The sequence below is a fragment of the Acidipropionibacterium jensenii DSM 20535 genome (assembly GCF_000425285.1).
GTDB classification, from domain to species: Bacteria; Actinomycetota; Actinomycetes; order Propionibacteriales; family Propionibacteriaceae; genus Acidipropionibacterium; species Acidipropionibacterium jensenii.
Window position 1 is genome coordinate 1 of sequence record NZ_AUDD01000007.1, and the last position, 112192, is coordinate 112192.

General features: G+C 67.7%; 117 protein-coding genes, 1 tRNA gene, 3 pseudogenes and 1 riboswitch. Of the genes and pseudogenes, 42 read left to right on the top strand and 79 right to left on the bottom strand.

From position 1 onward, the window contains the following. The 49 genes and pseudogenes from H590_RS19105 to H590_RS0105995 form a co-directional block, all read right to left on the bottom strand. Nucleotides 1-207: pseudogene (locus H590_RS19105) on the bottom strand (IS1380 family transposase); the annotation flags it as partial. Nucleotides 208-309: 102 nt separating this feature from the next. Beyond that, nucleotides 310-3423 carry a phage tail tape measure protein gene (locus tag H590_RS17220; protein ID WP_028702813.1) on the bottom strand — a complete coding sequence of 1038 codons (3114 nt, stop codon included), beginning with the start codon at nucleotides 3421-3423 and terminating at the stop codon, nucleotides 310-312. Further along, nucleotides 3420-3674, bottom strand: coding sequence for a hypothetical protein (locus H590_RS18285; RefSeq protein WP_126412777.1), 255 nt, complete (start codon nucleotides 3672-3674; stop codon nucleotides 3420-3422). The genes H590_RS17220 and H590_RS18285 overlap by 4 nt, the downstream gene beginning before the upstream one ends. A 152-nt stretch (nucleotides 3675-3826) precedes the next feature. Further along, a complete protein-coding gene (locus H590_RS0105760; RefSeq protein ID WP_126412778.1) occupies nucleotides 3827-4123 on the bottom strand; it encodes a hypothetical protein in 297 nt (98 codons plus the stop codon). A 99-nt stretch (nucleotides 4124-4222) separates the two neighbouring features. Further along, on the bottom strand, nucleotides 4223-4798 hold the full coding sequence (locus H590_RS0105765) for a phage tail tube protein (protein WP_126412779.1): 576 nt from the start codon (nucleotides 4796-4798) through the stop codon (nucleotides 4223-4225). 56 nt (nucleotides 4799-4854) lie between these two features. Beyond that, nucleotides 4855-5226 (bottom strand): hypothetical protein, encoded by a 372-nt coding sequence (locus H590_RS0105770; protein WP_028702816.1) that lies wholly within the window; start codon nucleotides 5224-5226, stop codon nucleotides 4855-4857. 144 nt (nucleotides 5227-5370) lie between these two features. Then, on the bottom strand, nucleotides 5371-5565 hold the full coding sequence (locus H590_RS0105780; RefSeq protein ID WP_028702817.1) for a hypothetical protein: 195 nt from the start codon (nucleotides 5563-5565) through the stop codon (nucleotides 5371-5373). Next, nucleotides 5566-5862 (bottom strand): hypothetical protein, encoded by a 297-nt coding sequence (locus H590_RS0105785; protein WP_028702818.1) that lies wholly within the window; start codon nucleotides 5860-5862, stop codon nucleotides 5566-5568. A gap of 927 nt (nucleotides 5863-6789) precedes the next feature. Next, entirely contained in the window at nucleotides 6790-7731 is a 942-nt protein-coding gene (locus H590_RS18890) for a phage major capsid protein (RefSeq protein ID WP_028702821.1), read from the bottom strand. 11 nt (nucleotides 7732-7742) lie between these two features. Then, the gene (locus H590_RS17855) at nucleotides 7743-8099 is read right to left on the bottom strand and encodes a DUF2190 family protein (RefSeq protein WP_084149301.1); all 357 of its coding nucleotides are present in this window, start codon (nucleotides 8097-8099) and stop codon (nucleotides 7743-7745) included. Beyond that, entirely contained in the window at nucleotides 8099-9472 is a 1374-nt protein-coding gene (locus H590_RS15140; RefSeq protein ID WP_161626002.1) for a head maturation protease, ClpP-related, read from the bottom strand. The genes H590_RS17855 and H590_RS15140 overlap by 1 nt, the downstream gene beginning before the upstream one ends. Beyond that, nucleotides 9417-10736: a phage portal protein family protein gene (locus tag H590_RS15145; protein WP_071161710.1), complete on the bottom strand. Its 1320-nt coding sequence runs from the start codon at nucleotides 10734-10736 to the stop codon at nucleotides 9417-9419. The genes H590_RS15140 and H590_RS15145 overlap by 56 nt, the downstream gene beginning before the upstream one ends. 11 nt (nucleotides 10737-10747) lie before the next feature. Continuing rightward, a complete protein-coding gene (locus H590_RS15150) occupies nucleotides 10748-12487 on the bottom strand; it encodes a terminase large subunit domain-containing protein (RefSeq protein WP_051238223.1) in 1740 nt (579 codons plus the stop codon). A gap of 1 nt (nucleotide 12488) precedes the next feature. Continuing rightward, on the bottom strand, nucleotides 12489-12797 hold the full coding sequence (locus H590_RS0105820; RefSeq protein WP_028702822.1) for a hypothetical protein: 309 nt from the start codon (nucleotides 12795-12797) through the stop codon (nucleotides 12489-12491). A 196-nt stretch (nucleotides 12798-12993) separates the two neighbouring features. Then, the gene (locus tag H590_RS17860; protein WP_036981286.1) at nucleotides 12994-13701 is read right to left on the bottom strand and encodes an HNH endonuclease; all 708 of its coding nucleotides are present in this window, start codon (nucleotides 13699-13701) and stop codon (nucleotides 12994-12996) included. Between the two features lie 18 nt (nucleotides 13702-13719). Next, complete coding sequence (locus H590_RS0105830; RefSeq protein ID WP_028702823.1) at nucleotides 13720-14127, bottom strand: hypothetical protein; 408 nt, start codon at nucleotides 14125-14127, stop codon at nucleotides 13720-13722. Between the two features lie 192 nt (nucleotides 14128-14319). Next, a tRNA-Trp gene (locus tag H590_RS18290) sits at nucleotides 14320-14392 on the bottom strand. A gap of 142 nt (nucleotides 14393-14534) precedes the next feature. Further along, nucleotides 14535-15356 (bottom strand): hypothetical protein, encoded by an 822-nt coding sequence (locus H590_RS0105835; RefSeq protein WP_028702824.1) that lies wholly within the window; start codon nucleotides 15354-15356, stop codon nucleotides 14535-14537. Then, nucleotides 15353-15598, bottom strand: a complete 246-nt coding sequence (locus H590_RS0105840) for a hypothetical protein (RefSeq protein ID WP_028702825.1) — start codon at nucleotides 15596-15598, stop codon at nucleotides 15353-15355. Before H590_RS0105840 ends, H590_RS0105835 begins: the two co-directional genes overlap by 4 nt. A gap of 57 nt (nucleotides 15599-15655) precedes the next feature. Beyond that, nucleotides 15656-15805 (bottom strand): hypothetical protein, encoded by a 150-nt coding sequence (locus H590_RS18295; RefSeq protein ID WP_154655311.1) that lies wholly within the window; start codon nucleotides 15803-15805, stop codon nucleotides 15656-15658. 199 nt (nucleotides 15806-16004) lie between these two features. Then, entirely contained in the window at nucleotides 16005-16412 is a 408-nt protein-coding gene (locus H590_RS18300; protein WP_126412781.1) for a hypothetical protein, read from the bottom strand. Then, nucleotides 16409-16588, bottom strand: coding sequence for a hypothetical protein (locus tag H590_RS15160; RefSeq protein ID WP_036981288.1), 180 nt, complete (start codon nucleotides 16586-16588; stop codon nucleotides 16409-16411). Before H590_RS15160 ends, H590_RS18300 begins: the two co-directional genes overlap by 4 nt. Next, the gene (locus H590_RS0105860; protein ID WP_028702826.1) at nucleotides 16585-16902 is read right to left on the bottom strand and encodes a hypothetical protein; all 318 of its coding nucleotides are present in this window, start codon (nucleotides 16900-16902) and stop codon (nucleotides 16585-16587) included. Before H590_RS0105860 ends, H590_RS15160 begins: the two co-directional genes overlap by 4 nt. Nucleotides 16903-17036: 134 nt before the next feature. Further along, the gene (locus tag H590_RS0105865) at nucleotides 17037-17291 is read right to left on the bottom strand and encodes a hypothetical protein (RefSeq protein ID WP_028702827.1); all 255 of its coding nucleotides are present in this window, start codon (nucleotides 17289-17291) and stop codon (nucleotides 17037-17039) included. Between the two features lie 2 nt (nucleotides 17292-17293). Continuing rightward, a complete protein-coding gene (locus tag H590_RS0105870) occupies nucleotides 17294-17488 on the bottom strand; it encodes a hypothetical protein (protein WP_028702828.1) in 195 nt (64 codons plus the stop codon). A 38-nt stretch (nucleotides 17489-17526) separates the two neighbouring features. After that, complete coding sequence (locus tag H590_RS0105875) at nucleotides 17527-18456, bottom strand: DNA methyltransferase (RefSeq protein WP_028702829.1); 930 nt, start codon at nucleotides 18454-18456, stop codon at nucleotides 17527-17529. Nucleotides 18457-18653: 197 nt separating this feature from the next. Further along, the gene (locus H590_RS0105880) at nucleotides 18654-19103 is read right to left on the bottom strand and encodes a hypothetical protein (protein WP_028702830.1); all 450 of its coding nucleotides are present in this window, start codon (nucleotides 19101-19103) and stop codon (nucleotides 18654-18656) included. Then, nucleotides 19082-19900 carry a hypothetical protein gene (locus tag H590_RS17230; protein ID WP_028702831.1) on the bottom strand — a complete coding sequence of 273 codons (819 nt, stop codon included), beginning with the start codon at nucleotides 19898-19900 and terminating at the stop codon, nucleotides 19082-19084. Before H590_RS17230 ends, H590_RS0105880 begins: the two co-directional genes overlap by 22 nt. Further along, entirely contained in the window at nucleotides 19884-20147 is a 264-nt protein-coding gene (locus H590_RS0105890; protein WP_126412782.1) for a hypothetical protein, read from the bottom strand. Before H590_RS0105890 ends, H590_RS17230 begins: the two co-directional genes overlap by 17 nt. Before the next feature lie 160 nt (nucleotides 20148-20307). After that, complete coding sequence (locus H590_RS0105895) at nucleotides 20308-20574, bottom strand: DUF3310 domain-containing protein (RefSeq protein ID WP_051238252.1); 267 nt, start codon at nucleotides 20572-20574, stop codon at nucleotides 20308-20310. Then, complete coding sequence (locus H590_RS0105900; protein WP_028702834.1) at nucleotides 20574-21533, bottom strand: DNA-methyltransferase; 960 nt, start codon at nucleotides 21531-21533, stop codon at nucleotides 20574-20576. The genes H590_RS0105895 and H590_RS0105900 overlap by 1 nt, the downstream gene beginning before the upstream one ends. After that, nucleotides 21530-22834 (bottom strand): helicase-related protein, encoded by a 1305-nt coding sequence (locus H590_RS0105905; protein ID WP_028702835.1) that lies wholly within the window; start codon nucleotides 22832-22834, stop codon nucleotides 21530-21532. Before H590_RS0105905 ends, H590_RS0105900 begins: the two co-directional genes overlap by 4 nt. Before the next feature lie 65 nt (nucleotides 22835-22899). After that, nucleotides 22900-23172: a RusA family crossover junction endodeoxyribonuclease gene (locus H590_RS18635; RefSeq protein ID WP_161626003.1), complete on the bottom strand. Its 273-nt coding sequence runs from the start codon at nucleotides 23170-23172 to the stop codon at nucleotides 22900-22902. Nucleotides 23173-23285: 113 nt separating this feature from the next. Continuing rightward, nucleotides 23286-24359 carry a DNA cytosine methyltransferase gene (locus H590_RS17865; RefSeq protein ID WP_028702836.1) on the bottom strand — a complete coding sequence of 358 codons (1074 nt, stop codon included), beginning with the start codon at nucleotides 24357-24359 and terminating at the stop codon, nucleotides 23286-23288. Nucleotides 24360-24537: 178 nt separating this feature from the next. Next, nucleotides 24538-24747 (bottom strand): hypothetical protein, encoded by a 210-nt coding sequence (locus H590_RS17245; protein WP_051238226.1) that lies wholly within the window; start codon nucleotides 24745-24747, stop codon nucleotides 24538-24540. A 591-nt stretch (nucleotides 24748-25338) separates the two neighbouring features. Then, nucleotides 25339-25641, bottom strand: a complete 303-nt coding sequence (locus H590_RS0105925) for a hypothetical protein (protein ID WP_126412783.1) — start codon at nucleotides 25639-25641, stop codon at nucleotides 25339-25341. A 111-nt stretch (nucleotides 25642-25752) separates the two neighbouring features. Next, complete coding sequence (locus tag H590_RS0105930) at nucleotides 25753-25968, bottom strand: hypothetical protein (protein ID WP_028702838.1); 216 nt, start codon at nucleotides 25966-25968, stop codon at nucleotides 25753-25755. Beyond that, nucleotides 25961-26308, bottom strand: a complete 348-nt coding sequence (locus tag H590_RS17250; RefSeq protein WP_028702839.1) for a hypothetical protein — start codon at nucleotides 26306-26308, stop codon at nucleotides 25961-25963. Before H590_RS17250 ends, H590_RS0105930 begins: the two co-directional genes overlap by 8 nt. Next, nucleotides 26305-26835: a hypothetical protein gene (locus H590_RS0105940; protein ID WP_028702840.1), complete on the bottom strand. Its 531-nt coding sequence runs from the start codon at nucleotides 26833-26835 to the stop codon at nucleotides 26305-26307. The genes H590_RS17250 and H590_RS0105940 overlap by 4 nt, the downstream gene beginning before the upstream one ends. A gap of 11 nt (nucleotides 26836-26846) precedes the next feature. Further along, nucleotides 26847-27035 carry a hypothetical protein gene (locus H590_RS0105945; protein WP_126412784.1) on the bottom strand — a complete coding sequence of 63 codons (189 nt, stop codon included), beginning with the start codon at nucleotides 27033-27035 and terminating at the stop codon, nucleotides 26847-26849. Nucleotides 27036-27117: 82 nt separating this feature from the next. After that, complete coding sequence (locus H590_RS0105950) at nucleotides 27118-27324, bottom strand: hypothetical protein (protein WP_028702842.1); 207 nt, start codon at nucleotides 27322-27324, stop codon at nucleotides 27118-27120. Between the two features lie 20 nt (nucleotides 27325-27344). Further along, nucleotides 27345-27803: a single-stranded DNA-binding protein gene (locus H590_RS15180; protein ID WP_084149304.1), complete on the bottom strand. Its 459-nt coding sequence runs from the start codon at nucleotides 27801-27803 to the stop codon at nucleotides 27345-27347. Continuing rightward, nucleotides 27800-28435 (bottom strand): hypothetical protein, encoded by a 636-nt coding sequence (locus H590_RS17255; protein ID WP_051238227.1) that lies wholly within the window; start codon nucleotides 28433-28435, stop codon nucleotides 27800-27802. The genes H590_RS15180 and H590_RS17255 overlap by 4 nt, the downstream gene beginning before the upstream one ends. A gap of 11 nt (nucleotides 28436-28446) precedes the next feature. Beyond that, the gene (locus tag H590_RS15190) at nucleotides 28447-29133 is read right to left on the bottom strand and encodes a lambda exonuclease family protein (protein ID WP_051238228.1); all 687 of its coding nucleotides are present in this window, start codon (nucleotides 29131-29133) and stop codon (nucleotides 28447-28449) included. Beyond that, the gene (locus H590_RS0105970) at nucleotides 29130-29375 is read right to left on the bottom strand and encodes a hypothetical protein (RefSeq protein WP_028702843.1); all 246 of its coding nucleotides are present in this window, start codon (nucleotides 29373-29375) and stop codon (nucleotides 29130-29132) included. The genes H590_RS15190 and H590_RS0105970 overlap by 4 nt, the downstream gene beginning before the upstream one ends. Before the next feature lie 69 nt (nucleotides 29376-29444). Next, a complete protein-coding gene (locus H590_RS17260; protein ID WP_028702844.1) occupies nucleotides 29445-30299 on the bottom strand; it encodes a hypothetical protein in 855 nt (284 codons plus the stop codon). A 26-nt stretch (nucleotides 30300-30325) separates the two neighbouring features. Then, entirely contained in the window at nucleotides 30326-31036 is a 711-nt protein-coding gene (locus tag H590_RS0105980) for a hypothetical protein (RefSeq protein WP_028702845.1), read from the bottom strand. Further along, nucleotides 31033-31377 (bottom strand): hypothetical protein, encoded by a 345-nt coding sequence (locus tag H590_RS0105985; protein ID WP_126412786.1) that lies wholly within the window; start codon nucleotides 31375-31377, stop codon nucleotides 31033-31035. The genes H590_RS0105980 and H590_RS0105985 overlap by 4 nt, the downstream gene beginning before the upstream one ends. 88 nt (nucleotides 31378-31465) lie before the next feature. Beyond that, entirely contained in the window at nucleotides 31466-31708 is a 243-nt protein-coding gene (locus H590_RS0105995; RefSeq protein WP_028702847.1) for a helix-turn-helix domain-containing protein, read from the bottom strand. Nucleotides 31709-31785: 77 nt separating this feature from the next. On the opposite strand from H590_RS0105995, the gene H590_RS15200 reads away from it, so the two are divergent. The 3 genes from H590_RS15200 to H590_RS15210 all read left to right on the top strand — a co-directional run bounded on the left by H590_RS15200 (nucleotide 31786) and on the right by H590_RS15210 (nucleotide 33187). Next, nucleotides 31786-32145, top strand: coding sequence for a helix-turn-helix domain-containing protein (locus H590_RS15200; protein WP_036981297.1), 360 nt, complete (start codon nucleotides 31786-31788; stop codon nucleotides 32143-32145). Then, complete coding sequence (locus tag H590_RS15205) at nucleotides 32132-32533, top strand: ImmA/IrrE family metallo-endopeptidase (protein WP_071161711.1); 402 nt, start codon at nucleotides 32132-32134, stop codon at nucleotides 32531-32533. Before H590_RS15200 ends, H590_RS15205 begins: the two co-directional genes overlap by 14 nt. Before the next feature lie 66 nt (nucleotides 32534-32599). Continuing rightward, nucleotides 32600-33187, top strand: a complete 588-nt coding sequence (locus H590_RS15210) for a YPYG domain-containing protein (RefSeq protein WP_036981299.1) — start codon at nucleotides 32600-32602, stop codon at nucleotides 33185-33187. Nucleotides 33188-33245: 58 nt separating this feature from the next. Here the strand turns inward: H590_RS15210 and H590_RS0106010 are convergent, their stop codons facing one another. From H590_RS0106010 to amrB, 4 genes are all read right to left on the bottom strand, one after another. Continuing rightward, entirely contained in the window at nucleotides 33246-34508 is a 1263-nt protein-coding gene (locus H590_RS0106010) for a tyrosine-type recombinase/integrase (RefSeq protein WP_084149305.1), read from the bottom strand. 114 nt (nucleotides 34509-34622) lie between these two features. Then, a complete protein-coding gene (locus tag H590_RS0106015; RefSeq protein WP_028702849.1) occupies nucleotides 34623-35006 on the bottom strand; it encodes a hypothetical protein in 384 nt (127 codons plus the stop codon). Further along, nucleotides 35003-35605 (bottom strand): AmmeMemoRadiSam system protein A, encoded by a 603-nt coding sequence (amrA, locus tag H590_RS0106020; RefSeq protein WP_028702850.1) that lies wholly within the window; start codon nucleotides 35603-35605, stop codon nucleotides 35003-35005. The genes H590_RS0106015 and amrA overlap by 4 nt, the downstream gene beginning before the upstream one ends. Next, nucleotides 35602-36444: an AmmeMemoRadiSam system protein B gene (gene amrB / locus H590_RS0106025; protein WP_051238230.1), complete on the bottom strand. Its 843-nt coding sequence runs from the start codon at nucleotides 36442-36444 to the stop codon at nucleotides 35602-35604. Before amrB ends, amrA begins: the two co-directional genes overlap by 4 nt. Before the next feature lie 334 nt (nucleotides 36445-36778). Between amrB and H590_RS0106030 the strand changes: the two genes are divergently transcribed. Both H590_RS0106030 and H590_RS0106035 read left to right on the top strand, forming a co-directional pair. Next, complete coding sequence (locus H590_RS0106030) at nucleotides 36779-37264, top strand: NUDIX hydrolase (protein ID WP_028702852.1); 486 nt, start codon at nucleotides 36779-36781, stop codon at nucleotides 37262-37264. A gap of 22 nt (nucleotides 37265-37286) precedes the next feature. Beyond that, nucleotides 37287-38486: a THUMP-like domain-containing protein gene (locus tag H590_RS0106035; RefSeq protein WP_028702853.1), complete on the top strand. Its 1200-nt coding sequence runs from the start codon at nucleotides 37287-37289 to the stop codon at nucleotides 38484-38486. A gap of 115 nt (nucleotides 38487-38601) precedes the next feature. Here the strand turns inward: H590_RS0106035 and H590_RS0106040 are convergent, their stop codons facing one another. Continuing rightward, nucleotides 38602-39252 (bottom strand): SIMPL domain-containing protein, encoded by a 651-nt coding sequence (locus H590_RS0106040; protein ID WP_028702854.1) that lies wholly within the window; start codon nucleotides 39250-39252, stop codon nucleotides 38602-38604. A gap of 264 nt (nucleotides 39253-39516) precedes the next feature. On the opposite strand from H590_RS0106040, the gene groES reads away from it, so the two are divergent. From groES to H590_RS0106065, 5 genes are all read left to right on the top strand, one after another. Further along, complete coding sequence (gene groES, locus H590_RS0106045; protein ID WP_028702855.1) at nucleotides 39517-39813, top strand: co-chaperone GroES; 297 nt, start codon at nucleotides 39517-39519, stop codon at nucleotides 39811-39813. A 12-nt stretch (nucleotides 39814-39825) separates the two neighbouring features. Then, entirely contained in the window at nucleotides 39826-41421 is a 1596-nt protein-coding gene (gene groL, locus H590_RS0106050; protein ID WP_028702856.1) for a chaperonin GroEL, read from the top strand. Nucleotides 41422-41560: 139 nt separating this feature from the next. After that, a complete protein-coding gene (gene mptB, locus H590_RS15215) occupies nucleotides 41561-43084 on the top strand; it encodes a polyprenol phosphomannose-dependent alpha 1,6 mannosyltransferase MptB (RefSeq protein WP_071161712.1) in 1524 nt (507 codons plus the stop codon). A 63-nt stretch (nucleotides 43085-43147) separates the two neighbouring features. Continuing rightward, nucleotides 43148-44680 (top strand): IMP dehydrogenase, encoded by a 1533-nt coding sequence (gene guaB, locus H590_RS0106060; RefSeq protein ID WP_028702857.1) that lies wholly within the window; start codon nucleotides 43148-43150, stop codon nucleotides 44678-44680. A gap of 73 nt (nucleotides 44681-44753) precedes the next feature. Continuing rightward, complete coding sequence (locus H590_RS0106065; protein WP_028702858.1) at nucleotides 44754-45860, top strand: GuaB3 family IMP dehydrogenase-related protein; 1107 nt, start codon at nucleotides 44754-44756, stop codon at nucleotides 45858-45860. A 130-nt stretch (nucleotides 45861-45990) separates the two neighbouring features. Here the strand turns inward: H590_RS0106065 and H590_RS0106070 are convergent, their stop codons facing one another. Continuing rightward, nucleotides 45991-47007: a zinc-dependent alcohol dehydrogenase family protein gene (locus tag H590_RS0106070; protein ID WP_028702859.1), complete on the bottom strand. Its 1017-nt coding sequence runs from the start codon at nucleotides 47005-47007 to the stop codon at nucleotides 45991-45993. A gap of 293 nt (nucleotides 47008-47300) precedes the next feature. Here H590_RS0106070 and add point away from each other — a divergent pair, with 293 nt between their 5' ends. Next, nucleotides 47301-48335: an adenosine deaminase gene (add, locus tag H590_RS0106075; protein WP_028702860.1), complete on the top strand. Its 1035-nt coding sequence runs from the start codon at nucleotides 47301-47303 to the stop codon at nucleotides 48333-48335. 181 nt (nucleotides 48336-48516) lie between these two features. Beyond that, a complete protein-coding gene (locus H590_RS0106080) occupies nucleotides 48517-48831 on the top strand; it encodes a chorismate mutase (RefSeq protein WP_028702861.1) in 315 nt (104 codons plus the stop codon). A gap of 101 nt (nucleotides 48832-48932) precedes the next feature. Here H590_RS0106080 and cysE read toward each other — a convergent pair whose 3' ends face one another. Next, nucleotides 48933-49499 (bottom strand): serine O-acetyltransferase, encoded by a 567-nt coding sequence (cysE, locus tag H590_RS0106085; protein WP_036981302.1) that lies wholly within the window; start codon nucleotides 49497-49499, stop codon nucleotides 48933-48935. Between the two features lie 146 nt (nucleotides 49500-49645). Here cysE and guaA point away from each other — a divergent pair, with 146 nt between their 5' ends. Then, complete coding sequence (guaA, locus tag H590_RS0106090; protein ID WP_028702863.1) at nucleotides 49646-51199, top strand: glutamine-hydrolyzing GMP synthase; 1554 nt, start codon at nucleotides 49646-49648, stop codon at nucleotides 51197-51199. A 129-nt stretch (nucleotides 51200-51328) separates the two neighbouring features. Here the strand turns inward: guaA and H590_RS0106095 are convergent, their stop codons facing one another. The 3 genes from H590_RS0106095 to H590_RS0106105 are packed head-to-tail and all read right to left on the bottom strand — an operon-like array spanning nucleotide 51329 to nucleotide 53084. Further along, on the bottom strand, nucleotides 51329-51637 hold the full coding sequence (locus tag H590_RS0106095) for a PspC domain-containing protein (protein ID WP_028702864.1): 309 nt from the start codon (nucleotides 51635-51637) through the stop codon (nucleotides 51329-51331). Further along, complete coding sequence (locus H590_RS0106100) at nucleotides 51634-51864, bottom strand: hypothetical protein (RefSeq protein WP_028702865.1); 231 nt, start codon at nucleotides 51862-51864, stop codon at nucleotides 51634-51636. Before H590_RS0106100 ends, H590_RS0106095 begins: the two co-directional genes overlap by 4 nt. Continuing rightward, the gene (locus tag H590_RS0106105; RefSeq protein WP_028702866.1) at nucleotides 51861-53084 is read right to left on the bottom strand and encodes a PspC domain-containing protein; all 1224 of its coding nucleotides are present in this window, start codon (nucleotides 53082-53084) and stop codon (nucleotides 51861-51863) included. The genes H590_RS0106100 and H590_RS0106105 overlap by 4 nt, the downstream gene beginning before the upstream one ends. Before the next feature lie 115 nt (nucleotides 53085-53199). Between H590_RS0106105 and H590_RS15220 the strand changes: the two genes are divergently transcribed. Both H590_RS15220 and H590_RS0106115 read left to right on the top strand, forming a co-directional pair. Continuing rightward, nucleotides 53200-54687, top strand: coding sequence for a PspC domain-containing protein (locus H590_RS15220; RefSeq protein ID WP_051238231.1), 1488 nt, complete (start codon nucleotides 53200-53202; stop codon nucleotides 54685-54687). A 29-nt stretch (nucleotides 54688-54716) separates the two neighbouring features. Continuing rightward, nucleotides 54717-55400: a LuxR C-terminal-related transcriptional regulator gene (locus tag H590_RS0106115; RefSeq protein WP_051238232.1), complete on the top strand. Its 684-nt coding sequence runs from the start codon at nucleotides 54717-54719 to the stop codon at nucleotides 55398-55400. Nucleotides 55401-55478: 78 nt separating this feature from the next. Here H590_RS0106115 and H590_RS0106120 read toward each other — a convergent pair whose 3' ends face one another. The 5 genes from H590_RS0106120 to H590_RS0106140 form a co-directional block, all read right to left on the bottom strand. Then, a complete protein-coding gene (locus H590_RS0106120) occupies nucleotides 55479-55739 on the bottom strand; it encodes a GlsB/YeaQ/YmgE family stress response membrane protein (protein ID WP_028702868.1) in 261 nt (86 codons plus the stop codon). Nucleotides 55740-55823: 84 nt separating this feature from the next. Next, a complete protein-coding gene (locus H590_RS0106125; RefSeq protein WP_028702869.1) occupies nucleotides 55824-57083 on the bottom strand; it encodes a phospholipase D-like domain-containing protein in 1260 nt (419 codons plus the stop codon). 38 nt (nucleotides 57084-57121) lie between these two features. Beyond that, nucleotides 57122-57778, bottom strand: coding sequence for a methionine ABC transporter permease (locus tag H590_RS0106130; protein WP_414973625.1), 657 nt, complete (start codon nucleotides 57776-57778; stop codon nucleotides 57122-57124). Next, nucleotides 57778-58842 (bottom strand): methionine ABC transporter ATP-binding protein, encoded by a 1065-nt coding sequence (locus H590_RS0106135; protein WP_028702871.1) that lies wholly within the window; start codon nucleotides 58840-58842, stop codon nucleotides 57778-57780. Before H590_RS0106135 ends, H590_RS0106130 begins: the two co-directional genes overlap by 1 nt. Nucleotides 58843-58910: 68 nt before the next feature. Further along, nucleotides 58911-59894 carry a MetQ/NlpA family ABC transporter substrate-binding protein gene (locus H590_RS0106140; protein WP_028702872.1) on the bottom strand — a complete coding sequence of 328 codons (984 nt, stop codon included), beginning with the start codon at nucleotides 59892-59894 and terminating at the stop codon, nucleotides 58911-58913. Between the two features lie 529 nt (nucleotides 59895-60423). On the opposite strand from H590_RS0106140, the gene pcrA reads away from it, so the two are divergent. Beyond that, nucleotides 60424-62976: a DNA helicase PcrA gene (gene pcrA, locus H590_RS0106145; protein ID WP_028702873.1), complete on the top strand. Its 2553-nt coding sequence runs from the start codon at nucleotides 60424-60426 to the stop codon at nucleotides 62974-62976. Nucleotides 62977-63139: 163 nt separating this feature from the next. Here pcrA and H590_RS17265 read toward each other — a convergent pair whose 3' ends face one another. Beyond that, nucleotides 63140-64246, bottom strand: a complete 1107-nt coding sequence (locus H590_RS17265) for a M23 family metallopeptidase (protein WP_051238233.1) — start codon at nucleotides 64244-64246, stop codon at nucleotides 63140-63142. 292 nt (nucleotides 64247-64538) lie between these two features. On the opposite strand from H590_RS17265, the gene sucC reads away from it, so the two are divergent. Beyond that, complete coding sequence (gene sucC / locus H590_RS0106155) at nucleotides 64539-65714, top strand: ADP-forming succinate--CoA ligase subunit beta (protein WP_028702874.1); 1176 nt, start codon at nucleotides 64539-64541, stop codon at nucleotides 65712-65714. Nucleotides 65715-65717: 3 nt separating this feature from the next. Further along, nucleotides 65718-66611: a succinate--CoA ligase subunit alpha gene (gene sucD, locus H590_RS0106160; protein ID WP_028702875.1), complete on the top strand. Its 894-nt coding sequence runs from the start codon at nucleotides 65718-65720 to the stop codon at nucleotides 66609-66611. A gap of 136 nt (nucleotides 66612-66747) precedes the next feature. Here the strand turns inward: sucD and H590_RS0106165 are convergent, their stop codons facing one another. Next, nucleotides 66748-68460 carry a hypothetical protein gene (locus H590_RS0106165; protein ID WP_028702876.1) on the bottom strand — a complete coding sequence of 571 codons (1713 nt, stop codon included), beginning with the start codon at nucleotides 68458-68460 and terminating at the stop codon, nucleotides 66748-66750. Nucleotides 68461-68764: 304 nt separating this feature from the next. Here H590_RS0106165 and H590_RS15230 point away from each other — a divergent pair, with 304 nt between their 5' ends. The 8 genes and pseudogenes from H590_RS15230 (at nucleotide 68765) to H590_RS0106205 (ending at nucleotide 77761) form a co-directional block, all read left to right on the top strand. After that, entirely contained in the window at nucleotides 68765-70123 is a 1359-nt protein-coding gene (locus H590_RS15230) for a cell division protein PerM (RefSeq protein ID WP_126412787.1), read from the top strand. A 60-nt stretch (nucleotides 70124-70183) separates the two neighbouring features. Beyond that, nucleotides 70184-70323, top strand: a riboswitch (FMN riboswitch). A gap of 192 nt (nucleotides 70324-70515) precedes the next feature. Then, nucleotides 70516-71637 (top strand): bifunctional diaminohydroxyphosphoribosylaminopyrimidine deaminase/5-amino-6-(5-phosphoribosylamino)uracil reductase RibD, encoded by a 1122-nt coding sequence (gene ribD, locus H590_RS15235; RefSeq protein WP_051238235.1) that lies wholly within the window; start codon nucleotides 70516-70518, stop codon nucleotides 71635-71637. Nucleotides 71638-71693: 56 nt separating this feature from the next. Further along, nucleotides 71694-72269 (top strand): annotated as a pseudogene (locus H590_RS15240) (riboflavin synthase); the annotation flags it as partial. 146 nt (nucleotides 72270-72415) lie between these two features. After that, nucleotides 72416-73645, top strand: a pseudogene (ribB, locus tag H590_RS15245) (3,4-dihydroxy-2-butanone-4-phosphate synthase); the annotation flags it as partial. 161 nt (nucleotides 73646-73806) lie between these two features. Then, the gene (ribH, locus tag H590_RS0106190; RefSeq protein ID WP_028702877.1) at nucleotides 73807-74298 is read left to right on the top strand and encodes a 6,7-dimethyl-8-ribityllumazine synthase; all 492 of its coding nucleotides are present in this window, start codon (nucleotides 73807-73809) and stop codon (nucleotides 74296-74298) included. Between the two features lie 163 nt (nucleotides 74299-74461). Further along, complete coding sequence (purN, locus tag H590_RS15250) at nucleotides 74462-75061, top strand: phosphoribosylglycinamide formyltransferase (protein ID WP_036981375.1); 600 nt, start codon at nucleotides 74462-74464, stop codon at nucleotides 75059-75061. Between the two features lie 48 nt (nucleotides 75062-75109). Then, nucleotides 75110-76660: a bifunctional phosphoribosylaminoimidazolecarboxamide formyltransferase/IMP cyclohydrolase gene (gene purH / locus H590_RS0106200; RefSeq protein WP_028702878.1), complete on the top strand. Its 1551-nt coding sequence runs from the start codon at nucleotides 75110-75112 to the stop codon at nucleotides 76658-76660. Nucleotides 76661-76768: 108 nt separating this feature from the next. Further along, on the top strand, nucleotides 76769-77761 hold the full coding sequence (locus H590_RS0106205; protein WP_051238236.1) for a hypothetical protein: 993 nt from the start codon (nucleotides 76769-76771) through the stop codon (nucleotides 77759-77761). Nucleotides 77762-77783: 22 nt separating this feature from the next. Here the strand turns inward: H590_RS0106205 and H590_RS15255 are convergent, their stop codons facing one another. Continuing rightward, complete coding sequence (locus tag H590_RS15255) at nucleotides 77784-79175, bottom strand: MFS transporter (protein WP_161626004.1); 1392 nt, start codon at nucleotides 79173-79175, stop codon at nucleotides 77784-77786. 225 nt (nucleotides 79176-79400) lie between these two features. Between H590_RS15255 and H590_RS0106215 the strand changes: the two genes are divergently transcribed. Both H590_RS0106215 and H590_RS0106220 read left to right on the top strand, forming a co-directional pair. Then, nucleotides 79401-80273: a bifunctional methylenetetrahydrofolate dehydrogenase/methenyltetrahydrofolate cyclohydrolase gene (locus H590_RS0106215; protein WP_028702880.1), complete on the top strand. Its 873-nt coding sequence runs from the start codon at nucleotides 79401-79403 to the stop codon at nucleotides 80271-80273. After that, nucleotides 80270-80569, top strand: a complete 300-nt coding sequence (locus H590_RS0106220; RefSeq protein WP_232020923.1) for a DUF3017 domain-containing protein — start codon at nucleotides 80270-80272, stop codon at nucleotides 80567-80569. Before H590_RS0106215 ends, H590_RS0106220 begins: the two co-directional genes overlap by 4 nt. Nucleotides 80570-80716: 147 nt before the next feature. Here the strand turns inward: H590_RS0106220 and H590_RS0106225 are convergent, their stop codons facing one another. Both H590_RS0106225 and purU read right to left on the bottom strand, forming a co-directional pair. Next, nucleotides 80717-81700, bottom strand: coding sequence for a malate dehydrogenase (locus H590_RS0106225; RefSeq protein WP_028702882.1), 984 nt, complete (start codon nucleotides 81698-81700; stop codon nucleotides 80717-80719). Between the two features lie 254 nt (nucleotides 81701-81954). Next, on the bottom strand, nucleotides 81955-82830 hold the full coding sequence (gene purU / locus H590_RS0106230; protein WP_051238255.1) for a formyltetrahydrofolate deformylase: 876 nt from the start codon (nucleotides 82828-82830) through the stop codon (nucleotides 81955-81957). 229 nt (nucleotides 82831-83059) lie between these two features. Between purU and H590_RS0106235 the strand changes: the two genes are divergently transcribed. The 10 genes from H590_RS0106235 (at nucleotide 83060) to metG (ending at nucleotide 97473) form a co-directional block, all read left to right on the top strand. Next, entirely contained in the window at nucleotides 83060-85303 is a 2244-nt protein-coding gene (locus H590_RS0106235) for an NADP-dependent isocitrate dehydrogenase (RefSeq protein WP_028702884.1), read from the top strand. Between the two features lie 336 nt (nucleotides 85304-85639). Continuing rightward, on the top strand, nucleotides 85640-87169 hold the full coding sequence (locus H590_RS15260; protein WP_084149314.1) for a hemolysin family protein: 1530 nt from the start codon (nucleotides 85640-85642) through the stop codon (nucleotides 87167-87169). Nucleotides 87170-87174: 5 nt separating this feature from the next. Further along, nucleotides 87175-88410 (top strand): phosphotransferase, encoded by a 1236-nt coding sequence (locus H590_RS0106245; protein ID WP_028702885.1) that lies wholly within the window; start codon nucleotides 87175-87177, stop codon nucleotides 88408-88410. 263 nt (nucleotides 88411-88673) lie between these two features. Further along, nucleotides 88674-89786, top strand: a complete 1113-nt coding sequence (locus H590_RS0106250) for a BMP family lipoprotein (RefSeq protein ID WP_161626005.1) — start codon at nucleotides 88674-88676, stop codon at nucleotides 89784-89786. Nucleotides 89787-89915: 129 nt separating this feature from the next. After that, nucleotides 89916-91538 (top strand): ABC transporter ATP-binding protein, encoded by a 1623-nt coding sequence (locus H590_RS15265; RefSeq protein ID WP_051238238.1) that lies wholly within the window; start codon nucleotides 89916-89918, stop codon nucleotides 91536-91538. Beyond that, a complete protein-coding gene (locus H590_RS0106260) occupies nucleotides 91525-92856 on the top strand; it encodes an ABC transporter permease (RefSeq protein WP_036981308.1) in 1332 nt (443 codons plus the stop codon). The genes H590_RS15265 and H590_RS0106260 overlap by 14 nt, the downstream gene beginning before the upstream one ends. Beyond that, the gene (locus H590_RS0106265) at nucleotides 92853-94223 is read left to right on the top strand and encodes an ABC transporter permease (RefSeq protein ID WP_028702888.1); all 1371 of its coding nucleotides are present in this window, start codon (nucleotides 92853-92855) and stop codon (nucleotides 94221-94223) included. The genes H590_RS0106260 and H590_RS0106265 overlap by 4 nt, the downstream gene beginning before the upstream one ends. 38 nt (nucleotides 94224-94261) lie before the next feature. After that, on the top strand, nucleotides 94262-94702 hold the full coding sequence (locus H590_RS15270) for a cytidine deaminase (RefSeq protein WP_036981385.1): 441 nt from the start codon (nucleotides 94262-94264) through the stop codon (nucleotides 94700-94702). Continuing rightward, nucleotides 94699-95646, top strand: a complete 948-nt coding sequence (locus H590_RS0106275; protein WP_028702889.1) for an RNase H family protein — start codon at nucleotides 94699-94701, stop codon at nucleotides 95644-95646. The genes H590_RS15270 and H590_RS0106275 overlap by 4 nt, the downstream gene beginning before the upstream one ends. 36 nt (nucleotides 95647-95682) lie before the next feature. Then, nucleotides 95683-97473, top strand: coding sequence for a methionine--tRNA ligase (metG, locus tag H590_RS0106280; protein WP_028702890.1), 1791 nt, complete (start codon nucleotides 95683-95685; stop codon nucleotides 97471-97473). A gap of 19 nt (nucleotides 97474-97492) precedes the next feature. On the opposite strand, the gene H590_RS15275 is transcribed toward metG, so the two are convergent. From H590_RS15275 to H590_RS0106310, 6 genes are all read right to left on the bottom strand, one after another. Beyond that, nucleotides 97493-98098 carry a uridine kinase gene (locus tag H590_RS15275; RefSeq protein ID WP_414973664.1) on the bottom strand — a complete coding sequence of 202 codons (606 nt, stop codon included), beginning with the start codon at nucleotides 98096-98098 and terminating at the stop codon, nucleotides 97493-97495. 170 nt (nucleotides 98099-98268) lie between these two features. After that, on the bottom strand, nucleotides 98269-100152 hold the full coding sequence (locus tag H590_RS17270) for a DUF2207 domain-containing protein (RefSeq protein WP_084149315.1): 1884 nt from the start codon (nucleotides 100150-100152) through the stop codon (nucleotides 98269-98271). A gap of 67 nt (nucleotides 100153-100219) precedes the next feature. Beyond that, the gene (locus H590_RS0106295; RefSeq protein WP_028702892.1) at nucleotides 100220-101893 is read right to left on the bottom strand and encodes a phospho-sugar mutase; all 1674 of its coding nucleotides are present in this window, start codon (nucleotides 101891-101893) and stop codon (nucleotides 100220-100222) included. A gap of 44 nt (nucleotides 101894-101937) precedes the next feature. After that, entirely contained in the window at nucleotides 101938-102753 is an 816-nt protein-coding gene (locus H590_RS0106300) for a purine-nucleoside phosphorylase (RefSeq protein WP_028702893.1), read from the bottom strand. Between the two features lie 150 nt (nucleotides 102754-102903). Beyond that, the gene (locus tag H590_RS0106305; RefSeq protein WP_028702894.1) at nucleotides 102904-103644 is read right to left on the bottom strand and encodes a hypothetical protein; all 741 of its coding nucleotides are present in this window, start codon (nucleotides 103642-103644) and stop codon (nucleotides 102904-102906) included. A gap of 72 nt (nucleotides 103645-103716) precedes the next feature. Then, nucleotides 103717-105492 carry an acetyl/propionyl/methylcrotonyl-CoA carboxylase subunit alpha gene (locus tag H590_RS0106310; protein WP_028702895.1) on the bottom strand — a complete coding sequence of 592 codons (1776 nt, stop codon included), beginning with the start codon at nucleotides 105490-105492 and terminating at the stop codon, nucleotides 103717-103719. Nucleotides 105493-105655: 163 nt separating this feature from the next. On the opposite strand from H590_RS0106310, the gene H590_RS15285 reads away from it, so the two are divergent. Together H590_RS15285 and H590_RS0106320 are read left to right on the top strand one after the other, a co-directional pair. Then, nucleotides 105656-106147 (top strand): NUDIX hydrolase, encoded by a 492-nt coding sequence (locus tag H590_RS15285; protein WP_036981313.1) that lies wholly within the window; start codon nucleotides 105656-105658, stop codon nucleotides 106145-106147. 145 nt (nucleotides 106148-106292) lie between these two features. Next, nucleotides 106293-107096, top strand: a complete 804-nt coding sequence (locus tag H590_RS0106320) for a hydroxymethylpyrimidine/phosphomethylpyrimidine kinase (RefSeq protein ID WP_028702896.1) — start codon at nucleotides 106293-106295, stop codon at nucleotides 107094-107096. Nucleotides 107097-107130: 34 nt separating this feature from the next. Here H590_RS0106320 and H590_RS0106325 read toward each other — a convergent pair whose 3' ends face one another. After that, nucleotides 107131-107835: an SDR family oxidoreductase gene (locus tag H590_RS0106325; RefSeq protein WP_028702897.1), complete on the bottom strand. Its 705-nt coding sequence runs from the start codon at nucleotides 107833-107835 to the stop codon at nucleotides 107131-107133. A 54-nt stretch (nucleotides 107836-107889) separates the two neighbouring features. On the opposite strand from H590_RS0106325, the gene H590_RS0106330 reads away from it, so the two are divergent. Then, nucleotides 107890-109104, top strand: coding sequence for an arginine deiminase (locus H590_RS0106330; RefSeq protein WP_172599485.1), 1215 nt, complete (start codon nucleotides 107890-107892; stop codon nucleotides 109102-109104). Nucleotides 109105-109126: 22 nt separating this feature from the next. Further along, nucleotides 109127-109657, top strand: a complete 531-nt coding sequence (locus H590_RS18310; RefSeq protein ID WP_126412788.1) for a hypothetical protein — start codon at nucleotides 109127-109129, stop codon at nucleotides 109655-109657. Nucleotides 109658-109711: 54 nt separating this feature from the next. Here H590_RS18310 and H590_RS0106340 read toward each other — a convergent pair whose 3' ends face one another. Genes H590_RS0106340 through H590_RS0106350 form a run of 3 tightly spaced genes read right to left on the bottom strand, consistent with a single transcriptional unit; the run spans nucleotide 109712 to nucleotide 112145 of the window. Continuing rightward, a complete protein-coding gene (locus tag H590_RS0106340) occupies nucleotides 109712-110326 on the bottom strand; it encodes a Maf family protein (protein ID WP_051238241.1) in 615 nt (204 codons plus the stop codon). Further along, complete coding sequence (locus H590_RS0106345) at nucleotides 110326-110556, bottom strand: acyl-CoA carboxylase subunit epsilon (RefSeq protein ID WP_232021329.1); 231 nt, start codon at nucleotides 110554-110556, stop codon at nucleotides 110326-110328. Before H590_RS0106345 ends, H590_RS0106340 begins: the two co-directional genes overlap by 1 nt. A 14-nt stretch (nucleotides 110557-110570) precedes the next feature. Then, entirely contained in the window at nucleotides 110571-112145 is a 1575-nt protein-coding gene (locus tag H590_RS0106350) for an acyl-CoA carboxylase subunit beta (RefSeq protein ID WP_028702901.1), read from the bottom strand. Nucleotides 112146-112192 lie beyond the last annotated feature (47 nt).

The window sequence follows — 112192 nt, forward strand, 5'->3', positions numbered from 1 at the left end:
AGCCAGGGACAGGGCCAGATCGCACAGGATCTTGCCCGGGTCATGGACGGTCAACGGTGTGGCCCACCGGGCCAGGGCCCTGCTCAGTTCCCGGTCCAACCCGGAGGCGCGGATCGTCTCGACCAGCAGCACCCCACCGGCCTGACCCGCTGCGGCCACGGGCGCGGCATCGACATGAACACGCGGATACGACCCGGTAGCCTTCACCTTGGGAGTGCTCCTCGACCTTGACGGATTCGGACTCTATACAAGCCCTATCCTGCCAAGTCAGGAGCACTTTCGCCTACCCGGCGACCACACCTCCGGCACTCACCGATGAAACGCCGAGGCTAGGCCGGTCGTCACGCTCGTCCACCCTCGGGAGAAAACGCCTCGCACGGACGTCCACAGGGACCCTGCGATCCGTCCCGCTGTCGCACGGGCAGAGCCCCAGAACCGGGACATGCGGGTGCCGAAGCGGGCCAGGCCCTGCACTACCGACGTCCAGCCGCGTGAGAAAGCCCCGCCGACCTTCGTCCACCCGGCGGACGCCCAGCCGCGCATCCGGCCTCCGAGCCCAGTGAAGAACCCGCCGATCCGCGACGTCACCGACCCGAACAGGCCCTGCATCCCGACGATGAATCCCTGGATCGACCAGGACCCGATCGACGCGAACACCGTCGACGGGGAATGAATACCAAGCTTGTTCTTCACCCATCCGACAACTGAGTCGAACCAGTGGTCAACCTTGTCGCGGATCTGGGTGATCTTCTCAGATCCGCCCTTCACGAACCCGTCGATTGCCATGTGACCGAGACCGGCGAATGCATCAGTGATCATCTTGCCGATGCCACCAACAATGCCGGTGAGATCACCGCCGATCTTCTTGAAATCTTTCCCGAAGTCTCCCCAACCCTGGCCTGACAGTCCCTTGAACAGGTCAACGAACAGTTTTATCCCGTCGACCACAAGACCTATTGTCTTGCCGATAATGTTCAGGGCGTCGCCGAGCAGACGGAACGTGTCCTTGAGTGACTGGAACGCCCTGTCCTTGGCGATCTTAGCGAGCTTATCCCAGAACGGTTCCGTCTTCTTCAGATTCGGGCCGATTACGTTCTTCCACACGTCACCGATCGACGAGAAAAGGTCCTTGATGGACTGCCACGCGTCCTTCATTCCCGGCCCGGCCTGGTCAAGCATGTCCTTCCAGCCCGACGAGATCGCGGCCTTCGCCTGCGACCCGAACTCCTTCATGGCGTCGCGGGCCTTCAAGGCGACTGTGACGATTCCCTGCCCGGCCTTTGGGAGCTTCGACCACTTGTCGAAGACCTGATCCCAGCCCTTCGTGTCGCCAGTCTTCAAAGACAGGGCCTGCTTGGCGACGTTGAAGGTGTCACCTGCGGTCCGTGCTGCGGCGCCGGCGCGAGCCCCCAGCCCTGCGGCGCCCTGGGTGGCGGCGTTGTCCCGATCCGGGGCCTTGAACGACTGCCGGAACTGGATCAGCGCCTGCGTGGCATCCTGCATCGACTTCGGGAGACGGTTGAACCGGTCCAGGACAGAGTCCCAGCCCTTCGTGTCGCCAGTCTCCAGCGTCGCCGATTTCCCGGCTATATCGAAGGCTTCCTTGACAAGAGAGACCTTCCCCCTGACATCGTCAAGGAGGGTCTTCAGCGGCGATATCTTCCACACAGCTGAGGTGAATTCGCCGATCTTCCCGACGACCCCGGGAAGCACATCACCGATCTTCGTGAAGAATTGGACAACGTCGCGCAGTGGCCCCTGAGAGGAGCCACCGATCTGGGCGAATGAGTTCGTCCACACCGCCTTGAACTTGGCGATGTCACCCTTCAAATTGTCGGTATTCGTCCGCGCGGTGGCCATAGCGGCCCCGGCCTTGCCGACGCCCTTCGTCCACCCGGAGACGCCCTTCGCGCCATCCTTGTAAAGAATCGATGCGGCACGGACCGCGTCAGCTCCGAAAATCGTAGCCAGCGCCGAATCACGCTGCTTCTGCGTCAGCTTCCCCAGCCCGGACTGCAACTGCCCGGCAATGGACGAAAGCCCGACGAACTTCCCCTGAGCGTTATAGGCGTTCAGGCCGATGGACTTCATCGCATTCGACGCCTGCTTCGTCGGATTCGACAGCCTTTGCAGCATCGACTTCAACGACGTGCCAGCATCAGACCCCATGAGGCCCTTGTTGGCGAACTCGGCGAGAGTCCCCACCGTCTCATCCAGGGACATGCCCATCTGGGAGGCGACCATGCCGCCCTGAGACAGCGCCTGCGACAGGTCGGAGACAGACCCCTGAGCCAGATTCGCGCCCTGCGACAGGACATCGGCGATGTGCCCGACATCCTGGCCCTTCAGCCCGAACTGCGCCATCGCAGACGAGGCTGTCTCGGCGGCCTCACCCACATCCATCTCGCCAGCGGCCGCCAGAGACAGAGCCCCAGACAGTCCGCCACCGACGACATCCTTGGCGGACACTCCGGCCTTGATCAGGGCCTCGACCGCTCCGGTCGCCTCAGTGCCGCTCATGCCGAATGTCTTGCCCATCGACAGGGCCTGAGTCTTCAACTGGCCCATCTGGGAGGCCGTGACACCGCCGGTCGCCTTGACCTTCGACAGGGCCGATTCCAGATCCATCCCGGCCTTCGCCGTGGCGGCCACGGCCGCACCGGCGGCCATGACCCCACCGGCCGCACCGGAGGCGACTGGCAGCACCATCCCCAGCGAAGACATGAGCGTGGAGCCCATGCCCTTCGCCTTCGTGCCTAGACCGGAGAAAGCCGTCGACAGCCTGCCGGTGGACTTCTCGGCCGCGGTGAAACCGCGCCCGAACCTGGCGCCAGCCTCCACCCCGGCCTTCTGCGCGTCAGGGGGAAGCTGACGGAACGGGTTCGGGATCTTCGCCCCGATCTTCGAGAAAGCCGTCCGAATCTTCCCAGCAGACCGCTCCGACTCAGTCGCAGCCTTCCCGGTGGCGACAGTCTGCTCAGCCAGGGCAACCTTCACCTTGTCGGCTGCCGTGGCCTGCTTCGCCTCAGCGGCAGTCACCGACAGGGACGCCTTGGCGGCTGCACCCTTCGCCGTCGCGAGACGGTCCTCGGCCGTGAGAACTTGCGAGGAATCCTTCGCATACTTCTCCCGCGTCTCGTTGAGCTTCGCCTCGGCGATCTGCACCTTCCGGGCAGCCGCCTCCTGCTTCTCAGACGCGGCCGTTGCAGCCTTCGCCGCAATGTCAAACGCACGCTTCGCCTGCTCCGCGTCAGCCTTCGCCCGCTCCGCACCCAAATTCAGGCCGCCGGACAGCGACTTCCCCATCGCCTTCCCGGCGACATCGACAGCCTTCTGCTGCGTTGACAGCCACTTCGCGACAGACGCGCCCGGATGATCCAGGCCGACAGACAACGACAAATACCCTTGCGCGAGCTCGGTCATTCAGTCTCACCTTCAATGTCGTCTTCACGGAGATGGAATCCGCCCAAACCGCCAGACCTGAAAGCGGCCACCAGGTCGTCTGTTTGCTGCACTGTCATCCGCTCGGACTTGATGATCTGGCGGGAATCCTCAACCCAAGGCCGTGGAATGGGTTCTGGCTGTTTCCCCTTGCCGCCGCCCAGTGACCACAGCAGCGCGTTCAGCTGATCGACACGGGTTGCCGCCAAACATTGATCGACAGTCCACGCCATACGCGGATCGAGCGCTCCAGCAATAGGGGAGCCGGCCGGGGCGCACCGCACCAGCACAAACACGTCACGCCACGGAAACAGTTTCCCGGCGTCACGCAGCCGAATCCCTGCACGGATACACTCAACCTCGACCTCGGCCCTGTGGTCGGCGATTACTCCCCAGAGCCAGACGATTCCCCCGGCTCCAACTCCTGCGCCTTCGAGAATGCGGTGAAGAACTCTTCGAGGAACGTCCTGAACTCGGACTGCCGCCAGTCGGAAACATCGAACCCGAACGTGGTCGGGAAATCGAGGAACGCCCCGAAGTCCACATCATTGTCCCCGGCTTCCTGGAACCGGCGGATCACATCCAGAGTGGCAAAGGTCGGATCCTCAATGTCCTCACGGGGCACATCGATAGTCCTCTTCCCAGTGTCAATCTTCACAACATCAGCATTCTTCGCGGGCATAGCCGTCGCCTTTCAAAAGTGTGAGCCGCCAAGGAATGAAGAAGACCTGCCGGGCGGCGCGGCGGCTAAACTTTCCGCCCGGCAGGAGAATGAGGGAGATCAGGCCGCGTCGGCGAGCAGCCAGTTGAAGAACTTGCCGTTCTTGTCCTTGAACAGCTCGATCGTGGTCTTGAACTGAACAATGCCAGTCTTCTTGAACGAGATGTCGTCCACGCCAGTCACCTGGCCATCCCCAATGTCGAGGACGAACGGCCCATTGCCGTCCTTCCCGAGGAACGCGAACTGTCGGTGCGCCAGAATCTCGCCGGTGTAGGAGATCGACTGAAGCTTCCCGGACAGGGCATCCACGACAACGTTCGCATCTCCGAACAGCAGCTTCGCAACGTTCCCGCCGACCTGGCCGAACGTCACCTCGATGGAGCACTCATTGGACTTCTGAATCACCGCGATGGTGTCCAGATTCCAGTCGAGGATCTTGTCAGTGGAACTGTCGAGCTTCACCGAGATGCCATCATCGGTGACATACCCCAGATCAAGATATGCGGGGTCGAGGGCGCCGGCGATCTTCGCGGGGCGAGTAGAGCCGATGGGCGCGAAGAACGAATAGCCTCCGGTCGTTGCACCACCACCAACACGAACCTCAGCGGTGCTCTTCCCAATAACAGGTGCAGCCATTTCATGGCCTTTCGAATAGGGTTAGCCGCCGCTATCCGGATATTAAATTGTTGATGTCAAATGTTTTGCATCAGGATTGTTGCCGACCCCGCGTATCGAGGGATGCGGTTCTCGTCGGGAAACCATCGAGGCCGGGTGCATGTCACGTCACAGATCCACTGCCCGTCCTGCTGGGTGCCGGACAGCTTGGAGAACACATCACGGACGTGGAGAGCCAGCTCGTCGGCGTCGGCAGCAGAGATAGTGGACGACGCCTCCCATGTGACCTGCACCTGATCGAGCACCCAGTCGCGAATCCCCGGGCCACCAGCATCCACAATGCGCAGGAACCGGCCTTCAGGGCGCGTATCTGGGATCTCCGTATCGACCGGGCATCCGACCATTCCGGGGAGGACATGGATCAGCAGGGTCGAGATGTCACAGCTCACTGGCCGACCTCGGAGACGGGCTCACGGGAGCAGAATCGGCAGGAATGTCAGGGGTGACATCCTCGACAGTCGTCTGACCGTCGCGGTGCACCTCCACAGTCACGCCGGTGCTGTCGATGCGGATGACGACAGAGTCAAAATCTGTCACTCCTCCACCTCGCCGTCATCCGTCGAATCCTCCACGCCAGAATCCTCCACGCCAGAATCCTGTCCGAAGGTTTCCTCGGGCCTAGAGACCTGCACCGCATGACCGGAAGAAATCATCCCGTTCCCTGCGGAACGGCCCACCTCGACCGTCTTCCCAGTCTCGATGACCTTGATCCAAATCGTGTCCATCATTCACCTCCTGCCAGCCTGCAAACAAGCCATGAAATCCGCCGGATACTTCATCACCAGGCGGATCGCGGCCGGGGTCGCAGGACGCACGGTGTACCGCGACCGGTGCTCCGACTTCTCATGCAACACTTTGAAATGCGGCCCCGATTCGTTCAGTGTGTGTGTTGCCGCCCAAGACTCGCACTTGTCGCGCACTGCGATGGCCATCTCCAACACCATGGCGTCAACCGCGCGCTGCCTGCGAATCTCATCCCATGCGGCACGGTTGAACCTCAGTTTCCCTTTGCGCGTGCTAGCCACGGACCTGCTCCACCGTGAAAACGAAACCGGGACTGTACCCGTACGGGCCTTGATTCCAGTCGGACACATCCTGTGTGACCTGCCAGTCCTCACCATCCATGACAAGAATGTCTCTATTGGAGGCGGACTTGTAGGCGTAGACGGTGCGCCTGGTCACGATACGGTTTGCCCCAGTCGTGGGGTACTCCGTCGACAATGTCGGCGACCATCCCATGATCGGAAAGTCCACCGGGTCAGCCCACACATCAGCGGCACCCGAATGTGCAGATCCTTTGCCTTTCGACCACCTGCGAATCTGCACAGATGTCATGGTGTTCTCCTCGGAGGGCGTGCAAAGAGCCGGCTGTAATCAGACGCCGGCGGGAAATCCCAGCGCGGCAAACCAGACACCTGCTGTGCGTCCCCGCACAGAGACCTCAGATCTGCGATGTCCTCATCCGTCAGCCCAGACGCAGAATCGCGGAAAGTCTCCGAGAAAGGCCCCGCCGAATGCTGCGTGACACGGCCGCCCTTCGACGACACCAGCCATACCGCAGCCATCCGGAGAATCGAGACGACAAGATCCCGGCCGCCAGCGTTCCCAGCCCACGTCGGGCTGAAAATGCACGGGGCGACACGGCGGGCCTTCGCCTCAACATCGGAAATTGCCTGGGCCACCATGTCGGGTGTCGCCTGCACCCATCCGGCCAGATCGTCGGCGTCCAGGAAAGTCCCCACCGTGCCACCCCCTCACTCAGCCGACCGTCTGCTCGCCGTCGGTATTCTTCGGACGCCCCGGCTTCCGCTTGACCTCAGAGACAAGGCCGACAGAGACCAGATGCTCTACGACCGCACTGTCCACGTCATCCGGCAGCTGCGTTCCACGGGGGAACATGCGATCCACATCTCCCACGCGCACCACAGCTGCCGGGCCGTTCACAATCCAGGTCACGACAGGCCGGTCCCGGTGATACGGACCCCGGCGGCCGAACGCAGCACGACAGGGACCGTCACGCGGCGTGCCCTCAACTCGTAGGCGTCACGGCCCTGGAGCCGCTCAGAAGCGAGCTGGACGTTGTTGACAACAGAGGTGAACTCCGGAGTCTCGATCGCCTCATCAGCCATCCCGCCGAGCTGCTCACGGTCCAGCAGGAGCGGGTCAGTGAATGGAACGTGCGGCGAGGTCATCCAGGTCAGCCCCATGACGGTCGGCCACACGCCGTCCAGCAGGGGATTGTCCTGCTCGCGGGGGAGGAACCCTGCCAGCAGCAGCTCGGCCATCGCAGTCTCATACTGAGCCTCGGTGAGCACCACGGTGTCTGGGGTCAGCCCCAGCTTCAGCCCGCGCATCTTAGCGGCGGCACCCTTGATCGAGGTGACAATTCCGCGCACATTGTCAGCCTCGCTAGGGTTGCCGGTCCACTTCTTCGACGACGCAAAAGTAGCCGTGACCTTCGACGAAATGGTTGACATGGCGATCTCGTCGGTCTGGCGCACGACACCATTCGACAGGAACGCGAATGCCTCATTGACGGGGTTGAGGAGAAGCCGGGAGATCTCCTCGTCGGTCACATGAGTGCCGAACCCCCGCTTAGTGGTGTGGGAGATCGCCAGCTGACCAGAATCCATCTGAGTCAGCGGGTACTGCGCGCCGGGAGCAACCTCCTCAGGCTCGTTCTCAGGGTAGATATCGAGGTCATGGGCGGGATAGACGATCGCCCCGCCGACAGCCTGATACCGGCCGGTCAGCAGATAGTCGGCGATGAAATGCTCATCGACCAGCGACTTGAATCGCTGCGCCAGAATGGTCGGATTCTTCAAAAGATAATGGATCTCAACAGCGGTGAGACTGGAATCGAGACCGGCAGGAGTGCCAGCATACTTGTACATTCAGGTCCTCCTCAGCGGGCCATCTGAATTTCGACCTGGGCGCCTGATTTGACTGACTCCAGGGCAATACCAATCGGATTGTTGCTTCCCTTCGCGGAAACCTTCCCAGCAACTGCGGAGAAAACCTTCACGCCAGCTGTGATATCGCCTTCAGCGACGGGACGCTGCACGCCACCCAGGGACACCGAAACAGCCTGGCCGGTCTTCGCGTCAGACAGTGCAACTCCCAGGACTGCGGCAGAATCAGCAGCAGCCGGGGCCACGGTCTTCGACCCGGACACATCGACCAACTGGCCGCCGACCACATCAGCCGATGCGCTGCGGGTGAGAACGGAATGGGTGTCGATCTTCGGAAGATAGTTGGACATCAGTGAGTCTCCTTCGCGTGTGGATCTCCCCACGCTTTCGCGTAGATTCTGTCGGCCTCGTCTCCGGACTCGTCGACACCGCCGACGTAGCCGATCGGGCTCAGCGGGATGGTGCCTTCATCGAGCCCGTCGAGGACCTGCACGGCGCCCTCCTCATCGACCTCCATCTGCGCCAGCCAGTGGTCGCGACGGGCCGGGGGAATCTTCCCCTTCGAGATGGCCTCGTCGACGATCTGCTCACGCCGTGCGGCATCCAGGTCGGCGAGAGCCTTCGCACCCCGCTCGGCGGACGCCTTCAGCTCATCCAGCTTCACCTGGTCGATCAGCGCGACCCCCTCGGGCACCTCGCGCCGCTTGCTCAGCTTTTCGAGGGTGTCGAGGATTCCTGCCTCGTCGGCATCGGAAAGCCCGAGCCGTGCCCTCACATCTTCAATGAAAGCCATGTCGGCCTCCCTTTCAGAATTGTTGGTTTCCGGCACGGCCGGACTGTCAGCCACCGCAACCTGGGCGCGAGGCTCAGGAAACACAGGAGCGGGTGCGCCACGACGCCCCGCATAATTGAAGAACCGCAAGTCGAAATCCTGCGGGGAATCATCGGCGGGCTTCCGCGACTCATCGACGGAATCAGCCAGCCCGGCGGCCACCGCCTCATCTGCCGTGTACCACGTCTCCGCGCGCATCACATCACGCCACCGGGCAGCATCACCGCCGGCCTTCTCGGCATACACGCCGGCGACCTGATCCGAAAGCTTCGACAGAATGTCTGCCGTCTTCTCCATATCGGCCGCATTACCCCAACAGCCACCCGAAGCATCATGAATCATCAGCTGAGAATTACGGCCCATCGTCAGGGTGTCACCACCCATCGCGATGTACGATGCGGCAGAAGCAGCCAGCCCGTCGACGGTCACATCCACCTGCGCAGACTGCCGGCGAAGCGCATTCATCATCGCGATCCCGGCGAAAGCATCCCCGCCCGGAGAATTCACGTGCACAGTCAACTGGTCCACGTCGAGCCCGTCGACCGTCTTCACGAACTCGGAAGAATCGACGCCGTCGCCCCACATGTCCTGGCCGATCGCACCATAAACGTGCACCTCGGCAGACCGGCTGTCGTCGGACATCTTGCACGTGTACGACCCGGCAGGCTTCCGCACCACACCACGTCCACGAACCGCCGACCCATCGGCTGCTGCGGGCATCTTCGGCGCCACATCGACGAACGCCTTAGCCACCTCATCCACTGAATCCAGCGAACCAGACACCGGTCCCGCAATCGGCTCACCATCGGCCGTGTGAATGGTCATGTTCTTGATCTCAATTCTCGGTGGCATTGCCATCGTCGCCCCCCTCAGGCTTGTCACTGCCGCCATCCAGACCCTCCTGCACCCCCAGCGACCGGGCAGTCGCCGGATCAGCTGGAGGCAGGCCATAACGTTCCCTCACATATATCTCCAGAACGTCATCGGGCCGAATCACGCCAGTCTGGACAAGAGACTGCATCGCCTCAGCCGTCGCCGGCTGCTGCGACCCGATCTCCTCAAACACCAGCCTCGGCGCCGGAACATCGGTGCCGAAATTGATATCGACCAGATCCTCAATCACATGCCGGTTAGTCACATCGGCCACCCACTCGGCGACCGTCTGCAACGACATCGTGAAGAAATCCGCGAACGTGGAACCCAACGCCCACGAACCGGTCTGAGTCCCCAGATTCAGGAAGTGCGCCAGAACGCTCCGTGCAATCTGTTCGTCATAGTATGAGATCGGCTTGTTCGCGTCGGGGAGCGTGCCATTCGGTGCGAGCAGTGAAAGCTTCGCCCCATTCGGGATTGACGCACCGGCATTCTCACCACCCCGAAGATTCGAAACGAGATCCTCACCAGCCTTCGCCTGCTGGTCGAGCCACTCATCCTCTCTGGCCGAACCGGCCATCCCCTCAGGTGTCGGCGGGCACTCGTAAACCGGTATCCCCAAACCGTTCCGCTCCAACGTCGTGGACTGGATTTGCAACGCACGCTGTTTCAGAATCCACGGGCCGTAGGCCGGGCGGAGGATCGACTGCCCAAGCCAGTTCCCGCCCTCGCGGTCGTTGATATAAGCGACCAGGTTCGCAACCGGAATCGGCTCCGACTCATACTGGCCGATTGAAACCAGGCCGCCATCGGCGTCAACATTCACCTCAGATATTGTCCGTGGTGGCCGCCATCCGAGCTTGTGCAGTGTGAACAGGCCGTCATCGGTCTGACGGTAAACCTGCTCAAAGAACGCGTGCCCGAAAGGAAGAGCAGTCAACGCCATCCGCAAATGATCAGGCCATGAGAATCGATCACCCATCCTCAACGGCGGCGTCCGATCGCCCTTCACGGGAAGACCCACAGCATCGGCCACAAAACGGGCCACGACAGGGTCGCATCCCGTCCCGTCAATAGACCAGGCGGTGCGGCGGATCGGCAGCGTCACAGCTCGCAGAATCGACGCGATCTGGGCGTCCTCACGACGCATCCGGTCGAAAACGCCGACCGACTTCGGCCAGCACAAATCCGGATTGTCCTCATCGTCGGGCGCAAACCACCATAGACCGGTATCTGTCCACCACTTCGGCAGCTGATAGCCAATCTCGGATGTCGACGGCATTCAGCGCCTCCTCAAAAATGCATGCCCATCACGGAAATGCGGGAACTAGAGACCGGGTCACGGCCCGATATTGTGCGCGCGAACGGCACTTTCGGCGGCACTGCGACAGGCTGCTGGGCGAGCCACACGGCCTCAACCCACGCCATCAACGGCGCCGCATCGCCCGGAGACTTCTTCCGATCCACCACACCCTGATCGCCGCGATAGGCGATCGACGCGGTCGCAGCAGCAACATCCAGCTGCGCCTGCGGGGTGTGCATGACCTTCCCGTCACGAACCATGTCGTGCACGATCCCGAAGCACCTCATGGTGTCCAGGTCGACGTGCGGGATTGTGAAATCTGGATCATCAGAAAGCTGCGACACCAGATCTGAGATCTGCGCGCCACGGGCCTGACCGGTCCACGCCGAAACCTCCGACGCATGCTCGACCAGCCACGGCTTCACCCAGCCGACACCCTGCTCCGCATGCCACACCTCACCCTGAATCACGCCATCAGGGCGGCGTCCGGCACGACACAGCCACGTGTGCGACCGGTCCAAAGACATGTCAACCGACACCACCCACGGCGCCGAAATCCGATCCGCCTGGGCAACCGTCACAGCCCCGCCGGCATCCTCGACAAGCTGCACCACGCCGCGATCCCACGCCCCAGACGGGAACGGGCCATGCAGCCCGCCATCAGGCCACTGGCACAGACACTCAGTGCGGAAAGTCCACTCCGTGTCGGCGCGCTGCCCCTCAGTCTTCGCATCTCCGGCGATCGTCGCCTCCGAGATGCAATAGCCCATCGACGGGTTCGCCTGCGCCCAGCCGTCACGGTCCATCACGTCACAGCCAGGGGCGGCCGACCATTCGAAAATCCCCAGAGTGTCAGGGTCCTCGTCGAAATCCTCAGGCGCTAGATCGTCGCCATCCTCGTCGGCGAGGTCTGGCATCTCTGAGATCTCGTCAATCGTCGGAGTCTGCCGGGCCTCTTCGGCCGCGTTGATGCCGTCGGGATCACCCAGAGCCTCATGCGCCATCGCACGGAGCGTCTTCAGCACTACCGACGACATGTCACCGGCATTGCTGAACGTGGCGATCAGCGCGGCAGGGCGGGCATTCGTCGTCTTCGTGATCGCAGCCCACGCATCCCAGCTCTGATGCTCACGAAGCTCGTCAAGGAGGATCAAATCTCCGGAAAGTCCGCGACCCGCCTTGCGGTTTGCCGCCTTGACCTTGTACCGTTCGCCGGACTTCAGCCGGATTGTCTTCTGGCCGTTGACACGAATCGGCTTATCGGCGAGCTTCGCCAGATCTGGCGTGTCATCGATGATGTCCTGGACGCCGTCCCACACCTCCGAGGCGGTGTCCAAATCCTGCGCCGTACCCAGCACCAGATCGACGCCAAGCACGAACAGAAAGAACAGCGCCAACACCTGCGAGACAACACTCTTGCCGTTTTGCCGGGCAACCTCGACAACAACCTTGCGGAACCTGAACAGCGCGTCCAACGGGTCACGACGATCCAACGTCGACACCGTCAAATCGCCGGCCAGCTCCAACATGTGCACCAGCAGCCACCGCTGCCACGGGAACAAGTCGACCCCACACACATCCCGGGCGAACTCCACCGCAGCGAACCCGAGAGACGTCTCCTCAGTCAGTTCGCGAAGCGGCGGCGTGAAAATCCTCGGCTCAGTCCGCCCATGACGGACCTTCCGCCGAGAATGGCTACCAGCCTTCAGCTTTGAAGCGCTGGTGACCATCTCACACCACCTTCAGCCCCTTGAACTTGTCCAACTTCGACGCAGGCTTCCTCGGCTCCGCCGGCTTCTTCGCATCCGTTTTCTTCTCCACCGTCAACCCCAACGCCTCACAAAACTTCAAAAACGTCGGGAACACCGTGTTGTCGAACTTCCCGCCCTCCGACACCAACACCTGCTGATCGTCAATCAACAACGCCAACGACCGAGCAGCCGCAACAGTAGCCGAATTCCTCTTCAACAAACCAGGAGACCCCCGCAAAGAATCCTCCAAAGCCTCCGAAACACTCTTCATCGGGAACTTGTCAGACATCACCACTCCATGCATAAATATTAGGTCCAGCAGACCGCGCGCGCGACCCCCCTCACCAAAAACCAGGGGAGGGCGGCCGGTGCCGGCCGTGGAAGTGTCCCTTTGTTTCGCGCTGGCTTTTCTGGGTGGGGGTGGGTGCATAAGTATGCGTCGCCTCGCATAGTCATGCATGCGGGGTGAATATGCGAGTCGCCATTCAGTATGTGATTATCGGCGCGATTGGTTTTGGTTTATTGATTTCGAGAATGGTATTCCATCCTGGAAATTCGGGCGCATTGTCGTTGTGGTCGAATGCGAGGAAGTATCCGGTGATGCCTTGGAGGCTTTGCTTCTCGTCGCCTCGGTGCCGTTGGATGACGCGCTGTCGGCATACGGCTTCGGGTGTGGTGACGAGGAAGGTGTGTGTCGCGCGTGCGGTGCGTCGTGCCCTGACGCGGGCTGTGGTGGTGGCGCCGGAGCGGATGATGACGGCTCGGGCGTGCGGGTTGGCGGCGATGCCACGCATGGCTTTGGTGAACTGCGCCCGTGATGTCCATTGCGGGTCGTCCCAGTCGAGGATGTCGAGCTGGTCCTGCTGACGTGCGATGGTGGTCTTCCCTGCTCCTGGTGGGCCGCAGAGGATGACGACGAGGCGTGACCGTTCGTCTGGTGGCTGCCATCGGTCGCCTGCGCGCTTGTTGCATCGCAGGTGTGATGGCGCCCAGTTGGCTCGGTCCCAGGTGAGCTCGGGGAACTTGGATCTGGGTTTGATGTGCTGGACGGAGCATGACCAGTCGCCGCCGCGCAGTGAGTAGTCCAGGGGCTCTCCGCATATGCAGCAGGGCAGGTGTTCGCGTCGGCCTTTGGCGCGGATCCAGCGGAGTGCATCTTGGGCGGCGCGTCCGGACCATGGCCTGACCTGCACCGTGACCTCCTTGCGATCTTAGAGGTCGTCTGTGATCTCGTCGGCTGGGTCGAATCGGTGTGGATTCCCAGCCTCGTCGTAGTAGATCCGCGATTGCAGTTGGAGGTGCTCGGGAACCGACGCCCAGGTCCGCGCTTCGATCCCGATCAGACTCACCGCGACCTCGGAGTAGGGGCCGTTGTCGGTGATCTGGACGGGTCGGTCAGCAAGCGGATGACGTAGGCGCGTACCGTCAATGTAGACGCCGGCCATCTTGCTATTGCTCTGCCCGACGATCTCGATGAGTTCCGGGATCTTCATGGTCGCCTCCGTGGTGTGCATCCCGCGCGGGACGTGATTGCCGCTATCGATGTCGCTGACCGTGGTCGCGGCGTTGCGGATCTGCGCTGTCCGTGCGGGAAGTGTGTGCCGGATTGTGGTCACCATTCCGGCGGATGGTCGCGGATGCCCTGTCCGCACAGTGTGGGGGCGGAAAGGAACACCCTGGACGCTGGCCACGTGTGGGTTCCCGGATTGTGGACCGAAGCCGGGATCTTCGCAGGCCCATTCCCTCGGCACTTCTGCGAGGTGGGTTCCCGTCACCATTTGAGCTTCCGGTGGAGAGGCTTGGTGAGCGCGCTGATGGTGAGAGGATCGAACTCCCCGAGCGCGGTTTTGGAGACCGTGCACCACACCAGTGGCCCACCAATCGCACCGCCCCGGCCCCGCAAAGCTGCAGGACTCCGGGACGGTACTTCCTGCCCACCATCGGCGGGAGGCATGAGAAAAGGCCGCCAGATCCGGGGATCAGCGGCCAGCTATTTGGAGACACTTCTGCCTCACGACGTAGGTTATCACATTTCAGCTGTCATGCAATCAGTGATCTCCTCGTCCTTTCGGGCCAGCGATTCGAGGATGCCGGGGAACGTGAGGGCGATGATGTCCCAGGGCCGCCACAGCTGGGTTGGGCGTCCTCGGGCTGATTTGATCTGGGTGACCGGTGTGATCTTGTGGGTGTCACGCCAGAGCCGGAGTTTCCTCTCGGTGATGCCGGGGATCGCCTCGCATGCCTCCTGTGTGGTGAGGGGTGCCGCGTGCATCCAATCGGCAGTCATGCGCGCCGGGCCCGGGTACTCGTGCCGGAAGGGCTGCCATCGGGTCGCTGTGCAGACGAGCATGTCACCGTCCTCGACAAGGGTGGAGTCGCATTCTGGGCAGGGGATTCGGTGGGGTGGCCGGAGTCCGATGGCGTGCGCGGCGCTGGAGTAGAGGTCGTTGATTTGCTGTTGCGCGGCTTTGAATTGCACCTCAGGCATGGTGTTGACGACGGTGAGCCATGCTGGTGCGAGCCATGCGCATTCGGCCTCCCATGATGATTCGGTGGGCTGCGGATGCTGCTGCTGGCCGTCTGGTCCGAGTGCATCCCAGACGAGGCGGGAGACGTCCTGCAAGCGTGCGAGTCCTCCCCAGTGCGAGTCCTCCCGTCCGTCGAGGAGGAATGTCACGGTCTCATCACAGGGCGCTTTGGACCCGAAGACGGGCGGGTGGTGGATCGCCGGACCGTCGGACGGGTTGCGTGTCCCGTCGAGGGCGTGGAGCTCATCGACGATCGCCGGGAGCTGTCTGATTCGGTCGGTGTTTCTCCAGTCTGGGATCCATTCGAGCTGGTCTGTCACGGGTGCCTCCTGGTGGTGATGGCCATGTCTGCGATTCGTGCGTCGATGGGTGGCGCGGATTGTGGGCAGGGTGGCCGTGATGATGTGGGCAGTGTGAAGCGGATGTGACGTCGGGATTGCAGGGTGATGCCGGTCTTCGCGATCTGGGCTCCGATGTCGGCGAGGCTGGTGAGGATTTCCTTGACTGACAGCAAGGTCGCTTCGGACATCCGCTCCAGCATGAGGCCGGTCTGGTCACTCATCATGTTCCTTTGGGTCGATGATGTCGAGGAGCAGTTTCGCTGTGGTCGATGCCATGGTCAGTTTCCTTTGACCATGGCGATGATGAGCTCCATGGCTTGGTCTTCTGTGAAGCCGGCGTTGACGGCAGCCTCCCACATTTCGCGGAGTTGCCTCATCCCCATGATGATGTCGTCCAGGTTTCCGATGTTGGGGGTTTCGTTGCTCATTGCTGCTCCTTGTGCATGTGGTGGGGTGTGATGTGGGTGGCGTCGATCAGTTCGGGGCCGGTCTCGGAGATCAGTGCGAGAGGCCACGGTCCATAACCGTGCCCGTAACAGGGTGGTGGGTCGTCTCGATACCTCCATCGCAGCGCTTCTGCGAGCCTCCTGAGCTGAACCTGGATTGATGGGTTCACGCGGTGGCTGCTCATGAGCATGGCCCCTTGCCCCAATCAATCTGGTGGGCTCGCTGGCGTTTCAGATCCCCGGGCGGATAGGTTCCGACGAGACTGTCAGCAGCCAGTTGATCATTGAGCTGGTCGAGGATTTGACGGGCGGTATCGACAACGTCATCACTTGACTGTTCTGGAACCGGCAAGCTCCAGATGTGCCCCCACAGTTCCGACGTCTCAACATGGCTTCGGCGGCCGATCCCGAGGAAGCCCTTCGAATCGCAGACTGAGGTCTGTACCGTGCTGTGCCGTTCGAGTGCGACCCATAAGCCAAGCGACCTCCGGATGGCGCCGGAGAAATCGCGAATGTACTCGACACGCCACCGCCATCCGTCTGGTACTGCTGGCATCCCGGTGCTCGGGTCGATCTTGTGGTTGCTCATCGGGTTCTCCTGGTGCGGATGTAGGCGGCGAGGGTCCAGGTGAGGTATGCGGTGGATACGGCGAGGGGGATCCATCGGAGGACGGTGGCGTCGGTGATGGTGGGTCCGCAGATGCAGTCGGGTCCGTCGGTGTGGTCGATGTCATCGGCGACTGGAAAGACCTCCAGCGTGGTCACTTTTGCTCCTCGGGGATCTCGGGGGCAGCTGGCGGGTTGGTGGTTTTGATCTGCTGCTCACACTGTGCGGCGAGTTTCTTCCAGTCGGCCGAGTCGCCTTTAGATTTGCGGAGGATGGCGAGCCGTTCGAGTTCGGCGGTTTCGCATTCGCGTCGGACAGCCCATTGGGCGATGGGCATCGCGATCAGGTACAAGGCGATAGCGAGGAGGATCGCGGGCGTGTTGTGGGCGATCTGCCAGATGAGTGCGATGTACAGGGCGATGCACACGGCGTTGATGACAGCGACGACAGTGCGCCAATTGGTGAATGGCATGGGTCGGTCCTTTCGGTGGGGTTGTGATGCGGCGACGACTCTGTGGGCGTCGGCCATGGCCTCGCGGTAGTAGGCGGCTTGCACTTCAGGGTCGGTTGATGCGGCGCGCCTGATTCGGTCCTCGCGATCAGAGGTCATGCTTCGCCCTGCCCGTCGAAGAAGTCCCGGATGAAGTCGGGGTCGTCGTAGGTGTCGAGGATTTTGCGGATCTCGTCTTGGGCGGTGCGGATCCCGTTGACGAATCCGTGAAGGTAGATGGGGGGGAATTCGCCGTTCGCCGGGTCGTTCTTGCGGTCTATTTCGGAGAGGTCGTTGTGGAGGTTGGCGAGGATGCATTGGACCTCGACCTGCTCGGCCTTGCGGAGTCCTTCGTTGGTGAGGATGTGCATGGTCAGTCCTCCTCGGGGTAAGTGACGACGGGGCAGTCGTAGTGGTAGTGGCGGCCTTGCTCGCGTGCGTTGTTGACGGCTTGCTCTCGGTCGGGCCAGTCGGAGATGACCGATCCGTCCGGCCACTTCTGGACCCTGTAGACGATCCACCGGTCTGTGGTGGGGATGGGGAAGACGACGATGCGTGTGATCTTCATGGTGGTGTCCTTTCGGGAAAGCGGTTTATGAGGCGTTTTCAGGACGCGATGGGGTCATGCTGTGCGGCGTCTAGTCGGGCCGTGGCCACATGCCGGTCGCCCTTCACTCCGACGATGAGGTTCTGGTGCACGCGGGTGAGTGTGCGATTCGCCTTGAAGGGTCGCTCGCACATCATTTGCTTGGATCCGAGGGGGTCGAGGATCACGGCGTCGGTGACGATCCGGCAGCCTGCAGCGGTGAGAGCGTCCGAGGTGAGGGCTGGCAGTCCTCGGTAGGCGCCGTCGCGGTCCTTGATGTCTGAGACGACGACGGCCACGAAGCGGTCCTGCCGGAGGCGCTCCACCGTGGTCGAGAGGATCGTGCGGTAGGCGGTCTGGAAGTCCTCCCACCCCATGGTGGACAGGTCGGCGGGGTCGTCGGAGTAGCGCTCCAGGTCGCCGTAGGGCGGGCATGTCATGATCAGGTCGGCCTCCACCGCGTCGTCGAGGAGAGCATCGATGTCGGCGGAGTCGCCGCAGATCCACTGGGGTGGCATGTCGGGTGAGCCGAGGTCGGCCTGCCTGCGGTTGGCCTTCACTTGGTCTGCTGACAGGTCGACGCCGGTGTAGCGGCGTCCCATGCACGAGGAGACGACGCCGCGCACTGATCCGCCGGCGAAGGGGTCGAGGATCTGATCCCCTTCACGGGACCACCAGGCGATGATCAGCTCTGCGAGGGCTGGGTCGAAGATCGAGGTTCCGGCGTCGGATGAGCGGGATTTGACGCGCATGGTCGCCGAGTAGTCGTGGACGAGCTCGGGGCTGCGGCCGGTCTCGGAGTGGAGGCCGATGGCGTCCCACTGGCGTCTGCGGTCCTGCCAGCGTCCTTGTCTGCGGTCGAGGACGGAGAAGGGCGGCTCGAGGAATCGTCCTGCGAGGCCGGGGGTTGGCGGTGCGCTGTAGGTGAAGAGCTGATCGGGTGTGGGCATGGGGTGTCCTTTCGGGAAAGCGGTTGCTAAGGCTCTGGGAGGTGGTGGGGTGGGAAGATGTGCCGGGTCGGGCTGTGAGGCCGTCTCGTGGCAACCTCGCAGGGATGGTGGGCACAGGAAGAGCCGCGACGGTGTGGTCACGGCTCGGATGTCATGCATCTACTCGAAAATTGTTCGAGTAGTTGGCAGTAGATGTTTCAGCTGGGGATGTCCTTCCCGGGGAGCTGCCCTCTGGATCGTGCGCGGAGCTCGCGGATGAAGTCTGCGGACACCTGGTGGCGGCTGTCCTCGATCTGGGGGAGGCCGGATCGGTGCCCGTCGGCGATGGCGCGATTGGTGGCGCGCCTCCACGCGAGGTAGTCGTCCACGTCGGCGGGGGCACCGGTGAGAGTCGCCACGTCGAAGTCGTCGAGGCGGCGGGCCCTTATCCGGCGCACCTCAGCGAGGATGTGTCCTGGCTGGATCCACAGCTGCTCGCCGGGGTCGAGGGGCTTGGCGCCGATGACGGCGACTGCGTCGAGGGAGTCCTGGAAGTTGGCGTCGGCGAGGGCTTCGGCCCATGCCTGTCGTGAGTCGTCGTTGAGTTTCATCGCCGGGCAGTAGGCGATGACTTTTCGGAGGACGGCTACTGCGTGTTCTCGGTCCATTGGTGTCTCCTGTCTGCCTCGTCGGCGGCGCGGGCCTCGGCCATCCAGCGGTCCCAGTCGGGGCCGCCGGATCTGCTGGCGGGTGTTGAGTTGAGTTCTTGGTTGACGAATGAGGGCAGCGCTGTGGGGTGGGCGCCCTTCCGCTGCCATGCGGCGAGTCCTGGTCGGATCTGGTCGGCGGTGAGTCCGTCTTCGAGGAGCATCCGGAGTTGCTTCGAGGTCTGGCCGACGACGTTGCCGGGCGGGCGGACCTTGCAGTGCTCGATCCACTCGGCGACGAGGGTTCCGGCGTTGTCCGCCGGTGGCTCGATGACCTCGCCGGTGAGGGTCTCCTGGACCGGTGCGGGCGCCCCGTCGCCCCGTACCGTAGGTACGGAATGGGGTTCGGGTTCGGGGCTACACATTTGCTTGACGTTTGCTACACGTTTGCTAGACGGTTTGCTAGACGATTTGGCTCTATTGGCGGCTTTGCTCCGCCCTCCCTTGGCCCCACTGCGGGCGCGCTTTTCAGAAATCTCCGCCCGCACTTTGGCAGCATCGCGTGCTGAGGGCTGATAGGCGCCCCAGTCGTGGAACCTGAAACCGGTGCCGGTGACCTCCCACAGCCCGGCCTCCACGAGCCTGTCGGCGTCTCTCCTCCGGGCCCCGAAGGCGAGGACCATCCGCTCGGGCAGCTCACCGTCTGTGAGGTAGTCGGCGCACCACGACATGGCCGTGACCCACAGGCCGCGAGCCGACATGGGAAGGGCTGCGAACTTAGGGTGGGCGTGGAGCTTGTCGTCAACCTTCGCCCACATCCGATCTCACCTCCTTCTCGTCTTCCTTGTTGAGCCAGTCCTCGCAGGTGGGGCAGAGTTCCATGGCTTCGTTCAGCGGGTCGTCGGTCACCCCGGTGACGATGAACACTCCGCAGCAGGAGCACAGGGTGCATCCGCGTGGCATCGGCGGGTACAACTCCGGCTTGCAGAAGTAGCAGCGATGCACGTCGCCGACCGACTTGTCATCACTCCACGTGCGGATACTCGGGACGGCGATGTTCGTCATCTCCATTCCTCCTTCTGGTATCTCTGTCGCCATGTGCGCCTGGACCATTGGTTCCAGATGCGTTTCATCTGACGGACCGTATTCGGCTTGAATGGGACGATCCGACGGGCTTTGAAAACGTCTTCCTCGAAGCCGTTCATACTGCGTTCCAGCTTCCCTTTCACGATTCCTCCTTGAGTCGTTCGATCTCGAAGTCGAGGTACTGCCGTGCCTTTTCCAGGTCCTCGATTGGGTGGCCTTTCAGTCGGGCGCGCCACGCGTATTTGACGACGTTTCCGAGGCAGAAGTCCATCGTCCTGGTGATGTCTATGCACTCGATGGGCCGGCCACATCCCGGGCACGGCGGACCGGCCGTGTAGTGCGATGGGTGATGGACTGGGTCGGATGGGAAGAAAGCATTCAGCGCGTCCTTGAGCGGGTCTGTCATCACTCGCTCGACTCATCGAAAAGTGTCGGCAATGCCATCTCAGCCTCCACGTCATCGATGACGTGGCAGGCGGCCTGCCAGTATGACGGCTTCAGCTCGCACGAGACAGCACGACGGCCATGCCTGACGGCGACGTACGGCTCGGAGCCGATTCCGCCGAATGGTGACAGGACCAGCTCCCCGGGATTGGAGTAGAGGAGCACGCAGCGGCGGATGAATTCGAGCTGCAATGGTGCGATGTGACGTTCGTCGGCGGACTCGCGGCCCATCCTGGCATTCAACGTCTCGGACTCGCGGATGGTGGTCCACACCGGGCCGAATCGTCCCTCGTCGTCGCCGTGGTCGAACCAGATCGGGCCGGCCCATTCGATCCAATCGTCATTGGTGACCTCACCCTCGGCTGCCAGATGCGGGATGGGGATGTCGTTGTGGCCTGGCTTCCGGAAGAGCAGCAGATAGTCTGCGAGCGCCGGCCTGCATGATGCCGAGTCTCGGTTCTTTGTCTGGAATGCCAGCGAGAACGCTTTCGTCCGGATCGACTGGGCCTGCGGGTCCTTCCAAATGGTTGCCTCGCCGTGGAAGATCCACCCCTCCTGCTGGAACAGTCGGATCACATCACCACGGAAGTCTGACATTCCGACGAACCCGTGAGTGGCTTTCGTGGTCGTCAACTGCTGCACATGAATGCACGCGATCCGTCCCGGCTTCGTGACGCGCAGCTGGTGGTCGACGATGAACCGGTAGTGGTCGAGGAATTGCCCGCGTGTCGCCGAGTTGCCGAGGTCCCGCACCGACGGAGAATAGGTGTACAGGCTGTCGAACGGCGGGGAGCAGACTGACAGATCAACGGAGTTGTCGTCCAATTCTGCGAGGCGCTCGCACGAGTCGCCGAGCATCAGGTGGGCATGCTTGGTGATGTGGTCGTCGGTCACGTATTTGGCGGTGTTTCCTGCGGTCATGCTGCGATCCTTTCGATGTTGCTGGCCCGCATTTCGGCGACCAGCGCGGAGGTGATTGATGATGCCTGCCGTTCTTTCCGGCGGACATTTGCGACGATCTGCTGCTCGATTGACGACACAATAATGTGGGCGTTCACGACGCGTTTCTGGCCGAACCGGTAGCAGCGTCGGATCGCCTGGTAGTACTGCTCGTAGGAGTCCGACATCCCGACGAAGATCATTCGTGCGCAGTGCTGATAGTTCAGTCCTTGGGATGCGATGGACGGTTTGGTGACCATTGTCTTGATCTTTCCGTCTGCGAAGTCGAGGAGCCGGGCTGCTTTTTCGTCGGGGTCCATTGAGCCTTTGACATTTACGGCTCCGGGGATCAGCCGGCACAGCCGGTCCGCCTCGTCGTTCAGCCCGGCCCAGATCAGCCACGGCTCGTCCGGCTCGGCGGCGACGATGCGGGCGGCCTCTGAACATCTCGCGTCCAGGGTCTGTTTGCGGACGCGGGATCGGCCTTGCACGCCGCCGAGGTCGACGGCGAAGAGCGCGCCATCCTCGACCACCTCGGCGTCGACGGTGTGGCCGAGGATGTTCAGGCCGGGGAGGATGAAACCGTCGTCGTTGCCGCCCATGTCTGACGGTCGTGTGATCGCCACAGCCCATGTGGCCATCCATCGGATCATCGGCCGGCGGGCGTGGCCTTTGAGGCGCCATCCGTCCTGATCGTGGACAAAATATGCCGCGAGCATCATGGTGCGGGTCATCTGGCCGAGGAATTCGGCCTGGTTGGTGAGCTCCTCCGGGTCGTTGGGTGCCGGGGTGGCGGTGCATGCGAGCCGGTTCGGCACGTCGTGGAAGGTGGAGATCATTGCGTCGCGAGTGGAGCCGGTAGAGTTCTTGAGGATGGATGCCTCGTCGAGCACCACTGAGTCGAGTGTCGCCGCGTCGAACCGGGCGATCATCTCGTAGGAGGTAACCCACACTCCATCACCAGATATTTCGGACTGGTCGCGGATGTAGTGGGCGTGAACGCCGATCTTCGCGGCCTCTCGGACTGTCTGGCGGCACACGGCCAGCGGTGCGACGATCAGTCCGACGCCGCCGATCTGTCGTGACCATTCGACCTGCATGAGGGTCTTTCCGAGGCCTGTGTCGGCCCAGATTGCGGCGCGACGTACGTGGATGGCCCAGGCGACGATTCGCCGTTGCCAGTCGAACAGCATCGGATGGAGGTCATCAGGGTCTATTGTGCGACCGTCCTGCTCTGCGATGATGGCTTTACTGGCCAGAAATTCCGCATAGGTCTCGGTCATGTCTTTCCTTTCGGACATGAAAAAAGCACCCTGGGCGGGTGCTTGGTGGGTTGCGGGGGTGCTGGTCAGAATGGGACGAGCTGGGTGCTGATGATGATGTCGAGGGCGTGCCAGCCTTTGACCAGGTCGTCGTCTTTGCGGGATGGGAGGTAGCAGATCTGGCCGACGTGCGTGGAGTCATCATCAGCCCAGATTCCGGCGTCGGTCATCCCGTCGATAGCAGCTTTCAATGTCGGAGCACAGCCGTCTGAGTCGAGGCCTCGTCCGGCACGGAATCGTGCACGGCAGGCGACGAGGACCGGCCCGTCAATCGGGGTGAGCTGCTGGCGGGCGAGCACGGCAGATCGGCGTCTGACAGCGGCGACACGTCTCGCCTTCTCCCGCCAGTGCAGCCGGTCATTCGACGTGACCCACTCATTCGCGGGGACCTCGATCCTGATCCTCTGATCTGTCATGCTGTGGCCTTCTCTGTGATTGATGGCAGCATGTCGGCTAGTGCGGCTTTCGCCTGCTGCGGGACGACGCCGTTTCCTGCGAGCTCGATTGACTCAGTGCGGGTGATTCCGGGCACGTCGCAGATCCAGCCGGCAGGTAGGCCTTGCATCCATTCGGTGAAGCGGGCCGACAGTCGGGGGGTGCCGTTGCGCCCAGGTTCGATGGGGTCCGGTGCTGGGATTCCGAACGCCTTCTCCTGGCGAGCGACGGTGTCGGCGTAACGTCCCCACTGACTGGTGATCATCGAGCAGTTCTCTGTTGTCGATGCGCCTCGCGATGCACGTGGCGTGTGGAGGATCGCGGTTTGCAGGTCTGCCCCGCCGTCCCCGTGGGCGCCCGGTCCCGTGGACGATGGGTCCCTCACAGTGGGCATCAGGTCGAGGATCTGAGCGTCGAGGTAGCCGCGTGCGAGTCGGTGTTCATGAGAGGCCGACAGGGGGGGCCATCCCCGTGCGTCAGCGATGCGGTCGGGGTGCCAAGCAAGGACGAAGACGCGCTCGCGACGATGGCAGGCGCCGACATCGGACGCTCGAATGCTGCGCCATTCCGCATCGAACCCGAGGCCGGCCAGGTCTCCGAGAACACGGCCAAGTGCTCGGAGAACAGGCTTGCCGTCTGCGTCTCCCACAGGTCCCGGCTCGGATTCCAGGTCGCCAGCCGATGCGGCGCGGGCTGAGCGTGCGCCTGGGACGTTCTCCCAGACGACGATGGACGGCTTGATGACATGGATTGCTTCTCTCATTGATTCCCACAGATTGGATCTGGTGCCCTCGGTCATTCCGGCGCGACGTCCGGCGAGGGACACGTCCTGGCAGGGGGTGCCGCCGCAGATGATGTCGACGGTGGGCACGGTGTGCCACGACACGGCGGTGATGTCGCCGAGATTCGGGATGTCAGGCCAGCGATGAGCGGCGAGCTTGCAGGCTCCGGTGCTGATGTCAGAGGTCCACGCGACCTGCGCGTTCAGAACAGCGCAGACTGCCTGATCGAGACCGCCATAGCCGGTGCAGATCGAGCCGACGGTGAGCATGCGTTCCTCCCCTCGATGTTGTTCTGGATCACAGTTGCGATGGCGTTGGAGAACTGGATCTGGCTGGTGGTGTTGTGCACGTCGAGTTGTGCGAGTGCGACCGCGGCCTCATGCCATCCGCCGAAGATTCTGCGGAGATCGAACGCGGTCTCGATGACGAAGCGGGACGGCTGCTGTCTCATGCGGCTCGTCTCCCTTCGGCCCATCGGCGCTCGCGTCCGAAGGTGGCGGCCATGGCGGCGCGTCGGTGTCGTCGTGCGGCCTGCTCGATGGTGGAGGCGCTGCGTCCGATTCGGAGGGCGATCTGTGCGGGGGGTTCGCCGGCGTCGAGGAGCCACTGCACCTCGTCGAGGTCGATGGTGTCGGTGCAGATCGAGCCGATCCTCATGCTGTCTCCAGTGCGTCGATGGCGAGCTGCTGGTTGAGGGTGCGTCCGGCCGTCTGTGCGCGTGTTGATGCGCGGCGGCATTCCATGCACCGCCAGCATCGGCGATCCCCGTGGTTGGTCTTTTGGAGGCGGACGGTGCTGCGGGTCCACGGGTGGCCGTGGGCGCAGACGGTGCGTGTCTCGTCGAAGGGCGGGTCCGGTCGCGGCGGTGCAGGTCGTGGCGCCACGTGGGCACCTCTGATGACGCGGATCGACGAGCCGAGGTGCAGCCCGTAGGCCTGTCCTGCCTGGACGATCCCTGACGGGCGGCATCCTCTCCGGGTCAGCTCGTCCACGTCGGCGCGGCATTGGGTGAGGACGGGGCAGATGGAGCAGACGTCGAGCTGGGAGTCAGGTCTCAGGTCGTCCCAGTCGCCCTCGTCCCAGTGGCCTCTGCATGCGGCGCGGGACATCCATTCAGGCTCAGACATTGTGGTGGTCCTTTCGTGAGGCTGCCCCGGCATCCGTGGTGGGATGCCGGGGCAAGCAGAAGGGCGGCCCGTGTGGGTCGCCCTGAGATTCGATTGTGGGATGGCGTCAGGTGAGTGACTGCTACGGTTCTCGTCTCACGACCGCTGCGGCCGCGTCTATCGCGGTTTCCCAGTATGCTTCCATAGCGAACTCGTCGGTCCGGTTTCTTTCAGCTTCAATCTCGCCGGCAATGAATGTGCGGGCGGCTTGGGCGAGATGCTCGAACATGTGATTGTCGAACTCGTCCTCGCAGTCCTGCGCATGTCTGCCACTGTCGATCATGTCGGTTTCCCATCCGCAGCCACATACGAGCGTTGGGCCTTCCCATGACCGACTTGGCCATGCATTCCTGAGGGCCTCGGCAAGCGGGTCTCGATCACTCATCGGAGGTTCTCCAGCGGGATCTCGATGACCTTGCTGCACTTCAGGCAGACCCACACAGCTCGGCCTTCCTGACAGCTGGAGGCCCGCAGTAGCGTCTCGTGACGGCAGGGCTTACTCATCGTCGGCCTTCTTGGCGATACGCGCCTGTGCAATCTTGGCAAGCACCTCAGCCAGGTGGACATTATGGCGCTCCATGGAGTCCCAGGCATTCCCCTCGTCAGGCCCCATGTCAGCCCCGCATGCGCACATGTCACGGCCATCCTCGGCCCACGAGGCACCGTGCTCACCCATTGCGGCGTACAGCTCCTCTGCCAGCGGGTCACTCATCGTCGGCCTCCGGCTCCCACAGGACGGTGGCGGGCAGCACCACGTCATCCGGGTCCTCAGCGCGCGTCATATACCAGGACTCGTAGTCTTTGGTGAGGTGGACGCCATCAGCATCACGCACAAGCGACTCTTCCGGCAGCGCCTCCAGCTCCTCCTCGGTCTCGATGTTGCGGTCACGGTGGAATCCGGCGGCGAGGATAATATCTGCTATCGCCGCCCAATTCATTGAGAGTCCGATGGACACGGAATGGGCGTTCTCTTCGGGCCCACCGTCGAGCATCTGGATATGGTCTCCGGCTCGCTTCACGAGAAGCTGCGCCAGGTCGTCACGCGCGCTCATGATTCCTCCTCTGGGACGGGCTTCGGGTCGATCAGCTCACAGGTGAGGGCGGTCCGTATCCACGCGGTGCCATCAGCGGCACGCCAGCAGTCCGGGTCGTCAGTCTCACGAATCCAGATGAGCCGACTTCCGTACTCCGGCGTCGATGCGAAGACCCGATTGCAGTCGTCGGGGATCACCGGCGGCAGAGGCTCCAAGGTGCGGACCTCGACAAGGTCATTAAGCCCGGAAGTCCACCCCCGCGCATCGACCCAGATTTTCCCGTTTTTCCGGCGTGCGATGATCGTCACTCCCGCCGGAACATCCCGCCATTTCGGAACGGGGTGCGCTTTGTCCCATGCGGCCTCCAGGTGCTCCTTGGCGGTCAGCTCGGGCGGCTTCACGGAGTCACGGATGCCCTGATCGCGGACGGCGAGCCAGCGGTCGAACTCGGCATCAGCCTCATCAACTGAGACTCCAATATCGAGGAGGGCCCGGTATCGCCTCCGCACAGCTTCAGTGGACGGTGTGAATGTGGTCTTGGTCATTCTCTTTCCTTTCAGTAGTCACGTCTTGGTAGGTCGGATTCGCGGATGCACCCGGAGCCCTCACAGAGCTGGCAGGCGCGGACATCGACCTCTTCGGTCGTCGGATCGAAGCCAGACCCCCAGCAGTCCGGGCAGGCGACCACATCCGTCGCCTCCCAGAACGCCCGGAACTCGGCGGCGGCACGCTCAATGTCAGCCATCACGCGGCCATCCCGGCGGTGGAGACCTCTGCCAGTCTGACCGTGAAAAGCGGCGACGGTTGCCACTGGGCGGTGCGGACCCTCAGCCCATCGTCCGGACGGTCCTCCCACTCACCCATCCGAACCCCCCGGGAAGGATCGGGCAGCGGGATGCTGTGATCCACACCAGGGGGATCTCGTCGAGCCAGGGGCGGCCGGTGCGGATCTCCACCCCACCGCACCACATGTTCGGATTCTGGGACAGCCATCCGGTGATGGCGATCTGCTGCTCTGCTGTCAAATCATCCATGATGGAACTCCTTGTCAGGTTCAGAACGGAGGCTTCTGGTCGGACGGCTGCTGTGCCCACGGGTCCACTCCCGGGTCCTGACGCGGCCGCTGCTGCTGGCCGGAGTGCTGGCCGGACTGGGAGCGCGTGACAGCCGCCGTCGCATACCTGAGCGACGGGCCCACCTCGGTCACGTCGACCTCGTGGACGGTGCGCTTCTGGCCGTCACGGTCCTGGTATGAGCGGGCCTTCAAGTTGCCCTGGACGATGACGCGCATCCCCTTGGACAGCGACTCGGCAACATGCTGCGCGAACTCGCGCCAGACAGTGCAGTGCAGCCACAGTGCCTCACCGTCGACCCATTCATTGCGCTGCTTGTCGAAGGTGCGCGGGGTTGATGCCACGTCGAAGTTGGCGACCGGCACACCGCTGGCCGTGAACCTCAGCTCAGGGTCAGACCCGAGCGATCCGATGATTGTGATCTGCGTCTCGCCGCTCATTTCGCGCCTCCCTCGGCCCACGGATCAGCACCAGCAGCAGGGGCGGCAGGCTCGGGGAAAGCGTCCTGCACCTCGCCCGTCTGCTCGTCCACCACCTCAGCCGGCTTCTGGAGATCGTCGACGCGCGCCTTGATCAGGTCGCGATGTCTCGGGTCTGCCTGCTGCCACCATGTGCGCAGCTGGTCCAGGTCGGTGCACTGCGAGATCTGCGTCATCGTCGGAGCGGCAGGCTCGTCGAGGAGAGGCTGGACCTTGTACATCGCCTTCCTTCCACGCGCCACGGTGAGAGGCACGATGGACGGCTTATCGATGTGCGACAGGTGCGAGATCCTGATCCCTCCGACCGCGATTCCGCCGTACTTGATCGTCGGGTCGCGGTACAGGGTCATTCGTCGGCCGATGTACTGCGTGCCGTCTGACCCCCAGCACTGCACGAGGACGCGGCGCATGGACTTTGAGGGCCGGTAGGGGCGCTTCGGATATTCGGCGAGCTCGATCTGGACAGGCTGCTCAACTGAGCCTGCCTTGATCCCAGTGACAGTGACGGTGCGCGGGCCTGCGATCAGATCATCCGCGCCAATCTGATCAGAGTTCGGTTCGATGGTGGGTGAGATGTCGAAGTCGTCCGACATGATGAGTCCTTTCAGTCGATGGTGATGGTGTCGTCGGTGTCGAAGCCGGTGTCTGGGCAGGTGGGCATGCCGTTGGTGGCGGCTGTGATGTGTTCCTCGATGGTGAGGAACAGGTGCTCAAACTGTTGGGTTGCGGTGAGGATGCTGGCCTGCCAGTGCTCGTCGGGGGGGACGCGGGTGACGAACAGTGGGCAGCCCTCGGAGAACGACACGTAGTCGCACCAGGAGCGGCCGGAGACGAGGAGTCCGCACTGGATTTGTGCCATGTTCTCGGCCGGCACTTTCCCGTCGAGGATTGTGGCGACTTGCCGTTGTTGGCGGCGGGACTTGATCTCGATGAGCCCGTCGTCGCCGACCAGACCGTCCGGTGAGTAGCCGAGGGTGAATCCCCACCGGTCCTCAGTCATGAATCCGATCTCGTCGACCTGCACACTGAAATGTGCGGTGTACAGGTTGCGGGCGAACGGCTCGTTCCAGGTGCCGCGTTCCATGTCGCGGGTGGTGGGGATGCGTTCGATTCGTCCGGTAAGGCGCTCGGCTGCGAGGGTGAGCATCGCATTGTCGGCCGTCCTGGACTTGGACACTGCACCGCCGCCGGTGAGCAGTCGGCCCACATATGAGGCCGTGACGATCCCACGCCGCAATTCCAGCCACTCGGGCGTGCCCTGCTCAATGTCAGAGAAAGTGCGAAGAGTCATGCGACGACCGGAAGGTGTGCGATGTATGCGGCGAGGACGGGCGCCGGAAGCTGGTGCTTCCTGCCGACTTTCACCCAGCCGGTGAGTGGTGGCATTCCGCTGGCCGGGTCGGGGACGGTCGCGCGTCGCAGTCGGCCCACAGTGTCAGTGGACACGTTGAGACGGTCGGCGACCTGCCGCTCCGTGAAAGTCCTAGCCGGATCGGACATCACGTCAACGATCAGCGATTGAAGATCGGTCATGAATGGCTCCTTTCGGGTATGCGAAGGCCCCGCACCATGACGGTGCGGGGCCTTGAGGGGATGGTTGGGTCAGCGGTGGATCGGAGTAGGGAAGGACTCCTCGGTCCATCCGGACTTGCCACCATGGGTGTGATGCGGATCATTCAACATTGTCGTCTTTCCGGTGACCCATGAGTTCCACGCCCGGATCGTGTTTGCGATGACATCGCGGGGCGACCAGTTGACCCCGACACGCTTGGCCCGGCGAAGCTTGTTGGCGAGGACGTTCGGCCCCGAGTTCTTCGCCGCCCCTCCGTCCGCGATGAAGCCGAAGAACTCGATGACGGTTTCAGTCGGGGCGACGCGGGAGATGATCACCGCAGCAGTGTTGAGAGCCGACGGGGCGGCTTCGATCCTGGTGGTGATGCTGGAAACATCCTGAATCACCTTCACCTCGTACGGGTGCTCGGCAACCCATTCCTCCACGGCGGCAACCGACCCGTACTCCTGCCAGATGCTCGTGCTCTTGAAGAAGACGCCCTCATCGAGGAGAACCATCGTTCGAGCCGCCGCAGAGACGCGTGACGCGTACTTCACACCAGCTCGATGGAGCTGGTCATACCCGGATCTGGCGCCGCCCTGGTCCATCAGCTTCTGGGATTCGTCATCAATCCCGAGCAGGACCATCATCTTGATGGTGAAGTCGTCCGGCATCTGCGAGATGGCCAGGAGGCGATGCTGCCCGTCGAGGAGCCGCCCGGATGCCCCGAAGCGGATCGGGTCTCCGGCGAACTTCCACCTGTCGAGCGCCATGTCTCTGCGGTATCGCGCTACGAGGCTCTTCTTGATTGTGCGATTGTCGATGTTCTTCCCGAGCCACTCGCGAGCGAGGGAAGGCGTGACGGTCACGATCTGAGTGGAGATGAAGTTGGTATCGTTGGCCATGAGAATTGCTCCTTTGTTGGGGTGGTTCACTCGGCGGGTTCGCCGAGTGCGGTGATCACGTCTTGCAGGTCGCTGATCACCTGGAGAAGCTCGTTCCTGTGTTTCAGGGCGAGCTTCTCCCTGTTCTGGGTGAATCTGTCATCCTCGGTGAGCTGGAGGACGCGCTCTGCCTTGCGGCAGAGGTCGTATGCGGCGTTGAAGAACTGCTCTGGGAGCGGTGTGCGCCTCGGCCTGGCGGGCTCTGGGGTCGCATCGAGGACCTCTCCGGTCTGGCGGTCGACGGCCGGTCGCTGGTAGGTCTTGCCGTCGAGCCCGATCGTGGCGGCAGGCTCGGGCGGAGTCACGGGTGAGGCGGGGGATTCAGGGTGCAAGTCATTTGCACCCTGCTCAACTTGAGCCCTGATGTTTGACACCTGCTGCCGGGTGACACCAGCCACCGGGGAGATTGCCTTGGGGGACATGCCATCCGCAGACAGCATCCCCACCAACTCGCGGCGCACGTCGGCGGTCAGCGGGTCATCCTCGGACAGCTCGGCGGACGCATACTCGGACCACGACGAATAGCCGAGCGCCAGGTCGAAGCGGCGCCGGTACGCGTCCTTCACCCGATCCGCGTACTCGGCAATGGCATTCGCGGCTCGGTCACGCGCCAGCTTGATCTTGGCGGTGCCCCTACGGGCCTCGTCCTCGGTGGCGTGAGCGACTACTTCTCCGGTCTCGATGCTCTCCAGGCTCATGCTGTCTTCCTTTCTCTGACGATCTCTGATTCCCAGATGAGGTCTCCGTCGGCGTGCTTGGCGCCGCGCTCGCCTGTGTCGTCGGACCAGGAGATGACTTTCACGCGCGGGTCATCGGGTGACAGCCGTGTGGTGCGCCGGTCCTCAGCGCGGTCAGATGCACGCGCCATGCGGACGAGCACCTTCTTGGCTTGCCTCGGGGTGATGTACTTCCCGCGCGACCTGTAGTCGGCGATCACACCCTCGACATCTGGACTCAACTTGTCCGGCTGAGCATCCCGGCCCCTGTCACCCTGGGGAAGGGTTTCGGCGTGCCCCATCTCAGGGGCTGTGGCGGTCATCGCCGTGACCGCTCTGCGTGGCGCTCGATGAGGAAGTTCCAGATCGTGAGGCCGACGAGGAGGAGCCAGATGATCAGCATGCCGCCCATCACGCCACCTGCTCCCCGCTGATGCCATACGCGGCATTGAGGAGTGATCCCGCATCAGTGCTGGTGATCGCCGCGACCTTGACGAACTCATCGACGGTGAAGGGGCGCTCGCCGCCGAGCTTCCGGGTGAGTCCGCGCCGGCTGATCCCAAGTGCATCGGCGACATCCTGATGATTGGCCCCGCTTCGGGCGATTGCGGCTCGGACCTCAGCGGCCGCTTGCTGTCTCGGTGTGTTGCTCATGGCTATGAGTGTAGACCCAATTGGGACCAGCCTGTCAACCCCTTGACACGATCGGTCCTAAATGGGACCATTTCCTCATGGGAACGAACCAACTCAGCGGTCCAGTCACACGGTGGCTGGCGGCCAAACTAAGAGAGAGGAGGAAGGAGTTCGATCTGACGTTCGCGGAGGTCTCCAAAGTGACGGGCGTCCCGATGACGACCGCCAAGCGGGCGTTCACCGGGGAGTCTGGGATCGCTGTCGAGGCATTTGTAGACCTTGCGCGGGGACTCCAGATGAACCCCGGCGCCCTGCTCTCAGAAGCACAGCGGGCCATCTACAGCCCGAAGCTCACGACAGTGCGACCAGATGAACTAGGGGTCGCCGCTTATGTCGACTCAGATCCGACCGAGGACGAGATCCTCCGCCAGGAGCATCCGGACGATGAATCCCTGTGATCCGTGGTCGGTGCTGCGATCCCGCCCAGACCTCACCTTGGTCTGGGCGGGTGACCTCCCCCACGGGTGGAGGGGATGCACTGACGGCATGACGATATGGATCCGCACCGGCCTGTCACAGACGGAGAGGCGCTGCGTCCTCGCCCACGAGCTCGTGCACATCCGTCACCATCACACCAGCCATCAGCCTGCTGCTGTCGAGCGGACGGTGCGTGCAGAGACGGCCAGATGGCTGATCCCAGACCTTCACCTGATCCGCGACGCACTGTGCATGCCCGATCCGGCGGCCGAGCTTTGGGTCACGCCATCCGTCTTCCGCGACCGTCTTGCCAGTCTCACCGACGACGAGCGATCCCGCATCACCTACTCACTCGACCCCGCCAATTGAACCCCAGCGCCCACAGCCACGTGACCGCTGGGCCATACTCAGAACACACCCAGAAGGAGACCTCCCATGTCCGAACAGTCAGCCCCCGCCACCAAGAAGCCGATCTGGAAGCGGTGGTGGATGATCTGCATCTACGCGCTCGTCCTCATCATGATCGGCGCATCCCTGGGAGGAGGAAGCGACGACGACACATCCGCTGACGCGACCCCGTCCCAGTCCGCCGCGGCGTCGACGCAATCATCGGCCGAGGCGAAGGAGTCACAGCTCAAACAGATGGGCGCAGACCCATCGGTCGCGTCAGCCGTCGCCCACGGGGCATCATCCTCCGCCCCGGCCACGGACCCGACGACGGCCGAGCCCGCCGATGATCCGACCGTCACATCCGGGGGGATCGACCAGGGGCTGGCTTCGGTGGTGTGCGAGAAGTACGCGAAGAAGGAGGTGGCGGCCGCTGGCGGGAAGTGGAAGGGCCACTACATCGCTGGTGTCGTGAAGGCGGTGCCGCTGCAGGACACGTTCTTCCTGTCCTACCAGGGTGAGGTGACGAATGCGGCCGGTGGGGAGACTCCGGCGCTGCTCAACTGCACGGTCGGCGGCACGAAGGACAATCCTGAGGTGGTGCTGGCGAAGATCGTCGACGACACGTCACGCTGATACTCCGGGCGCACGAAGACGGCCCCTCTCGCGATGATGCGAGAGGGGCCGTGGTGTGTCAGGCGGTGATCTGTAGTCGGTCGGCGACCCGCTGGAGAGCGGCACGGGCCTCTGTCAGGTCGACGTGCTGATAGGCGCGGGTGGAGGCGATGCTGGAATGCCCGGCAATCGCCACGATCACCGGCTCGGGGACTCCCAGTTCGGTGAGGATCGACACGGTGGTGTGACGCGCCTCGTGGCCGACGAACGGTGCGCCCGTGGATACCTTCTCCACTCCGGCGATCCGTTGCAGCGCCTTCCACGCCTGCAAGTCCTCGAATCGGTTCGCCGGCTGCCCTGCGCGGCCCGGCCAGACGAGATCGTGTGGGCCCGGCGGCTGTCGGGTCTTCCAGTCCAGCATGGCTGTTTCCAGCCACGGGACCATCGGGATCTCACGCCACCCAGACGACGACTTGGGCCGCTTGAGGATCTGCGACCCGTGAAGTCGGCGGATCTCGATGTGTGGTGGGATGTACGTGTCGGGCTTCACAGTGGACAGCTGCCACGACACGTCAATGGAGTGCGTGTCGAAGTTGACCCGGTCCCATTCCAGGCCGAGCGCCTCACCCTGCCGGATGCCGCCGAGGAGCGCGGCCATCCATCGGGTGAAGTCGGTGGCACGCAGGGTGAGCTCGCCACGGTAGGCGTCGTAAGCGGCTGTGTGGGCCTTGGGGCGCGGCGGCAGCGGTGGCCATGTCTGAGGGTTGGCTGCTGCGAGGAGGATGCGTCCGGCGTCGGCGACGGGGATCGCCTGCCGGTCTGATGGTGCGTGGCGGGGCAGCGGGGCGAGAAGGATTGGCATTGGAACGGTGTGGCCTGCGACTGCTGCGGCTTTGAGGCAGATGCGGAGGATTGATGCCGCATTGGATGCTGTGGTGGGGGATTCCCCGGCGTCGGTGATCGCGGTAGTGAGCTTGTCGAGGTCGCGGGTGGTGAGCTGCGAGAGGTGTTTCCGCCCGATTGTGGGGATGATCCACTTGCGGACGCATGCACCGTATTTTGCTGCCGATGCTGGGGAGAGGCGGTGCTGGCAGGTTTCGAGCCATTGGTCGCACCAGGTCTTGACGGTGGTGCGGGGGTCGATGGTGGTGACGCCTTTGTCGCGGTCGGAGATCATCTTCTTCAGCTCGACCTGCGCCTCCTTCTTGGTGCGGCAGGTGTGGCGCGCGTATCGGCGTCGGCCGTGCTCGGTCCATCCCACGTCGATCTGCGCGACCCATTTACCGTCGCCGCGCTGGTACACGGACCCGGTGCCTTGTGGTCGCCTTCTGTCTGCTGCCATGTCATCGCCTCTGATCGGGAGTCACACTGTGAGTCTAGCTGTGCCATAGCCATGCCCCCGCACTGCCGCGCTATGATGCTCCGAAATGCCTAGTCAGAGCAAGGTTCTCGTCATTCAGCACGGTGTCAGGATAGCGGATGGCGAGATCTCCCAGTTCTGACAGAACTTGCAGGCCAGGTTGCACCCGGCCGTCCCGAACGACAGCACCGAGGTGCCCGGGTGGAAGTGGGCCAGAGGCTTCTTCTCCACCGGGTCGAGGCAGAATCCGGAGGACCGCCCGTAGGTGTCCAGCACCAGCCGGTCGTCGTGCCTCACCCTCACGAAGCAGAATCCGCGCTGCCCCTCCCGCAACCGGCAGTGCCGCGGACACAGCTCGCACTCCACCCTGCCGTCCTCGGTGGTGTGCCACCAGTGCGCCGGGTCGCCGCCCAGCGGGGCGGGCGCGTCCGGCCGGTCGGCGCCGGCGGCGGGAGACCGGGAGGTCGATGGGATGGTCATGGTTCCTCCTGCCAGGCGGTGACGGTGTACCGCCTCACGGTGGCGTCCCGGGACCACCACGAGGGGGCCAGACCCGCCTTCTGCTTGAGTCGGTTCAGGAATTCGGTGGGGTCCGGTATCTGGTCCCAGACCTGTGGGAGGAAGGTGCCGCGATAGCCGTCCCACTCCAGGATCAGGCCGTCGATTCCCGGCCGCAGCCTGGAGACCAGCTGATGCTGGCTGGCGAACCGGATCGGGGCGCTTGCCGAGAGCACCGAGACCTCGACGCGCAGCCCCGCAAGCTCCGCGCTGGTGACAGCTGGGAATCGGGGGTCGTGGGTGGCCGCGGCCACCGCATTGGCACAGACATCCTCGGCCAGTGGTCGCCATGCCGCCAGCGTCCCGATGCATCCGCGCAGAGCGGGGTGACTGCTGCCGCCGGTGGTGAGGGTGACGAAGCAGGCCGCCGGCCGCCGGGCCCAGGCCGGTGTCTCCGGAGTCTCGACCGGCTCGCCGAGGTGTGCCGCGATGGCGGCTCGGGCCGCCGGCAGCAGCCAGCCTCCGGCGTCGTCGGGCAGACCGGAGGAGTTCTCGGAGGCTCCCGCGACGGGGGTGTTCATCGGTCCTCCTCGGTGAAGGCGAAGGAGGCGTAACCGACCACCCGCGACCGGTCCCCGGCGGTGTCGCCGGAGGTGCACGCCGCCAGCAGGTGGGCGCTCCAGCCCAGTCCGGGCGCGGCGTGGAGCAGACCGTCCAGGGGGCGGCAGCCGCAGGCCCGGTCGGGCTCGATGGAGTCGTCGCCGGCGAGCACCCGGGCGATCGTCTGGTCGTCGAGCCGTCTGGCGACGTCGTGGGGGTGATAGTGGGACAGGTCGGAACTGATGACGATGAGTGTCTGCGGATCGGCTACCAGGGACTCGATCACCTCGGCCACCTCCTGCGGTTCGGCCTGCCCGACGGCCAGCGGGACGATCGGCAGATCGCCCAGGATCCGCTGGATGAAGGGCACCTGCACCTCGATCGAGTGTTCCTCTGCGTGGGTGGCCGCGTTGATCCGCACCTGCGCCAACTCCTCCAGACCCGCTGGATCGATCGGGCAGCTGCCCAGCGGCGTCGCCATGAAGTCTGCCCGGGGCAGTGCCAGGCCGCGGATCCCCACCCGGTGGGTCGGCCCCAGGACCGCGACCCGACGGGGCCGGCGGTCCGGGTCACGTCGTCTCAGCAGGTCGTATCCGCGGGCGGCCGTCTGCCCCGAGTAGACGTACCCGGCGTGCGGGACGACCAGTGCCCGGACCCGACCGGGGTCGACCCCCTCGGGCACCGGCATCGCCGCGGCCCGGTTCAGGGCGCCGTCGATCCAGGCTGCCAGCTCCCCGGGATCGGCGGGGTAGAACATCCCGGCCACCGCGGGCGGGCGGGTGACAGGTCCTGGTCGGTCGGTCCACAGTGCTCGACTCATCGGTCCTCCTCGTGCGGGTCGGGTCTGCGGCGGACGTCGGCGGTGACGCGGTCGGTGCTGCTCGCGCGGGCGACCACCTGTGCCGGTGGCAGCGCGGTCGACACCGTGCCTGTCCGACACCGTGCGTATCCGACTGTGTGCGGGGAGGACGCGGTGTGCGAACCACGCGGTGTGCGGTGTGTCGCGCAGGACTCGAATCCCTTGATCCCAGAGTAGGCACCCTCCCAGCGCGTCCAACCTGCACCCGGCCCTTGAGCTCACGGCCCTGTCCCGGACGCCGCCCGCATCGCTGCCCGCACCAGCCACCCTCGACCCCGGGGGCAGACTGGGGACCATGATGACTCCGGTGCTGACCACCCTCGGATTCGTGTTCCACCCCGACGGGCAACGGGTGCTCATGGTGCACCGGGTCGCCCGTTCCTACGACGACCAGCTCGGCAAGTACAACGGGCTGGGCGGCAAGGTCGAGCCCGGGGAGGACGTCGCCGCCGGGATGCGCCGGGAACTGCGCGAGGAGGCGTCCATCGAGGTCGACGCCATGAGGCTGCGCGGCACGGTCTCCTGGCCAGGCTTCGGCAAGGACGGCTCGGACCACTTCGGTCTGGTCTTCGTCATCGACTCCTGGCACGGCCAGATCCCAGACGCCAACGCCGAGGGGCCGTTGAGCTGGCAGCGGATCGACCAGCTGTCCGAGCTGCCGATGTGGGAGGGGGACCGGTACTTCCTGCCACTGGTCTTCGACCCGCAGGTCAACCAGTTCCACGGCTGCATCCCCTACCACGACGGGCGACCGACCGGGTGGAGCTACTCGTTGCTGTGACCCCGCCCGTAGATTGAGGACCATGGATCCTGCGGTGGCGCGTCGACTGGTGTCTGCGGAGGGGGCCGAGGCGCTGGCCGCGGCCCGGGCCGAACGCGACCCCGATGCCCTGTCGGCGGCCGAACGGCTCCGCTCATGGATGCCTCCCGAGCTGGCGGCCGCAGCCCTGGACCAGGCATCGCTGAGGCCCACTGCACTGGCCAAGATCGGCCAGGACGCCGACTCGATGCTGTGGACCCGCGACGGGCTGGAGCAGGCCACCCGTGGACCGGTCTCCCGGTGGCGGGCCGGGCAGCTGGCCGACGCCGGAGTCCGCCGGGTGATCGATCTGGGCTGCGCCTGCGGGGCCGATGCCAGGGCCTGCCTGGATCTGGGCCTCGAGGTGACTGCCGTGGAGATCGACCCCGCCCTGGCGGTGCTCGCCCGCCACAACCTTCCCGGGGCGAGGGTCCTCGAGGGGGACGCCGAGGAGCTGGCCGCCGATCTGCTGGCCGGCGCCGGCCCGGACACCGCGATCCTTCTCGACCCGGCGAGGCGGACCGGACGGGGGCGCAGCTGGCGGGTCGAGGACATCCGACCCGCCTGGGACTTCGTGATGGACATGACCGCGGTGGGGCGGGGGGTCTCCACCGTCGTCAAGCTGGGTCCGGGGGTGCCCAGGGAGATCCTTCCCGAGGCCGTCGCGGTCACCTGGGTGGGGCACCGTCACGATCTGGTGGAGGCCACCCTGTGGGCCGGTCCGGCAGCGCCCGGGCGGACGCGGCCCGGCCACACCGCGATTCTGGTGGGGGAGACTCCCGAACCGGCGATCGCCCTGCCCGGCGGGGAGACCGAGCTCGGCACCGGGCCCGTCGGCGAGTTCCTCGCCGAGCCGCATCCGGCGGTGATCCGCGCCAGGGCGATGCGCGCCGCCGCCGGTGGTCGGCCGGTGCACCTGCCCGCTCCCGGGGTGGCCTATCTGCTGGCCGCGACGCCGACGCCCTCCCCCTGGCTCACCTGTTTCAGGGTGATCGAGGAACTCCCGCTCCAGGAGCGGGCCCTGAGGACCTGGGTGCGTCAGCACCGGGTGGGCAGGCTGGAGATCAAGAAGCGCGGCGTCGACGTCGACCCGGCCGCGCTGCGACGACGACTGCGTCCCTCCGGTCGGGGCGCGGCAACCCTCATCCTCACCCCGACGGGGCACGGAGCCCGCGCACTGGTGGCCGAGCGGATCACCGGCTGATCCCCGGCCACCGCGTCGCACCACGGCCCAGTGGCCGAGAGGGTGATGGACCGGGGCCCGGCAATCGCGTCGAACCTTCCCGGTCACCGGGTCGAGGCGCTCCGGAGTGGGCGGCTCAGACCTGGAACCGGACGTGTACCGTCGAGGACACGGTGATGTCGGCGGGGGACAGCTCAACCGAGCCGCCTCCGGCGGCTCCCCGAAGGGCCAGGGCAGCGACCGGGCCCGGCTGGTCGGATCCCGCCGAGACGCGGTCCAGGAGGCCGGGATCGGCGATCGCGATGACCTGTGGATCCGCCTGTCCGGCGGCGGATGCGAGCACCTCGGCGCGGTGAACCGCATCGTGCAGGGCCCCGGTGAGCACCTCGTCGCGGACCCGGTCGCGGGTCGCGGTGGTCAGCGCCCAGTCCACCCGGTCGATCGACAGTCCGGCGGTCTCGGCCCACCGGGCGCAGCTGTCCGACAGTGCCGCGAAGTCGCTGAACTTCACCGCGACCGGCGTACTGGCCCGGTGGTGCAGCGGCAGCACGGTCCCGTCGTTGTGGTGCGGGCGCCACGACGCGGTGGTCTGCGCATCCACCGAGTACCAGGTCGCCACTCCTGAGTCACGGAGCTGGACGAGCTGGCGGCGCAGCGCCTCGGTGATGTCGGTCGCCTGCTGGGCGACGGCCTGTCGGTCGCTGCCCTCGGCGCCGGCGGTGAGATGGACGATGCCTCGTTCGGCGGGCAGGCTGATCTCGAAGGATCCGGCCAGGGTGATCATCATGGCTGCATTCTGCCGGTGCCGGGGCGCCGCGTCACCAGACACGGCGAACCACCTCGCCACGACAGCGCCCCGGCCCCCGTCGTCTGGCACTCGGGTTGAAGGAGTGCTAACGCCGGTGTATTTTTCTTGTTGGCACTCCCCAAGGGGGTGTGCCAGCGGACCGATGACTCCCGCGACGTCGACGGCCCGGTTCACAGCTCGGGGCTCGCAACCCCTGGTGAGTGGCATTCAACGATTCGTCTTCATCATGAAAGGGGTATTGACGTGGCAACCACGATCAAGCCGCTCGAGGACCGTGTCCTCGTCCAGCCTCTCGAGGCCGAGCAGACCACTGCTTCCGGACTGGTTATTCCGGACACTGCCAAGGAGAAGCCGCAGGAGGGCCGTGTCGTCGCCGCCGGTCCCGGTCGGGTAGATGACAAGGGCACCCGGGTGCCGATGGACGTCAAGGAGAATGACATCGTCATCTTCTCCAAGTACGGCGGCACCGAGGTCAAGTACGACGGCGAGGAGTACCTGCTCCTCAACGCTCGTGACATTCTCGCTGTTGTCGAGAAGTGAGGCACTGAGTACATGGCAGCCAAGCAGCTTCAGTTTGACGAGGAGGCCCGTCGCTCTCTTGAGCGCGGCGTCGACACCCTCGCCGACACCGTCAAGGTGACCCTCGGCCCCAAGGGCCGCTACGTGGTCCTTGACAAGCAGTGGGGTGCACCGACCATCACCAACGACGGCGTCACCGTCGCCAAGGAGGTCGACCTCGCCGATCCGTACGAGAACCTCGGCGCACAGCTCGCCAAGGAGGTCGCCACCAAGACCAACGACGTCGCCGGTGATGGCACCACCACCGCGACCGTGCTGGCCCAGGCGCTGGTCCACGAGGGCCTGCGCGCAGTGGCCTCGGGTTCCAACCCGGTGGGTCTCAAGCGCGGCATCGACAAGGCCGTGGAGGCCGTCACCGCCGAGCTCAAGTCGATCTCGCGGGCCGTGGAGACCACCGACGACATGGCCAATGTCGCCACCATCTCCAGCCGTGACCAGGAGATCGGCAAGCTCATCGCCGAGGCCTTCGACAAGGTCGGCAAGGACGGTGTCATCACCGTCGACGAGTCCCAGACCTTCGGCACCGAGCTCGAGTTCACCGAGGGCATGCAGTTCGACAAGGGCTACCTGTCCCCGTACATGGTGACCGACTCCGATCGCATGGAGGCCGTCCTCGAGGATCCCTACATCCTCATCAACTCCGGCAAGATCTCGTCGATGAACGACCTCCTGCCGCTGCTGGAGAAGGTCATCGCCGCCAAGGGCACGCTGTTCATCGTGGCCGAGGACGTCGACGGGGAGGCGCTGTCCACCTTGGTCGTCAACAAGATCCGTGGCACCTTCAACTCGGTTGCCGTCAAGGCCCCGGCCTTCGGCGACCGCCGCAAGGCCATGCTCCAGGACATCGCCACCCTCACCGGTGGCCAGGTCATCGCCCCCGAGGTCGGGCTCAAGCTCGACCAGGTCGGCCTCGAGGTTCTGGGCCGCGCCAAGAAGATCGTGGTGTCCAAGGACAACACGACCATCGTCGACGGTGCCGGCGCCAAGGAGGATGTCGCCGGTCGCGTGGCTCAGTTGCGCGCCGAGTACGACGCCTCCGACTCCGACTGGGATCGCGAGAAGCTCCAGGAGCGGATCGCGAAGCTGGCCGGCGGGGTGTGCGTCATCCGCGTGGGTGCCGCCACCGAGGTGGAGCTCAACGAGAAGAAGCACCGCATCGAGGACGCCGTCTCGGCCACCCGCGCAGCGATCGAGGAGGGGATTGTCGCCGGTGGCGGCTCCTCCCTCATCCACGCCGCCCGGGTGCTGTCCGACGGACTGGACCTGACCGGCGACGAGCTGGTCGGCGTCAAGATCGTCGAGAAGGCCGTCCGCGAGCCCCTGCGCTGGATCGCCGAGAACGGCGGAGAGCCCGGATACGTCATCGTCTCGAAGGTCTCCGAGATGGAGCCCGGACACGGCTACAACGGCAAGACCGGCGAGTACGTCGATCTGGTCTCCGACGGCGTCATCGACCCGGTGAAGGTCACCCGCTCCGCGCTGGCCAATGCCGCATCGATCGCCTCCCTGCTGCTCACCACCGAGACCCTCGTGGTGGACAAGCCGGAGGACGAGGACGACAAGAAGTGATCTCAGTCCCCGCTCGACAGAGCGCATGAGCTGAGCGCCTCAGGCGCACGTTCGGCCCCGGCACCCCAGGGTGCCGGGGCCGAACTGCGTCCGGGCAGGACCCGGATATGGTGGTGCCACCGTGACCGAGAGGACCCCGATGACCGTTACCTCACGCCGACTGCGGCTCGGCGAGGTGCTGGTCGTCGGCCTGCTCGGGTCGGCACTGATCTCCTGGTGGGCGTGGACCGATGCCGCGCCGGGCCATCCCGCCGATCCGGCCGGAATGGAGATCGGCCCCTGGCTGGCCGGTCTGCTCGGCCTGGTGCTGCTGCTGGCAGCATGGTTGCGCTCGGCGGTGCTGCGCTCCCACCGACTGCTGTCGGCGGCGGTCTGGTCGGTGCCGCTGCTGCCCACCCGCCCGGTGCTCAGTCTGGACGGCTGGGCCTACGCCGCCCAGGGCTGGCTGCTGCGGCACGGACACAATCCGTACCTGGTCGCCCAGTCCCAGGCCGGACAGCTCGCCGCGCGTGTGGACGACCACTGGAGCGGCACCACCGCGGTCTACCCGCCGGGCTCGCTGTGGATCCAGGCGGCGATGACGGCGCTGGCCCGCGACCACACCTACTGGGCGGCGGTCGCGATGCGGATCCCGGCGGTGCTGGCGATGGTGCTCCTCGCCGCGGCCGTCATCGGGCTGGCCCGGGCCCTGGGGGCCGACCCCCAGTCGGCCCTGTGGCTCACCGTCGCCAACCCCTTCGTGCTGCTCAACATCGTCGGCGGGATGCACAACGACGGCCTGGAGCTGGCGGTGGCGCTGTGCGCCCTGTGGGCCGGCCTGGCCCTGGCCCGGGCCTCCCGGCCCTGGCTCGGGCTGGTCGTCGGGGGAGTGCTGGTCGGCCTCGCCGGGACCCTCAAGCAGCCCGGGGTGCTGGCCGGCATCGGACTGGTCGCCCTGGTGCACCGGCAGGCCGTCAAGGACGGCGGGAGGGACGGCTGGGGTCCGCTGGGTGCGCGCATCCTGGTGGGTGCGGTGCCGGCGGTGGCCGTCTTCGCGGCGATCTCCTCGATCGGCGGGCTGGGGCTGGGCTGGCTGAACTCCACCGCCGGCAGTCCCGCCTCGGTGACCAGTGACTCCCCGATCGCGCTGCTGGTCCAGATGATCGGCTGGGCCGGGGTGCCGATCGCCGCGATGGTGCCGATCGCAACCGCCGTCAGCCTGGTGCTCACCGCGGTGGCGATCGTGTGGTGCTGGTTCCGGTGGGGTCCGGTGCCGGGGCGTCGGGGCGGGGCCGGACCGCTCGGCCGGCCGATCGTCCTGCAGGCCGCGGTGATGACCGCCTTCGCGCTGTGCGGGGCCGGGCTCCAGCCCTGGTACCTCATTCCGCCGCTGGTTCTGGTGGCCCTGATCCCGCTGCGCCGCCGCTGGCTGGCCGCCCTGGCCGCCGCCGGTCTGATCGGCTCGGGACTGTGCTTCCTGCAGTGGTTCTCCTCCCCCTTCCTGGCCCTGCCGGTGGCCGCCCTGGCGGCGGCGGCCTGCCGGTGGTGGACCCCGGTCCGGTCCCGTCTGGACCTGGTCGCCCACCAGCTGCGCGGGCCCGCTCCCGGGGCGGCGCGCAGCGGCACCTCGGGCACCGCGACCGGTGCGGCCGGTGCGGCGGGACCCTCCGTGACGGGCATGTGAGCGGCCCGTCGGCCCCCGGCCGGCTCGGACTAGGATGTCGACCACCCTGGTGAAAGGCTGCCCATGAGCGACCCCGTCGGTCCCAACGATCCCGAACGCACTCCCACCCTTGATGAGATCGCGCCACTGGCGTTGACATTCGACGATGTGCTCCTGCAACCGGTGGAGAGCAACGTCATCCCCTCCGAGGTCGACACCGCCACCCAGGTGTCGCGCTCGATCCGGCTGTCGATGCCCCTCATCAGCGCCGCGATGGACACCGTCACCGAGACCCGGATGGCGGTCGCGATGGCCCGCGAGGGCGGCCTGGGGATCCTGCACCGCAACGCCCCGATCGATCAGCAGGCGGCGATGGTCGACCAGGTGAAGCGCTCGGAGGCCGGGATGGTCGACGAGCCGATCACGATCGGCGCCGAGGCCACTCTGGCCGACGCCGAGACGCTGTGCCACACCTACCGGATCTCCGGCGTCCCGGTGGTCGACGAGACCCAGCACCTGGTCGGCATCATCACCAACCGCGACATGCGCTTCGAGGAGGACCCGCAGCGCCCGATCAGCGAGGTGATGACCCGCACCCCGCTGGTCACCGCCCCGGTCGGCACCCACCCCTCCGACGCGCTGAAGCTGCTGGCTGCCCACAAGATCGAGAAGCTGCCGCTGGTGGACGCCGACGGCCGGCTCAAGGGGCTGTTCACCCTCAAGGACTTCGTGAAGGCCGATCAGTACCCGCACGCCACCAAGGATCCCCAGGGCCGGCTCCGGGTGGGCGCGGCGATCGGGTTCTTCGGCAGTTCCTGGGATCGGGCGATGGCCCTGGTCGAGGAGGGGGTCGACCTCATCGTTGTCGACACCGCCCACGGCCACACCCAGGGCGTGCTGGACATGATCCACCGGCTCAAGCACGAGAAGGCCGCCGCCGGGGTCGACATCGTCGGCGGCAACATCGCCACCTACAAGGCCGCCAAGGCGCTGTGCGAGGCCGGCGCCGACGGCGTCAAGGTGGGCATCGGACCCGGTTCGATCTGCACCACCCGGGTGGTGGCCGGGGTCGGCGTCCCGCAGGTCACCGCGATCCTCGACGCCAGTCGGGCCGCCCGCGAGTACGGGGTGCCGGTGATCGGCGACGGCGGGCTGCAGTACTCCGGTGACATCGCCAAGGCGATCGTCGCCGGGGCCTCCTCGGTGATGCTGGGCTCCCTGCTGGCGGGCTGCGAGGAGTCCCCCGGGGAGCTGGTCTTCATCAATGGAAAGCAGTTCAAGAGCTACCGCGGGATGGGGTCGCTGGGGGCCATGTCGGCCCGCGGGGAGAAGCTGTCCTACTCCAAGGACCGCTACTTCCAGGGCGACGTCACCTCCAACGACAAGATCGTCCCGGAGGGCATCGAGGGGCAGGTGTCCTACCGCGGCCCGCTCGGCGCGGTCGCCTACCAGCTGGTCGGAGGGCTGCGTCAGGCGATGTTCTACACCGGGGCGCACACCATCGACGAGCTGCACTCGCGGGGTCACTTCGTGCGGATCACCTCCGCGGGACTGCGCGAGTCCCACCCCCACGACATTCAGATGACCGTCGAGGCGCCGAACTACTCGGGACGCTGATCCACCGGCCGCACGGACATCCCGTGCGGCCGTCCGGCAACTCCGGCGCAGGCTGCGCCGACAGGAAGGAACCATGTACGACATCGGACGCAGCAAGCGTGCGACCAGGGCCTACGGGCTCGACGACATCGCGATCGTGCCCTCGCGGCGCACCCGTGGTACCGAGAAGGTGAACCTCGACTGGAAGATCGACGCCCTCACCTTCGACTTCCCGATCATGGCCGCACCGATGGACTCGGTGATGAGCCCGCAGACCGCCATCGAGTTCGGACAACTCGGCGGTCTGGGAGTGCTCAACCTCGAGGGCCTGTGGACCCGCTACGAGGACCCGAGCGCACTGATCGAGGAGCTCGACCAGATCGAGGACCAGGTCACCGCCACCCGTCGGATGCAGGAGATCTACGCCGAGCCGATCAAGGAGGAGCTCATCACCGAGCGGATGAACCAGATCCGCGCGGCCGATGTGCCGGTGGCCGGCTCGCTGTCGCCCAAGAACGCCTCCCAGTTCTCCGGGGTCGTGGAGAAGGCCGGGGTCGACTTCTTCGTCATCCGCGGCACCACGGTGTCGGCCGAGCACGTCTCCGACCGCGACGACGTGCTGGACCTGCGCAAGTTCATCTACGACCTGGACGTTCCGGTGATCGTCGGCGGCTGCGCCACCTATCAGACCGCCCTTCACCTGATGCGCACCGGCGCCGCCGGCGTGCTGGTGGGATTCGGCGGCGGTGCCGCCCACACCACCCGGCAGGTGCTGGGCATCGAGGTGCCGATGGCCTCGGCCATCGCCGACGTCGCCGAGGCGCGCCGCGACTACATGGACGAGTCCGGCGGACGGTACGTCCATGTCATCGCCGACGGCGCGGTGGGCCGGTCCGGAGACATCGCCAAGGCGATCGCCTGCGGGGCGGACGCCGTGATGGTCGGCTCGCCGCTGGCCCGCGCCAAGGAGGCCCCCGGCAAGGGGTGGCACTGGGGGGCCGAGGCCTGGCACGGCACTCTGCCGCGCGGCGAGCGGGTCCGGTTCGACCCGGTGGGCACCCTCGCCGAGGTCGTCAACGGGCCCTCCCGGGTGCCCGACGGCACCATGAACCTGGTCGGTGGACTGCGTCAGGCGATGGCCACCACCGGCTACTCCGACGTGAAGTCCTTCCAGCGGATCGAGCTGATCCTGCACAACTGATCCCGAACCGGTTGCGGCTCCCCGGACCCCGGTCCGGGGAGCCGCGTCGTCCCCGGGGCCCCGGGATCCCTGCCCGGGGGACCAGACCCAGGGAGATGGGTTCAGAGGATGTGCTCAGGGAGATCGGGGTTCAGGGGATGAGCATCGTCTTGACGGTCCGGCGCTCGTCCATCGCGGCGTACCCCTCGGCGACCTGGGACAGCGGCAGGGTGAGGGTGAACACCCGGCCGGGGTCGATCCGGCCATCCATCACCCGGGCGAGCAGGTCGTCGAGATAGGCCCGCACCGGTGCGATGCCGCCGCGCAGCCCGATATTGCGCCGGAACATCCTCCCCAGCGGAAGTCCCTCGACATGGGGGACGCCGACCCAGCCGACCTGGCCTCCGGGGCGGACGCTGCGCAGCGCCTGGTCCACCGAGTCGGCGGTGCCCACGCACTCCAGGACGGCGTCGGCGCCGATCCCGTCGGTGAGGTCCCTCACCCGGGCGACCCCCTCGTCACCCCGCTCGGGGATGATGTGGGTGGCCCCGAACTGGCGGGCGATGGCCTGGCGATCGGCGTGCCGCGACATCGCGATGACCTTCTCGGCGCCGAGCTGTTGGGCGGCCAGGACCGCGCACAGGCCGACCGCTCCGTCCCCGACCACCACGGCCGTGCACCCGGGCTCCACCCCGGCGCTCACCGCGGCGTGCCAGCCGGTGCACATCACATCGGAGAGGGCCAGCAGGCTCGGCATCAGGGCGGTGTCGGGGGTGTCGGGGATGGTCACCAGGGTGCCGGAGGCATTCATCACCCGGATGTACTGGGCCTGGCAGCCGTCGTAGTCGGCGGCGTGCAGGCAGGCGGACTGCATCCCCTTGCGGCAGACCGGACAGGTGTTGTCGCTGGTGGTGAACCCGCCGACCACCAGGTCGCCCGGTCTCACCCCGGTGACCTGCGAGCCGATCTCCTCGACGACCCCGACGTACTCGTGGCCGATCGGTGTGGGGGAGTCCACCGGCGCGATCCCGCGGTAGCGCCACAGGTCGGATCCGCACACGCAGGTCGCCACGGTGCGCACCACGGCGTCCGTCGGCTCCTCGATGACGGGATCGGGGCGCTCCTCGAACCGCACGTCGTGCTCGCCGTGAATCATCGCTCCGAACATGGGGGGCCTCTCTGTCGCCGGGGTACCGTCGCTCGGCGGGCGGTGCCTGAAGCCGGTGGTACCGGCTGGAATGCACCCTACGCACTTCCCCGGTGCGCACGCCTGTGCCCGCCGATGCGGTCGCTCTAGAGTGGGCCCGTGGCCGCAGCCGGGCCGACCTCCTCCCAGGCGGCACCTCCGGTTGTCCGGCACGGCCCGGGCCGAGCGTCCCCGGCACCCGCCGCGGGCCATCTGCTGCGATCCACCTGTCCCAGCCCTCCTCTCAAGTCATCCGTGACGGAAGCGAGCACCCGATGTCTACTGACCGCGAGTTCATCACAGGCCTGCCGAAGGCCGAACTGCATCTTCACCTGGAGGGCACCCTGGAGCCCGAGCTCAAGCTCGAGCTCGCCCGGCGCAACGGCGTCGACATCGGGCAGACTCAGATCGACGAGATCCGGGCCAGCTACACCTTCACCGACCTCACGAGCTTCCTGGCCGTCTACTACCCGGCCATGCAGGTGCTGGTCACCGAGCAGGACTTCCACGACCTGGCGATCGGCTACCTGAGGAGGGCCGCCGCCGACGGCGTCGTCCACGCGGAGATGTTCTTCGACCCGCAGGCCCACACCGATCGGGGAGTCGCCTTCTCCACCGTCATCGACGGCCTGTGGTCGGCCGTCCAGGAGGCCCCCGATCTGGGTGTGGACGCCTCCCTCATCATGTGCTTCCTGCGCGATCTCAGCGCGGAGTCGGCGATGGAGACGCTGGAGGCCTCGCTGCCCTACCGCGACCGGATCGTCGGCGTCGGGCTGGACTCCGACGAGCGCGACAACCCGCCCGAGAAGTTCGCCGAGGTCTTCGCCCGGGCCCGCGAGGCCGGTTACCGGCTCACCATGCACTGCGACATCGACCAGGCGGACTCGATCGGTCACATCGGCACCGTGGTGCACCAGATCGGGGTCTCCCGGATCGACCACGGGACCAATATCGTCGAGGACCCGCAGCTGGTCGATGAGGTGCGGCGCCGGGGCATCGGCCTCACCTGCTGCCCGATCTCCAACTCCTTCGTCACCCTCAACTCGACCCCCACCAGCTCGGAGCCCATGATGAAGGGCCGGGAGATCGTGGACCTGCTCCGCGACGGCGTGAAGGTCAGCCTGGCCTCCGACGACCCCGCCTACTTCGGCGGCTACCTCGTCGACAACTTCCTCGCGCTGTCCGAGGAGATGGACCTCAGCCGCGATGACCTGGTCCAGCTGGCCCGCAACTCCCTGGAGATCAGCTGGCTGGACGAATCCCGCAAGGCCGAGCTGCTGGGCCGGCTCGACGAGTACGCCGCCCGCTGAGCAGCCCTCGGGCCCCGCCCGGGCCCGCCGCAGGCGGACTCGGGGAGAGGGCGGGGAGGGACCTGGGGAGGGAGCCGGGGGCGTGGGACACCGGTGCGGTGCGGGGCCGCCCGCAGGTGTCGGCAGGGTGCGGGAATGACATGGGCGTGGCCGTCCGGGGGATCTGGCCTACGCTGAAGCCATGAGTGACGTGCCACCGGAACTCGCTGAGCTGCGAGACAGTATCGACAACATGGATGCCGCACTGATCCACCTGCTGGCCGAGCGGTTCAAGATCACCCAGCGGGTCGGGGTGCTCAAGGCGACGGTGGGGCTGCCGCCGGCCGATCCGGCCCGGGAGAAGGAGCAGATCATCCGGCTGCGCCGTCTTGCCGTGGTCTCCCACCTGGATCCGGAGTTCGCCGAGAAGTTCATCAACTTCATCGTCGCCGAGGTGGTCCGCCACCACGAGGACATCGTGGAGGCTCAGCAGCGCAGCGACCCGCCGAGGTCCTGACGCGTCAGTTCCCGCGAAGAACTCCAGAATCCGGGCCCTGGCAGCGTAACCCCCGATGATCGATCGGGGCCCCGATCGGCGTCGCGCCGGGGCCCACACCGTCAGGCGATGACATCCCCGGAGTGCACCACGCTGGGGACCCCGACGATGACCGCCCCGGGCTTGACGTCCTTGACCACCAGGGCGTTGGCGCCGATCTTGGCGTCGTCGCCGATCGTGATGTCGCCGATGACCTTGGCTCCGGCGCCGATCAGCACCCGGTCGCCCACCGTGGGGTGGCGCTTGAAACGGCCGCGTGCCCGACCTCCCAGGGTCACCTGGTGGTACATCAGTACGTCGTCGCCGACGATCGCCGTCTCGCCGATCACCACCCCCATGCCGTGGTCGATGAAGAACCGACGGCCGATGGTGGCGCCGGGATGGATCTCGATGCCAGTGTGGTGGCGCGAGGCCTGGGACAGCAGCCGGGCGACCGGTCGCAGCACGGGCCAGCGGGTCCACAGGTAGTGGGCGATCCGGTGGGACCAGATGGCGTGAACCCCCTGGTAGGAGATCGCGACCAGGAACCGGGAGGTGGCCGCTGGATCCTCGCGCATCGCGGCGTCGAGATCCTCAGACATTCGCTCACGGATCATCTGAAGATGCTCGCGCAACGATCGGGCTGCCATTGATCCACCTCATCGTGTCGGGATGACTCGCAGAGCATGCGCTCCGTGACCGAGACAATAGCGCGACCGGTCCCGAACGTCGCCCGGAACCGCCAATAGCGGCGCCGAGTCGATCATCCTCGCCGCTGGCCCTAGACTTGCCAGCCATGGAACAACTCCATGACGTCGTCCTGGTCGTTGACTACGGCGCTCAGTACGCCCAGCTGATTGCCCGCCGAGTGCGAGAGGCGTCGGTCTACTCCGAGATCGTCCCGCACACGATGTCCGTCGAGGACATGCTCGCGAAGGATCCGGCCGCCATCATCCTGTCCGGGGGCCCCAAGTCGGTCTATGCCGATGGTGCACCGCAGGTCGATCCTGCGCTGTTCTCGGCGGGTGTCCCGGTGATGGGCATCTGCTACGGGTTCCAGGCGATGGCCGAGGCCCTCGGTGGGACGGTGGCCCGCACCGGGGCCAGCGAGTACGGCCGCACCAGCCTGTGCATCACCTCGCCGGGTCATCTCCTCTCCCACATCCCGCACACCATCAGCGTGTGGATGAGTCACGGCGACTCCGTCGAGAGGGCACCCGAGGGGTTCACCACCCTGGCCCGCACCGCCGGAGCACCGGTGGCCGCCTTCGAGGACGTCGAGCGTCAGCTCGTCGGGGTCCAGTGGCATCCGGAGGTGGCCCACTCCGAGTCCGGGCAGGCGGTGATGGAGCACTTCCTGTTCGACGTCGCCGGCTGCCGGCCCGACTGGACGGCCTCCAGCATCGTCAGCGACCAGATCAGCCGGATCCGCGCGGAGGTCGGCGATCGCCGGGTCATCTGCGGGCTGTCCGGCGGAGTCGACTCGGCGGTCGCCGCCGCCCTCGTCCAGCGCGCCGTCGGCGACCAGCTCACCTGCGTCTTCGTCGACCACGGTCTGCTGCGCAAGGGCGAGGCCGAGCAGGTCAAGAAGGACTTCGTCGAGGCCACCGGCGCCGATCTGGTGGTCACCGACGAGTCCCAGCGATTCCTCGGGGCCCTGGAGGGGGTCAGCGATCCCGAGACCAAGCGCAAGATCATCGGACGCGAGTTCATCCGCGCCTTCGAGGACGTCGCCCGCGGCCTCAACGACGGCCAGCCGATCGACTTCCTGGTCCAGGGCACCCTCTACCCCGACGTCGTGGAGTCCGGTGGGGGTGACGGCGCCGCCAACATCAAGAGCCACCACAATGTCGGCGGGCTTCCCAAGGACCTGAAGTTCACCCTGGTCGAGCCGTTGCGCGCACTGTTCAAGGATGAGGTCCGGGCGGTCGGCAGCGAGCTCAACCTTCCCGACGAGATGGTCTGGCGTCAGCCCTTCCCCGGCCCCGGCCTGGCGATCCGAATCATCGGCGAGGTCACCGGTGAGCGGCTGGAACTGCTGCGCGAGGCCGATGCGATCGTCCGCGAGGAGATTCGCGCGGCGGGTCTCAACCGCAAGATCTGGCAGTGCCCGGTGGTGCTGCTGGCCAATGTCCACTCGGTGGGCGTTCAGGGTGACGGGCGGACCTACGGGTCGCCGATCATGCTGCGCCCGGTGACCAGTGAGGACGCCATGACCGCCGACTGGGCCCGGGTGCCCTTCGACGTCCTGGAGAAGATCTCGACCCGGATCACCAACGCGCTGCCCCAGATCAACCGGGTGGCGCTGGACATCACCAGCAAGCCGCCGGCCACCATCGAGTGGGAGTGATCCCTCCGGCACACCCCGGAGAGACACGGCAGGCGGGCCCCGGAATCATTCCGGGGCCCGCCTGCCGTGTCCTGTGACGCTGATCCGTTCCGCGGGCCATTGCCGCGGATCGACCGGATCAGTCTGGGATCAGTGCTCCGAGTAGGGGTCGAAGGTCTCCGAGGACTGCTCCTCGGTGCGCTGGGGACGGTGGCTCTTGCGGCTCTGCCACGAGGTGCGCGCCTGCTCGGCAGCCTCGGAGGCGAAACTCGAGCCGTCCTCCTCATTGGGGATGATGGCCCAGGCGACCAGGTAGATCAGTGGGCCGGCTCCGGCGAAGAGGATCAGAGCCGCGGCGACGATCCTCACCAGGGTGACGTCGACGTCGATGTTGCGGGCGATCCCGGCGCAGACGCCGCCGAGAAGACGACCCTCCTTGGGACGGGTGAGCTTGGTCATGATCGGTGTCCTTTCGTGATGAGTGTCAGTACGATTCCGAGAGTTCCCAGGCAGATGAGGACGAGCGGGCCCATCCTCGTCAGGTCGCGCCAGATGAGATGGACGTCCAGGGCCAGTGCGACTCCCAGCCCTGAGACGATGGTCAGCAGCAGCCCCCAGATGAGGGCGCCGATGTCGAGGCGGTCCAGCCGTGAGGGGGACCGGGAGTTGGATCGACGTGCGGTCATGAGGTCACGACCTTCACATTCGCCCCGATCACCCTCAGGTTCAGCGTCCAGGTGGCCGCTCCCGGTTCCCGGGGGCCGGTCCAGTAGTCGGAGCCCCCGCTGAGCAGCTCCGTCCCGTCGGGTCGGGAGACGGTTCCTCCGGTGGTCTCGGTGAGCAGGTTGAGTGTGGTCTGGCGCGGCATGACGATCGTCATGTCGGACCCGACCACCGCCACGGTGGTGGTGCGGTCCCGCGACAGGGTCAGGTCGGAGGCGTCGATGGTGCTCTCGGCGGCCACCACGGTGACGCCGTCGGCCGGCAGGTCCGCAGCGTCGGTCCAGACCATCGAGGCGGCCGTTCCGGAGGCCACCCGGGAGGGCAGCCCGGCTTGGGAGACGGCCACCGTCCCGGTGAGGGCGAGGGTGGCGGCAAGGCCGAGAGTCACCCCAAGATGGGGCCGGCGGGTCCAGACTCCGAGCACCTGGAAACCGGCCATCACGGCCACCGCCAGAGCCAGGCCGAGGATCAGCGGGTGGGGGACCGGGGAGTGGATGCCGACGGCCATCGCGATCCCCGACAGCACCACCATCGCCAGCAGCAGCAACCAGCTGCGGCGGAACCGATCTGGTCTCGCAGGGGTCTCGACGGTGGGGCGGTAGGGGTCGAAGGTGGCCAGGGGGCCGGTGCCGATCTGCCCCTGGGTCTGGTCCTCGGGCTGATGGGCCAGGGTCTGGCGGCCCTCGGCGTCATCGGCGTCGGGGATGAGCGGCGTCGGGGAGGCGGGGGATGCGACTGCAGCCCTCCGGCGGGCCCTGCACACCAGCCAGTAGCCGATCGCCAGGACGACCGCCGGTCCCACTCCGAACGGGGTGAGGTGGCCCAGAACCGGCATCGCGAGGGCCCACACCGCGATGAGCAGGACGGTCATCTGCCAGCCCTTGAGGCGAGTCAGCCGGGGGGTGCGCTGGTCGGCGATCGAGCGGCCCTGTGTGGTCGGCATGAGCACCCAGGCGGCTGCGTAGAGCACCACTCCGATCCCGGCGCTGAGTGCCAGCAGCGCCGCCAGCACGCGGATGAGCAGGGGATCGACGTCCCAGTGCCGGGCCAGGCCCCGGCACACCCCGCCGGCCACCCGCTGGTCGGACCGCTGCACCTGCTGCCAGATCCGGGTCTGCGCCCCGATGTCGAGGGAGTCAGACCCGGAGCGGCCAGTCGTCGGTGGAGCGGTCCGGGAAGTCATGCCCTCCATGCTGCATCGATCGGAGCGTCGGCAACACCGTCTCGCACCCTGATCCAGCACCCATTCCACGGTGCGGAGGTGGATCCGGGACGGTTGGGGTGTCAGTGTGGGAGGCATGGCTGAGCAGGACAGGGGATCGATGCGCCCGGATCGGGTGCCGGTCCCCACCGAGCTCGCACGCAGCGACTCCACGAGGGGCGACTCCACCAGGCACGAGAGCGCACCCGGTGAGGTGAGGGCCCGGGGGTCCGAGGCCCCCGATCCGGAGGACGCCGACGGGCCCCTTCGCACGGCCTGCCGGCGCCCCGACCAGGGGTGGATCGTCGGGGTCGCCGCTGGTCTGGGAGACCATCTCGGGATCCCGGAGTGGATCGTGCGCCTCGGGTTCGTGGCCCTGGCCGCCTTCGACCTGGTCGGCGTCCTGATCTACGGGGCGCTGTGGATTCTCATGCCCAGGGCCGAGGAGTCGGCGTCCAGTCCGGGGCTGGTCTCGGCCGATCGCCTCGGCCTGCGGACCCGCGCACCCCTGGCGGTCCGCAGTCCAAGCGATCTCACCGGCGCCCTGGTGCTGGCGGGAGTCGGTCTGGTGTGGGCCCTCCAGGTCATCGGGTTCGGGGTGTCCAGTCGCTGGTTCTGGCCGCTGGCGCTGGCCGCCGGGGGAGTGGCGATGGTGTGGCGCCAGGCCGACGACTCGGCCTCGGCCGACCACACGGGCGCCGAGAAGCCCTGGCGACAGGCGCTGATGGGACGCCGCGGCAGGCTCGCCGCGGTGCGGGTCGGCGTCGGTCTGGCCCTGGTGGGCACCGCGGTCTCCCTGGTGGCGGCTTCCCAGATCGGTGTCGACCAGCTGCCCACTCTCGCCCTGATGGCCCTGCTGGTGCTCGGCGGGGTCTCCCTGGTGGTCGCCCCGTGGGCCCGCTCCTGGCAGGTGCGACTGCGCAGAGCCGACCGGGAGCGGGTGGTGGCCGATGCCCGCGCCGACATGGCCGCCCACCTGCACGACTCGGTGCTCCAGACCCTCGCGCTGATCCAGCGTCAGGCCGACGACCCCAGGGCGGTGGCTACCCTCGCACGGCGTCAGGAGAGGGAGCTGCGCGAGTGGCTCTACGGCGGGGCGACGGCGACCGCAGCCGACCCCGGTCGTGGTTCAGGGGCCCGATCCGACGGCAGCGAGGCGCAGGCCTCCTTCAGGGCGGTGCTGTCGGCCGAGTGCGCCCGGATCGAGAGCGAGCGCGGCACTCCCGTGGAACTGGTCTGCGTGGGAGACGTCGTGATGGACGACGGCCTGCGGGCGCTGTCCCAGGCGGCGGCCGAGGCCGTGATGAATGCCGTCAAGCACTCCGGAGCCCCCAGGGCGGACGTCTACGCCGAGGTGGAGCCCGACCAGGTGGAGGTCTTCGTCCGGGACCGCGGTACCGGCTTCGACCCCGATGACATCGCCGATGACAGGATGGGAGTGCGGCGATCGATCATCGGTCGGATGGAGCGTCACGGCGGCACCGCCACGGTGCGCAGCGCGCCCGGCGAGGGAACCGAGATACGACTTCAGATGGCTCCCGAGACAGGCGGGGCGGACTCCTCCGGCAGACCCACGAACGACTGAATGACGGCGACGAGACCGACGAGGATGAGATGAGCTACGAGATGTCCGGGGAGCATGACCCGGTGACCATCGTGCTGGTGGATGACCACGAGATGTTCCGGGTCGGGGTGCGCTCCGAGATGGAGCAGCACCGAGACCGGGTCCGGGTGGTGGGGGAGGGCTGGGACGTCGACTCGTCGGTGCAGGCGGTGATGACCGGCCGCCCCCAGGTGGTGCTGCTCGACGTGCACCTGCCCGGTGGCGGCGGCACCGAGGTGATCCGCCGGTGCGAGGCCGGCGGTCTGGAGTCCTCGGCCACCCGGTTCCTCGCGCTGTCGGTCTCCGATGCGGCCGAGGACGTCATCTCGGTGATCCGGGCCGGGGCGCGGGGCTATGTCACCAAGTCGATCTCCTCGGAGGAGCTGCTCGACGCGATCGACCGGGTCTCCACCGGTGACGCGGTATTCTCCCCGCGGCTGGCCGGTTTCGTCCTGGACGCCTTCTCCGGTTCCATCGAGGTGGCCAGTATCGACGAGGATCTGGACCGGCTGTCGCCCCGGGAGCGCGAGGTGATGCGGCTGATCGCCCGCGGCTACGCCTACAAGGAAGTGGCCCGGGAGTTGTTCATCTCGGTCAAGACGGTGGAGACCCACGTCTCGAATGTGCTGCGCAAGCTCCAGCTGTCCAACCGCCACGAGCTGACCCGGTGGGCCACCGACCGCCGGTTGATCTGACCCCTGGGGGCGCCCCCCGGACGTCAGGAACCCCCGCCGGATCGCTCCGGCGGGGGTTCCTGACGAACGGCTGAGGGGTCAGGCGCGTCGACCGCGGACCAGCCCCCAGATGAACAGCACGATGAGGGAGCCCAGCACCGCCAGCAGCCAGCTGCGCAGACTCCAGAACTGGTAGATGCCGACGTGGAAGACAGTGCTGCCGATCCAACCGCCGAGGATCGCGCCCACCACGCCGAGCAGGATGGTGGACAGCCATCCGCCACCTTGTCTCCCCGGCATGATCGCCTTGGCGATCGCACCGGCAATCAGTCCCAACATGATCCACCCAAGAAATCCCATGGGCCCATGCTATGAGGATCCGGCAGGATTGAAAGGGCAGGTGATCCTTCTGGGGGTCGAACGGGGGTACCCCGGACCCGACCCTCAGAACAGCGGCCGCCAAGGGGCCAGCAGCATCTCGGTGAACTTCGCGATCACTGACCGGCGTCGCCACCGGTCCAGATCCATCTCGGTGCAGTTGCGCGAGTCGATCTCGAAGATCTCCTCCATCGCGCGGGCCACCTGAGCACCGACCACCGAGATGTTGATCTCGTAGTTCCCCTGCAGCGAGAGCCGGTCGATGTTGGCGGTGCCGATCGTCGTCCAGGCGCCGTCGATGGTGCAGGTCTTGGCATGGACCATCGCCCCCTGGTACAGCAGCAGGTGCACCCCGCAGCTCAACAGCCGCTCGTAGTAGCCCCGGCTCAGCCAGTCGGCGACCACGTGATTCGACTCGGCGGGGATGATGATCCGGACGTCCACCCCTCGTGCGCAGGCGCTCCGCAGCGCGGCCATCATGTCGTCGTCGGGGATGAAGTAGGCCTGGGTCATCCAGATCCGCTTGGAGGCGCGGTCGATCGCCTCGAGGTACATGTTGCGGATCGGGTACATCGCCATCCGCGGCACATTGCGGCGCACCTCGATGGTGGTGTCCCAGGACCGGGAGATCGGACCGCTGAGCCGCTCGGGTCGACGCCGCGAGGGCAGGGAGGCGTAGGGACGCAGATTCCACTTGTCGACGAAGGCGTTCTCCAGGTCGGCCACCGCGGGGCCCACGATCCGGGCGTGGGTGTCGCGCCACCGGTCGGCATAGGTCTTGCCGATGTTGTAGCCGCCGACGTAGCCGATCCTGGAGTCCACGATGAGCAGCTTGCGGTGGTCGCGTCCCAGATTCCGCACACTCGGCAGCCCCAGGGTGAGCAGCGGATGGGGTCTCACGTGGACCCCGGTCAGTCCGTGGAAGAAGCGCGGGTCAACGACGAGGTTGGCGAACTCGTCCCAGATCGCGTAGACCTTCACGCCGCGCGCCGCGGCGTCGACCAGAGCCTGGCGGAACTGGCGTCCCACCTCGTCGGACTTCCAGATGAAGGTCTCGAAGTGGATGGTGGAGGTGGCCGCGGCGATGTCGGCGAGCATCTGGGAGTAGAGGTCGCGTCCGAAGGTGAAGACGCTGACCTGGTCCCGCCCGGCGCTGACCGGCTCGGCCGGGGCGGTGGGGAACCGGTAGGGCCGACGCGAGCGCCGTTTGATGGCGGTGAAGGTGACCAGGGCACCGGCCGCAGCCAGCTGGGCGGCGAGCAGACCTCCCGACATCCAGTGCGCAACTCTCCGGAGGCGCCCTGGATGACGCGGTGACAAGGCCATGCTCGCCAGCCTAGCGGCTGTCGCCGGCGTCCCCCCAGCTACCTCCGCATGGCCTTGCGGGCCAGTGCGTTGCCGGCGAACTGGGCCGCCTGGACGATGACGATGATGGTGATCACCGCGATGAAGGTGACCGTCCAGTTGAACCGCTGGTAGCCGTACTGGATGGCGAACTGTCCCAGCCCGCCGCCGCCGATGGCACCGGCGATGGCCGTCATGTCGACGATCGCGATGAGGACGTAGGTGTAGCCGAGAATCAGCGGTCCGAGGGCCTCGCGGGCCACCACGTCGAAGAGGATCCGCCAGGGTCCGGCGCCCATCGCGCGGGCCGCCTCGATGACGCCGGGATCGACGGTGACGAGGTTCTGCTCGACGATCCGCGACATCGCGAAGGTGGCGGCGATGCACAACGGGAAGGTCGCGGCCTGGACCCCGATGGTGCTGCCGATCACCTTGAGGGTCAGCGGGCCGATCGCGGTCATGAAGATGATGAACGGGATCGGTCGGACGATGTTGACGATGATGTTGAGGATGAGGTTCGCGGTCCGGTTGGCGAGCAGGCCGCCGCGGCGGGTCGCGAACAGGAAGATCCCGAGTACCAGGCCCAGGATTCCACCGACGATGAGGGTGATCACCGCCATGAAGAGGGTCTGCCAGATCGCGTCCAGGTAGACGGGCTTGAGTGTCTCCCAGTCCATCAGTTGTCCTCCCCGCTCGTGACGGTCCGTGTGGACCCGTCATCGACGGCATCGCCGGCGATGACGTTCAGCTGGTGTGCGGCCTTGGCGACGTCCTCGGGAGGGCCGCTCAGGGCCACCGTGTAGTTGCCCAGGGCGCCGCCGCGGACCTCGATGACTCCGCCGTGCACGATCTTGAAACTGACCCTGCCCAGCCTGCCCAGTTCGGCCAGGGCGTTGCCGAAAGCACTCGCCTCGACGCTGGGGACATCGACCAGAGTGGCCCCGGGATTCTCCCGACGCAGCCGCTCGAGCTCATCGGGTCCGGGGTGCTGGCCGATGATCGTCGACAGGAACCGCTGGGTGGTCTCCGACTTCGGTCGCGCGAAGATCTCGCGGGTCGAACCGGTCTCGATGAGGTGGCCGCCCTCCAGGACGCTGACCTGGTCGGCGATGGATCGCACCACCTCCATCTCGTGGGTGATGACGATCACGGTGACGCCCAGTTCGGCATTGATGCGCTGCAGCAGGGCGAGCACCCCGGCGGTCGTCTCCGGGTCCAGGGCGGAGGTGGACTCGTCGGCCAGCAGGATGGTCGGCCGGGTGGCCAGCGCCCGGGCAATCCCGACGCGCTGCTTCTGGCCTCCCGACAACTGGTCCGGATGGGTCCACGCCCGGTCGGTGAGCCCGACGAAGGACAGCAGCTCGGTGACCCGGGCCCGCTCGTCGGCCTTGGACCATCGGGCCAGTTTCAGCGGGTAGGCCACATTGTCGTAGATGGTGCGGGAGTTGAGCAGGTTGAACTGCTGGAAGATCATCCCGATGTCGGTGCGCAGCGGCCTCAGCTGCCGCTCGGTGAACCGGGAGATGTCGGTGCCCTTCACCACCACGGTGCCGGAGGTGGGTTGCTCCAGGCCGTTGATGAGTCTCACCAGGGTCGACTTGCCGGCGCCGGACTGTCCGATCACCGCCGAGATTGCGCCTCCCTCGAAGTCCAGACTGACGTCGTCGAGGGCCTGTACGGGTCCGGAACGGGTCTGAAAGGTCTTGGACACGTGATCGATGTGGATGATCGGGTCGCCCATTCGGGTCCTCCTGTGGTCGGCTGAACCGTCGTGGTGGGCCGCAGCGCGGCCCACCACGACGGAGGAGGTCACTTGTTCTTGAGCTCGGTCTGGAGCTTGTCCAGAGAGGACTGCAGATCGGCCTGGGAGGTCCCCTTGACGATCTTGGCGGTGTTGTCGGACTCGGCGAGCACGGCCTTGAGGACCTCGGGGTCGTGCCAGATCTGGGTCACCTTGAGGTAGGTGGCGTTGTTCTTGTCCTTGGCGCGAGCCGTGAAGATGTTGATGTAGGGGGCGGACTCGGGGCTGGCGGGATCATCCTGGAAGAGGGCCGACTTGGGGTCGAGCTTGGCGTCCCTGGCGAATCCGTTGTTGATCACCGAGGCGTCCACGCTCGGCAGGGCGGTGACGGTCTGGGAGGCGTCGACCGCGGTGACCGTGATCTTCGACTTGTTGGCGATGATGTCGGCCGGGGTGGACAGCGGGGAGCCGCCGTCGCGCAGGCTCAGCAGTCCGGCCTTCTGCAGCAGCAGCAGGGCGCGGCCCTGGTTGGTGTCGTCATTGGGGATGGCGATCTTGCCGCCGGCCGGGACCTGGCTGAGCTTGGTGTGCTTCTTGGAGTAGATCGCCAGCGGGACGATGTAGGTCGGGGCCAGTGGGATCAGGTTGTCGTTGTTCTCGGCGTTGTAGTTGGCCAGGAAGAAGACGTGCTGGAAGAAGTTGAGGTCGATCTGGCCCTGGGACAGGGCGCGGTTCGGCTGGTTGTAGTCGCTGAAGTCGACCTTCTTGATGGTGATGCCCTGGGCGGCGGCCTTCTTGATGAAGATGGGCCAGAAGGTGGCGCCGGCCTCGGTGGTGCCGATCCGGACCGTGGAGCTGGCCGTGGCGTCCGGGCCGGCGGCCTGGGATCCGGAGTTGCGCTGGGTGGCCCACACGATCGCTCCGGCGATCAGGGCGATCACGACGACGACCGCGGTGATGATCAGACCCTTGCGGCCGCCTCCCTCGGGCTTGTCGGGAAGGGCCTGAGGCTCCTCCGGTGTGGAGCCTGCGGGATTCTGGGGGGTGCTCATGATGGTTCTCCTGGGACAGCTGATGAGTGGGGGATGACCCCGATCGGGGTCTGATCGGTCGGCGGAGAAGCTGGTCCTGGCGCGGCCATGGGCATGCGGGAGGAAGGCAGACTCCACCGTTGGAGATCCTGCTGGGTGACTCGGGATCGGTCGAGTCAGCAGGTGCCGGACATTCGGCAACACGCGTCCGCAGCGCAGCACATCATCTTCGCCGCACGCCGGTCGGCGCGAACGAGATGTGTGGTGGCGGTCGCCATGTCGTGTCTCCTGCTCTCATGTGCCGTGTGGCACCTACTGCGACACGTACTCGCGCCGCGGAGGTCCTATGGTGTCAGACCTGCTTCGCAGATGCACAGAAGAGGTCAGTAAGTGACACCATGTCTCAGAAATCGGAAATGACCCTATGCGGAGATCGGCGGCCAGTCAACTCATCGGGAGGCCGCGGGGGCGACGAACGGTGGTCGACCGTTCCGGTCGCGGGCCGGTCGCTCGGCTGCTGTGCCGGGCTGGCCGTAGTCTTGGCACCGCCATGAGTGACGCCACCCCAGATCTGTTCTCCTTCTTCGCCTCCGCGCAGCCGCCGACCACTGCCCGCTATGGGGCCGAGTCGTCCCGCCGGCTGCCGGCCGGGGCGGGGTCCTCCGGTGCCCAGTCGCACAACCGGACGCCGTCCGGGACCGAGCCGGGATTCCGGCCCGAGCCGCGCCCGGCCACCGAGGATGAGCTGCTGGCGGACCTCAACCCGCCGCAGCGCGAGGCCGTGCTGCACGTCGGCTCGCCGGTCCTGGTGGTGGCGGGAGCCGGGTCGGGCAAGACGCGGGTGCTCACCCGCCGGATCGCCCACCTGGTCCAGGTGCGCGGCGTCCACCCCGGATCGATCCTGGCGATCACCTTCACCAACAAGGCGGCCGCCGAGATGAAGGCCAGGGTGGTGGAGCTGGTCGGTCGGCGGGCCCGGCCGATGTGGGTCTCGACCTTCCACTCGGCGGCGGTGCGGATGCTGCGCTCCGACATCGACCGGATCGGGATGTCGCGCACCTTCTCCATCTACGACGACACCGACGCCAAGCGGCTCATCACCCTGGTGACCCGCGACTCCAAGCTGGACCCCAAGAAGTTCCAGCCCCGCACGGTGATGAACTGGATCTCCGACCAGAAGAACGAGCTGATCGACCCGGCGGCAGCGGCCGCCTCCGCCACCAGCGGAAACGACCGGCTCTTCGCCGATCTCTACGCCGAGTACCAGCGGCGGCTGCGCTCGGCCAATGCGCTGGACTTCGACGACCTCATCATGGTGACGGTCACCCTGCTGAGGCAGTTCCCCGACCTACGCGAGCAGTACCGGCGCCGGTTCCGCCATGTCCTGGTCGACGAGTACCAGGACACCAACACCGCCCAGTACCAGTTCATCCGCGCGCTGTGCGGGACCGACCCGGTGACCGGCGGCCCCGATGACCAGCAGGAGGGTGGCCGGCAGGAGGACCCGGAGGCGACCAGAACGGTCGATCCGCCGGAGCTGATGGTGGTGGGGGACTCCGACCAGTCGATCTACGCCTTCCGCGGCGCCACCATCCGCAACATCCTCGACTTCGACAAGGACTTCCCCGGGGCACGGACCATTCTTCTGGAGCAGAACTACCGCTCCACCCAGACCATCCTCAGCGCCGCCAACAGCCTCATCAAGGTCAATCCCAACCGGCCGGCGAAGAACCTGTGGACCGATGCCGGCGACGGCGAGAAGATCATCGGCTATGTCGCCGACACCGAGCACGACGAGGCCGCCTGGGTGGGCCGCAAGATCGACGAGATGGTCGACGCCGGGCTGACGACCTACGGCGAGGTCGCGGTCTTCTACCGCACCAATGCCCAGTCGCGGCCCTTCGAGGATGTCTTCATTCGCACCGGCCTGCCCTACCGGGTGGTCGGCGGGGTGCGCTTCTACGAGCGCCGGGAGGTGCGCGACGCCGTCGCCTACCTGCGTGCCATCGCCAACCCCGCCGACGACGTCTCGGTCCGGCGGATCCTCAACGTGCCCAAGCGCGGTATCGGCGCACGCGCCGAGGCCTCCCTTGAGCTCTTCGCCACCGCGCGACGGATCCCCTTCTCCGAGGCGATCGACCGGGCCAGTGAGATCACCTCGATGGCCAGCCGTTCGGTTCAGCAGATCGCATCCTTCGCCGAGTTGATGGCCGACCACCGGAAGATGGTCGCCGAGGGGGCCAGGGCCGACGAGATCCTCGACTCGATTCTCAAGAAGTCGGGCTATGTGGCCGAGCTGGAGAACTCCAAGGATCCCCAGGACCAGACCCGCCTGGAGAACCTGGTGGAGCTGCTGTCGGTGGCCCAGGAGTTCGTCGCCCGGGTCCACACCATCGACCTGGACGGACGGGAGGAGGATCAGTCGGATGAGGACCAGGACGAGCTGGCCGAGGTCGACGACTCGCTGCCCGCCTTCCTGGAGCAGATCGCCCTGGTCGCCGACTCCGACGCCATCCCCGAGGAGGGGGACGGGGTGGTCACCCTGATGACCCTGCACACCGCCAAGGGGCTGGAGTTCGACACCGTCTTCGTGACCGGCTTCGAGGACGGCGTCTTCCCCCACGCCCGCAGCCTGGCCGATCCCAAGGAGCTCGCCGAGGAGCGCCGGCTGGCCTATGTGGGGCTCACCCGGGCCCGCAAGCGCCTCCTGCTGTCGCGGGCCGTGGTGCGCACCACCTGGGGGCAGCCCCAGTACAACCCCGCCAGCCGGTTCATCGACGAGATCCCCGAGCGCCTGGTGACCTGGGAGCGGGTGGCCGACGCCTCCCCCGGCTGGGCCTCCACCTCGCAGAGCGGCAGCCGCAACGCCCGGTCCACCCTGACCGAGGGCGGTCCGGTCTTCGGGTCGGGAGCCGGACGGCCGGCCTCCAGGCCCGCCCCGATCTCCCTGCAGCCCGGGGACAAGGTGCTGCACACCCAGTTCGGGCTGGGCACCGTGCTGTCGACGAAGGGATCGGGGGGCAGCGTCACCGCCGACGTCGACTTCGGATCGGTGGGCACCAAGCGCCTGGCGCTGAAGTTCGCCCCGCTCGAGAAGCTCTGAGGCCTCAGGAGCCCCTGAGTCCCAGGAAGCCCTGGCCCCAGGGACCCCGAGTCGCCGGGGTGCACTGAGCCCCCGGACACTGAGAATCCTGGTGGGCAGGCTCAGTACCGGGGGCTCGATGTCAGCCGTGGTCCTCGCGGGGGCGAGAACCACGGGTCGGGGGTCAGGGCTTCAGGCCGATCGACCGCAGGAAGACCAGCGGATCGGTGGTGCTGTAGACGTCACCGGGGGTGGTGCCCGCCGGGTAGTACTCGAAGTGCAGGTGGCAGCCGAAGGCTCGACCAGTCTCGCCGGAGTAGCCGATCAACTGGCCGGGCTTGACGGTCTGGCCGACGGAGACGGACTTGCTCGTCATGTGCGCGTAGAGCACCGACCCGCCGTTGGCCAGGTGGATGACGACGTGGTTGCCGGCCCAGGAACCGCCGGTCGACTCGCCGACCACTCCCGCGGCGACCGCGTGCAGCGGGGTGCCGCAGGCGGCCACGAAGTCCTCACCGGTGTGCCAGCGAGCCCACACGCCGGTCTCGCCCCAGTAGGAGCCCAGGGTGTAGGAGCCCGGGTTGATCGGCAGGGAGGCGCCGCCGTCATTGGTGATCGCCGAGGTGGTGCCGGCGGTGATCTTGACCCCGCTGGCCGCGGCAGCCTTGACCAGCTTCTGCTCGGCGGCCTTCTTCTCGGCGGCGATCTTCTTGGCCTGCTTCTTCACGGCGACGATGGAGGCGTCCAGCTCCTTGGCGCGGACCGTCTCGGAGGCGGTCACCGCCTGGTTCTGGATGCCGTCGGTGGTGCTGTCCAGATCGGTGCTGCGCTGGTTGGCCGCCGACTGGCTCATCGCCTTGTCGATCTCGGAGCGCACATTGCTGCGAGAGACCGAGGAGCCGCGTCCGGCGTTGTTGGTGCGCGAGCCGATGCCGGCCGAGCCGGCGCCGTTGAGCTGGTTGTCGGACTGGGGGACCGCCCGGGTGACACCGGACCGGTTGGGGTCGACCGTCAGTGAGTGGAGGTTCGTCGCCGAGGAGTTCGAGGCGCTGGTCAGCATCACCGCACCGGCGGTGACGGTTCCCAGGGCGGCCACCACGGCCACCGCGATCCCGGCGCGCAGCGGGGACCGGCGACGATGGTCGGCGAAGGCCCGCTCGGCGGGCTGATCGGGGTCGAAGCCCTCGGCGTCCAGCTCCTCGTCGTGGGCCTCCGGGGGATCGACCACGGCCGAACGGCGGAGGAACTCCAGCGGTGCGAACCCGCCACGACGGTGCCTGAGTGTGCTCACTGAACTCCTAGTACGTGGGACCAAGTCCCAGTCGAACGCGGATCTGCGGTCCTTCTGGAGGATGATGCAGGGCTCCGGTGGAATGCTGAGAAAACATTAGCATCTCTCAGGAATGACTCCAATTCGGGGCTGCGGTACTGCTTGGCGACGGAGCACGACGTCAACCGTCGGGGGTTGATACTGTGGCGGCGCTGGGCACCGATCAGCTCGATCCTCCTGGCTCGAGCGGAGATGCCCGGGACACCAGCCGGCCAGACCCCGGTGGTCGACCACCTCGCAGAGTGGAGAGATTGTGGATCTGTATGAGTACCAAGCCCGCGACCTGTTCGAGAAGCACGGTGTACCCGTGCTCCGGGGCATCGTCGCCGAGACCCGGCAACAGGCCGTGGACGCGGCCGCCGAGCTGGGAACACCCGTCGTCGCCGTCAAGGCCCAGGTGAAGGTGGGCGGCCGCGGCAAGGCGGGCGGCGTCAAGATCGCCAAGTCCCCGCAGCAGGCAGGGGAGTGCGCCGAGGCCATCCTCGGGATGGACATCAAGGGACACACCGTCGGCAAGGTGATGATCGCCGAGGGAGCCGAGATCGTCGAGGAGTACTACTTCTCGATCCTTCTCGACCGCGGCGAGCGCCAGTACCTGGCGATGTGCTCCCGCGAGGGCGGGATGGACATCGAGACCCTCGCCAGGGAGCGCCCGGAGGCGCTGGCCAAGGTGCCGGTCGACCCGATCGACGGGATCGACCGGGCCAAGGCCGTCGAGATCCTGGAGGCCGCCGGGTTCCCCGCCGACAGCCACGACGCCATCGTCCCGGTGATCCTCACACTGTGGGAGGTCTACTCCGCCGAGGACGCCACCCTGGTGGAGGTCAACCCGATGGTGAGGACCGGCGACGGCCGGATCATCGCCCTGGACGGGAAGGTCACCCTGGACGGCAACGCCGCCTTCCGCCACCCCGAGCACGCCGACCTGGTCGACCGGGCGGCCACCGACCCGCTGGAGCTGCGGGCCGGTGAACTGGGCCTCAACTACGTCAAGCTCGATGGCAGCGTCGGGGTCATCGGAAACGGCGCAGGCCTGGTGATGAGCACCCTGGACGTGGTCGCCTACGCCGGTGAGAACTACACCGGATCCCCCAGGCCCGCCAACTTCCTGGACATCGGGGGCGGCGCCTCCGCCGAGGTGATGGCCAATGGCCTGGACCTCATCATGTCCGATCCCCAGGTGCGGTCGGTCTTCGTCAACATCTTCGGCGGGATCACCGCCTGCGACGAGGTCGCCAATGGGATCAAGGCAGCCCTGCAGACCCTCGGCGACAAGGCCAGCAAGCCTCTGGTCGTGAGGCTCGACGGCAACGCCGTCGACCAGGGCCGGGCCATCCTCAACGACTTCAACCATCCGCTCGTGACCATGGTCGCCACCATGGACGAGGCCGCCAGCAGGGCCGCCGAGCTCGCGTCCCAGGAGGCATGAGACATGTCCATCATTCTCGACCAGAACTCCCGGATCATCGTCCAGGGTATGACCGGATCGGAGGGCATGAAGCACACCCAGCGGATGCTGGCCTCCGGATCGGCCATCGTCGGGGGCGTCAATCCCCGCAAGGCCGGCCAGGACGTCACCTTCGACGGGGGCGTCACGGTACCGGTCTTCGGCACCGTCAAGGAGGCCATCGAGGCCACCGGGGCCAATGTCACCGTGGTCTTCGTGCCCGCCCGGTTCACCGCAGCCGCGGTGCTGGAGGCCGTCGACGCCGAGATCCCGCTGGTGGTGTGCATCACCGAGGGAGTCCCCGCCAAGGACGAGACCCAGTTCGTGGCGGCCGCCCGCCGCTCCGGGAAGACCCGCATCATCGGGCCGAACTGCCCCGGAATCATCAGCCCAGGACTGTCGAACGCCGGCATCACCCCGGCCGACATCACCGGCCCGGGGCGGGTCGGCCTGGTCTCCAAGTCCGGCACCCTGACCTACCAGCTGATGTTCGAGGTGCGCGACCTGGGAATCTCCACCGCCCTGGGAATCGGCGGCGACCCGGTGGTCGGCACCACCCACATCGACGCCCTCCAGGCCTTCCAGGACGACCCGGAGACCGACGTCATCGTGATGATCGGCGAGATCGGCGGGGACGCCGAGGAGCGGGCGGCCGACTACATCCGTGAGCACATCACCAAGCCGGTGATCGGATACGTGGCCGGTTTCACCGCCCCCGAGGGCAAGACCATGGGCCATGCCGGGGCGATCATCTCGGGCTCATCGGGCACCGCGACCGCCAAGAAGGCGGCTCTGGAGGCCGCCGGGGTGAAGGTCGGCAAGACCCCCTCGGAGACCGCCAAGCTGGCCCACGAGGCGGTCGCCGCACTGACCCACTGAGACACCGGTCACCCGGGTCCCCACGAGGGACCAGGGGACACGACCCCCCGCACCACAGGTGCGGGGGGCCGTGTCCTTCAGTACGCCCTCGGCGCCATCAGTCTCATCGGCGCAGGGGCGGGGGAGGGGTTGTCAGTCAGCGAGCCTGGGTGGCCCGCTCGGCGGCCCGGACCGCCAGCTGCGACCAGGCGTCGTCGGTGAACCGGTAACTGGTGGTGACATTGGCCAGCAGATAGGTCACCGAGGAGCCGACCGTGCTCACCGAGACCTGGAAGACGGCCTTGTTCCCAGATCCCGCGTCCTGGGTCACCAGGAAGGACCGACCGGAGATCTTGGCGCCCTTCTCGCCGACCCCGGTGAAGGACTTCGCGTCGCTCACCTTCGCGGTGGTGAGGCTCTTGGAGCAGCTTGCGATGCTGTCGCCGATCTTCTTGGCGAAGGCCGCGGCTCCCGCTGCGTCGCCGAAGCCGAATCGCAGCGAGTCGACACCGAATCCCTGAGGTGCCGAGGAGTCCTTGTAGAGCAGGTAGGTCCGCTGCTGGCGCTCCCGCGGGCCGGAGGCACTGGCGAGGGTGACGCCCTCGCACTGGGTGCCCTTGCTGGACACGCCGGCCGGGGCGGCGGCCTGCCACTCGCCCTGATCAGGGGTCAGACGCGGCAGGTCGGAGGTGATGAGCCAGCCTGGCAGGTCCGATGTCGGCGGGACCGATGCGGAGACCGTCACCTTGCCGGGACAGGTTCCACCGGCCAGCCGGCAGCCCCGGGAGGCAGCAGCGGTGATCGCCGAGGCCGCCGCTGTTGCGTCGATCGGGGTGTGGTTGTCGGAGGCGTCGATCGCCTGGATCTCGCGGCCGATGCGGGTCAGCACGATGGTGCGGTACTGGATGGTGGTTCCCTGGAAGGCGACTGTCAGGGACGTCGCCTCGTCGCCCAGGCCCTTCACCGAACTCGCCGAGACGATGAGTGAGGGGACCGAGTCGCAGGCTGCCAGGGAGGCCGCCTGCTGGGTGTAGACCGACTTGGCGGTGGCCTCATCGGCGTACCCGTCAACCCGGTGCAGGGCGGCGGTAGCGGTCTTGGTGGAGGCGGTGAAGGAGCGCTGCCATGAGGACTGAGGAGTCGGCTGGTCCGCGTCCCGCACGATGCAGGAGATGGTCTGGGTGGAGTCGGCGGGAATGGTCGACAAGGTGTCGTCGACCTTCCAGCTCGCCTTGGTGTCGAGTCGGGAGACCTCGGCGGCACTCATCAGAGAGTCCTGCGGCAGAGGGGTCACCGAGGAGGGGGTCGGGGTGACCGAGGCGCCGGTGATCGGCGACTGATGGTTCAGCCGGGAGACGGCCACCACGACGATCGCCACCACCAGCACGGCGATCACAGCCCACACCCAGGGGCGGCGCAGCGGTGAGCGGTCCACGACGAGCTCATCGGGGGAGGCCGATCCGGGCTCCTCGGCGGCGCGGTGGGGTCGATCCGCGGCCGGGGTCGCGGTCCTGCGGTTCCCGGTCCGGTGACTCCTGGCCCTGGGGATCTTCCCGGCCGGCGGCCGGAAGGCGGCGTCGGGATCGGCGGTCGAACTCTTGCCGTCCTCGGAGGACTCCGGTTCCGTGTCCTGCTCCGGCGTGTCGGTCGCCGGGTCATCGTCGGGGATCAGTCCGCGCCGGGGAGCGGGGCCATCGGCGGACTCGCCGGAGCTTCGCGACCATCCCTGCCCGGCGGGAGCCGGGGTATCGTCTGGGTGGTGCTCGGCCGCTGCGGTGCGCAGCGCGGAACCGTCGGCGGTCTCGGCTCCCGGCTGAATGGAGTCGTCGGGTATCCCGCGCCGCGGCCGACGCGTGGGTTCCTCGCTCACTCGAATGCCTCCAGGACTTGACTATGTGACACAGCGACCGGCGGTATCGGTTCTGGTGGATATCGGCTCACAGCCGCGTCTGCTCAGGCGAGCTTACCGTCTGGGCCGGGGCAGCGCCGTGCGAACCGGTCGTGGCATCCGCCCGATGACCTGGAAGGGTCTGGACCGACTCTGATGGAAGGAGACAGCCGTGCCGCCAGCACACCACGGTCACCGTGGGGGTCGACTGAGTGGGAAGCGGGCGAGTGGGAGTCGCCCGGGTGGGAGCCGGACGGGATCCGGTGACGGCCGCATCGATCTCACCGTGGAGTCCTCGGCCAGCCGTCGACGCCATGACAACGGGCCGCGCTGGCCCTGGCCGGTGGTCTGCGCCCTGGCATGTCTGGTGGGACTCGCCTCGGTGTGGGTCCTGCTCACCGGGCTCATCATCCCCGAGTGGCTGGCTCTGCCGAAGGGGAGTTTCGGGGACCTGGTGCGCGGGTCGACCGGACTGTGGCTGCTGGCCCATGGCGTCCCGCTGAGCGCGCTGGGCCTGAGGGTGAGCCTGGTGCCGCTGAGTCTCACCCTGCTGCTGGTGGTGGTCGGGATGCAGACCAGCCGGTACTCGGCCCGGGTGATGTCGGACGCCCGGCGCCGCGCCGACCGGCCGGTGGCCCTGCGGCAGGCGGGCCAGGTCGCCGCCCTGCACGCCACCGTGCACCTGGTCGCCGTGGTGTTTGCGGCATCCGCGGCCGGGGTCTCGGGCCCGTCGTCGTGGCTGCGGGTCCTGGTCGGCGGCCTGGTCCTCGGCACCGGGCCCGGCCTGGCGGGTGCGCTGCGCGGGGCACGCGTGCGGGCCGCCGGGATGGTACCCGGTGGAATCCGCAACACCTGGGCGGGCGCGATGATCGGCTCCGCAGTGGTGGTGGCGGGCGGGTCGGCGGCGCTGGCGGTGAACCTGATCGCCAACGGTTCCCGGGTGGTGGCCCTCCACGAGTCCTTCGGGGCGGGAGTCTGGGGTGGAATCGTTCTCATTCTTCTGCAACTCAGTTGGCTGCCGAACCTCATCGGATGGTGGTCGGCCTGGACCCTGGGCCCCGGCTTCACCCTGGGACTGGGGTCATCGGTGAGCCCCTTCGGAGTGCATCTGGGCATCGTCCCCGCGATCCCGGCCCTCGGCGCTCTTCCCGCGGCCGGCGACCCCGGTGCCGCGAGCTGGTTGTGGCTGGCGGTGCCCGCCCTGGCGGGGGCCGCCGGGGCCGTCGTGGCCCTGCGGGACCGCCGGCTCACCGATCCCCGGCAGATCCTCGCCCGGGGAGCGGGCTCCGGGGTCGTCGCCGCCCTGGTGGTCGCCCTGCTCGGAGTCCTGTCGGCCGGCGGGATCGGTGCCGGGCGGCTGTCGGCGATCGGACCCCAGATGCCCCAGGTGCTGGGGATGGCCCTCGTCCTGCTCGGAGGTGGCGGACTGCTGGCAGGGGCCGCGGTGGCGGTGCTGCGCTGGCGGGAGGCACGGTCAGGCGACTCGCCGTCCGGGCCCACCGACGAGGATCGGGAGGCCGGCGAGGACACCAGACACCTGGTGCGCTCCTCACGCCGTGCTACCGCTTCCCGCCGTGAGGCCGTCGGTACCGATGGCGGAAAGTCCCGCGACGAGGGGCAGGAGCCGACCCGCGACGGTCGGTAGCCGGCGTCCCCGGACTCCCGATGTGGGGGGTTCTGGGCCGAGGAGGCATACTTGCTGTGCACACGTGCTCCGGGGTCGGTGAAAGTCCGAACCGGCGGTGACAGTCCGCGAACCGCTCATCCAGGTCCACCTGGAGGAACGGCTGAACCGGTGAAAATCCGGTACCGACGGTGAGAGTCCGGATGGGAGGAAGCACGTGGGACCTGCGCGGCGACGCGCCGGGGACCCATGACGGCGATGCCGCCGGGACTCCTCGGTGCCTGTCCGGAGCGGTGGCGTCCTGAACGCCGCCCGACTCCGCACACCGCGTCGTGCCCTGCCGGTCGATGACCGGCGTCGGCCGGGTCCCCGGCGACCCCGGCGTTCGTGAGGACGCGAACGAAGGGTTGTCGATGGTCGAGAGTCATCATGTCGGGACCGGTCACCGGTGGGACGACGCCATGCGTCGAGCCATCGAGCTGGCCGCCAACGGTCCCGCCGTCGACCCCAATCCCCGGGTCGGCTGCGTCCTGCTCGGTCCCGACGGGGCCGTGCTCGGGCAGGGCTGGCACCACGGGGCGGGGACACCGCACGCCGAGATCCAGGCTCTTCGTGACGCCGGAGTGACCGCCGGCCGGGACCGGCTCACTGCCGGGTGCACGGCGGTGGTCACCCTGGAACCCTGCAACCACACCGGTCGGACCGGGCCGTGCAGCCGCGCCCTGATCGCCGCCGGCGTCCAGCGAGTGGTGATCGGCCAGTCCGATCCCAACCCGGTGGCGGCCGGCGGCGCCCAGACCCTGGCGGAGGCCGGGATCGAGGTGGTCGGGGAGGTCCTCACCGATCAGGCGCGGGCCCTCAACCCCGACTGGACCTTCTCGATGGTCCACGGCCGACCCCGGGTGGTGTGGAAGTACGCCGCCACCCTGGACGGTCGCTCGGCCGCCCAGGACGGCACCAGCCGCTGGATCACCTCCGATCAGGCGCGGGCCCGGGTGCATCTGGAGCGCTCCCGGTGCGCAGCCGTGATGGTGGGCACCGGCACCGCCCTGGCCGACGACCCGAGACTGACCGTCAGAGGGGTCGCGGTGGCCCACCAGCCGCTGCGGGTGGTGGTGGGACGACGCCCACTGCCGCCGGGAAGCCACCTCCTCGACGACTCGGCGCCGATGGTCCAGATCACCAGTCACGACCCGCAGTTCGTCCTGGCCGAGCTGCAGCGTCGAGGAGTGCACCGGGTCTGGCTGGAGGGCGGTCCTCGGCTGGCCGGAGCCTTCTGTCGGGCCGGGCTGATCGACGAGGTGATCGCCCACATCGCCCCGACACTCCTCGGATCGGGACCCGCCGCCCTGGCCGACGCCGGGGTCTCCACGATCGACGAGGCCCATCGTCTGGTCATCGACGAGGTGTCGATGATCGGCCCCGACATCGAGATCCGGGCCCACCCGATCCCGCGGGAGCCCCCCGCACCGGTGCCACCTGCACCGAGTCGATCCACACCGGGTCAATCCACGTCGAATCAATCCAGACCGTGACAGATATCAGCACCAGGCAGCCCCGAGGACGGGACTGCCGGGACAGGAGTTCAGCAATGTTCACCGGAATCATCGAGGAGCTCGGCGAGGTCGCCGAGCTGCGACACGGCGCCGACTCGGCCGTGATGACCATTCGCGGTCCGTTGGTGACCTCGGATGCCACCCTCGGGTCGTCCATCGCGGTCGACGGGGTCTGCCTGACGGTGACAGCCGTCGACGGCGACCTGTTCAGCGTCGACGTGATGGCCGAGACCCTGGCCCGCAGCGGGCTGGGGCGTCTGGCCCCCGGAGCCCGGGTCAACCTGGAGAGAGCCCTGCCGGCCGGCGGCCGGATGAGCGGCCACATCGTCCAGGGACATGTCGACGGCACCGGCCGGATCCTCCAGCGCAGGCCCGGGGACCGCTGGGAGGTGGTGCGCATCTCGGCCCCGCAGAACCTCCAGCGCTACATCGTCGAGAAGGGGTCCATCGCGGTCGACGGGACGTCGTTGACCGTCAGCGCCACCGGACCCGGATGGTTCGAGATCGGCCTGATCCCCACCACCCTCGCCACCACCGTGCTGGGAACCCTGCCGGTGGGCGAGGAGGTCAACCTGGAGGCCGACGTCATCGCCAAGTACGTGGAGTCCCTGCTCGCCGGCCGGGAGGCACCGGACCCCTCGCAGTCGAACCGCCCCGACGTCACCCGGACCGCATCCGCCGCCACGACGACCACCACCCAGCCAACCACCACCCAGCCAACCACCAGCCAGCCGACCACCACCCAGGGAGAGCTCCGATGACCGGATTCGCCACCATCGACCAAGCCCTCGACGAGCTGCGGGCGGGACGCCCGGTCCTCGTCCTGGACGACGAGAACCGCGAGAACGAGGGGGACGCCATCATGGCCGCCTCCCGGGCCGACGCCCACTGGGTCGGCTGGATGATCCGACACACCTCGGGCTACCTGTGCGCCCCGATGACCGAGGAGCGCGCCGACCGCATGGGGCTGCCGCTGATGTGGCCCGAGAACCAGGATCCGCTGCGCACCCGCTACACCGTCTCGGTGGACGCGTCCGAGGGCACCACCACGGGCATCGGGGCCGGCGAGAGGGCCCACACCTGCCGGGTGCTGGCCGATCCCGCGTCGACCCCGGGCTCCTTCGTGCGGCCCGGCCACATCCTGCCCCTGCGCGCCCGCCCGGGCGGCGTCCTGGAGCGTCGCGGTCACACCGAGGCCGCGGTGGACCTCACCCGGCTGGCGGGCCTGGACCCGGTCGGGGTGATCGGAGAACTGGTCGACGACGAAGGCCGCTGCCTGCGCACCCCCCAGGTGCTCGAGGTCGGGCAGCGCGCGAACCTGTGCGTCATCACCATCGACGAGCTGGCGCACTGGCGCCAGGACCATGACGACCGGCTGCCGGCCGTTCCCCCCTCCAGGGTGAGCGCCGGCCAGCCCGCCACCCTGCCCACCGAGTCCGGGGTCTTCACCCTCACCTGCTACGCCGACCACGCCACCGGCGCCGAGCACCTGCTGATGGTGCCGGCCCGCGGCGTGCAGGCCGACGACGGCGGGCCGAGCTGGGTGCGGGTGCACTCGGAGTGCCTCACCGGAGACGCCCTGGGATCGTTGCGATGCGACTGCGGTGAGCAGCTCCACTCGGCGATGGAGAAGGTCAGTCGGCACGGCGGGGCAGTGATCCTGCTGCGCGGCCAGGAGGGTCGCGGGGTCGGCCTGTTCAACAAGATCGCCGCCTACCACGCCCAGGACAACGGCCTGGACACCGTCGACGCCCAGACCGCCCTCGGCCTGCCGATCGACGCCCGGGAGTACGGGGCGGCCTCGGCCATCCTGGCCGACATGGGCCTGTCGAGTGTGCGGCTCATGACGAACAACCCGGCCAAGACCGACTCGCTGCGCCGGGCCGGCTGCCGTGTCGAGCAGGTTCCCCTGGAGGTGCCGGCCCATCCCGAGGACCTGCGCTACCTCATCACCAAGCGCGACCGGATGGGCCACAGCCTGGCCATCCCCGAGGACGCCCGGGTCGCCGAGTCCGAGAGCCAGACCCCCGGAAGCATCATTCCCGGAACTGCCGGGGTCCAGGGTCGCGACGACACGACCTCGTCGGCCACCGACACCATCGGGACCGATTCCGCAGACCACACCGACCAGAACCAGGAGCACATCGCATGAGCACCACCAATGGCGCAGCAGGACAGGCCAGCCCCGACCTGGGGACACTGAACGGCACCGGCCTGAGGGCCGCGATCGTCGCATCCCGGTGGCACCAGGTCGTGATGGACGGTCTGGTCGCCGGAGCCCTGGCAGGGCTGTCCGGGGCCGGCATCGACCACCCCACGGTGGTGCGGGTTCCCGGCTCCTTCGAACTTCCGGTGGCCTGTTCCCGGCTGGCCGGGCAGTTCGACCTGCTGGTCGCCCTCGGCGTCGTCATCCGGGGCGGCACCCCCCACTTCGACTACGTGTGCAACGCGGCCACCAACGGCCTCACCCAGGTGGCGGTGAGCACCGGGACGCCGGTCGGCTTCGGGGTGCTCACCTGCGACGACGAGGCCCAGGCGCTGGCCCGCTGCGGCATCGAGGGATCCATCGAGAACAAGGGTCGCGAGGCCGCCGAGGCCGCCCTCGCGACGGTGCTCGCGCTGCGGGCGGCCGCCTGCTGAGGCGGTCCGCCGGTGGTGCGGGGGCGAACCCGGCATGACGGGGGAACCGACGAGCGCGTCGAGGGCCGAGCCGCGGACCGGAGTCACCCAGGTGACTCGCGTCGGCCGCGGTGGCGTCTCACGGCGGGACCGGGTGCCCGGGGCGGGCGGATACAGTGTGCTCGTGGCCCTTCGCGTGGTTGTCCTCGTCTCCGGTTCCGGGACCCTGCTCCAAGCTCTCATCGATGCCCACGACGCCGGCGAGCTGCCCGTCCAGATCGTCGCGGTGGGCTCGGACCGGGCCGGCATCGAGGGTCTTGCCAGGGCCGACCGGGCCGGTATTGCAACCTTTGTCGAACCGCTGACCAAGGGCGCCGACCGGTCCGAGTGGGACCGTCGGATCACCGCCGATGTCGCCGGTTTCCAGCCCGACCTGGTGGTCTGCGCCGGATTCATGAAACTCCTCGGGCCCGCCTTCCTGGCCCGTTTCGGCGGTCGCGTCATCAACTCCCACCCCGCCCTGCTGCCCTCCTTCCCCGGCGTCCACGGTCCCCGCGACGCGCTGGCCTACGGGGTACGGATCACCGGCGCCACCGTCTTCATGGTCGACGCCGGGGTCGACACCGGACGGATCCTGGCCCAGCGGGCCGTGGAGGTCGCGCCCGACGACACCGTGGAGACCCTGCACGAGAGGATCAAGGTGCAGGAGCGCCAGATGCTCGTCGAGGTGGTCGCCGACCTCGCCACCACACTGACATCCACCGAACCCAGCACTCCCGACTGACCGGTCGGGTCGCCGCGCCGACATCAACCACATCTGAAGGGACTCCCTGTGACCGATCGCCAACCCATCCGTCGTGCCCTCGTCTCCGTCTACGACAAGTCGGGCCTCGACGGCCTGGCCGCAGCCCTCGGCCGAGCCGGCGTCTCCGTGGTGTCCACCGGGTCGACCGCCAAGGCCCTGGCCGCCGCCGGCCTGAAGGTCACCGAGGTCAGCGAGCTCACCGGTTTCCCGGAGTGCCTCGACGGTCGCGTCAAGACCCTCCACCCGAAGGTCCATGCCGGGATCCTCGCCGATCGCCGCCTGGAGTCCCACCGCGCCCAGCTCGCCGAGCTCGGCGTCGAGCCCTTCGACCTGGTGGTGTGCAACCTCTACCCGTTCAGCGAGACGGTGGCCAGCGGCGCCGGGTTCGACGACTGCATCGAGAAGATCGACATCGGCGGGCCCTCGATGGTGCGCGCCGCCGCCAAGAACCACGCCTCCGTGGCGGTCCTCACCTCTCCGGGCCAGTACCAGGGCCTCGAGGAGGCGCTGGCCGCCGGAGGCTACACCGAGGCCGAGCGACGGGTCCTGGCCGCGAAGGCCTTCGCCCACACCGCCGCCTACGATGTCGCGGTGGCCGGCTGGTTCGGCGGCCAGGACGGCGTCGCCGTCGACGGCGTCCCGACCTTCGTCGGAACCACCGGCAAGCTCAAGGAGAAGCTGCGCTACGGCGAGAACTCCCACCAGGCCGCGGCGGTCTACCTCACCCCCCAGGGGCCCGGACTGGCCGGCGCCGAGCAGCTCCACGGCAAGGCCATGAGCTACAACAACTACGTCGACACCAACTCGGCCCGCCGGGCCGCCTTCGACTTCGACGACCCCTGCGTGGCGATCATCAAACACTCCAACCCGTGCGGCATCGCGATCGGGGCCGACATCGCCGACGCCCACCGCCGCGCCCACGCCTGCGACCCGTTGAGCGCCTTCGGCGGCGTCATCGCCACCAACCGCCCGGTCAGCGTCGAGATGGCCGAGCAGGTCAAGGACATCTTCACCGAGGTGGTGGTGGCTCCCGGATACGACGACGGTGCGGTGGAGATCCTGTCGCGCAAGAAGAACATCCGGCTGCTGGTGGCCGCGGCCCCAGACCTGTCGGGCCATGAGCTGCGCGAGATCGACGGCGGCCTGCTGATGATGGAGCGCGACCTCTTCCAGGCCCCCGGTGACGATCCGGCGCACTGGACCCTGGCCGCCGGCGAGGCGGTCTCGAAGGAGGATCTGGCCGATCTGCTGTTCGCCTGGAAGGCCTGCCGCTCCGTGAAGTCAAATGCGATTCTGCTGGCCCACGACGGAGCCTCGGTCGGTGTCGGGATGGGTCAGGTCAACCGGGTGGACTCCTGCAAGCTCGCCGTCGAGCGGGCCGCTGACAGGGCTGCCGGTTCGGTGGCGGCCTCCGACGCGTTCTTCCCCTTCGGCGACGGACCCCAGGTCCTCATCGACGGCGGCGTCAAGGCCATCGTCGAGCCCGGCGGGTCGATCCGCGACCAGGAGACGGTCGACGCCTGTGCCGCAGCCGGGGTCTCGCTGTACTTCACCGGGACCCGGCACTTCTTCCACTGAGGTGCGGCCCACGTCCTCTCACCCGCAGTACCCCCACCCGCGGTACCCATACCCGCGGTACTCCCGTCGCCCCGGCGAGTATCGGCACAGTGCGTCCCGGGACCCGCTGTGCTGATTCCCGCCGGGGCGACGCCGGTCGCGCTGGGCCGCCAGGCACTCGCCCTGGCGGCCCGGGGCGCCCGCGACGCCGGGAGGCGCACCGTCCTGGTGCCCTGGTACTGCTGCCAGACGATGGTGACCCCGTGGGAGCTGGAGGGGATGTCGGTCCGGCGCATCCCGGTGGGCCCGGACCTGTTGATGGATGCTGCGGCCCTGTCGCACAGCCTCCGGGACTGTCGTGAGGCGGGGGAGCACCCGGTGGTGCTGCACTGCCAGACCCTCGGGCTGCATGCTGGCCCGCAGTTGGCAGGCGTGCTCGCCCGGGTGGCGCGGACCGGCGCCCTGGTGGTCGACCGGACCCACTCCTTCCTCGAGGACCACTGTCCCCACGCATCACCGGACGCATCACCGGGTTGCGACGCTCCCGCTGGGAGTGTGGAGATCGTCAGCTCCCGGAAACTGCTGCCACTGGCCGAGGTGGCCTGGATCACCGGCCCCGATCATCGGCTAGCGGGGCGCACGCCGGCGGATGAGGATCTCACCGCGGCCCGGATGCGCTACCTGGCCGACCCTCGGGTGAGCACCTTCGAGGAGGTCGAGGACCTCGCCGACAGCGCCTGGACCCCGGTGCCCCCGGACCGACAGGCGCTGGACCGACTCCGCGAGTTCGACGCGCCGGCTCTGGTGGAGCAGATGAGGGCCGGCCGGGAAGCGGTGATGGCGGGGCTCGCCGTACAGCATGCGGGAACTGCGGTGGAGGTGGTCAATCCCCGGGCGGTGTGCCCCCTGGTGGTGAGGGCGGCGGGTCGACAGGCAGCCGACCGGATCGCCGAGGAGCTCCACGGTCAGGGGCTCGACGGACCCATCCACTGGGACCGGCCCGCCCACCTTGCCCCGGTAGGCGGCAGCGAGTGGCCCGACGACCTGGTCTGCCTGCCTGTCGTGATGGACGCGGACCAGGTGGCCACCGTCCTGGAGATCCTGGGCCGGACAACCAGCTGAGGGTTCTGCCTGTTCCCCGGCCTCACGGCTGGACCGATTCATCCGCGCGGATTCTTAACAGAGGGATGACCAGGACCGTCACCGCTGCGGCGATGACGCCGAACAGGAGGATCGATCGTGCACCCGTGGTCGCTGCGCCGCCGATGCCGGTGGCCAGGAAGGTGGTCGCCGCAGTCATGGTGAGGGTGCCGGAGATCGACTCGGCCATCACAGCGGCATTGCTGACGTCCAGGTCGGTCAACCCGTCAGGCTCTTCTGGCGGCGTGAAGAGCACATTGAGGGTGTCGACGTAGCAGAGGCCCATTCCGATGCCTGCCAGGGTCCATCCCACCGCGAGAATCGCGATCGGGCCGATGCCGAGCCATCGGGTGGAGGCACAGGCCATCACCACGACACCCAGGGAGAGAACCGCCACTCCCAGACCTGCGCGGCGTCGATAGGCGGCGATGTCGGAGGCCGGTCTCCAGCCGCAGAACAGGCCGATCAGAGCCCATCCGAGGCCTCCGGCCATGAGCACGATCCCGATGTCGCGGGCACCGCCGCCGAACACGTCATGGGCGACGATCGCGACCACCGAGTCGGCGGCGAAGTAGAGCCCGCACAGCCCGAACATGAAGGCGATCACCGCCTGCCGTCGCGATCTCATCCGGAAGGTCCCGTCCGGCAGCACCCGGTGGGTCGCCACCGAGAGCAGCGCGACGCCGACGGCCAGCAGCACGACACGCAGCCACCGCGAGTCGATCGGGGCGGCGATGCAGGCCATCGCCACCGCCAGCAGGACGGCGTTCGACCAACTGATCCGGCTGTCCCGGGAGGGTTCGCGGTCGGGGAGGTGGCGCGCCACGATCGCGCGGGCGGCGAGCAGCACCGGCAGGTACACCACCATGGCCCATCGCCAGCTCAGGGCATGGGAGATCCAGGCGGCATAGGCCGGGCCGAACAGCGCCGAGATGACCCACATGGCAGACATCGCGGCCAGGGTGATCTGGCGCACCCGTCCCTCAAGCCCGGTGACGACCGCACCCATCGACACCGTGGCGATGCAACCGGCCGCGAATCCGCGGATGGCGGTGCCTGCCAGGAACCACCAGATGCTCGGAGCGACTGCGCACAGTGTCGCCCCGGCGCAGATGAGCACGGTGAAGGCCATCAGCAGTTTCGGGATCTTGAACCGGCCCGCCAGGCCCACTCCCAGTGGCAGGCCCGCGAAGCTCGCCACCGCTCCGGTGGCCGTGACCACTCCGTAGAGCGAGCGGGCACTCAGGTCGGCCGCCATCAGGGGCATCACGGTCTGCGACAGGTAGGTCTGAACTCCCGTCAGCAGCTCCACCAGCAGCAGTCCGCCCGCCAACGCGGCCGTGGTGACGGCGCGAGCCCTCGCGCTGTGCATTTCGGGAGATGTCGCGACTGGCACCATTGGATCCTCTCCGCGGCGGGGAGGAGGCACACCTCGCGCAGCCGATGATAGATCCTCCCCCGGGTGCCCCGGAGGTTTCGCAGGTGTGGGAGCAGAGCGGCGGGCCGGATGCGGCACGGGTGGCGGGCCACCGGGACGCCGGCATGACAGGATGGGACCCGGTGATGGCCCGGTCGGTGTCCCGACCCGGACCTGCAGACAATCCGATGGGCGAGGAGAGCGATGACTGCACAGAGGCTCGACGGCAAGGCGACCGCCGCTCAGATCAAGGCCGAGCTGGCCGAGAGGGTGACGGCGTTGCGGGCGCACGGGATCGTCCCGGGCCTGGGAACGGTCCTCGTCGGTGATGACCCGGCCTCCCACCAGTACGTCCGCGGCAAGCACCGCGACTGCGCCCAGGTGGGGATCGAGTCCATCCGCGTCGACCTGCCGGCAGATGTCACCGCCGAATCCCTTGAGGAGCACATCCACCGGCTCAACGAGGATCCGGCCTGCACCGGCTACATCGTCCAGCTGCCGCTGCCGCGCCACATCGACCAGAACTGGGCCCTCGGTCTCATCGACCCATTGAAGGACGCCGACGGTCTGGCGCCGGTCTCGCTGGGCTACCTGGTGCTCAACCAGCCCGCCCCGCTGCCCTGCACCCCGCGCGGCATCGTCGAGCTGCTCAGCCGACACGGCATCGAGCTGCCCGGCAAGGAGGTCTGCGTGGTCGGCCGCGGGACGACGGTCGGCCGCCCGCTGGGCCTGCTGCTGACCCGCCGCACCGAGAACTGCACCGTCACCCTGTGCCACACCGGGACCCGGGACCTCGCCAGCCACACCCGCTCCGCCGACATCGTGGTGGGTGCGGCCGGGGTTCCCGGCCTCATCGACGCCTCGATGATCCGGGAGGGGGCGGTGCTCGTCGATGTCGGCGTCTCGCGGTCCCCCGAGGGCAAGATCCTGGGCGACTTCGCCGTCGATGTCTGGGAGAAGGCCGCCTGGGTCTCCCCGAACCCCGGCGGGGTCGGCCCGATGACCCGCGCGATGCTGCTGTCCAATGTCGTGGACCGGGCCGAGCAGCTCGCCGCGCAGAGGCCGGCGGGCTCGTGACCGTCAGGCCGCAGGTGGCGCGGGACCCCCAGACCTCCTCGCCCTGGGCCCTGCTGACCTGCCTGGCCGGGGTGGTGGTCTGTTCGGCCGTCATCTACACCGGCCACTGGCGCAAGGGGGCGATGGTCTTCGCCCTGTCGGTGCTGGCGGCGGGCCTGATGAGGCTGTTCCTCCCGGCCCGGTGGGCCGGTCAGCTCGTGGTGCGCGCCAAGTGGGTCGACTGCCTCATCCTGCTGACATCGGCGGTGGCGGTGGCCGTCCTGGTGATGGTGGTGCCCCACTCCCAGCCGTCCTGATCGGGCTGTCCCCGGGGGCTGTCGGGGCCGGTCTCCGGGACATGCCGGGCGCAAAACGCTGCGTCCGCGATTCAGTGCGGAGACCTCCGGACGCAACTCGGGGAGCCGACCGAGGTCGGCTCCCCGAGAGGTCAGGAGAGGTGGGACTCAGATGAGACCCAGCTCGGTGACGGCCTTGCGCTCGTCCTCGAGCTCGGCGATCGAGGCATCGATCTTGGCGCGCGAGAAGGCGTCGATGTCGAGGCCCTGGACGATCTCGACCTTGCCGTCGGTGACGGTGACGGGGAAGGAGGAGATGACTCCCTCGGGAACCCCGTAGGAGCCGTCAGAGGGAACGGCCATCGAGACCCAGTCGCCCTTGGCGGTGGTGCCCAGCCAGTCGTGCATGCACTCGACGGTGGCGTTGGCGGCCGAGGCCGCCGAGGAGGAACCGCGAGCAGCGATGATGGCCGCGCCGCGCTTGGCGACGGTCGGGATGAAGTCGTTCTCGACCCAGGCCTCGTCCACCAGGTCGGCAGCGCTCTTGCCTGCGACCTCGGCGTGGAAGACGTCGGGGTACTGGGTGGAGGAGTGGTTGCCCCAGATGGTCATGTGCTTGACATCGGCGACGCTGGCGCCGACCTTCTTGGCCAGCTGCGTCTTGGCGCGGTTGTGGTCGAGGCGGGTCAGAGCGGCGAAGTGGTCGTTCGGGATGTCGGTGGCGTTGGTGCAGGCGATCAGCGCGTTGGTGTTGGCCGGGTTGCCGGTCACCAGGACCTTGACGTCGTCGGCGGCGACCTCGTTGAGGGCCTTGCCCTGAGCGGTGAAGATCGCGCCGTTCTTGCTCAGCAGGTCGGAACGCTCCATGCCGGCCTTGCGGGGCATGGCGCCGACCAGGAAGGCGGCGTTGACGCCGTCGAAGACCTTCTTGGGGTCATCGCCGATCTCAACATTGACCAGGTTCGGGAATGCGCAGTCGTCAAGCTCCATGACGACGCCCTCCAAGGCCTTCAGCGCCGGGGTGATCTCGAGCAGACGCAGCTCGATCGGCGTGGAACCCAGCAGTGAGCCGCTGGCGATGCGGAACAACAGGCTGTAACAGATCTGGCCGGCAGCGCCGGTGACGGCGATCTTGACGGGAGCAGTGCTCATCGAAAGTCTCCTATAAGTCCTCTGTGACACGATGTGAGACTCACTCTAGTAGTGGCACGAATGCCACCCGGCGGCGGCCCCTCGGCTCACCGCAGGGTCGGACGGCCGCCCTTGCCGGGGCCCGCGCGGGCGCTGTCCGCGGCCGGTCACCGAGCCTTCGTGCCGGCCCCTCACCGCACCGGAGATGCCGGCCCGAGGACCCCTGCTGCCGGAGATCCCCGCTGTCTGAGATCCCTGCTACCGGAAGATCCCTGCTACCGGAAGATCACCGTGCGCCGACCGTCCACGAAGGTCCGGTGCTCGCAGAACAGCCGCACCGCCTCCGCCAGAGTCGTCGACTCGGTGTCCTGACCGATCGCGGTGAGCTGCGCGACGGTCTGCGAGTGGTCCACGCGCTGGACGTTCTGCTCGATGATCGGGCCCTCGTCGAGATTGTCGGTGACGAAGTGGGCGGTGGCGCCGATCAGCTTGACCCCGCGCTCGTGGGCCTGACGGTAGGGACTGGCCCCCTTGAACCCGGGCAGGAAGGAGTGGTGGATGTTGATGCACCGGCCGGCCAGCGCCTCGCACAGCTCGGGGGACAGGATCTGCATGTAGCGGGCCAGCACGACCAGTTCGACACGGCGGTCCCGCACGGTGTCCAGGACCTCCTTCTCGAACTCGGCCTTGGTCTCCCTGGTGATCTGGCGGTGCTCGAAGTCCACGCCGTAGAAGGCGGCCAGGTCTGCCAGGTCCGGGTGATTGGCCATCACCGCCACGACGTCCAGGGGAAGCCGGCCGGCCTGCCGGTTGAACAGCAGATGGGACAGGCAGTGGGGCGCCTTGGAGGCCAGCACCAGGGTGCGCAGCGGTCGGCCCAGGTGGTCCACGCTGACCGTGGCGTCGAAGGCCGGTGCGATGCCGCGCAGGGCCGCGGTGAGATCCTCGGCCGAGGTCATGTCGCGAACCTGCAGGCGCATGAAGAAGCGACCCGTGTCGGTGCTGGAGAACTGCTGGAGCTCGGTGAGATTGCCGCCGGCGCTGACACAGGCTCCGGTGACGGCATGGACGATGCCGGGCCGGTCGGGGCACTGCCAGGTCACGACGAGTTCGTCATCGCTGCGACGGGTGAGGGGGAGGGGGTTGGTCACGGCCCACACCGTATCGTCTGGCGGCGGTCCGACAAGAGTGCCCGATCCCAGCTGATGGACGACGACTCCCCGCCGGGCGGCGTCGCACGGGTAGCCTGAGGCCCGGGACGGACCGCTGGTGTCGCTGGGCCGGTGGTGGAGACCGCATCCCGTCCGAGCCGCCACGACGACCGTCGACGCGGAGTCTGATCGGCCCTCGACCGACCCACGACTGCAAGGAGCATCACCTATGGCCACCATTGTCTGGACCAGGATCGACGAGGCGCCGGCGCTGGCGTCCTACTCGCTGCTGCCGATCGTGCAGGGATTCCTCCACGACTCCGGTGTCGAGGTCACCACCAGCGACATCTCGCTGGCCTCCCGGATCCTCGCCCAGTTCCCCGAGCGACTCGACGCCGATCAGCAGGTTCCCGACCACCTGGCCGAACTCGGCGCCCTCACCGCCGACCCCACCGCGTGCATCATCAAACTGCCCAACATCTCGGCATCCGTTCCCCAGCTCAAGGCCGCCATCGCCGAGCTGCAGTCCCAGGGGTTCGACATCCCCGATCTGCCCGAGCATCCCGACGACGACGCCTCGCGTCAGATCGCCGCCCGGTACGCGAGTGTGCTGGGATCGGCCGTCAACCCGGTGCTGCGCCAGGGCAACTCCGACCGCCGGGCGCCGGCCGCCGTGAAGGCCTACGCCAAGGCCCACCCGCACCGCCTGGGGCCCTGGACCCCCGACAACAGGGCCCGTGTCGCACACATGGCCGATGACGACTTCTACGGCCACGAGACCTCCTTCGTCTCCGGCGGGGAGACGCTGAGCATCGTCCACGTCGGCGACGACGGCACCCGGACCGTGCTGGCCGACGGCCTGGAGGTCCTCGACGGGGAGATCGTCGACGCCACCTACCTGTCGGTGGCCGCCCTCGACGAGTTCTACGAGAAGACCCTCCAGCAGGCCAAGGAGGAGGACCTGCTGTGGTCGGTCCATCTCAAGGCCACCATGATGAAGGTCTCCGACCCGGTGCTGTTCGGCCACGCGGTGCGGACCTTCCTGGCCGACGTCTTCGACCGCTTCGGAGAGGACCTGGCCACCGTCGGGGTCAACCCCGATCTCGGTCTGGCCGATCTTCTCGCCAAGGTCGACACCCTCCCGCAGGACCGCGCCGAGGCGGTCCGCCAGGCCATCGACGCAGCCTTCGCGGCCCGTCCGGCGCTCGCCATGGTCGACTCCGACAAGGGCATCAGCAACCTGCACGCCGGCAACAACGTCATCATCGACGCCTCGATGCCCACCGTGGTCCGCGACTCCGGCTGCATGTGGAACGCGCGCGGCGAGCAGCAGCAGACCCTCGCGGTCATCCCCGACCGCAGCTACGCCACCATCTACGCCGCGATCATGGACGACTGCCGGGCCAACGGCGCCCTGGACCCCGCCACCATGGGAGACGTCCCCAATGTCGGCCTGATGGCCCAGAAGGCCGAGGAGTACGGCTCCCACGCCACCACCTTCATCCTCGATCGACCCGGCCGGGTGGAGGTCCGCTCCGGTGACGAGGTGCGGGTCAGCCAGCCGGTGGCCGCCGGAGACATCTGGCGGATGAGCCGGGTCCGCGACATCCCGGTGCGCGACTGGGTGCGACTGGCCGTCGACCGGGCGCGCATCACCGGGGCTCCCGCGGTGTTCTGGCTGGACGGCGACCGGGCCCACGACAGGCTGGTCATCGAGAAGGTGAAGGCCTACCTGCCCGAGCACGACACCACCGGCCTGGAGATCCGGATCCTGCCCCCGGCCGACGCCATGAAGTACACCCTGGAACGGGTCCGGCGCGGCGAGGACACCATCTCGGTGACCGGCAATGTGCTGCGCGACTACCTCACCGATCTGTTCCCGATCCTGGAGATCGGCACCAGCGCGAAGATGCTGTCGATCGTCCCGCTGCTGGCCGGTGGCGGCCTCTTCGAGACCGGGGCCGGCGGCTCGGCCCCCAAGCACGTCGCCCAGTTCATCGCCGAGGACTACCTGCGCTGGGACTCGCTGGGCGAGTTCTGTGCCCTGCAGGCCTGCCTCGACCACATCGGGCGGACCACCGAGGGCACCCGAGCGGCGGTCCTGGCCAAGACCCTGGACACCGCGATCGGCGCCTATCTCGAGAACGACCGCTCCCCGGCCCGGCGGCTGGGCCAGATCGACAACCGCGGGTCGCAGTTCTACCTGGCCCTGTACTGGGCCCAGGCGCTGGCCACCCAGCTCGACGACGCCCGGCTCGCCGGCCGCTTCGGGCGCACCGCCGAGTCCCTGGACAACCACACCGACTCGATCCTCGCCGAGCTCCTGGCGGTCCAGGGCCATCCGGTGGATCTGGGCGGCTACTACCGGATGGATGACGACCGCGCGCGGGCCGCGATGCGGCCCAGCGAGACCTTCAACGCCGTCGTCGACGGCGTCCTCAACCGCACCCTGAGCGGAGATCAGGCCGACTGATCCGAGACCCCGGGCACCCCGGCCTCCGGGGTGGCGCACTTCGCCGGTCCGGGGGAGCGCACCACCCCGGAGGGCGCCGACCTTGGTCGGACTCGTCGGTGGTCCATAGTCTTGGGGCCGTGGGACGATCAGGCAGCGGTCAGCGGGACACCTCGGACGGCGGGGGAGCGGGGCGGTGGGCTCCGCCGAGCCGTGGAGTGCACCCTCGCGGGGCCTCCTGCCCCGGGACGAGCGAGGGACTCGCGGTGTCCCGGCGCTGCCGGACTGAGTGTGGCGGGGTCGCATCCGGGGCCCTCGACGAGACTGCCGTGGGCACGGTTCTGAGGGGACGGGCGGATGTCTGAGATCGTCAGCAATGTCATCCTGGTCCTGGTCTTCGTGATCGTCGGCGGGGTGTTCTCCGCCGCCGAGATGGCCCTGGTCACCCTGCGCCAGTCACAGGTTCAACAGCTCGCCGCCACCCGGGGGACCCGTGGCCGGGCCATCGCCGATCTGGTCGCCGACCCGAACCGGTTCCTCTCCTCTGTCCAGATCGGCGTCACCCTGTCGGGATTCCTCGCCTCGGCCTTCGGCGGAGCCACCCTCGCCCGGCACCTCGACCCGGTCTTCGTGCGCTGGGGGGTCCCGGCCGCGGTGGCCTCCACGCTCTCCCTGATCCTCACCACGATCGTCATCTCCTATGTGTCGATCGTGCTGGGCGAGCTCACCGCGAAGAGGCTGGCGATGCAGCGGGCCGAGGGGTTCTCGCTGGTGCTGGGACCGCTGACCAACGCCATCTCGAAGGTCTTCCGGCCGATCATCTGGTTCCTGGGGGTCTCCACCGATGCCCTGGTGCGGGTGCTGGGCGGTGATCCGAGTGCGGATCGCGAGGAGATCACCGAGGAGGAGCTGCGCTCGATGGTGGTCTCCTCGGCCTCCCTGGGTCCCGAGGAGAGACGCATCCTCGACGAGGTGTTCCACGCCGGGGAGCGCTCCCTGCGCGAGGTGATGGTGCCGCGCACCGAGGTCGAGTTCCTGGCCGGGGACATGTCTGCGGCCCAGGCGGCCAGCCTGGTGAGGGAGGGGTCCCACTCGCGCTACCCGGTCACCGACGGATCGGTGGACCGGATCGCCGGTTTCGTCCACGTCCGAGACCTTCTCGCGCTGGATCCGGCACAGCGTCACTCCAAGGTGATCCAGCTGGTCCGCCCGGTGCGCTCGCTGCCGGACTCGGTCAAGGCCCTCAAGGCGCTCTCGGCGATGCGCCGTGGTCGCTCCCATCTGGCGGTGGTTCTCGACGAGTACGGCGGCACCGCGGGAATCGTCACCCTGGAGGATCTCGTCGAGGAACTCGTCGGTGAGATCACCGACGAGTACGACACGGTGGCCCCCTCCGACGCCATGCACGTGAGGATGCGCGACATCGACGGCCTGATGACGCTGGAGGCCTTCGCCGACCGGACCGGCCTGGTGCTGCCCGAGGGGCCCTACGACACGGTGGCCGGCTACTTCATGTCACGGTACGGGAAGGTGCCGGTCAAGGGCGCCAAGATCCGCGTCCACCTTACCGAGGTCGATGCTCCGCAGACCTCCGAGCAGCCCGCCCCGACCGACACGGCGGCCAATATCGAGATGACGGTCACCGGGGTGGACGGCCGGCGTGCGGCATGGCTGGACATGCGTCACCTCGACGAGCCGGCCGCAGAGCCGGCAACCCCGGTCACGGCAGCCCCGGTCACGGAGACTCATGCCACGACTCGAGTCACGACACCTCCTGCCGAGGGAGGCACTGCGTCCGCACGCACTGTCGCCCACAGCCCCTCGGAGACGGCGACGGCGGGCAGAATAGAAGGAGAAGGAACCGGGCCCGATCCGACGGGGAGGTGAGACCCATGACTGGCCATCTTGTCCCGGGACCCGACCCGGACGGCTCGACGCTGCTCACCACCCCTGCCGTGGAGAGTCTCCTGCGGGCCGCCGTCGACCATGCCGGCGGGCACCTGGACTCCTGGCGGCTGGACCACGTCGACGCCAACCCCGGCCTGTCCACCACCGCGACCTACCTGGCCACCGTCACCTGGTCCTACGGCACCCGGTCCGAACTGCTGGGGGTCAGCGCTCGCAGCTCCGGACCGGCCACCAGTGACGGCAATGCCGAGATCTTCGCCGACGGGGACCGTGAGGTCGCGGTCTGGCTCTACCCGAACGACCCGGACCTGCCCGGCCTGGCCCGCGCCGCCTATCCCGACCGGATGGCCGAGCTCATCACCAGCCTGGGGCTGGTGGGACGGCCGGTGAGCCCGGGGCAGGTGAGTCTGCGGATGATCGGCTACCGGCCGCGACGCCGGGCGGTGGTGCGTGTCGACGTCACCGACCCGCGCCGCACCTTCTACGTCAAGGTGCTGCGGGGAACCCTGTTCGCCGACGTCCTCCACCGGCACCGGATCCTGCTGGACGCCGGCGTCCCGGCCCCGGAGATCGCCGGGACCACCGACGACAACCTGCTCATCCTGGCCGAACTGCCCGGCCGGCCACTGGCCCGGGCGGTCTTCGACCCCGTGGAACCGTGCACCGCCGCGAATCTCATCGGCGTCCTGGACACCATGCCGATCTCGGTCGCGGCACTGGAGCGTCGCCCGCCGTGGAGCGAGGCGGTCAACCACTACGTCCAGATGGTCTCGGCGGCGATGCCCTCCCAGGCCGGCCGGCTGGCCTGGATGTCGCAGACCATCGGTCAGGGACTGTCCGCCATCCCCCGTGGCGAGGAGGCCACCCACGGGGACTTCCATGAGGGCCAGGTCCATGTCGCCGACGGAAGGGTCTGCGGGATCCTCGACGTCGACACCATCGGCCCCGGCCGGCGGGCCGACGACCTGGCCTGCATGGTCGCCCACCTGTCGACCATCCAGCGGATGGACGCCCAGCAGGCCAGCCGGGTGCACCACCTCATCCGCACCTGGGTGCCCGTCTTCGACGAACGGGTGGACCCCACCGAGCTGAGACTGCGCGCCGCGGCGGTGATCATCTCGCTGGCCACCGGCCCCTACCGGAGCCAGGAGCCGCACTGGGAGCACGAGACCGTGATGATCCTGGACGCCGCCGAGGCCCTGGTCCGCCAGGTCGTCTGAGGGTCGCGGGTACCTCGGCACGGAGCCGACCCTCGCCCGGCCGGGGGTCAGCCGACCCCGCCCGGGAACCAGCCGTCCCCGGCTCCGGAGCGACCGGCCGACCCGGCTCCGGATCAGATTGTGACGATATGGTCACGCTTGCCCGCTGCGACCGCTGTTGGGCCACCGTCGGCACGGCAGGTGGTCTACAGTTTTGACCGCCTCGCGTCGGTGACGTCAACGCGACCGCTCCATGATCTTCGTCCTGCTCCAGGAGGCAGTCCGTGAAGAAGAAAGCCCTCGCAGCCTCGGCCGTGTTCTCGGCCATGGCCCTGACCCTGTCGGCGTGTGCCCAGGCACCCGACCAGTCCAGCAGCAGCGCATCCCCGGCCGCGTCGGCCTCCGGGAAGCCTGCCTCCGGCGACTTCAAGGCATGCATCGTCTCCGACTCCGCCGGGTTCACCGACAAGTCCTTCAACCAGACCTCTCTGGCCGGCCTCGAGAAGGCCGCCACCGATCTGAAGATCAACACCGCCAAGGTGGAGTCCAAGGACGACAAGGACTACGCCGTCAACATCCAGTCGATGGTCGACGCCAAGTGCACCATCATCGTCTCGGTCGGCTTCCTGCTCGAGAAGGCGACCGTGGCTGCCGCCAAGGCCAACCCCAACATCGACTTCGCGATCGTCGACTCCCAGCCCGAGGGCGCTCCCTCGAACCTCAAGCCGCTGATCTTCAACACCGCCGAGTCCTCCTTCATGGCCGGCTACCTCGCGGCCGCCCTCACCAAGACCGGCAAGGTCGGAACCTTCGGCGGCATGAAGATCCCCACCGTGACGATCTTCATGGACGGCTACGCCCAGGGTGTCGACTACTACAACACCCAGAAGAAGAAGTCGGTCCAGGTGCTCGGCTGGGACGCCAAGAAGCAGGACGGCCTGTTCGTCCCCCAGCCCAACCCCTTCCAGAACGTCGCCGGTGGCAAGACGACCGCCCAGACCCTCATCAACCAGGGCGCCGACATCGTCCTGCCGGTGGCCGGCAATGCCGGTAACGGTGCTCTTCAGGTGGTGAAGTCCTCGGGCGGCAAGGCCAACGCCATCTGGGTCGACGCCGACGGCTGCAACACCCAGCCGAACTACTGCTCCAGCATCATCACCTCGGTGTACAAGGGCATGGACGTGGCGGTCTACGACGCCATCAAGGCGGCCAAGGACGGATCCTTCTCCGGCACACCCTATGTCGGCTCGCTGGCCGACGGCGGCACCGGACTGTCTCCCTTCCACACCTTCGACTCCAAGATCCCGGCCGATCTCAAGGCGGATCTGACCAAGATCAAGTCCGACATCGGCTCGGGCGCGATCAAGATCACCTCGACGGCCCAGCCCAAGAAGTGACCAGGTACCGCAACTAGCCCGCAGATCACCGGCCGGCCCCGTCGACGAGGCGGGGCCGGCCGGTGATCTGATGGCGCCTCCGGTTCCCGGGTCAGGGGCCGGTCCGACTGAGCGTGGAAGGATCTCCCCGTGGCAGATGTCACAACCCAGGACTCGACGACGGCCCCACCGGTGGCCAAGGGGCTCAGCCTGCGCGGAGTCTCCAAGCGGTTCGGCGGACTGACCGCCAACGACCAGATCGACCTCGACGTCGTCCCGGGGCGGATCCACTGCCTGCTGGGGGAGAACGGGGCGGGCAAGTCGACCCTGATGAACATCCTCTACGGACTCCTGGAGTCCGACGAGGGGTCGATCTACATCGACGGCGTCGAGAAGCACTTCGACAACCCGAAGCAGGCCATGGCGGCCGGTATCGGGATGGTTCACCAGCACTTCATGCTGGTCGACGTGTTCACGGTCGCCGAGAACATCATCCTGGGCCGGGAGCCCTCCCGCGCCGGGGTGCTCGACATGCGCCGGGCCCGCGCCACCGTCCGCGACCTGTCGAGCCGCTACCACCTGGACGTCGCCCCCGATGCGGTGGTGGAGAACCTGCCGGTCGGCGTCCAGCAGCGCGTGGAGATTCTCAAGTCGCTGGCCAATGACGCCCGGTTCCTCATCTTCGACGAGCCGACCGCCGTCCTCACCCCTCAGGAGATCGAGGAGCTGATGGAGGTCATGAGAACCCTGCGCGACGAGGGCCGGGCGATCGTCTTCATCACCCACAAGCTTCACGAGGTCCGGGCGATCGCCGATGACATCACCGTCATCCGTCGCGGTCGGGTGGTCGGCCAGGCCCAACCCCAGAACTCCGAGGGGGAGCTTGCCGAGATGATGGTCGGACGGGCCGTCAACCTGGTCGTCGACAAGGAGCCGGCGCACCCCGGGGACACCAGACTGGAGATCGACCACCTCACGGTGGCCGACGACACCGGGGCGGTGATGGTCGACGACGTCTCGCTGTCGGTGGCCGGGGGAGAGATCCTGTGCATCGCCGGCGTCCAGGGCAATGGCCAGACCGAGCTGGCCCAGGCCCTGCTGGGCACCGTGCGTCCCACCACCGGGCAGATCCGCATCGACGGGGTGGCCACCGCCCAGATGGACCCCGGACAAACCATTCGGGCCGGCCTCGGATTCGTCCCCGAGGACCGCCAGCGCGACGGCTTCGTCGGCGAGTACACGGTGGCCCAGAACCTGGTCCTCAACCATGTCGAGGACTTCGCCCGGGCCGGGAACCTCAGACTCGGACAGATCCACGACAACGCGGTCGCCCGGGTCGAGGAGTTCGACATCCGGACCCCCTCGGTGAATCTCCCAGTGCGCTCCCTGTCGGGAGGCAACCAGCAGAAGGTGGTGCTGGCCCGCGAGCTGTCCCGTGACCTCAGCGTGTTGGTGGCATCCCAGCCGACCCGCGGCGTCGACGTCGGCGCCATCGAGTTCCTGCACAGCCGCCTGGTCTCCGAGCGGGACAAGGGCACCGCGGTGCTCATCGTCTCCACCGAGCTCGACGAGATCGAGGCGCTGGCCGACCGGATCGCCGTGATGTACCGCGGCAGGGTGGTCGGGGTGGTGCCCGCGGGCACCCCGCGCGACGTCCTCGGCCTCATGATGGCCGGCGCAAGCTACCAGGAGGCGCTCGACGGCGCCACCTCCTCCCGGCAGGATGCTGACGGGCACGATCACGTTGAGAAGGTCATCGATGAGCACGAGTGAGACGCCGAACCCCGGACCCGAGGGGTCTGAGAACGCGGCCCCCGAGGAGGTCGCCCCGCTGGACCAGTCCGTGGTGGACAAGGTCCCCACCGACGCCCCGGTCACCAGCCACGAGATCGTCGCCGCCCAGGAGAGCCGGGCGCGCAGCGGGTTCCCGTGGAATGAGCTGTGGGTGACGGTGGCGGCCTTCGTGATGGCCTTCATCGTCTCCGCGGTGGTGATGGTGGTCGCCGACCCGGACATCTCCAAGCAGTGGTCCTACGTCCTCAGCCGCCCCGACGCCATCACCAGCTCCTGGGCGAAGGTCTCGGGCGCCTACGTGGCGCTGTTCCAGGGAGCCTTCGGGTCCTGGACGGCGATCACCGCCACCACCGCCCAGGCGGCCCCGCTGATCTGCGGAGGCCTGGCGATCGGCCTCGCCTTCAAGGCCGGCCTGTTCAACATCGGCGGTCAGGGCCAGGCGATCGCCGGGGCCACCCTCGCGGCGTGGGTGGGATTCAACTTCCACAGCCTCCCGCTGGTTCCCCATCTTGTCCTGGCGATGATCGCCGGACTGCTCGGCGGCGCCGTCTGGGGCGGCATCGCCGGCGTCCTGCGCGCCAAGGCGGGAGCAAATGAGGTCATCGTCACCATCATGCTCAACTACGTCGCCTCCGGCCTGCTGGCCTGGCTGCTCACCACCAGCGCCTTCCAGATGCCCGGGCGCACCGATCCGATCGCCCCGCCGGTGGACTGGGCGGCCACCTTCCCGAGACTGGCCGGGTCCCAGCTCCACCTGGGCTTCTTCCTGGCCCTGCTGCTGGCGGTGGCCACCTGGTGGCTGCTGGACCGCACCAGGCTCGGATTCCACATCAAGGCCGTCGGGGCCAACCCGAACGCCTCGGCGACCGCCGGCATGAAGGTCGACCGGATCATCGCCGTGACGATGATCATCTCCGGTGCGCTGGCCGGATTCGCCGGCGTGGAGGTGGCCCTGGGTCCGATCTCGGGAGCGACCCCCACCCAGCTGTCCATCGGACTGGTCGGATCGATCGGCTTCGACTCCATCACGGTCGCCCTGCTGGGCCGGTCCAGGCCGCTCGGCGTGGTGCTGGCCGGTCTGTTCTGGGGGGCGATGAGCCAGGGCGGCCTGCGGATGCAGGCCCTGGCCCAGACCCCGCTGGACCTGGTGAGCGTCATCCAGGCCGTCATCGTGATGTTCGTGGCCGCGCCGATGCTGGTCAAGACGATCCTGCCCTTCCTCAAGACCGCTCATGACCGACGACGGGAACGCAGCACCAAGCCCGGGTCCGACCCGAAGACGGGAGCACTGGCATGAGCCCCGACAAGATCCGCCTGCCTCGCCCCGCCGAGTCCGACCCGGTGCGCGCCGGGGTGGCCGCACCCCCTGTCCCGGACGGTTCCGGGGACGGTGCCGCCGATGAGATCTCACTGGTCCACATCGAGTCCCGGGAGGCGCGCACCCACCGGCTGTCCACCTCGGTCCTGATCGGTCTGATGGCCGTCGTCCTGCTGTGGTTGACCACCATGACGACCGGCCGGGCCCACTTCTCCTTCGCCGATGCCCTGTCGACCCACAAGCTGGGCACCCTGGGGGTTTCCGGCGTCCCCGTCGTGCTGGTCTCGGGACTGCTGTGCGCACTGGCCGCGGCCGGGTTCTTCCTGGGCCGCTCCCACCGGGCCATCTCCCGGACCTCGGCGGTGGTCGCCGGGGTGACCATCGTGGTCGGTTTCCTCACCTGGGCGGCGGCCGGCCATGAGCTGCCCTTCCAGGTCGCCAGCCAGCTCCAGGGCACCATCGCCCTGGCCACCCCGCTCATCCTGGGCGCCCTGTGCGGGGTGATGTGCGAACGATCCGGGGTCGTCAACGTCGCCATCGAGGGCCAGATGCTCACCGCGGCCTTCGCCTCGGCGCTGGTCGGCTCGATGACCCAGTCGATCACCGCGGCCATCATCGCGGCGGTGATCGCCGGCGTTGCGATGGCGGCCCTGCTCGCGGTGTTCACCGTGAAGTACCTGGTCGACCAGGTGGTGATGGGGGTCGTGGTGAACCTGTTCGCCTCCGGCCTCACCGGCTTCCTCTACAACCAGCTGATGGGCCAGGACACCGAGAAGTACAACACCGCTCCGATCATGGGCCAGATCGCCATCCCAGGGCTGTCGAAGATCCCCTTCGTCGGCTCGGTGCTGTTCGACCAGACGATCCTCGTCTACGTCGCGGTGTGCTGCATCCCGCTGGTCTACCTGCTGCTGTGGCACACCCGCTGGGGACTGCGGGTGCGTTCGGTCGGCGAGCACCCCCAGGCCGCCGACACCGTCGGAATCTCGGTCGCCGGGATCCGCTGGGCGGCCGTTCTGGCCGGCGGCGTGCTGGCCGGACTGGGCGGTGCTTACTTCACGATCGGCACCGTCGGCTCCTTCTCCAAGGACATCACCGTCGGCAACGGCTTCATCGCCCTGGCCGCCCTCATCATGGGCCGCTGGCGGCCGGGTCTGGCCGCCCTGATGGCGCTGTTCTTCGCCTTCCTCACCCAGCTGTCGACCGAGCTGGGACCGTTGGGGACGCCGATGCCCAGCCAGTTCCTGCTGCTGCTGCCCTACCTGGCCACGATTGTCGCGGTGGCCGGGCTGGTCGGTAAGGTGCGGGCCCCGGCCGCTGACGGCGATCCCTTCATCAAGGAGTGACCGATCGCCGCACCGGCGAGGCGGGAGAGCGGAGGATGATGAGCGAGGGAATCGACTGGCAGCGGCTGCACCGGGCGGCGCGGGCCGCCTGCGAGCACGGCTACGCCCCCTACTCCCACTACCGAGTCGGGGCCGCCGGGCTGGTGGACGACGGCCGGCTGGTGGTCGGCTGCAATGTCGAGAACGCCGCCTACGGCGTCACCCTGTGCGCCGAGTGCGGGCTGATCAGCAGCCTTGTCGCCGGCGGTGGCGGGAGGTTGGTGGCGTTCTGCTGCGTCGACTCCTCCGGTACGGCGATCATGGCCTGCGGGCGCTGCCGGCAGCTGCTCTGGGAGCACGGCGGGGCCGGACTTCTGGTCGACACCCCGCTCGGCGTGCTCCCGATGAGCCAGGTCCTGCCCCAGGCCTTCGACATCACCAACCTCGACGCCCGACGTGCCGCCGAGGAGACCGGACACCGCGAGGGGACTCCCGAATGATCACAGCAGCCGCTGACGGCTCCTCCCTGGACAACCCCGGCCCGGCCGGCTGGGCCTGGTACATCGACGACGATCACTGGGCGGCCGGCGGTTGGCCGCGCGGAACCAACAACATGGGAGAGTTGATGGCCGTCCTCGATCTGCTGCGCTCCACCGCCGTCGCCGACGCCGAGGAGCCACTCACCGTGCTGTGCGACTCGCAGTACGCCATCAACTGCTGCACCCGGTGGATCCCGGGCTGGAAGAAGCGCGGCTGGAAGAAGCGCGACGGCAAGCCGGTCCTCAACCGGGACCTGCTCGAACAGCTCGACGAGGCGCTGGCCGGCCGCGATGTCACCTTCGAGTGGGTCAAGGGACATGCCGGCCACCGGATGAACGAGGCCGCCGACCACCGGGCCAGGGCGGCCGCGACCGCCTACCGCGACGGCACCCCGGTCGACGCCGGGCCGGGCATGACCGGCCACGGACCGGTCGCCGAGGAGCCCGACCCGGGCCAGAACCGCGACGAAGGCACCGGGGACGGCTCGAGGCCCGCCGATCAGGGGCAGCGCAGCGACCAGGAGGGCCTGTTCGCGCTGCCGGAGACCCCGCTGACCCCCGACCAGGAGCTGCTGGTCGAGCTGACCCGGCTGGAGCGGCTCACCCTCTCCGATGAGATCCGCACGGACCCGGCCAGGATGGCGGAGTTGATGGCTCCGGACTTCGTCGAGCACGCCGCCAGCGGCCGGCTGTGGACCCGCGGGCGGATGCTGGCCAGCCTCAAACCCCTGGAGGTCCGGCCGAAGTTCGAGGTGCTGGGGCTGATGCACCTGGGTCCGGACACCGTGCTGCTGCGCTGGCGGGAGAGGGGCGGTTCGCGGGTGGTGCTGCGCGCCTCCATCTGGCAGCGCGGTGGCGCTCACGGCTGGCAGATGCGGTTCCACCAGGGGACCCCGGTCCGCTGATCGGTGCCCCCGCGCCGGACCGATAAGCTGGGGCCCATGTGTGCCAACATTCTTGCCGCCGTCGCGTGGCCCTACGCCAATGGGCCCCGACACATCGGCCATGTCTCCGGCTTCGGAGTTCCCTCAGACGTCTTCGCCCGGTTCATGCGCATGTCAGGACACCGGGTGCTGATGGTCTCGGGATCCGACTGCCATGGCACCGCCATCTCGGTGAAGGCGGACCAGGAGGGTCTGACCGCCCAGCAGTGCGCCGAGAAGTACCACCGCATCATCGCCAAGGATCTGCAGGGGCTGGGGCTGTCCTACGACCTGTACACCGAGACGATGACCGACAACCACGCCCATGTCGTCCAGGAGATCTTCCGGACCCTGCACAGCAACGGCTACCTCGTCAAGCACTCCGAGCTGGCCGCCTTCGAGGCCGGTACCGGGCGCACCCTGCCCGACCGCTACATCGAGGGCACCTGCCCGTTCTGCGGCTATGACGACGCCCGCGGCGACCAGTGCGACCACTGCGGACGGCAGCTGGACGCCACCGACCTGGTCAATCCGCACTCCAAGACCACCGGGGCGGTCCCCGAGTTCCGCGAGACCGAGCACTTCTTCCTGGATCTGCCGGCCCTGGCGACCTCGCTGACCGAGTGGATCGACACCCGCACCGACTGGCGGCCCAATGTCCTGAAGTTCTCGCACAACCTGCTCGACGAGTTGCGTCCCCGACCCATCACCCGTGACCTCGACTGGGGCGTCCCGGTGCCTGTGGAGGGCTGGCAGGACAACCCGATGAAGAGCATCTACGTCTGGTTCGACGCCGTGATCGGATACCTGTCGGCGTCCATCGAGTGGGCCCGGCGCAGCGGTCATCCGGAGGCCTGGAAGGACTTCTGGACCGGTGGCCAGGAGCAGTCCTACTACTTCATGGGCAAGGACAACATCGTCTTCCACTCGGTGATCTGGCCCGGCATCCTGCTCGGCGTCGACGGCGAGGGGGACAAGGGCGGGGAGCAGTCCCAGGAGCTCGGCCACCTCGACCTGCCCACAGAGATCGTCTCCAGCGAGTTCCTCACCATGAGCGGCTCGAAGGTCTCCAACTCGCGCGGCGCGACGATCTTCGTCGGTGACTTCCTGCGCGAGTTCGGCCCTGACGCGCTGCGCTACTTCATCGCGGTCGCCGGTCCGGAGAACCAGGACACCGACTTCACCTGGGACGAGTTCGTCCGCCGGGTGAACTTCGAACTGGCCAACGAGTGGGGCAACCTGGTCAACCGGTCGGTCTCGATGGCCTTCAAGAACTGCGGGCAGATCCCGGCCGCCGGCGAGCTCACTGACGACGACACCGAGCTGCTGGAGGCCTCCCGGGGCGCCTTCGAGACGGTGGGGGAGCTGCTCGGCCACGCCAAGTTCAAGGCGGCGATCACCGAGGCGATGAGGATCGTCGGGCTCGCCAACGCGTACATCAGCGCCCAGGAGCCCTGGAAGCTCAAGGACGACTCGGCCCGCCGCGACACCGTGCTGCACGTCGCCCTCCAGGTGGTCAGCGACTGCAACACCCTGCTCACCCCCTTCCTGCCGCACGCCAGCCAGCAGGTCTACCAGGCCCTGGGCGGGGAGGGCATCTGGGCCGCCATGCCCGAGATGGTCGAGGTGGAGGAGAACGGTCGCAGCTACCCGGTGCTGCAGGGCGACTACGCCGCCGAGAAGGCGCACTGGGCCTCCGAGCCGATCGCGGTGGGGCGTCCGCTGTCCAAGCCCTCGCCGATCGTCCACAAGATCGACCCGAAGCTGGCCGAGACCGGCCCCGAGTGGGCGCCGATCAGCACCGACTGAGGTCCCTCGGTCCCCGGCCTCAGATCCGGGTGTTGCTCAGACTGGGTGCTGCCCAGATCTGGGTGTCGGGGGCCAGCGACGCGATCTCGCGGCGGGCCAGCGCCATCCGCATCGGCTGGAATCCCCTCGCCACGGCGCGACCGCGCAGCTCCCGCTCATCCTGGCGTAGCGCCAGTCCCCGCCGGAGCAGGATCGAGGGCTGCTTGCGGTGCTGACGCAGGTCGCGACCCAGACGGCGGGCGAAGTTGAGATCGCGGGGCCGGTCCAGCCAGATCGGCAGCACCGCCAGGCCGGCGGCCCGGCAGGGGGCGAGCAGGTCGGTGGCGAAGATCCCCTCGGCCAGGACCGCCGGGGACCCCGCGGTGCAGATCTCCTGGCTGCCCCTGGTCCGGTTCTCCGAGATGACGTAGTGCGGGGTGACCGCGCGACCGGAGGCCACCAGCCGGCTGAGGGCGGCCACCGCTGCTGCCATGTCCCAGGAGTCGACGTCGTCCCAGTCGACCATGCCGTGCACCCGGGGCAGGTCGGGGTCGTCTCCGTTGCGGTAGAAGTCGTCCAGCCTGACCTGCGGGACCGCGGTCAACCTGGCCAGACGGGACTTGCCCGATCCGGACGGACCGGCCAGCAGGACGATGGTGCACGATGCCACGGCCGGTCATTCTAGCGGTTCGGCGTCACGCCTCCGGTGAGGCCGCTGTGGTGGCCCGCCCTCGCGTTCCCGGCGTGCCGCACCGAATGTCCTGAATGCCCCGCATGGCCCGCGCCGACTGTGCCGGCCGGGCCGCGCGGGGTGGATCACCAGCCGCCGCCACCACCGCCGCCGAACCCGCCGCCTCCGGAGAACCCGCCTCCCGAGGAGCTCGTCGACGAGGTGCCGGCCGCCTCCATCGAGGAGGCCATCGCGGCATTCATGTCGTTGAGTGAGGAGCTGAATCCGTAGGCGAAGCCGGCGTTGAAGGCCATCGAGTCGCCGCCGTACCAGCCGTAGTTGCCGTGGTAGATGCCGCGCGCCTCCAGATCCTGGAAGATCTTCACCCACCGGTCGGCCACCCCGAAGACGGTCGCCCAGGGAAGGTAGCGGGAGAACACGTCGATGCCCTCCTCGAACTTGATCTGGTCGGCCTCGGCGGTGGTCAGGTACAGCCTGAAGCCCTTGATCTGATCGAGCACCGCGGTGCCCTTCGCGGTGCGCCCGGGCGACCTCATCATCCCCGCGACGCCCATCACGATGCCGATGAGCAGCACCGGGACGCCCAGCAGACCCCAGCCCACGAAGGCGCCCGCGACGGCGATCACGACGCCGAGGAGGGCGATGCCCAGACCGGCACCCAGGGACTTCATCCGCAGGGTCATCGGGTCGGTGTCGTACCAGCCGTAGGTCTTCACCGCGGTGTTGAGGTTGCCGGTCGCCACGCTGAGGGTGTTGTTGTCGTGCTGGTCGCGCAGCTGGGCGGTGGTGACGTTCCGTGAGCCGTCGAAGAACATGTCCAGGTAGGTGCGCTCCCAGCTGCGCAGCGTGTCGCCGCTCTGCGGGGTCTGGGTGAAGCTCCAGTCCTTGGTGCGTCCCTTGCGGTCGGCCCCCATCGGGGAGATGGTGAGGTGCCCGCGGACCGCCAGGTCCAGCATCGCGGCCGTGACGTCCTCGGTGTCGGCCGACCCGTCGAGCAGGGTTCCGGCCTCTGCCGGCGAGACGTCGCGCGGCGGCTGGAAGGCCACCGCCACCTCGGGATCCTTGCGTCGCACCTGGACCGGGCCCTCGCCGTTGGGCGGGATGATGCCGGGGGCGACCCCGGCGAACTCGCGGTCGCGGCCCTTGAGGCGGCTGCGCACCGCGACCCAGCCGGCCAGCAGGGCGGTGAGTACGGTGCCGACGGCGGTGGCCGGGTCCAGTCCGAAGGTGTTGCCGGCGTGGTAGCGCTTGGTCTCGCGGGCGACCGCCTTCTCGCTGAAGGTTCCGGCCGGGAAGCCGGCGACCACCTGGAAGGGATCGCGCTTGGCGAAGTCACGGCCCTGGAAGGTGGCGGTGCTGCCCTGCTTGGAGGAGGTGCACGGGGTCTCCTGGAAGCAGGCGGTTCGCTGTACGGCGGCAGGTCCGGTGATCTTGACGTTCGCCTGGTCGATCGGCACGTCGAAGTTGTCGAAGACCCGCCAGTTGAACTCGTCCAGCCCGCTGCTGGCGCTCTTCGGGGCGATCAGTCCGTGCACCGTGAAGGTCACCCGGTAGCGCTGGATCCCGGTGTAGGTGCTGCCCTTGCGTCCGATCTTGAGCTGGACCGCCGAGCTGGAGTCGTTCACCTCCACATTGGCGTTGGCCCCCGAGGGGCTGGTCACCGCGAACTTGGAGTAGTCGATCATCCGCCAGTGGTCCGGGTCGTCGGTGAGGCGCTGCTTCTTGACGAAGGTGAGGTAGGGGCCGCGGCCCTTGTCGTTGTCGAAGTCGAAGGCCATGTCGAGGGTGACCTGGGCGTCGCCGTCACGGTTCACATTCGCGTCGAGGTTGTACTCGGGGATCGACCAGCTGCGCGGGGTGTCGTCATCGTCGGCGCGGGCCACGGTGGTGCCCTGAACGGCCACCGAGGACAGCAGCACCATCACCAGGCAGGCCAGCGCCGCCAGCAGACGATGCCCGTGTCGAGGTCGTGATGGGCCAGGGACAAGGGGATCGTCAGTGTGTGCCATGCGCCCACCATACCGACAGCTGGTCCGCCGCCCCAGCGCCTCGGCGGACCAGCTGTCGGCCGCAGACTCAGTCGGACAGCCCCAGGCTCTCGCTGGCCTGGGCGCGCAGTCGCACCATGTCGGCGTCCAGTCTGTCCTTGGCGGCGGCCAGGTCGGCGGTCGTGGTTGCGGCGTCCAGCCGGACCTCGAGGTAGACCTTGAGCTTCGGCTCGGTGCCGGAGGGACGCGCCACCACGTGGGTGTGCGCGCCGGTGAGCTCGATGGCGTTCTGCCGGGGCAGGCCGGTGTCGGCATCGGGATCGTCGAGGTCGCGGACCGTCACGGGCTCACCCAGCAGCTCGTGCGGCGGGGACTGCCGGAGGCGGTCCATCGCCGCGGTGATCAGTGAGCGGTCCTGGACCCGGACAGCCAGCTGGCTGGTGCGGTGCAGACCGAACTGGCACCAGATCTGGTCGAGTCGCTGGCCGACCGTGAGGCCGTCGCGGCGCAGCTGCGCGGCGAGCTGCCAGATCACTGCCAGGGCGGTGATGCCGTCCTTGTCGGGGACCTTCGAGGGGTCGCAACAGTAGCCGATGGCCTCCTCGTAGCCGTAGACCAGTCCCGGCACCCGGCCGATCCACTTGAATCCGGTGAGGGTGGTGGCGTGCGGCTGGCCGGCGGCGCGGGCCATCCTCGCCAGGCAGGTCGAGGAGACCACCGAGTTGGCGTAGACCCCCTCGACGCCCTGCCCCAGCAGGTGGGCGCCGATCAGGGTGCCCAGCTCGTCGCCGGTGAGCATCCGCCAGTCCCCGTCGATGACGGCCGCGACAGCACAGCGGTCGGCGTCGGGATCGTTGGCGATCACCAGGTCGGCGTGCTCCCGGCGGGCCAGTGCGATCGACAGATCGAGGGCGCCGGGCTCCTCGGGGTTGGGAAAGGCGACGGTGGGGAAGTCGGGGTCGGGGTCGAGCTGTTCGACGACACCGGCGAAGGCGGGCAGGTGGGCGGCTCCGATGAGCCGGTCCACCACCCGGGTGCCCACCCCGTGCATCGCCGTGTACACCCAGCTCAACCGGCGCGGCGTCTGGTCGCTGATCAGGGATGCGGCACGGGCCACATAGGCGTCGATCAGGGCGTCGCCGACCATCTCGATGTCATCGCCCCGGGGGATCTCATCGACCGGGGAGGCGGAGATCCGGGAGATCTGCTCGGAGATCTCGGAGTCGGTCGGGGGCACGATCTGGGAGCCGTCGCCCAGATAGACCTTGTAGCCGTTGTCGGCGGGCGGGTTGTGGGATGCGGTCACCATCACCGCGGCGATCGCGTGGTAGTGGCCGATCCCGAAGGCGGTGACCGGGGTCGGGATCGGGGCATCGGCCAGCAGGGCGTGGAATCCGGCCCCGGCCATGATCTCGGCGGTGTCACGGGCGAAGACGTCGGAGTTGTGCCGGGCGTCGAAGCCGATCATCACCGGCCCCTCGTGGTGGCCGTGCGCGCGCAGCCATGCCGCGAACCCGGCGGCCGCGCGCTGGACGACCACCCGGTTCATCCGGGCCGGACCCGGCCCGAGGGCGGCCCTCAGGCCGGCCGTCCCGAAGGCCAGCGGACCCGCGAAGGCGGCCTCGATCTGCTCGGTCGCCGCCCGGTCCCCCGACAGCGCGCGGTCGCGCAGCTCGGTGAGCTGGGAGCGGGTGGCGGGATCGGGATCCTGGGCGATCCAGGCGTCCACCTCGGCGCGGCGCTGGAGGGACAGGCTGGTCACAGGAGACTCCTTGAGGTCGGGTGCGGGGGAGTGCGCCGGGATGGTCACAGCTGGGCCACCAGGGCGGCGAGCAGGTCCGCCAGCCGCGGCGCGGCAGCCCGTCCGGCGGCCACCACCTCCTGGTGGTCCAGGGGCTCGGGTGAGACCCCGGCGGCGAGGTTGGTCACCAGCGACAGACCCAGCAGGTCCAGGCCCGCCTCCCGGGCGGCGATGGCCTCCAGGGCGGTGGACATCCCCACCAGGTCGGCGCCGATGGCCGAGGCCATCCGCACCTCGGCGGGGGTCTCGTACTGGGGTCCGTGGAACTGCGCGTAGACGCCGGTGGCGATGGTCGGGTCGATGCGCTGCACCAGCTCGATGAGCCGCGGCGTCCACACCGAGGTCATGTCGATGAAGGTCGCCCCGCGCAGCGGGGTGGCTCCGGTGAGGTTGATGTGGTCGCTGATCGCCACCACGGTGCCGGGGGTCCACTCCCGGCGGATCCCGCCGCAGCCGTTGGTGAGGATCATGGTCGAGGCGCCGAGGGCCGCGACGGTGCGCACCCCGTGCACGACGGGCTCGACGCCGTGGCCCTCGTAGAAGTGGGTGCGGCCGGTGAGCACGATCGCGATCTTCCCGGAGGCGGTCCGGGTGGCGATGAGGTCCCCGCCGTGGCCGGCCACCACCGGTGCGAGGAATCCGGGGATCGAGGACAGCGGCATCCGGCCGATCTCTTGGCCGAGGTGGTCGGATCCGGCGGCCCATCCCGATCCCAGCACCAGGCCGATGTCGGCGCCGTCGATGCCCAGAGCGGCCCGGATGGTGTCGGCAGCCTGTGCGGCCAGGGAGCTCGGAGTGGTGGGTTCAGCGGCTGAGGTCATGAGGGCCACTCTAGAGCGTCCTCGAGACAGGGCGGGGGCGGCGATTCTCCGGCGGGCGGATGCGTCGGCGGCCACTGAGGAGAAGGTGCAGAGCAGAAGGTGCAGAGGGGAAGGTGCTGGGAGGGGTGGGCCCGAATGACGGGGGAGGGGTCAGCGGGGCCCCGGGCCCATCGGGCCGTCGTCGAACATGGCCGAGAACAGACCCAGACCGATCAGTCCGAGCCCGCCGACGGCCAGCCCGGAGACCGCCGGGCTGTGCTCGTAGCGCTGGTAGTAGCCGCGCACCCAGGGGGCGTAGTCCTCGCCGGCCTCCCAGTAGGGCACCTGGTGACCTGCCATCGGCACGGTGCGGATCCACGGCGAACGACCCTGCTGGATCCGATCGGCGTCGGCCGCGCAGGCCGGCACCTTGCGGGCGACTCCGCCCTCGGGGGCCCACATCACCTCAGCGGTCGAAGGACCGTGGGAGGGATCGAAGAAGCACGGCGGACGCATCTCGGGGACCGGATCGCCGTGCTGTCGCGCCTTGACGCAGGCCACCGCGTGCTGGCCCTCCTCCAGGGCCTCGGTGACCAGGGTGATGTTGCCGGTGCCCGGGTCTGAGGCCATCAGGGTCTTCGCCCGGTCATAGCAGTCCAGAGCCCTGGTCCAGTCCTTGCGGGCCTCGGAGGACAGATCCTCCGAGCCCATCTCGATGTCCAGCTCGCGAAGGCTCTCGCCGAAATTGGTGACGTCGGTCTCGGTGTCGGCGCGCATCTGGTTGACCCGCGCCTCGATGGCCTTGGTCCTTTTCGCCTCCACCTCGCGCGCCTGCCGCTGCGCGCGCGTCATCGCAGCCATGGTGGCGATCATTCCCACCAGGAAGACGATGAACAGCAGAAGATTTCCCATGACCCCCAGCATGCCGTTCCGGCAGCCGGGGCTCAAGGCGGGGTAGCCCACAGCGGACGGGTCCGCCAGGGATCACTGCGGGTCGACGATCTCGCAGACCACCTCTCCGGAGGCCACCGTGCTGCCGGGCTCGGCGATGAGGTTGCGGATGATCCCGGAGCGGTGGGCGGTGAGCGGCTGCTCCATCTTCATGGCCTCCAGGACGACGACCAGATCTCCCTCGCTGACCTGCTCCCCCTCCACGACCTCGACCTTGACGATGGTGCCCTGCATCGGCGACGCCAGCGCGTTGCCGCTCGGCTGAGCCGGACGGTGACCCCCGCGGGACCGTCTGGTGGGCTTCTTGGACCGGGCTCCCTGGGCCGGACGGGAGGCCTGCAGCGAGGCCGGCAGTCGGACCTCCACGCGCTTGCCGTTGACCTCCACCACCACGGTCTGCGGCGGCTCGGTCTCCTCCGGGTTGCCCAGATCGCCGGTGTAGGCGTCGATCTCGTTGTCGAACTCGGTCTCGATCCAGTCGGTGAAGACGCCGAAGTGCCCGTCCTCGGCGGTGAACGCCGGGTCCCGCACGACGACCCGGTCGAACGGGATGACGGTGGGCATGCCCTCGATCCGCATCTCGTCGAGGGCGCGCCGGGCGCGCTCCAGGGCCTGTTCGCGGCTGGATCCGGTGACCACCAGCTTGCCGATCAGCGAGTCGAAGGCGCCCGGGACCGACATGCCGGTGTGGTACCCCTCGTCCACCCGCACGCCGGGACCCGACGGCGGAACCCATGCGGTGAGCGTGCCGGGAGCGGGCATGAATCCACGGCCCGGGTCCTCGGCATTGATGCGGAACTCGAAGGAGTGGCCGCGCAGCTCCGGGTCGTGGTCCTCCAGACGGCCGCCCTCGGCGACGTGGAACATCAGGCGGACCAGGTCGGTGCCGGAGACCTCCTCGGAGACCGGGTGCTCGACCTGGAGACGGGTGTTGACCTCCAGGAAGCTGATGGTGCCGTCCTGTCCGACCAGGAACTCGCAGGTCCCGGCGCCGGTGTAACCGGCGTCCTTGAGGATGGCCTTCGACGCCGAGTAGAGCCGGTCGAGCTGCTCCTGGGAGAGGAACGGGGCGGGGGCCTCCTCGACCAGCTTCTGGTGGCGGCGCTGCAGGGAGCAGTCACGGGTCGAGATGATCTGGACGGTGCCGTACTGGTCGGCCAGGCACTGGGTCTCGACGTGTCGCGGCTTGTCGAGGTAGCGCTCGACGAAGCACTCGCCGCGGCCGAAGGCGGTGACCGCCTCGCGGACCGCAGACTCGTAGAGATCGGCGACCTCGTCCATCGTCCGGGCCACCTTCAGGCCGCGACCGCCGCCTCCGAAGGCGGCCTTGATGGCGATCGGAAGACCGTGGGTCCTGGCGAACTCGACGACCTCCTCGGCTCCCGAGACCGGGTCGGCGGTGCCGGGCACCAGGGGGGCACCGACCTTGTTGGCGATGTGGCGGGCCTGCACCTTGTCGCCCAGCGACCGGATCGCCGACGGCGGCGGCCCGATCCAGATCAGCCCGGCGTCGATGACGGCCTGGGCGAAGTCGGCATTCTCCGACAGGAAGCCGTAGCCGGGGTGGACGGCGTCGACCTCGGCCCGTCTGGCGACGTCGAGCAGTTTGTCGATGTCCAGGTAGGTCTGCGCGGGGGTGGTCCCGTTGAGGGCATAGGCCTCGTCGGCGAGCTTGACGAACAGCCCGTCGGCGTCGGAGTCGGCGTACACGGCGACACTGGTGATCCCTGCATCGGCTGCCGCTCGGATGACGCGTACCGCGATCTCTCCGCGGTTGGCGATGAGCACCCGGTGGATGGTCTGCCCCACGATTCCTCCATTCGTCACAGTCCCTATGGGACGGTCTCTGTGGAGTCTAGGGGCAGATCGCCCCGAATGTGACACAGCTCACGCTCCGGAGACTCATCGGGCCCGGCCCCATGACCTGCCGGACGGCCTGCTGCGGGCGGCTCGGAGGGCTAACCTCGACGGCGTGCCCACACCTGAGTTCATTCTTCAGTTGAGAGAGCAGATCGGTCACCGGGACCTGTGGTTGTCGGGGGCCACCGCCACCGTGGTGCGTCAGGTGGCGGGCCGACCCGCCGAGGTGCTTCTGGTGAGGCGCTCCGACGACAGCTCCTGGACCCCCATCTGCGGGATCGTCGAACCCGGCGAGCTGCCCTCCCAGACCGTGGTGAGGGAGGCAGCCGAGGAGGCGTGCGTCCAGATCGAGGTGGTCCGGCTCACCCGGATGGCCGTCTCCGGGACGATCGAGTACTCGAACCGGGACCGGTGCAATTACCTCGACCACGACTTCCTGTGCCGGTGGGTGGCCGGGGAGCCCCGGGTCGGCGACGACGAGTCCACCGACGCCCGCTTCTTCCCGCTGGACGCTCTGCCGCCACTCAAGCCGCGGCACGCCCGCAGGATCGAGGTGGCTCTGGCCGGGGGGCCGGACGTGGTGATCGAGCACGATCCCCACTGACTGGCCGGTCGCGTCCCTGTGCGGCCTCGTGCTGCGTGTGGCCGGACTGGGTGCTGGGTGCTGATGATCTGCGGGTCCTGTCCGCGGTCCGTCTCGCCCATGGGCGGCGGCGGGTCCCGGCGTCCGGCGGGTGGATGATGGAGGGGTGACGAAGATTGCACTGACCATCGCGGGATCCGAGGCCTCCGGCGGAGCCGGGGCCCAGACCGACCTCAAGACCTTTCACCAGCTCGGCGTGTTCGGCTGCACGGCGCTGACCTGCATCGTCTCCTTCGACCCGGCCAACGGCTGGGGCCACCGGTTCGTGCCGATCGATCCCCAGGTCATCTCCGACCAGATCGAGGCAGCGGTCGGCGTCCACGGCAGGATCGACGCGGTGAAGATCGGGATGCTCGGCACCCCGGCCACCATCGAGGCGGTCGAGGCCGCACTCAAGAAGTACCAGTTCGACAAGGTGGTGCTCGACCCGGTCCTCATCTGCAAGGGCCAGGAGGCCGGCGCCGCCCTGGACACCGACAATGCGCTGCGCGAGAAGCTGCTGCCGCTGGCCACCATGACCACACCGAACCTGTTCGAGACCCAGATCCTGGCCGGGGTCGACGAGATCACCTCGGTCGACGCCCTCATCGACGCCGCCAAGCGGATCCACGCCCAGGGAGTGCCCGCGGTGCTGGCCAAGGCCGGCACCCTGCTGAACACCGGCACCGCCCTCGACGTGTTCTACGACGGCGACACCCTCGAGGTCCTCGAGGTGCCCGCGGTCGGCAAGGAGCGCGTCTCCGGCGCCGGCTGCACCCTGGCCGCGGCCATCACCGCCGAGCTCGCCAAGGGGGCCACCCCGCTGGAGGCCAGCCGCACCGCCAAGAAGGTCGTCGTCTCGGCGATCGAGCACCGGATGCACGGCAATGCCCCCTTCGACTGCGCCTACCAGGGGTACTACCAGGGCTGAGCAGGGCTACCGAGGGCCGAGTGGGCCGGACCGGTCAGCGCCGGAACACCGGCCGGATCGACAACTCCTCGATCATCGCCTCGTCGGAGGCCTCCAGGGCGGTTCTCACCGTGGCGGCCACCGACTCCGGACGCAGGTGCTCCGAGGCCACATAGGGTCTGCCGCTGCCGGCCTGCAGGGCGACCTGCATGTCGGTGTCGACCCGGCCCGGATGGATCGAGGTCACCCTCACCACGCCCCGCTCCTCCTCGCGCAGGGCGTGGGTGAGGGCCCTCAACGCATACTTGGCCGCCGCGTAGATCCCCCCTCCCGGTCCGGGTCGGTTGAATCCCGACCCGGAGTTGATCATCACGATGTCGCCGTGGGAGGAGCGCAGCAGGGGCAGCAGCAGTCGGGTGAGATCGGCGACGGCCACCACGTCGATCTCCAGGACCCGTCGCCACTGCTCCCGCCCGGCCTCGCCGATGGCGCCGGGACCCTGGACGCCGACCGCCGCGCAGTTGACCAGCGCGTCGAGTCGGGTGATCGCCGAGGCGGCCCGTGCGGTGGCATACTCGTCGGCCAGATCGCAGATGAAGGGCTCGGCCGAGGGCAGTTCGGCGACCACCGGATCGACGGTCTGCGCCCGGGTGCCCCCGACCAGGACGTGGTGGTCGCGCCCCAGGTCGCGGGCGATCGCCCGGCCGATCCCGCGAGACCCTCCGGTGACCAGGACATGTCTGAGAGTGCTGTCAGCCATGACGCCACTCTATGAGCACCCCGCGGTCGCCGACCACGCGTATATCGTCGCCCCATGGACATCAGGCCCTGTGAGGTGCACTCGGAGGTCGGTCGACTGCGCACGGTGATCCTCCACCGGCCCGGCAACGAGCTGCGGCGTCTCACTCCGCGCAACAGCGACGCGCTGCTCTTCGACGGGCTTCCCTGGGTCGACCAGGCCCAGCGCGACCACGACTACTTCGTCCAGGTGCTGGTCGACCACGGGGTCGAGGTGCTACTGCTGCGCGACCTGCTGGAGGAGGTCCTCGACGACCCCACGGCGCGCTCCCGGGCGATCCACGACGCCCTGTCCAGCCTCCGCCTGGACGACTCGGTGCGCGGGTACCTCAGAATCCGGATGGCCGAGCTGTCCAGCGAGGGACTGGCCGAGGTGCTGATGGCCGGCCTGTCCAACGGTGAGCTGTCGGACCTGGAACCGGCCGCCCCGCGCAGCCTGGTGACCGCCCTGCTGGCGCCCGAGGAGTTCGTCATCGCGCCGCTGCCGAACCTGCTGTTCACCCGCGACTCCAGCGTGTGGGTGGGACGCCACCTGGCCGTCACCTCGCTGACCATGCCGGCCCGTCGGCGCGAGACCCAGCTCACCGAGCTGATCTACGACCACCACCCCCGGTTCGCCGCCCACACACCCTGCTACGGCTGGCGTCAGGAGAATCTGGAGGGCGGCGACGTCCTCCACCTGGCCGCCGGTGTGATGGCCGTCGGCGTCGGACAGCGGACCTCCCCGGCCGGCGCCCAGCGTCTCGCCCGGATGGCCTTCGAACTCGGCGAGGCGCGGGTGGTGCTGGCGGTGCCGATCGACCAGCAGCGGGCCACCATGCACCTGGACACCATCTGCACCATGGTCGACACCGACGCGGTGGTGATGTACCCGCCGGTCGCCGACAGTCTGACCGCCCTGGAGATCACCCTGGACGGCGACGACATCCGGGTCGGCAGCCCGCGTCCCTTCGTCGAGGCCGCCGCCGAGGCGATGGACATCGACCGACTGAGGGTCATCGACACCGCCCTCGACCCGGTGACCGCCGAACGGGAGCAGTGGGACGACGGCAACAACACCCTCGCCCTGGACCGCCGGCTGGTGATCGGATACGACCGCAACACCCGCACCAACGCCCATCTGGAGAGCGCCGGCATCGAGGTGCTCACCATTCCCGGATCCGAACTGGGGTCGGGCCGCGGAGGCCCCCGGTGCATGTCCTGCCCGGTGCTGCGCGACCCGGTGGGCTGACCTGCGTGGTTACAGTGACCGGGTGAGTGTCTCTCGAGGCCCGGTCGCGGCGGCCGCCGCGGCGGCTCTGCTGGCTGTGCTGACCGTGACCGGGTGCGGTGGGCGGACGGGGTCCGCGACCTCTCCATCAGCCGGCACGGGTGCGACGCTGTCGCCCGGTGCGGGCGCCCCGGCGGCATCAGCCCCCGATACGTCGGCCAGGGCCGGCACCAGTGCGCCGGGCGGTCCCTCCGGGTCCGTGGCGATGCCCTCCTCGGCGGACCCGGAGGCCTCCACACTGCGCGACTTCGCGATCCGCAATGGCCCCGAGCAGCTGCCGCTGCCGGCCGACCTGATGATCAGCTACACGGTGGACAACCCCAACAACGTGACCCTGGTGATCGACGTCTCCCAGGGTTCGCAGACCTACCGCTTCCTGCGCGACCGCCTGCCCGGTGCGGGATTCACCATCACCGCCGACCGACAGCAGTCGCTGACCTTCAGCGGGCACGGCTGGAGCGGGGCCTACACCGTCTCCCAGGACCTCGCCGGGCTCACCCTGCGCCGTCCCTGACGGATGGCTTCCCGGACGGGTGGCCACCGGTCTCCCGGCCTCAGCAGACCGGTCTCACCGGTCCCACAGGCTCTCCCAGGCGACGTCCATGTCGAGCAGCATCTGGCGCACCAGGGGCAGCGAGATACCGGTGACATTGTGCGGATCCCCCTGGATGCGGGTGACGAAGGCACCGCCGTAACCGTCCAGGGTGAAGGCCCCGGCGACCCGCTGGGGTTCGCCGGTCTCGGCATAGCTGCGGATCTCGTCGTCGGTCAGATCGGCGAAGGTGACGACGGTCTGTCCCACCCGGGTGGCGGCCCGGCGTCCGGCCTCGTCCAGGACGCAGACATGATGTCCGGTGACCAGCACCCCGCTGCGTCCCCGCATCCCGTACCACCAGTGCATCACCGCATCGGCGGTGCCCGGTTTGCCCAGCACCCGGCCGTCCAGATCCAGCACCGAGTCGCAGGCCACCACGATCGTGGGGCCGTCGACCGCCAGGGTCTCGATGACGCTGTCCGCCTTGAGCTCGGCCAGCCGCGCGGTGAGGTCGGGAGCCGGCTCGCCGGGATGCTGGGTCTCATCGGCCCCCGAGACGATGACCTCCGGCTCGATCCCGGCCGAGCGCAGGCTGGCCAGCCTGGCCGGCGACTTGGAGGCCAGCACGAAGCGGTACCGGACGCCCATCAGTACCGTCGCAGAGAGCCCTGCCAGGCGGCGTGGCCGGGCATGAAAGGTTCGCGGATCGGACGCCAGTAGGACCGCCAGCCGAAGGCCGCCGGGCGGTCCTCGGGAACATAGGGATCCGGTGCGGGGCGGGTGGCCGCGGTGAGCACCGCGATCAGAGCCCCGAGCTCCTCGTCGCTCAGACTGCCCTTGGTGAGCTGGATCTGGGGGGTCTCGGGCCGGGCCGCCAGCGTCTGGTCGGTGCTCACAGCGGGATGTTCCCGTGCTTCTTGGGAGGCAGTGCCTCGCGCTTGGAGCGCAGCAGCCGCAGCGTGCGGATCACCGTCTCGCGGGTCTCGTGGGGGTGGATCACCTGGTCGATGTAGCCGGACTCGGCGGCCACATAGGGGTTCGACATCGAGGTCTCGTACTCGTCGACCAGTTCCTTGCGCAGCGCCTGGGGATCCTCGGCCCGGGCGAGATCCTTGCGGTGCAGGATGCTCACCGCGCCGTCGGCCCCCATCACCGCGATCTGGGCGGTGGGCCAGGCGAGGTTGACGTCGGCGCCCAGGGTCTTGGACCCCATCACGATGTAGGCGCCGCCGTAGGCCTTGCGGGTGATGACGGTCAGCAGCGGAACGGTGGCCTCGCCGTAGGCGTAGATGAGCTTCGCGCCGTGGCGGATGATCCCGCGGTGCTCCTGCTGGACTCCGGGCAGGAATCCCGGGGTGTCGACGAAGGTCAGCACCGGGATGTTGAAGGAGTCGCAGGTCCGCACGAACCGGGCCGCCTTCTCGGAGGCGTCGATGTCGAGGGTGCCGGCGTTCACCAGGGGCTGATTGGCGACCACCCCGATCGCCCGCCCCTCGATCCGGCCGAATCCGCACAGCACATTCGGGGCGAACAGCTCGTGGACCTCCATGAAGGTGTCCTCGTCGAGGACGGTGTTGATCACCTCATGCATGTCATAGGGCTGGTTGGGGGAGTCCGGGATGAGGGTGTCGAGCTCGCGGTCGTGGTCGGTGATGGTGAGGTCGACCTCACCATCGTCGTAGACCGGCGGGTCCTCCAGGTTGTTCTGCGGCAGATAGCTGATGAGGTCGCGGACGTACTCCAGGGCGTCGGCCTCGTCGGCCGCCAGGTAGTGGGAGTTTCCCGAGACGGCCGAATGGGTGCGGGCGCCACCGAGCTCCTCCAGGGAGACGTCCTCGCCGGTGACCTCGCTCACCACTGCCGGACCGGTGATGAACATCTGGGAGGTCTGGTCGACCATCACGATGAAATCGGTGAGGGCCGGTGAGTAGACGTGCCCGCCGGCGGCCGCCCCCATGATCACCGAGATCTGGGGGATCACGCCGGAGGCCCGGGTATTGCGCCGGAAGATCTCCCCGTACATCGCCAGGGAGGAGACCCCCTCCTGGATCCGGGCGCCACCGCCCTCGTTGATGCCGATGAGAGGGCAACCGGTCTTGACGGCGAAGTCGATGATCTTGCAGATCTTCTCGCCGTAGACCTTGCCCAGGGAACCGCCGAAGATGGTGACGTCCTGGCTGAAGACGCAGACCGGCCGGCCGTGGATGGCGCCCACCCCGGTGATGACGCCGTCGGTGTAGGGCCGACGGTTGTCCATGCCGAAGTTGTGCGAGCGATGCCGGGCGAACTCGTCGAGCTCGGAGAAGGAATCCTCGTCCAGCAGTGCCAGCACCCGCTCCCGGGCGGTCATCTTGCCGGCGGCGTGCTGCTTCTCGACGGCTGCGGGGGAGGCCGCGTTGACGGCCTCGTCGATGCGACGACCCAGGTCGGCGATCTTCCCGGCCGTGGTGTGGATGTCGATGTCCATACCGGCGAGACTATCCGGTTGTGGAGCCTGTCGGTGGCACCGGTTGT

Bases quoted from the DNA above. Each gene is read 5' to 3' on its own strand.
- sucD (WP_028702875.1), top strand. From the start codon at position 65,718: ATGTCCATCATTCTCGACCAGAACTCCCGGATCATCGTCCAGGGTATG.
- add (WP_028702860.1), top strand. From the start codon at position 47,301: ATGTCTACTGACCGCGAGTTCATCACAGGCCTGCCGAAGGCCGAACTG.
- H590_RS18285 (WP_126412777.1), bottom strand. From the start codon at position 3,674: ATGGCGTGGACTGTCGATCAATGTTTGGCGGCAACCCGTGTCGATCAG.
- H590_RS0106080 (WP_028702861.1), top strand. From the start codon at position 48,517: ATGAGTGACGTGCCACCGGAACTCGCTGAGCTGCGAGACAGTATCGAC.
- H590_RS0106100 (WP_028702865.1), bottom strand. From the start codon at position 51,864: ATGACCGCACGTCGATCCAACTCCCGGTCCCCCTCACGGCTGGACCGC.
- H590_RS0105840 (WP_028702825.1), bottom strand. From the start codon at position 15,598: ATGAGTGACCAGACCGGCCTCATGCTGGAGCGGATGTCCGAAGCGACC.
- guaA (WP_028702863.1), top strand. From the start codon at position 49,646: ATGGAACAACTCCATGACGTCGTCCTGGTCGTTGACTACGGCGCTCAG.
- H590_RS0105930 (WP_028702838.1), bottom strand. From the start codon at position 25,968: ATGAGTGACCCGCTGGCAGAGGAGCTGTACGCCGCAATGGGTGAGCAC.
- H590_RS17250 (WP_028702839.1), bottom strand. From the start codon at position 26,308: ATGAGCGCGCGTGACGACCTGGCGCAGCTTCTCGTGAAGCGAGCCGGA.
- H590_RS0106035 (WP_028702853.1), top strand. From the start codon at position 37,287: ATGGATCCTGCGGTGGCGCGTCGACTGGTGTCTGCGGAGGGGGCCGAG.
- H590_RS0105950 (WP_028702842.1), bottom strand. From the start codon at position 27,324: ATGGATGATTTGACAGCAGAGCAGCAGATCGCCATCACCGGATGGCTG.
- amrB (WP_051238230.1), bottom strand. From the start codon at position 36,444: ATGAGTCGAGCACTGTGGACCGACCGACCAGGACCTGTCACCCGCCCG.
- H590_RS0105870 (WP_028702828.1), bottom strand. From the start codon at position 17,488: ATGAAGATCACACGCATCGTCGTCTTCCCCATCCCCACCACAGACCGG.
- H590_RS0105905 (WP_028702835.1), bottom strand. From the start codon at position 22,834: ATGACCGAGACCTATGCGGAATTTCTGGCCAGTAAAGCCATCATCGCA.
- H590_RS0105865 (WP_028702827.1), bottom strand. From the start codon at position 17,291: ATGCACATCCTCACCAACGAAGGACTCCGCAAGGCCGAGCAGGTCGAG.
- H590_RS0105830 (WP_028702823.1), bottom strand. From the start codon at position 14,127: ATGGTGACCACAATCCGGCACACACTTCCCGCACGGACAGCGCAGATC.
- H590_RS15260 (WP_084149314.1), top strand. From the start codon at position 85,640: ATGTCTGAGATCGTCAGCAATGTCATCCTGGTCCTGGTCTTCGTGATC.
- H590_RS18890 (WP_028702821.1), bottom strand. From the start codon at position 7,731: ATGTACAAGTATGCTGGCACTCCTGCCGGTCTCGATTCCAGTCTCACC.
- H590_RS0105995 (WP_028702847.1), bottom strand. From the start codon at position 31,708: ATGAGCAACACACCGAGACAGCAAGCGGCCGCTGAGGTCCGAGCCGCA.
- H590_RS0106015 (WP_028702849.1), bottom strand. From the start codon at position 35,006: ATGACCATCCCATCGACCTCCCGGTCTCCCGCCGCCGGCGCCGACCGG.
- H590_RS18300 (WP_126412781.1), bottom strand. From the start codon at position 16,412: ATGAGCAACCACAAGATCGACCCGAGCACCGGGATGCCAGCAGTACCA.
- mptB (WP_071161712.1), top strand. From the start codon at position 41,561: ATGACCGTTACCTCACGCCGACTGCGGCTCGGCGAGGTGCTGGTCGTC.
- H590_RS0106235 (WP_028702884.1), top strand. From the start codon at position 83,060: ATGGCCACCATTGTCTGGACCAGGATCGACGAGGCGCCGGCGCTGGCG.
- H590_RS15210 (WP_036981299.1), top strand. From the start codon at position 32,600: ATGTCCGAACAGTCAGCCCCCGCCACCAAGAAGCCGATCTGGAAGCGG.
- amrA (WP_028702850.1), bottom strand. From the start codon at position 35,605: ATGAACACCCCCGTCGCGGGAGCCTCCGAGAACTCCTCCGGTCTGCCC.
- H590_RS0106330 (WP_172599485.1), top strand. From the start codon at position 107,890: ATGGACATCAGGCCCTGTGAGGTGCACTCGGAGGTCGGTCGACTGCGC.
- H590_RS0106105 (WP_028702866.1), bottom strand. From the start codon at position 53,084: ATGACTTCCCGGACCGCTCCACCGACGACTGGCCGCTCCGGGTCTGAC.
- H590_RS0106120 (WP_028702868.1), bottom strand. From the start codon at position 55,739: ATGGGATTTCTTGGGTGGATCATGTTGGGACTGATTGCCGGTGCGATC.
- H590_RS0105940 (WP_028702840.1), bottom strand. From the start codon at position 26,835: ATGACCAAGACCACATTCACACCGTCCACTGAAGCTGTGCGGAGGCGA.
- H590_RS17245 (WP_051238226.1), bottom strand. From the start codon at position 24,747: ATGAGGATCGGCTCGATCTGCACCGACACCATCGACCTCGACGAGGTG.
- H590_RS0106095 (WP_028702864.1), bottom strand. From the start codon at position 51,637: ATGACCAAGCTCACCCGTCCCAAGGAGGGTCGTCTTCTCGGCGGCGTC.
- H590_RS0105860 (WP_028702826.1), bottom strand. From the start codon at position 16,902: ATGCCATTCACCAATTGGCGCACTGTCGTCGCTGTCATCAACGCCGTG.
- H590_RS0106300 (WP_028702893.1), bottom strand. From the start codon at position 102,753: ATGACCTCAGCCGCTGAACCCACCACTCCGAGCTCCCTGGCCGCACAG.
- H590_RS17255 (WP_051238227.1), bottom strand. From the start codon at position 28,435: ATGTCGGACGACTTCGACATCTCACCCACCATCGAACCGAACTCTGAT.
- pcrA (WP_028702873.1), top strand. From the start codon at position 60,424: ATGAGTGACGCCACCCCAGATCTGTTCTCCTTCTTCGCCTCCGCGCAG.
- H590_RS0106135 (WP_028702871.1), bottom strand. From the start codon at position 58,842: ATGGGCGACCCGATCATCCACATCGATCACGTGTCCAAGACCTTTCAG.
- H590_RS17260 (WP_028702844.1), bottom strand. From the start codon at position 30,299: ATGGCCAACGATACCAACTTCATCTCCACTCAGATCGTGACCGTCACG.
- H590_RS0105900 (WP_028702834.1), bottom strand. From the start codon at position 21,533: ATGACCGCAGGAAACACCGCCAAATACGTGACCGACGACCACATCACC.
- groL (WP_028702856.1), top strand. From the start codon at position 39,826: ATGGCAGCCAAGCAGCTTCAGTTTGACGAGGAGGCCCGTCGCTCTCTT.
- H590_RS0105880 (WP_028702830.1), bottom strand. From the start codon at position 19,103: ATGGACCGAGAACACGCAGTAGCCGTCCTCCGAAAAGTCATCGCCTAC.
- H590_RS17220 (WP_028702813.1), bottom strand. From the start codon at position 3,423: ATGACCGAGCTCGCGCAAGGGTATTTGTCGTTGTCTGTCGGCCTGGAT.
- H590_RS0106305 (WP_028702894.1), bottom strand. From the start codon at position 103,644: ATGGGAAATCTTCTGCTGTTCATCGTCTTCCTGGTGGGAATGATCGCC.
- H590_RS0105970 (WP_028702843.1), bottom strand. From the start codon at position 29,375: ATGACCGATCTTCAATCGCTGATCGTTGACGTGATGTCCGATCCGGCT.
- H590_RS0106215 (WP_028702880.1), top strand. From the start codon at position 79,401: ATGACTGCACAGAGGCTCGACGGCAAGGCGACCGCCGCTCAGATCAAG.
- H590_RS15150 (WP_051238223.1), bottom strand. From the start codon at position 12,487: ATGGTCACCAGCGCTTCAAAGCTGAAGGCTGGTAGCCATTCTCGGCGG.
- H590_RS0105980 (WP_028702845.1), bottom strand. From the start codon at position 31,036: ATGAGCCTGGAGAGCATCGAGACCGGAGAAGTAGTCGCTCACGCCACC.
- H590_RS15220 (WP_051238231.1), top strand. From the start codon at position 53,200: ATGGCTGAGCAGGACAGGGGATCGATGCGCCCGGATCGGGTGCCGGTC.
- H590_RS0105895 (WP_051238252.1), bottom strand. From the start codon at position 20,574: ATGACAGACCCGCTCAAGGACGCGCTGAATGCTTTCTTCCCATCCGAC.
- H590_RS0105820 (WP_028702822.1), bottom strand. From the start codon at position 12,797: ATGTCTGACAAGTTCCCGATGAAGAGTGTTTCGGAGGCTTTGGAGGAT.
- H590_RS17230 (WP_028702831.1), bottom strand. From the start codon at position 19,900: ATGTGGGCGAAGGTTGACGACAAGCTCCACGCCCACCCTAAGTTCGCA.
- H590_RS0105985 (WP_126412786.1), bottom strand. From the start codon at position 31,377: ATGACCGCCACAGCCCCTGAGATGGGGCACGCCGAAACCCTTCCCCAG.
- H590_RS0105765 (WP_126412779.1), bottom strand. From the start codon at position 4,798: ATGGCTGCACCTGTTATTGGGAAGAGCACCGCTGAGGTTCGTGTTGGT.
- H590_RS0105890 (WP_126412782.1), bottom strand. From the start codon at position 20,147: ATGACGAACATCGCCGTCCCGAGTATCCGCACGTGGAGTGATGACAAG.
- H590_RS0106130 (WP_414973625.1), bottom strand. From the start codon at position 57,778: ATGGACTGGGAGACACTCAAGCCCGTCTACCTGGACGCGATCTGGCAG.
- H590_RS15205 (WP_071161711.1), top strand. From the start codon at position 32,132: ATGAATCCCTGTGATCCGTGGTCGGTGCTGCGATCCCGCCCAGACCTC.
- H590_RS17270 (WP_084149315.1), bottom strand. From the start codon at position 100,152: ATGGCACACACTGACGATCCCCTTGTCCCTGGCCCATCACGACCTCGA.
- H590_RS15190 (WP_051238228.1), bottom strand. From the start codon at position 29,133: ATGACTCTTCGCACTTTCTCTGACATTGAGCAGGGCACGCCCGAGTGG.
- H590_RS0106275 (WP_028702889.1), top strand. From the start codon at position 94,699: ATGATCACAGCAGCCGCTGACGGCTCCTCCCTGGACAACCCCGGCCCG.
- ribH (WP_028702877.1), top strand. From the start codon at position 73,807: ATGAGCACCACCAATGGCGCAGCAGGACAGGCCAGCCCCGACCTGGGG.
- H590_RS0106010 (WP_084149305.1), bottom strand. From the start codon at position 34,508: ATGGCAGCAGACAGAAGGCGACCACAAGGCACCGGGTCCGTGTACCAG.
- H590_RS17855 (WP_084149301.1), bottom strand. From the start codon at position 8,099: ATGTCCAACTATCTTCCGAAGATCGACACCCATTCCGTTCTCACCCGC.
- metG (WP_028702890.1), top strand. From the start codon at position 95,683: ATGTGTGCCAACATTCTTGCCGCCGTCGCGTGGCCCTACGCCAATGGG.
- H590_RS0106115 (WP_051238232.1), top strand. From the start codon at position 54,717: ATGAGCTACGAGATGTCCGGGGAGCATGACCCGGTGACCATCGTGCTG.
- guaB (WP_028702857.1), top strand. From the start codon at position 43,148: ATGAGCGACCCCGTCGGTCCCAACGATCCCGAACGCACTCCCACCCTT.
- H590_RS0106265 (WP_028702888.1), top strand. From the start codon at position 92,853: ATGAGCCCCGACAAGATCCGCCTGCCTCGCCCCGCCGAGTCCGACCCG.
- H590_RS0106070 (WP_028702859.1), bottom strand. From the start codon at position 47,007: ATGTTCGGAGCGATGATTCACGGCGAGCACGACGTGCGGTTCGAGGAG.
- H590_RS15140 (WP_161626002.1), bottom strand. From the start codon at position 9,472: ATGGCGGCAGTGACAAGCCTGAGGGGGGCGACGATGGCAATGCCACCG.
- H590_RS0106350 (WP_028702901.1), bottom strand. From the start codon at position 112,145: ATGGACATCGACATCCACACCACGGCCGGGAAGATCGCCGACCTGGGT.
- H590_RS0106140 (WP_028702872.1), bottom strand. From the start codon at position 59,894: ATGAGCACCCCCCAGAATCCCGCAGGCTCCACACCGGAGGAGCCTCAG.
- H590_RS0106225 (WP_028702882.1), bottom strand. From the start codon at position 81,700: ATGAGCACTGCTCCCGTCAAGATCGCCGTCACCGGCGCTGCCGGCCAG.
- H590_RS0106325 (WP_028702897.1), bottom strand. From the start codon at position 107,835: ATGGCTGACAGCACTCTCAGACATGTCCTGGTCACCGGAGGGTCTCGC.
- H590_RS15200 (WP_036981297.1), top strand. From the start codon at position 31,786: ATGGGAACGAACCAACTCAGCGGTCCAGTCACACGGTGGCTGGCGGCC.
- H590_RS0106340 (WP_051238241.1), bottom strand. From the start codon at position 110,326: ATGGGCGTCCGGTACCGCTTCGTGCTGGCCTCCAAGTCGCCGGCCAGG.
- H590_RS0105875 (WP_028702829.1), bottom strand. From the start codon at position 18,456: ATGCCCACACCCGATCAGCTCTTCACCTACAGCGCACCGCCAACCCCC.
- H590_RS15145 (WP_071161710.1), bottom strand. From the start codon at position 10,736: ATGCCGTCGACATCCGAGATTGGCTATCAGCTGCCGAAGTGGTGGACA.
- H590_RS0106125 (WP_028702869.1), bottom strand. From the start codon at position 57,083: ATGGCCTTGTCACCGCGTCATCCAGGGCGCCTCCGGAGAGTTGCGCAC.
- H590_RS15180 (WP_084149304.1), bottom strand. From the start codon at position 27,803: ATGAGCGGCGAGACGCAGATCACAATCATCGGATCGCTCGGGTCTGAC.
- H590_RS0105925 (WP_126412783.1), bottom strand. From the start codon at position 25,641: ATGAGTGATCGAGACCCGCTTGCCGAGGCCCTCAGGAATGCATGGCCA.
- H590_RS0106245 (WP_028702885.1), top strand. From the start codon at position 87,175: ATGACTGGCCATCTTGTCCCGGGACCCGACCCGGACGGCTCGACGCTG.
- H590_RS0106030 (WP_028702852.1), top strand. From the start codon at position 36,779: ATGATGACTCCGGTGCTGACCACCCTCGGATTCGTGTTCCACCCCGAC.
- H590_RS0106040 (WP_028702854.1), bottom strand. From the start codon at position 39,252: ATGATGATCACCCTGGCCGGATCCTTCGAGATCAGCCTGCCCGCCGAA.
- cysE (WP_036981302.1), bottom strand. From the start codon at position 49,499: ATGGCAGCCCGATCGTTGCGCGAGCATCTTCAGATGATCCGTGAGCGA.
- H590_RS0106260 (WP_036981308.1), top strand. From the start codon at position 91,525: ATGAGCACGAGTGAGACGCCGAACCCCGGACCCGAGGGGTCTGAGAAC.
- H590_RS0105945 (WP_126412784.1), bottom strand. From the start codon at position 27,035: ATGGCTGACATTGAGCGTGCCGCCGCCGAGTTCCGGGCGTTCTGGGAG.
- H590_RS17865 (WP_028702836.1), bottom strand. From the start codon at position 24,359: ATGCTCACCGTCGGCTCGATCTGCACCGGCTATGGCGGTCTCGATCAG.
- ribD (WP_051238235.1), top strand. From the start codon at position 70,516: ATGGTCGAGAGTCATCATGTCGGGACCGGTCACCGGTGGGACGACGCC.
- H590_RS18295 (WP_154655311.1), bottom strand. From the start codon at position 15,805: ATGAGCAACGAAACCCCCAACATCGGAAACCTGGACGACATCATCATG.
- H590_RS0105760 (WP_126412778.1), bottom strand. From the start codon at position 4,123: ATGCCCGCGAAGAATGCTGATGTTGTGAAGATTGACACTGGGAAGAGG.
- H590_RS0105780 (WP_028702817.1), bottom strand. From the start codon at position 5,565: ATGATGGACACGATTTGGATCAAGGTCATCGAGACTGGGAAGACGGTC.
- H590_RS0106065 (WP_028702858.1), top strand. From the start codon at position 44,754: ATGTACGACATCGGACGCAGCAAGCGTGCGACCAGGGCCTACGGGCTC.
- H590_RS15270 (WP_036981385.1), top strand. From the start codon at position 94,262: ATGAGCGAGGGAATCGACTGGCAGCGGCTGCACCGGGCGGCGCGGGCC.